The 115343-nt window shown below is 57.0% G+C and carries 108 protein-coding genes and 2 pseudogenes (1 of these 110 only partly in view); 39 read left to right on the forward strand and 71 right to left on the reverse strand.

The features are described from left to right. Positions 1-93, forward strand: partial view of an AraC family transcriptional regulator gene (locus FY206_RS14405; RefSeq protein ID WP_077064189.1) — the final stretch only. The gene continues 864 nt to the left of window position 1, outside the view; only the last 93 of its 957 coding nucleotides appear in the window; its start codon lies beyond the left edge, outside the window; its stop codon occupies positions 91-93. Positions 94-107: 14 nt separating this feature from the next. Here the strand turns inward: FY206_RS14405 and FY206_RS14410 are convergent, their stop codons facing one another. Next, positions 108-1448 (reverse strand): carbohydrate porin, encoded by a 1341-nt coding sequence (locus FY206_RS14410; protein WP_032641170.1) that lies wholly within the window; start codon positions 1446-1448, stop codon positions 108-110. 420 nt (positions 1449-1868) lie between these two features. Between FY206_RS14410 and FY206_RS14415 the strand changes: the two genes are divergently transcribed. Then, on the forward strand, positions 1869-3554 hold the full coding sequence (locus FY206_RS14415) for an alpha,alpha-trehalase (protein ID WP_032641172.1): 1686 nt from the start codon (positions 1869-1871) through the stop codon (positions 3552-3554). A gap of 82 nt (positions 3555-3636) precedes the next feature. On the opposite strand, the gene FY206_RS14420 is transcribed toward FY206_RS14415, so the two are convergent. Together FY206_RS14420 and FY206_RS14425 are read right to left on the reverse strand one after the other, a co-directional pair. Further along, positions 3637-5739, reverse strand: coding sequence for a TonB-dependent siderophore receptor (locus FY206_RS14420; protein WP_077064188.1), 2103 nt, complete (start codon positions 5737-5739; stop codon positions 3637-3639). A 112-nt stretch (positions 5740-5851) separates the two neighbouring features. Further along, on the reverse strand, positions 5852-6106 hold the full coding sequence (locus tag FY206_RS14425) for a GlsB/YeaQ/YmgE family stress response membrane protein (protein WP_032641177.1): 255 nt from the start codon (positions 6104-6106) through the stop codon (positions 5852-5854). A 207-nt stretch (positions 6107-6313) separates the two neighbouring features. Between FY206_RS14425 and ycgR the strand changes: the two genes are divergently transcribed. Beyond that, positions 6314-7045: a flagellar brake protein YcgR gene (gene ycgR / locus FY206_RS14430; protein ID WP_032641179.1), complete on the forward strand. Its 732-nt coding sequence runs from the start codon at positions 6314-6316 to the stop codon at positions 7043-7045. Between the two features lie 37 nt (positions 7046-7082). On the opposite strand, the gene emtA is transcribed toward ycgR, so the two are convergent. After that, positions 7083-7694 (reverse strand): membrane-bound lytic murein transglycosylase EmtA, encoded by a 612-nt coding sequence (emtA, locus tag FY206_RS14435; RefSeq protein ID WP_032641181.1) that lies wholly within the window; start codon positions 7692-7694, stop codon positions 7083-7085. 107 nt (positions 7695-7801) lie between these two features. Between emtA and ldcA the strand changes: the two genes are divergently transcribed. Both ldcA and FY206_RS14445 read left to right on the forward strand, forming a co-directional pair. Further along, a complete protein-coding gene (gene ldcA, locus FY206_RS14440) occupies positions 7802-8716 on the forward strand; it encodes a muramoyltetrapeptide carboxypeptidase (RefSeq protein WP_032641183.1) in 915 nt (304 codons plus the stop codon). Between the two features lie 97 nt (positions 8717-8813). After that, positions 8814-10547: a potassium/proton antiporter gene (locus tag FY206_RS14445; RefSeq protein ID WP_032641185.1), complete on the forward strand. Its 1734-nt coding sequence runs from the start codon at positions 8814-8816 to the stop codon at positions 10545-10547. Positions 10548-10643: 96 nt separating this feature from the next. Here the strand turns inward: FY206_RS14445 and dadX are convergent, their stop codons facing one another. Then, positions 10644-11714 carry a catabolic alanine racemase DadX gene (gene dadX / locus FY206_RS14450; protein WP_032641188.1) on the reverse strand — a complete coding sequence of 357 codons (1071 nt, stop codon included), beginning with the start codon at positions 11712-11714 and terminating at the stop codon, positions 10644-10646. A 9-nt stretch (positions 11715-11723) separates the two neighbouring features. Then, positions 11724-13022, reverse strand: a complete 1299-nt coding sequence (locus FY206_RS14455) for a D-amino acid dehydrogenase (RefSeq protein ID WP_032641190.1) — start codon at positions 13020-13022, stop codon at positions 11724-11726. A gap of 321 nt (positions 13023-13343) precedes the next feature. Between FY206_RS14455 and FY206_RS14460 the strand changes: the two genes are divergently transcribed. After that, positions 13344-14876, forward strand: a complete 1533-nt coding sequence (locus FY206_RS14460) for a SpoVR family protein (RefSeq protein WP_032641194.1) — start codon at positions 13344-13346, stop codon at positions 14874-14876. A gap of 115 nt (positions 14877-14991) precedes the next feature. Here FY206_RS14460 and fadR read toward each other — a convergent pair whose 3' ends face one another. Then, positions 14992-15711 (reverse strand): fatty acid metabolism transcriptional regulator FadR, encoded by a 720-nt coding sequence (fadR, locus tag FY206_RS14465; protein ID WP_032641196.1) that lies wholly within the window; start codon positions 15709-15711, stop codon positions 14992-14994. A 201-nt stretch (positions 15712-15912) separates the two neighbouring features. Between fadR and nhaB the strand changes: the two genes are divergently transcribed. Together nhaB and dsbB are read left to right on the forward strand one after the other, a co-directional pair. After that, positions 15913-17451 (forward strand): Na(+)/H(+) antiporter NhaB, encoded by a 1539-nt coding sequence (gene nhaB / locus FY206_RS14470; protein ID WP_032641198.1) that lies wholly within the window; start codon positions 15913-15915, stop codon positions 17449-17451. Between the two features lie 46 nt (positions 17452-17497). Beyond that, positions 17498-18028 carry a disulfide bond formation protein DsbB gene (gene dsbB / locus FY206_RS14475; protein WP_032641201.1) on the forward strand — a complete coding sequence of 177 codons (531 nt, stop codon included), beginning with the start codon at positions 17498-17500 and terminating at the stop codon, positions 18026-18028. Positions 18029-18153: 125 nt separating this feature from the next. Here the strand turns inward: dsbB and FY206_RS14480 are convergent, their stop codons facing one another. The 3 genes from FY206_RS14480 to FY206_RS14490 all read right to left on the reverse strand — a co-directional run bounded on the left by FY206_RS14480 (position 18154) and on the right by FY206_RS14490 (position 19670). Then, positions 18154-18594, reverse strand: a complete 441-nt coding sequence (locus tag FY206_RS14480) for a YcgN family cysteine cluster protein (RefSeq protein ID WP_032642632.1) — start codon at positions 18592-18594, stop codon at positions 18154-18156. Between the two features lie 93 nt (positions 18595-18687). Further along, positions 18688-19347: a fumarylacetoacetate hydrolase family protein gene (locus FY206_RS14485; RefSeq protein WP_032641204.1), complete on the reverse strand. Its 660-nt coding sequence runs from the start codon at positions 19345-19347 to the stop codon at positions 18688-18690. A gap of 47 nt (positions 19348-19394) precedes the next feature. Beyond that, positions 19395-19670 carry a YcgL domain-containing protein gene (locus FY206_RS14490; RefSeq protein ID WP_032641206.1) on the reverse strand — a complete coding sequence of 92 codons (276 nt, stop codon included), beginning with the start codon at positions 19668-19670 and terminating at the stop codon, positions 19395-19397. Between the two features lie 123 nt (positions 19671-19793). On the opposite strand from FY206_RS14490, the gene minC reads away from it, so the two are divergent. The 3 genes from minC to minE are packed head-to-tail and all read left to right on the forward strand — an operon-like array spanning position 19794 to position 21607. Continuing rightward, complete coding sequence (minC, locus tag FY206_RS14495; RefSeq protein ID WP_032641208.1) at positions 19794-20501, forward strand: septum site-determining protein MinC; 708 nt, start codon at positions 19794-19796, stop codon at positions 20499-20501. Positions 20502-20524: 23 nt separating this feature from the next. Further along, the gene (gene minD / locus FY206_RS14500; protein WP_032641210.1) at positions 20525-21337 is read left to right on the forward strand and encodes a septum site-determining protein MinD; all 813 of its coding nucleotides are present in this window, start codon (positions 20525-20527) and stop codon (positions 21335-21337) included. Between the two features lie 3 nt (positions 21338-21340). Beyond that, positions 21341-21607 carry a cell division topological specificity factor MinE gene (gene minE / locus FY206_RS14505; protein ID WP_024909868.1) on the forward strand — a complete coding sequence of 89 codons (267 nt, stop codon included), beginning with the start codon at positions 21341-21343 and terminating at the stop codon, positions 21605-21607. An 86-nt stretch (positions 21608-21693) separates the two neighbouring features. On the opposite strand, the gene rnd is transcribed toward minE, so the two are convergent. The 5 genes from rnd to yoaA all read right to left on the reverse strand — a co-directional run bounded on the left by rnd (position 21694) and on the right by yoaA (position 28073). Next, a complete protein-coding gene (gene rnd, locus FY206_RS14510) occupies positions 21694-22821 on the reverse strand; it encodes a ribonuclease D (RefSeq protein ID WP_100249860.1) in 1128 nt (375 codons plus the stop codon). A 71-nt stretch (positions 22822-22892) separates the two neighbouring features. After that, positions 22893-24578: a long-chain-fatty-acid--CoA ligase FadD gene (gene fadD / locus FY206_RS14515; RefSeq protein WP_077064186.1), complete on the reverse strand. Its 1686-nt coding sequence runs from the start codon at positions 24576-24578 to the stop codon at positions 22893-22895. Between the two features lie 203 nt (positions 24579-24781). Continuing rightward, positions 24782-25363 carry a Slp family lipoprotein gene (locus tag FY206_RS14520; RefSeq protein ID WP_032641217.1) on the reverse strand — a complete coding sequence of 194 codons (582 nt, stop codon included), beginning with the start codon at positions 25361-25363 and terminating at the stop codon, positions 24782-24784. 37 nt (positions 25364-25400) lie between these two features. Continuing rightward, positions 25401-26096: a tRNA (adenosine(37)-N6)-threonylcarbamoyltransferase complex dimerization subunit type 1 TsaB gene (gene tsaB, locus FY206_RS14525; protein WP_077064185.1), complete on the reverse strand. Its 696-nt coding sequence runs from the start codon at positions 26094-26096 to the stop codon at positions 25401-25403. 66 nt (positions 26097-26162) lie between these two features. Continuing rightward, positions 26163-28073, reverse strand: a complete 1911-nt coding sequence (yoaA, locus tag FY206_RS14530; protein WP_032641221.1) for a DNA repair helicase YoaA — start codon at positions 28071-28073, stop codon at positions 26163-26165. 133 nt (positions 28074-28206) lie between these two features. On the opposite strand from yoaA, the gene FY206_RS14535 reads away from it, so the two are divergent. Continuing rightward, positions 28207-28551 (forward strand): RidA family protein, encoded by a 345-nt coding sequence (locus FY206_RS14535; protein WP_032641223.1) that lies wholly within the window; start codon positions 28207-28209, stop codon positions 28549-28551. Positions 28552-28557: 6 nt separating this feature from the next. On the opposite strand, the gene FY206_RS14540 is transcribed toward FY206_RS14535, so the two are convergent. After that, the gene (locus tag FY206_RS14540; protein WP_008500497.1) at positions 28558-28740 is read right to left on the reverse strand and encodes a YoaH family protein; all 183 of its coding nucleotides are present in this window, start codon (positions 28738-28740) and stop codon (positions 28558-28560) included. Positions 28741-28801: 61 nt separating this feature from the next. Here FY206_RS14540 and pabB point away from each other — a divergent pair, with 61 nt between their 5' ends. The 3 genes and pseudogenes from pabB to FY206_RS14555 form a co-directional block, all read left to right on the forward strand. Then, positions 28802-30127, forward strand: coding sequence for an aminodeoxychorismate synthase component 1 (gene pabB, locus FY206_RS14545; protein ID WP_032641225.1), 1326 nt, complete (start codon positions 28802-28804; stop codon positions 30125-30127). A 6-nt stretch (positions 30128-30133) separates the two neighbouring features. Continuing rightward, positions 30134-30712 carry a CoA pyrophosphatase gene (locus tag FY206_RS14550; protein ID WP_032641227.1) on the forward strand — a complete coding sequence of 193 codons (579 nt, stop codon included), beginning with the start codon at positions 30134-30136 and terminating at the stop codon, positions 30710-30712. A 184-nt stretch (positions 30713-30896) separates the two neighbouring features. Further along, a pseudogene (locus FY206_RS14555) lies at positions 30897-31724 on the forward strand (L-serine ammonia-lyase); the annotation flags it as partial. Here FY206_RS14555 and FY206_RS14560 read toward each other — a convergent pair. Further along, positions 31711-31878, reverse strand: a pseudogene (locus FY206_RS14560) (helix-turn-helix domain-containing protein); the annotation flags it as partial. The pseudogenes FY206_RS14555 and FY206_RS14560 overlap by 14 nt on opposite strands. Before the next feature lie 179 nt (positions 31879-32057). Here FY206_RS14560 and FY206_RS14565 point away from each other — a divergent pair. After that, positions 32058-33431 carry an MFS transporter gene (locus FY206_RS14565; protein ID WP_032641253.1) on the forward strand — a complete coding sequence of 458 codons (1374 nt, stop codon included), beginning with the start codon at positions 32058-32060 and terminating at the stop codon, positions 33429-33431. Between the two features lie 50 nt (positions 33432-33481). On the opposite strand, the gene htpX is transcribed toward FY206_RS14565, so the two are convergent. The 4 genes from htpX to FY206_RS14585 form a co-directional block, all read right to left on the reverse strand. Continuing rightward, positions 33482-34363 carry a protease HtpX gene (gene htpX / locus FY206_RS14570; protein WP_014884290.1) on the reverse strand — a complete coding sequence of 294 codons (882 nt, stop codon included), beginning with the start codon at positions 34361-34363 and terminating at the stop codon, positions 33482-33484. Between the two features lie 193 nt (positions 34364-34556). Beyond that, complete coding sequence (prc, locus tag FY206_RS14575) at positions 34557-36605, reverse strand: carboxy terminal-processing peptidase (RefSeq protein WP_024909720.1); 2049 nt, start codon at positions 36603-36605, stop codon at positions 34557-34559. 19 nt (positions 36606-36624) lie between these two features. Further along, complete coding sequence (proQ, locus tag FY206_RS14580) at positions 36625-37311, reverse strand: RNA chaperone ProQ (RefSeq protein ID WP_032641257.1); 687 nt, start codon at positions 37309-37311, stop codon at positions 36625-36627. 96 nt (positions 37312-37407) lie between these two features. Beyond that, positions 37408-37905: a GAF domain-containing protein gene (locus FY206_RS14585; RefSeq protein ID WP_032641259.1), complete on the reverse strand. Its 498-nt coding sequence runs from the start codon at positions 37903-37905 to the stop codon at positions 37408-37410. A 132-nt stretch (positions 37906-38037) separates the two neighbouring features. Between FY206_RS14585 and yebS the strand changes: the two genes are divergently transcribed. From yebS to FY206_RS14605, 4 genes are all read left to right on the forward strand, one after another. Then, entirely contained in the window at positions 38038-39321 is a 1284-nt protein-coding gene (gene yebS / locus FY206_RS14590; RefSeq protein WP_032641261.1) for a membrane integrity lipid transport subunit YebS, read from the forward strand. After that, the gene (locus FY206_RS14595) at positions 39290-41923 is read left to right on the forward strand and encodes a PqiB family protein (RefSeq protein ID WP_032641263.1); all 2634 of its coding nucleotides are present in this window, start codon (positions 39290-39292) and stop codon (positions 41921-41923) included. The genes yebS and FY206_RS14595 overlap by 32 nt, the downstream gene beginning before the upstream one ends. Before the next feature lie 71 nt (positions 41924-41994). Then, complete coding sequence (gene rsmF, locus FY206_RS14600; RefSeq protein ID WP_032641265.1) at positions 41995-43443, forward strand: 16S rRNA (cytosine(1407)-C(5))-methyltransferase RsmF; 1449 nt, start codon at positions 41995-41997, stop codon at positions 43441-43443. Between the two features lie 105 nt (positions 43444-43548). After that, on the forward strand, positions 43549-43788 hold the full coding sequence (locus FY206_RS14605) for a YebV family protein (RefSeq protein ID WP_008500472.1): 240 nt from the start codon (positions 43549-43551) through the stop codon (positions 43786-43788). A gap of 34 nt (positions 43789-43822) precedes the next feature. Here the strand turns inward: FY206_RS14605 and pphA are convergent, their stop codons facing one another. Further along, positions 43823-44467: a protein-serine/threonine phosphatase gene (gene pphA, locus FY206_RS14610; RefSeq protein WP_032641267.1), complete on the reverse strand. Its 645-nt coding sequence runs from the start codon at positions 44465-44467 to the stop codon at positions 43823-43825. Positions 44468-44633: 166 nt separating this feature from the next. On the opposite strand from pphA, the gene FY206_RS14615 reads away from it, so the two are divergent. Continuing rightward, entirely contained in the window at positions 44634-45596 is a 963-nt protein-coding gene (locus tag FY206_RS14615; protein ID WP_032641270.1) for a VirK/YbjX family protein, read from the forward strand. Between the two features lie 384 nt (positions 45597-45980). Here the strand turns inward: FY206_RS14615 and FY206_RS14620 are convergent, their stop codons facing one another. From FY206_RS14620 to yobA, 3 genes are read right to left on the reverse strand one after another with little or no spacing between them, the layout of a single operon-like run. Then, positions 45981-46319, reverse strand: coding sequence for a YebY family protein (locus FY206_RS14620; RefSeq protein WP_032641272.1), 339 nt, complete (start codon positions 46317-46319; stop codon positions 45981-45983). Positions 46320-46335: 16 nt separating this feature from the next. Next, positions 46336-47205, reverse strand: coding sequence for a copper homeostasis membrane protein CopD (copD, locus tag FY206_RS14625; protein WP_032641274.1), 870 nt, complete (start codon positions 47203-47205; stop codon positions 46336-46338). A gap of 1 nt (position 47206) precedes the next feature. Further along, positions 47207-47578, reverse strand: a complete 372-nt coding sequence (yobA, locus tag FY206_RS14630; protein WP_032641276.1) for a CopC domain-containing protein YobA — start codon at positions 47576-47578, stop codon at positions 47207-47209. A gap of 137 nt (positions 47579-47715) precedes the next feature. Between yobA and FY206_RS14635 the strand changes: the two genes are divergently transcribed. The 3 genes from FY206_RS14635 (at position 47716) to exoX (ending at position 49394) form a co-directional block, all read left to right on the forward strand. Further along, on the forward strand, positions 47716-47946 hold the full coding sequence (locus FY206_RS14635; RefSeq protein WP_013096102.1) for a DNA polymerase III subunit theta: 231 nt from the start codon (positions 47716-47718) through the stop codon (positions 47944-47946). Positions 47947-48056: 110 nt separating this feature from the next. Then, positions 48057-48707, forward strand: coding sequence for a carbon-nitrogen hydrolase family protein (locus FY206_RS14640; protein ID WP_032641278.1), 651 nt, complete (start codon positions 48057-48059; stop codon positions 48705-48707). Between the two features lie 24 nt (positions 48708-48731). Next, entirely contained in the window at positions 48732-49394 is a 663-nt protein-coding gene (gene exoX, locus FY206_RS14645) for an exodeoxyribonuclease X (protein ID WP_032641280.1), read from the forward strand. Here exoX and ptrB read toward each other — a convergent pair. Further along, entirely contained in the window at positions 49391-51451 is a 2061-nt protein-coding gene (gene ptrB / locus FY206_RS14650) for an oligopeptidase B (RefSeq protein ID WP_077064182.1), read from the reverse strand. The genes exoX and ptrB overlap by 4 nt on opposite strands. Positions 51452-51536: 85 nt before the next feature. Then, positions 51537-52187, reverse strand: coding sequence for a tellurite resistance TerB family protein (locus FY206_RS14655; RefSeq protein WP_032641284.1), 651 nt, complete (start codon positions 52185-52187; stop codon positions 51537-51539). 170 nt (positions 52188-52357) lie between these two features. Between FY206_RS14655 and purT the strand changes: the two genes are divergently transcribed. Further along, the gene (gene purT / locus FY206_RS14660) at positions 52358-53536 is read left to right on the forward strand and encodes a formate-dependent phosphoribosylglycinamide formyltransferase (protein ID WP_032641285.1); all 1179 of its coding nucleotides are present in this window, start codon (positions 52358-52360) and stop codon (positions 53534-53536) included. 42 nt (positions 53537-53578) lie between these two features. Here purT and kdgA read toward each other — a convergent pair whose 3' ends face one another. The 3 genes from kdgA to zwf form a co-directional block, all read right to left on the reverse strand. Beyond that, positions 53579-54220: a bifunctional 4-hydroxy-2-oxoglutarate aldolase/2-dehydro-3-deoxy-phosphogluconate aldolase gene (gene kdgA / locus FY206_RS14665; protein WP_032641287.1), complete on the reverse strand. Its 642-nt coding sequence runs from the start codon at positions 54218-54220 to the stop codon at positions 53579-53581. Between the two features lie 39 nt (positions 54221-54259). After that, the gene (gene edd / locus FY206_RS14670; protein ID WP_032641289.1) at positions 54260-56071 is read right to left on the reverse strand and encodes a phosphogluconate dehydratase; all 1812 of its coding nucleotides are present in this window, start codon (positions 56069-56071) and stop codon (positions 54260-54262) included. A gap of 233 nt (positions 56072-56304) precedes the next feature. Continuing rightward, complete coding sequence (zwf, locus tag FY206_RS14675; protein WP_028013613.1) at positions 56305-57780, reverse strand: glucose-6-phosphate dehydrogenase; 1476 nt, start codon at positions 57778-57780, stop codon at positions 56305-56307. A gap of 356 nt (positions 57781-58136) precedes the next feature. On the opposite strand from zwf, the gene FY206_RS14680 reads away from it, so the two are divergent. Together FY206_RS14680 and pyk are read left to right on the forward strand one after the other, a co-directional pair. After that, positions 58137-59006, forward strand: a complete 870-nt coding sequence (locus tag FY206_RS14680) for a MurR/RpiR family transcriptional regulator (protein ID WP_023312229.1) — start codon at positions 58137-58139, stop codon at positions 59004-59006. 140 nt (positions 59007-59146) lie between these two features. Beyond that, complete coding sequence (gene pyk / locus FY206_RS14685) at positions 59147-60589, forward strand: pyruvate kinase (RefSeq protein ID WP_032641292.1); 1443 nt, start codon at positions 59147-59149, stop codon at positions 60587-60589. 45 nt (positions 60590-60634) lie between these two features. On the opposite strand, the gene lpxM is transcribed toward pyk, so the two are convergent. The 3 genes from lpxM to znuA all read right to left on the reverse strand — a co-directional run bounded on the left by lpxM (position 60635) and on the right by znuA (position 64007). Then, positions 60635-61606: a lauroyl-Kdo(2)-lipid IV(A) myristoyltransferase gene (gene lpxM / locus FY206_RS14690; protein WP_080500334.1), complete on the reverse strand. Its 972-nt coding sequence runs from the start codon at positions 61604-61606 to the stop codon at positions 60635-60637. A gap of 121 nt (positions 61607-61727) precedes the next feature. After that, positions 61728-63047, reverse strand: a complete 1320-nt coding sequence (gene mepM / locus FY206_RS14695; protein ID WP_032641296.1) for a murein DD-endopeptidase MepM — start codon at positions 63045-63047, stop codon at positions 61728-61730. 15 nt (positions 63048-63062) lie between these two features. Next, positions 63063-64007 carry a zinc ABC transporter substrate-binding protein ZnuA gene (gene znuA, locus FY206_RS14700; RefSeq protein WP_032642638.1) on the reverse strand — a complete coding sequence of 315 codons (945 nt, stop codon included), beginning with the start codon at positions 64005-64007 and terminating at the stop codon, positions 63063-63065. A gap of 77 nt (positions 64008-64084) precedes the next feature. On the opposite strand from znuA, the gene znuC reads away from it, so the two are divergent. Beyond that, positions 64085-64840: a zinc ABC transporter ATP-binding protein ZnuC gene (znuC, locus tag FY206_RS14705; RefSeq protein ID WP_077064181.1), complete on the forward strand. Its 756-nt coding sequence runs from the start codon at positions 64085-64087 to the stop codon at positions 64838-64840. After that, positions 64837-65625: a zinc ABC transporter permease subunit ZnuB gene (znuB, locus tag FY206_RS14710; RefSeq protein ID WP_032641300.1), complete on the forward strand. Its 789-nt coding sequence runs from the start codon at positions 64837-64839 to the stop codon at positions 65623-65625. Before znuC ends, znuB begins: the two co-directional genes overlap by 4 nt. 144 nt (positions 65626-65769) lie before the next feature. Here znuB and FY206_RS14715 read toward each other — a convergent pair whose 3' ends face one another. The 7 genes from FY206_RS14715 to aspS form a co-directional block, all read right to left on the reverse strand. Further along, positions 65770-66222 (reverse strand): hypothetical protein, encoded by a 453-nt coding sequence (locus FY206_RS14715; RefSeq protein ID WP_032641302.1) that lies wholly within the window; start codon positions 66220-66222, stop codon positions 65770-65772. A 190-nt stretch (positions 66223-66412) separates the two neighbouring features. After that, the gene (gene ruvB / locus FY206_RS14720) at positions 66413-67423 is read right to left on the reverse strand and encodes a Holliday junction branch migration DNA helicase RuvB (protein WP_032641304.1); all 1011 of its coding nucleotides are present in this window, start codon (positions 67421-67423) and stop codon (positions 66413-66415) included. Positions 67424-67431: 8 nt separating this feature from the next. Continuing rightward, positions 67432-68046, reverse strand: coding sequence for a Holliday junction branch migration protein RuvA (ruvA, locus tag FY206_RS14725; RefSeq protein WP_023617042.1), 615 nt, complete (start codon positions 68044-68046; stop codon positions 67432-67434). Positions 68047-68126: 80 nt separating this feature from the next. After that, the gene (gene ruvC, locus FY206_RS14730; RefSeq protein ID WP_003859749.1) at positions 68127-68648 is read right to left on the reverse strand and encodes a crossover junction endodeoxyribonuclease RuvC; all 522 of its coding nucleotides are present in this window, start codon (positions 68646-68648) and stop codon (positions 68127-68129) included. A 34-nt stretch (positions 68649-68682) separates the two neighbouring features. Beyond that, the gene (locus tag FY206_RS14735) at positions 68683-69423 is read right to left on the reverse strand and encodes a YebC/PmpR family DNA-binding transcriptional regulator (protein ID WP_008500447.1); all 741 of its coding nucleotides are present in this window, start codon (positions 69421-69423) and stop codon (positions 68683-68685) included. 27 nt (positions 69424-69450) lie between these two features. Next, complete coding sequence (gene nudB, locus FY206_RS14740) at positions 69451-69894, reverse strand: dihydroneopterin triphosphate diphosphatase (protein ID WP_008500446.1); 444 nt, start codon at positions 69892-69894, stop codon at positions 69451-69453. A gap of 1 nt (position 69895) precedes the next feature. Then, positions 69896-71668, reverse strand: coding sequence for an aspartate--tRNA ligase (gene aspS, locus FY206_RS14745; protein ID WP_032641307.1), 1773 nt, complete (start codon positions 71666-71668; stop codon positions 69896-69898). 263 nt (positions 71669-71931) lie between these two features. On the opposite strand from aspS, the gene FY206_RS14750 reads away from it, so the two are divergent. Genes FY206_RS14750 through cmoB form a run of 5 tightly spaced genes read left to right on the forward strand, consistent with a single transcriptional unit; the run spans position 71932 to position 75512 of the window. Then, the gene (locus FY206_RS14750; protein WP_032641309.1) at positions 71932-72498 is read left to right on the forward strand and encodes a hydrolase; all 567 of its coding nucleotides are present in this window, start codon (positions 71932-71934) and stop codon (positions 72496-72498) included. Beyond that, on the forward strand, positions 72495-73313 hold the full coding sequence (locus FY206_RS14755; protein ID WP_032641312.1) for a DUF72 domain-containing protein: 819 nt from the start codon (positions 72495-72497) through the stop codon (positions 73311-73313). The genes FY206_RS14750 and FY206_RS14755 overlap by 4 nt, the downstream gene beginning before the upstream one ends. A 51-nt stretch (positions 73314-73364) precedes the next feature. Further along, on the forward strand, positions 73365-73760 hold the full coding sequence (locus FY206_RS14760) for an MAPEG family protein (RefSeq protein WP_032641314.1): 396 nt from the start codon (positions 73365-73367) through the stop codon (positions 73758-73760). 40 nt (positions 73761-73800) lie between these two features. Next, a complete protein-coding gene (gene cmoA, locus FY206_RS14765) occupies positions 73801-74544 on the forward strand; it encodes a carboxy-S-adenosyl-L-methionine synthase CmoA (protein ID WP_032641316.1) in 744 nt (247 codons plus the stop codon). Further along, positions 74541-75512: a tRNA 5-methoxyuridine(34)/uridine 5-oxyacetic acid(34) synthase CmoB gene (cmoB, locus tag FY206_RS14770; RefSeq protein ID WP_032641320.1), complete on the forward strand. Its 972-nt coding sequence runs from the start codon at positions 74541-74543 to the stop codon at positions 75510-75512. Before cmoA ends, cmoB begins: the two co-directional genes overlap by 4 nt. A gap of 204 nt (positions 75513-75716) precedes the next feature. Here cmoB and cutC read toward each other — a convergent pair whose 3' ends face one another. Both cutC and FY206_RS14780 read right to left on the reverse strand, forming a co-directional pair. Further along, a complete protein-coding gene (gene cutC / locus FY206_RS14775; RefSeq protein WP_032641322.1) occupies positions 75717-76460 on the reverse strand; it encodes a copper homeostasis protein CutC in 744 nt (247 codons plus the stop codon). Between the two features lie 78 nt (positions 76461-76538). Next, a complete protein-coding gene (locus tag FY206_RS14780; RefSeq protein WP_032641324.1) occupies positions 76539-77099 on the reverse strand; it encodes a VOC family protein in 561 nt (186 codons plus the stop codon). A gap of 239 nt (positions 77100-77338) precedes the next feature. On the opposite strand from FY206_RS14780, the gene argS reads away from it, so the two are divergent. Further along, positions 77339-79072: an arginine--tRNA ligase gene (gene argS / locus FY206_RS14785; RefSeq protein WP_032641326.1), complete on the forward strand. Its 1734-nt coding sequence runs from the start codon at positions 77339-77341 to the stop codon at positions 79070-79072. Positions 79073-79148: 76 nt separating this feature from the next. On the opposite strand, the gene bglB is transcribed toward argS, so the two are convergent. The 16 genes from bglB to FY206_RS14865 form a co-directional block, all read right to left on the reverse strand. After that, positions 79149-80288 (reverse strand): beta-galactosidase BglB, encoded by a 1140-nt coding sequence (bglB, locus tag FY206_RS14790; protein WP_032641328.1) that lies wholly within the window; start codon positions 80286-80288, stop codon positions 79149-79151. Positions 80289-80292: 4 nt separating this feature from the next. Next, on the reverse strand, positions 80293-81876 hold the full coding sequence (locus FY206_RS14795) for an MFS transporter (RefSeq protein ID WP_032641330.1): 1584 nt from the start codon (positions 81874-81876) through the stop codon (positions 80293-80295). A 262-nt stretch (positions 81877-82138) separates the two neighbouring features. After that, positions 82139-82531, reverse strand: coding sequence for a flagellar protein FlhE (gene flhE / locus FY206_RS14800; RefSeq protein WP_032641332.1), 393 nt, complete (start codon positions 82529-82531; stop codon positions 82139-82141). Continuing rightward, positions 82531-84609 (reverse strand): flagellar biosynthesis protein FlhA, encoded by a 2079-nt coding sequence (gene flhA, locus FY206_RS14805; RefSeq protein ID WP_032641334.1) that lies wholly within the window; start codon positions 84607-84609, stop codon positions 82531-82533. The genes flhE and flhA overlap by 1 nt, the downstream gene beginning before the upstream one ends. Further along, positions 84602-85750 (reverse strand): flagellar biosynthesis protein FlhB, encoded by a 1149-nt coding sequence (flhB, locus tag FY206_RS14810; RefSeq protein ID WP_032641336.1) that lies wholly within the window; start codon positions 85748-85750, stop codon positions 84602-84604. The genes flhA and flhB overlap by 8 nt, the downstream gene beginning before the upstream one ends. Before the next feature lie 148 nt (positions 85751-85898). After that, positions 85899-86543 (reverse strand): protein phosphatase CheZ, encoded by a 645-nt coding sequence (cheZ, locus tag FY206_RS14815; protein ID WP_032642640.1) that lies wholly within the window; start codon positions 86541-86543, stop codon positions 85899-85901. 10 nt (positions 86544-86553) lie between these two features. Then, positions 86554-86943: a chemotaxis response regulator CheY gene (cheY, locus tag FY206_RS14820; protein WP_008500431.1), complete on the reverse strand. Its 390-nt coding sequence runs from the start codon at positions 86941-86943 to the stop codon at positions 86554-86556. A 17-nt stretch (positions 86944-86960) separates the two neighbouring features. Next, positions 86961-88010 (reverse strand): protein-glutamate methylesterase/protein-glutamine glutaminase, encoded by a 1050-nt coding sequence (locus FY206_RS14825; RefSeq protein WP_032641339.1) that lies wholly within the window; start codon positions 88008-88010, stop codon positions 86961-86963. Then, entirely contained in the window at positions 88007-88873 is an 867-nt protein-coding gene (cheR, locus tag FY206_RS14830) for a protein-glutamate O-methyltransferase CheR (RefSeq protein ID WP_023312253.1), read from the reverse strand. The genes FY206_RS14825 and cheR overlap by 4 nt, the downstream gene beginning before the upstream one ends. Before the next feature lie 19 nt (positions 88874-88892). Beyond that, entirely contained in the window at positions 88893-90494 is a 1602-nt protein-coding gene (gene tap / locus FY206_RS14835) for a methyl-accepting chemotaxis protein IV (RefSeq protein ID WP_032641341.1), read from the reverse strand. 44 nt (positions 90495-90538) lie between these two features. Beyond that, positions 90539-92206, reverse strand: a complete 1668-nt coding sequence (gene tar / locus FY206_RS14840; RefSeq protein WP_077064180.1) for a methyl-accepting chemotaxis protein II — start codon at positions 92204-92206, stop codon at positions 90539-90541. Between the two features lie 86 nt (positions 92207-92292). Next, positions 92293-93258: a Csu type fimbrial protein gene (locus FY206_RS14845; protein ID WP_032641346.1), complete on the reverse strand. Its 966-nt coding sequence runs from the start codon at positions 93256-93258 to the stop codon at positions 92293-92295. Then, the gene (locus tag FY206_RS14850; protein ID WP_077064179.1) at positions 93255-95639 is read right to left on the reverse strand and encodes a fimbria/pilus outer membrane usher protein; all 2385 of its coding nucleotides are present in this window, start codon (positions 95637-95639) and stop codon (positions 93255-93257) included. The genes FY206_RS14845 and FY206_RS14850 overlap by 4 nt, the downstream gene beginning before the upstream one ends. Next, positions 95615-96373, reverse strand: coding sequence for a fimbrial biogenesis chaperone (locus tag FY206_RS14855; RefSeq protein WP_032641348.1), 759 nt, complete (start codon positions 96371-96373; stop codon positions 95615-95617). The genes FY206_RS14850 and FY206_RS14855 overlap by 25 nt, the downstream gene beginning before the upstream one ends. Before the next feature lie 16 nt (positions 96374-96389). After that, positions 96390-96938, reverse strand: a complete 549-nt coding sequence (locus FY206_RS14860) for a Csu type fimbrial protein (protein ID WP_032641349.1) — start codon at positions 96936-96938, stop codon at positions 96390-96392. 12 nt (positions 96939-96950) lie between these two features. Continuing rightward, entirely contained in the window at positions 96951-97523 is a 573-nt protein-coding gene (locus FY206_RS14865; RefSeq protein ID WP_032641350.1) for a Csu type fimbrial protein, read from the reverse strand. Between the two features lie 429 nt (positions 97524-97952). On the opposite strand from FY206_RS14865, the gene FY206_RS14870 reads away from it, so the two are divergent. Continuing rightward, positions 97953-99212 carry a dicarboxylate/amino acid:cation symporter gene (locus tag FY206_RS14870; RefSeq protein WP_032641351.1) on the forward strand — a complete coding sequence of 420 codons (1260 nt, stop codon included), beginning with the start codon at positions 97953-97955 and terminating at the stop codon, positions 99210-99212. Between the two features lie 214 nt (positions 99213-99426). Here the strand turns inward: FY206_RS14870 and cheW are convergent, their stop codons facing one another. The 6 genes from cheW to flhD all read right to left on the reverse strand — a co-directional run bounded on the left by cheW (position 99427) and on the right by flhD (position 104859). Continuing rightward, positions 99427-99930 carry a chemotaxis protein CheW gene (gene cheW / locus FY206_RS14875; RefSeq protein WP_008500420.1) on the reverse strand — a complete coding sequence of 168 codons (504 nt, stop codon included), beginning with the start codon at positions 99928-99930 and terminating at the stop codon, positions 99427-99429. A 19-nt stretch (positions 99931-99949) separates the two neighbouring features. Further along, on the reverse strand, positions 99950-101986 hold the full coding sequence (gene cheA, locus FY206_RS14880; RefSeq protein WP_032641353.1) for a chemotaxis protein CheA: 2037 nt from the start codon (positions 101984-101986) through the stop codon (positions 99950-99952). Between the two features lie 4 nt (positions 101987-101990). Beyond that, a complete protein-coding gene (gene motB / locus FY206_RS14885; RefSeq protein WP_014884353.1) occupies positions 101991-102920 on the reverse strand; it encodes a flagellar motor protein MotB in 930 nt (309 codons plus the stop codon). Further along, the gene (gene motA / locus FY206_RS14890; RefSeq protein ID WP_008500417.1) at positions 102917-103804 is read right to left on the reverse strand and encodes a flagellar motor stator protein MotA; all 888 of its coding nucleotides are present in this window, start codon (positions 103802-103804) and stop codon (positions 102917-102919) included. Before motA ends, motB begins: the two co-directional genes overlap by 4 nt. Before the next feature lie 123 nt (positions 103805-103927). Next, entirely contained in the window at positions 103928-104506 is a 579-nt protein-coding gene (gene flhC / locus FY206_RS14895; protein WP_013096051.1) for a flagellar transcriptional regulator FlhC, read from the reverse strand. Between the two features lie 2 nt (positions 104507-104508). Next, positions 104509-104859, reverse strand: coding sequence for a flagellar transcriptional regulator FlhD (flhD, locus tag FY206_RS14900; RefSeq protein ID WP_023312264.1), 351 nt, complete (start codon positions 104857-104859; stop codon positions 104509-104511). Positions 104860-105654: 795 nt separating this feature from the next. On the opposite strand from flhD, the gene uspC reads away from it, so the two are divergent. Next, positions 105655-106083 carry a universal stress protein UspC gene (uspC, locus tag FY206_RS14905; RefSeq protein WP_032641357.1) on the forward strand — a complete coding sequence of 143 codons (429 nt, stop codon included), beginning with the start codon at positions 105655-105657 and terminating at the stop codon, positions 106081-106083. Positions 106084-106100: 17 nt separating this feature from the next. Here the strand turns inward: uspC and otsA are convergent, their stop codons facing one another. From otsA to araF, 5 genes are all read right to left on the reverse strand, one after another. Then, on the reverse strand, positions 106101-107525 hold the full coding sequence (gene otsA, locus FY206_RS14910) for an alpha,alpha-trehalose-phosphate synthase (RefSeq protein ID WP_032641359.1): 1425 nt from the start codon (positions 107523-107525) through the stop codon (positions 106101-106103). Further along, positions 107500-108303 (reverse strand): trehalose-phosphatase, encoded by an 804-nt coding sequence (gene otsB, locus FY206_RS14915; RefSeq protein WP_032641361.1) that lies wholly within the window; start codon positions 108301-108303, stop codon positions 107500-107502. The genes otsA and otsB overlap by 26 nt, the downstream gene beginning before the upstream one ends. Positions 108304-108479: 176 nt before the next feature. After that, positions 108480-109466 carry an L-arabinose ABC transporter permease AraH gene (gene araH / locus FY206_RS14920; protein ID WP_032641363.1) on the reverse strand — a complete coding sequence of 329 codons (987 nt, stop codon included), beginning with the start codon at positions 109464-109466 and terminating at the stop codon, positions 108480-108482. Positions 109467-109480: 14 nt separating this feature from the next. Beyond that, on the reverse strand, positions 109481-110995 hold the full coding sequence (araG, locus tag FY206_RS14925) for an L-arabinose ABC transporter ATP-binding protein AraG (RefSeq protein ID WP_032641366.1): 1515 nt from the start codon (positions 110993-110995) through the stop codon (positions 109481-109483). A gap of 71 nt (positions 110996-111066) precedes the next feature. Next, positions 111067-112056, reverse strand: a complete 990-nt coding sequence (gene araF, locus FY206_RS14930; protein WP_008500409.1) for an arabinose ABC transporter substrate-binding protein AraF — start codon at positions 112054-112056, stop codon at positions 111067-111069. Between the two features lie 776 nt (positions 112057-112832). Between araF and FY206_RS14935 the strand changes: the two genes are divergently transcribed. Beyond that, complete coding sequence (locus FY206_RS14935; RefSeq protein ID WP_032641368.1) at positions 112833-113336, forward strand: non-heme ferritin-like protein; 504 nt, start codon at positions 112833-112835, stop codon at positions 113334-113336. A 154-nt stretch (positions 113337-113490) separates the two neighbouring features. Further along, on the forward strand, positions 113491-114834 hold the full coding sequence (locus FY206_RS14940) for an anaerobic C4-dicarboxylate transporter (RefSeq protein ID WP_032641370.1): 1344 nt from the start codon (positions 113491-113493) through the stop codon (positions 114832-114834). Positions 114835-114876: 42 nt separating this feature from the next. Here FY206_RS14940 and FY206_RS14945 read toward each other — a convergent pair whose 3' ends face one another. Together FY206_RS14945 and azuC are read right to left on the reverse strand one after the other, a co-directional pair. Next, complete coding sequence (locus tag FY206_RS14945; RefSeq protein ID WP_008500405.1) at positions 114877-115128, reverse strand: DUF2766 family protein; 252 nt, start codon at positions 115126-115128, stop codon at positions 114877-114879. Positions 115129-115236: 108 nt separating this feature from the next. Then, positions 115237-115320: a stress response protein AzuC gene (gene azuC, locus FY206_RS14950; RefSeq protein ID WP_014884364.1), complete on the reverse strand. Its 84-nt coding sequence runs from the start codon at positions 115318-115320 to the stop codon at positions 115237-115239. Between the last annotated feature and the right edge of the window lie 23 nt (positions 115321-115343).

Consider the following 115343-nt stretch of genomic DNA (forward strand, 5'->3'; position numbering starts at 1 on the left):
TCTCTGGCGGCGTTTAGCCGGGCATTTAAGCGTATTATTGGGCATGCGCCGGGCACGCTGCGGGAAGCCAGCCAGACCCCGGAAGAGGTCTGACCGGCTGGCTGGCATCAGAAGTAGTATTTAAAGCGCACGCGGCCACCGTAGCGATCGTCGTTTTTATTGTCGCCCTCTTTCGGGGATGCATTGACCCATGACGCATACGCGCCCAGATAGATGTTGAAGTTTTTCATCTTCATGACGTTCGGGATCAGGTACGAGGTATGAATTGTATGGATGTCATACTCGCCCGGGTCGGTTATCCAGCAGTCGTTTTCACACTCGGCGTCAAAGGTTGAGGTATTAAACTCGTCGATTTCGTTATGGGCGTAGATATAGCCCAGCTCAAAATTACGCCAGAGGGCATTGATGCCTGAGGTAAAGTCGGTTTCGCCCGTTGCGTCCAGATAAGCCGTGTTGAGATTCACGACCACCCCGTCCTCCGGATCGGTTTTGAGCCCGTCCCAGGTCATCGTGAACCCGTAGCCGGTGCGATCGGATTGATCTACCCAGCGCCCGGCGTCGTCGCGATAGCCATAGGCGTTGTTGACCAGGTTAGTCTCCATGGCAACCGCGCTGGAAAACGGCCCGTTTTGCCACGAGATCACCGGGCGCACGTAGGCTACATTTTTGTCGTTCTCAAGTTCTGCGCCGTGATAACGCTGGTCGACATACAAATCGCTGCCGTCTTTGAGCAGGGTATTCAGTTCAAAATACCAGTTATCCAGCGTCTTGCTCATCAGGAAGTTGCCCCCGCTGTCGGCTCGCCCACGCCCCTCTTTCAGCATATAGATATAGCCATAGCCGTCGCTGTAAAGATCGTCTGCGGTATTCCCGGAGTATTCCACAAACGTATCCTGATTGAGCGGGAACATGTCATAGGCCTCAAAGCGTCCGACTTTTATTTCCCAGTCGTTCTCGGTGCCGAAGAAAAATACCGCATCATCCAGGTACATTTTCCCGGCGAGGTCGCCGAGCGGTTGGACGGAAAACCCGGCAAAATTGCCGTTATCCATTTTACGATAGCCGTCAAAGCCTAATAAAATACGCCCGTTAATATCCCAGCGCTCTTTATCTCCCGGCGCCCAGTCGCTATTAGCACTTTGCTTAATAGACGTGAGGCTACCTGTTTTACTGGCGGCATCCATATTAAATTCGACATCACCATAAAATTTAATATCACCATACCCTGAGAGCGTCAGTTTTGGCGGAGCGGTTTTGCTCACCGGCTCTTCCGACTGCACCACTACCGCTGGCGCAGCCTGCGCTGCGGCGGCCTGCTGCTGTTTAAGCTCCTGAATTTGCGCTTCCAGTTGCGCCAGCTTTTCTTCCACGTTCATTGAGGGTTGTGCTGCAAAAAGTGCGCCGGAGTAGAATGCGCTTATCAGAATTACCGTTTTCTTTAATTGCATAGAATCCATCCTGATTATAAAAGTGAATACCCAAATATCGAGCCCAGCCATTTCCACAAAATACCCTCAGCGGTACTATTCTGTTTTTTCACAACGTAATTATGATTTTTAACTTGTGTGATCGGCGCAGAGAAAAGCTGCAGTAATGAAGGGAATAAAGACCGCCCACCTCACACTCTTTTTTCATTGGTGATATTTATATTTTAACGTGAAATATATATGATTATTTAACGGTATAATTCTTTTAATTCCATTTACACAACAAATTCCTCCCGAACAGACTGGACGGGCGAAGCGGTAAATTGTCTGGTTCTGCGCAAAATGGGATATTGAACACGCGAAGCGGTCGATATTCGTCTAAGGTTTTCAGGTGATTGATAACAGCGGTTACGCTGCTCAGCGAATACAGGAGACGAACAGATGTTAACACCTCGTACTTTACGCCCTGCTCTTTTGCACCTCGCGCTGGGAGGCGCGCTGCTCGGTGCGACGACATTAAGTTATGCTGATGAACAGCCTGCGTTTCAGAAGAATTCCCCCGATATTTTACTTGGCCCTCTGTTTAGTGATGTGCAAAGTGCCAAGCTGTTTCCCGATCAGAAAACCTTCGCTGATGCCGTCCCCAAAAGCGATCCGCTGATGATTCTGGCGGATTACCGGATGCAGCATACCCAGTCCAGCTTCGATCTGCGCCACTTTGTCGAGATGAACTTCACGCTGCCTGCGGAAGGCGAGAAATATGTTCCGCCCGCAGGACAAAGTTTACGCGAGCATATTGACGACCTCTGGCCCGTACTGACGCGCACCACCGATAAGGCCAGTAATAAATGGGATTCCCTGCTGCCGTTACCGAAGCCTTACGTTGTGCCCGGCGGACGCTTCCGCGAGGTGTACTACTGGGACAGCTATTTCACCATGCTGGGCCTGGCGGAGAGCGGCCACTGGGACAAAATCAGCGATATGGTGGATAACTTCGCCTATGAGATCGACACCTTCGGCCACATTCCCAACGGCAACCGCAGCTACTACCTGAGCCGCTCCCAGCCGCCGTTTTTCTCCATGATGGTGGAACTGCTGGCGACGCACGACGGCGACGCTCTGAAGAAATATCGCCCGCAGATGGAAAAAGAGTACGCCTACTGGATGGAGGGCGTGGATTCGCTTCAGCCAGGGCAGGCAAACCAGCGCGTGGTGAAGCTGGATGACGGTTCGGTGCTCAATCGCTACTGGGACGATCGTGATACACCGCGCCCGGAGTCCTGGCTTGACGACGTGAATACCGCCAAAAGCAACCCTAACCGTCCCGCGACCGAGATCTACCGCGACCTGCGTTCCGCCGCGGCCTCGGGGTGGGACTTTAGCTCCCGCTGGATGGACGATCCGCAAAAGCTTGGCACCATCCGGACGACCAGCATCGCGCCCGTGGACCTTAACGCCCTGATGTTCAAAATGGAAAAACTGCTGGCGCGGGCAGGCCAGGAGAGCGGTGACGCCGCCAGCGCAAGCAGATACGAGGCGCTGGCCGCCGCCCGTCAGAAAGCCATCGAGAGCCACCTCTGGAATGATAAAGAAGGCTGGTACGCCGATTACGATCTGAAGAGCATGAAGGTGCGCAATCAGCTCACCGCTGCGGCCCTGTTCCCGCTTTACGTGAAGGCGGCAGCGCAGGATCGCGCCGATAAAGTCGCCGCAGCGACGTCCTCACGCCTGCTGCAGCCGGGCGGAATAGCGACCACCACCGTCAACAGCGGCCAGCAGTGGGATGCGCCAAACGGCTGGGCCCCGCTGCAGTGGGTGGCTGCGGAAGGTCTGCAGAATTACGGGCAAGAGAAGGTCTCAATGGATGTCACCTGGCGCTTCCTGAAGAACGTGCAGCACACTTACGACCGCGAGAAGAAACTGGTTGAGAAATATGACGTGTCGACAACCGGTACGGGCGGCGGCGGCGGCGAGTACCCGCTGCAGGACGGCTTCGGCTGGAGCAACGGCGTGACGCTGAAGATGCTGGATCGGGTCTGCCCGAAAGAGAAACCGTGCGACAGCGTGCCGGAAAATCGGCCTGCAGCGAATGATGAGGCGACGCCGGTGAAGGCGACGGCGCAGTAGGTGAGTATTGCCGGGTGGCGGCTGCGCCTTACCCGGCCTACGTTGGATTTGTAGGCCCGGTAAGCGCAGCGCCGCCGGGCAGTCAGAAGCTGTAGCTCGCCCCTAGCTGATACGTCCTGTCACGCCCAATCCAGCAGTTGGTTGCGTCGTAGCAGGTCAGCGTCTCTTTATTAGTGATGTTCTGCATGCTCGCCTTAAGCGTCAGTCCCGCCAGCGAAGGCAGAATTTCGCCCATCCGATACGACGCCGCCAGATCGTACTGGGTGGTGCCGCCCAGTTTCCCCGAATCGTTGGCCGGAGAAATTTCCATCGGGCCGGTGTAGCGCGCGCCCGCCCCCAGCATCAGCCCCTTCAGCGGCGTGTTCTCGAAGGTGTAGTCCCCCCAGAGGTTGAAGGCATTCTCCGGAACCTGCGTTGGGCGTTTACCTTTGTACTTGTCATCTTGCGTATTGATCGCATGGGTGTAGGCATAGTTGGCAATCAGCGTCAGGTTGTCCGACGGACGGCTGATGGCGGACAGTTCCGCGCCTTTGGATTCCACTTCCCCGGTCTGACGATAGTTCAGGAAGCCCGGATCGGAGGTGACAACGTTTTTCTGCCGGATGTTAAACACCGAGGCGGTAAAGGTGGTGGCGTAGTCGGCCAGCAGATATTTTACCCCGCCTTCCACCTGCTTGCTGGTGGTCGGTTTGACCTCTTTCGCCACGAGCGTGCCCTGCGGGGACACCGGCGCAAAACCTTCCGAATAGCTGATAAACGGTGAAATCCCGTTATCGAAGGCGTAAAGCGCGCCCAGGCGTTTGGTGACGCGATCCTGCGATACCCAGGCCTTATCGCCGTTTTGCAGGTAGTTGGTGGTGACGGAGCGGTAATCGTCGTAGCGCAGGCTGCCCAGCAGGTTGAGGCCTCCCCATTCCACCTGGTCCTGCAGGTAATACCCGTTCTGCTGATAGCTCAGACGGTTTTTCTGGGCGGTATAGAGCCCCAGCGCGCTTTCGCTGATTTGCGAATAGTCAGGATGGCGCATATCCATGCCCGGCGTCGCCGACGCGTAGCGATAGTGGAAGTGGGAGTCCATCTTCTGATAGTCAAACCCGGCCAGCAGATGGTGTTTCCAGTCGCCCAGCGCCACGGTTTTGGTGACCTGGTTATCGATGTTGAAGCTCTTGAGATCTTCATCGGTGGTGTAGGCAAAGCGGTTGAGCTGATAAACCTCACTCCCGGCGCCCGTTGCATAAACGCTGCGCTGATGCGTGTCGACGTCGAAATAGCGCGCCTTCTGGTTAAAGCCCCAGCCGCTGTCGAACTCGTGTTCAAAGCTGTAGCCCAGCATCCACTGGCGCTGCTTAAATCCGCTCCACTCATCGCCGGCGTAATCGCGTTTGCCCGCGTATTTCGAACGCAGGTACGCGAGCGGCAGCGGGTTAGACGGCGTCAGGCTCGGCGAGTTTTGCGCTATTGCATCCAGGGTGAGGCGGGTTTTGCCGTCGGGTTGCCAGGTGACGGACGGGGCAACCAGATAGTTTTCATACCGGGTGGTGTGCGGCTGCTCGTCATTCTCCGTGGCTTTACCCAGCAGACGGTAGTTCCAGTCGCTGTCGGCGATCGGCCCGGTGGAGTCGAGATAGCCCTCTTTCAGGCTGCGGTTACCGGTGTTAAAACCGATTTCGGTTCGCGCTTCCCGCTGCGGTTTTTTACTCTGAATATTCACCAGCCCGCCCGGCGACCCGCCGCCGTAAAGCACCGATGAGGGGCCTTTCAGGATATCAACGCTGTCAATCAACAGCGGATCGATGCGGGCTTTGGTATTGCCGGTAACGTTATACGGCAGCTGCAGCCCGTTATAGAACTCCTGGTCGACGGTAAAGCCACGAATTTTATATTCGCTCATGTAGGAGGTATTGCCCCGCACCTCGGTCGAGACGCCCGGGGCATAGCGCAGGATTTCATTCACGGAATTCGCGTGGCGCTTTTCAATTTCCGGCCCGGAGACGGTGGTGATGACCTGCGGCGTTTTACTTTCAGCAACGGCCGATTTCGTGGCGCTGTTCGTCCAGGCCGGCAGCACGCTGCCCTGCTCTGAGCCCGTGACGACAATGGTGGATTCTTCGGCAAAGGCCGGGACATGCAATGCGAGCGTGACGGCGCCTGCCAGGGCGCAAAGCGTAAAACGTGAGGTATTCATAATGTCGTCTTGTTGTTAGATGCAATACGGAACGACAATTATTATCATTTAGATTAACAAAGCAATACTCAGGCAAAAAAACGGCCCTCCGAAGAGAGCCGTTTACGTCAATTTATGCTCGTCGCAGTAACCTGAATACGCCCAGCACCACAATGGCCCCCAAGACAGCGACCAGAAAACTGTGCAGGTCGAAACCACTTATGTTGCCTCCAAAGCCAAACATCGTCGCCAGCCAGCCGCCCACAACCGCACCAACGACCCCGAGGACGCAGGTCAGAATAAAGCCGCCGCCATCGTTTCCCGGCATGATCAGTTTAGCGATAGCGCCAGCAATAAGACCAAAGATAATCCAGGCGATGATACCCATAGCGATGCCCTCTTACAGGTTTAACGCGTGCGTAGAAAACCTTCTGCGCAGCTAACCTAAGTATAGGTCATCGCATGAAAATCATTTTTTCTCACCGACTTATCTTTGCGAAAACAGGCAAAAAAACTCACCGGTTTGTATTAAGTTTCGTTGCGGGTTGCCGATAACGCTAAGACAGTCTGTCAATCTATCAAGGAGCCATCCGGCGTGAGTCATTACAGTGAGCAGTTCCTCAAGCAAAATCCGCTGGCTGTATTAGGGGTATTACGCGACCTGCAAAAAGGCGAAGTGCCGCTGCGCATTAGTTGGTCGAATAATCAGTTCATCAGCAAGATCCTTGACGTCTCGCAGGAGCGATTGATTGTCGACCTGGGCAGTCAGGAGTATGAAAACCGCGCGGCCCTAAGAGCCGAGCATATTGCTGTGATGGCCGAAACCCATGGGGCTAAGGTGGAGTTTGTTCTGCCGCGCCTGGAAATGAGCGAATACCAGGGGCTGCCTGCATTTGTGACTCCGCTTCCCGGCAACCTGTGGTTTGTCCAGCGGCGTGAATATTTCCGCATTAGCGCCCCGCTTCATCCGGCCTATTTTTGTAAGGCCAAAATGCCGGACAAAAAAGAGATTCGCTTCCGTCTCTTTGACCTGTCGCTGGGCGGCATGGGCGCGCTGCTGGATACGCCGAAGCCGGACGGGCTGGTGGAAGGCATGCGTTTCACCCAAATTGAACTCGATATGGGCGGCTGGGGTCGCTTTTACTTCGATGCACAGCTGATTGCCATCAGCGAGCGCACGGTGGTGGACAGCAAGAACGAAACGATTACCACGCCGCGTCTGAGCTTCCGTTTCCTGAACGTCGGGCCAGGCGCGGAGCGCGAGCTGCAGCGCATTATCTATTCTCTGGAGCGGGAAGCGCGGGAACGCGCCAATAAAGTCCTGTAAAGACATCGGGCAGCGTGACCGCCGCCCGTCGACGGCATTACATGGCATCCATCGCTTTCTGTACTTTCCAGATATAACGAGGCGCCTGCGGTGCCGGGTGGTTTTTCGCCACATGCTCAAAGAATTCATCTTTGTCCATGTCGTTAATCTCTTCTATTGCCTCTTTGCGGTCAGAGGAGAAGGTTCTGAGCAACGCGCCGGCACCGTTAACGTAAGACACCACCAGCGCGTACTGCATCACCTCCGGATCCTTAATCCCCTTCAGCACGCCGTGTTCCATGATGCTCAGATAGGCCGTGCCCATGGAAATGTTGCGTTCCGGGTTCTTCAGCTCGCTGGTGGACGGCTGGCCGCTCCAGCCCATGTAGCGGTAAACCTCTTTCCCCGCCGTTGACGCTTTAAGCTGCATCAGGCCCACCGCGTTGGACTTGCTGACGAGCGTGGGGTTACCGCCGGACTCCACCGCAATGATCGCCGTGATGAGGCGCGGACTGACGCCCCAGGCTTTCCCGGCTTGCTCACTGATCGGCATCCACTGCATGGCCCGTTTCACCGGCACTTCCGGGTTCCAGGGTGGGTTTTGATAATCATGTTTTGAACTACAGCCAGCAAGCAGCACAATCAAAAAAGCAAACCATCTCAATTTCACGTCATCTATCCTTATAGCCGGTCATCGCGGTGCGTCGCCTCTTGAAGCAGGCGGCGTATAAGCGGCATGATATAGACAATTAGTTTCTCATTCAGCAAGGAATTGCCATGTCTCAGTTTCATCTCATCGCGCCGTCGGGCTACTGCATCAACCAGGACGCGGCGCAGCGGGGCGTACAGCGTTTGCTGGAGTCGGGTCATCGGGTAGAAAATCAGACAATTATCCCCCGCCGCCAGCAGCGTTTTGCCGGTACCGACGCGCAGAGGCTGAATGATATCAATAGCCTGGTGAACCTGAAGGGTGAAAACCGGATTGTGCTGGCGGTACGCGGCGGATATGGCGCGAGCCGACTGCTGGAGAGCATTGACTGGCAGGGGCTGGCGCAGCGCCAGCAGCAGGATCCGCTGCTGATATGCGGCCACAGCGATTTTACCGCCATCCAGCTTGGGCTGCTGGCCCTGCATAACGTTGTCACCTTCAGCGGCCCGATGCTGGCCGGTAACTTTGGCGCGCCGGAGCTGGACGCGTTCACCGTGGAGCATTTCTGGCGCGCGCTGCGTAATCCCACCTACAGCGTGGAGTGGCGGGGCTTTGGACCGCACTGGGAATGTGAAGGCCAGCTCTGGGGCGGCAACCTGGCGATGCTGGCCTCGCTTATCGGCACGCCGTGGCTGCCGCACATCGAAAACGGCATTCTGGTGCTGGAAGATATTAACGAACATCCGTTCCGCGTCGAGCGCATGCTGCTGCAGCTTTATCATGCCGGCATTCTTGGGCGTCAGTCCGCGATTGTGCTGGGCAGCTTCAGCGGCTCTGCGCCGAATGACTATGACGCGGGTTACACCCTTGAAACCATGGTCGACTTCGTTCGCTCGCGGCTGGATATTCCGATCGTCACCGGCCTGGATTTTGGCCATGAGCAGCAAACCGTGACCCTGGCGCTGGGGGCGCACGCCTCCCTGATCCACAATGATTCCGGCTCCCGGCTGACCATCAGCGGCCATCCAGTCATAAAGGGGTAAAAAATCCGTTAAACCGCCTTAATAAAACGCTGTTACCGACGTTAATATGTTAGGGTTTTAGTAACAGCGTTAACATTGAGGTGGGAGTAAGAGAACATTGGATGCCGCAGCGATAATCAGCCTTTTCATTTTGGGTTCCGTCCTTGTAACCAGCAGTATTTTATTAAGTTCATTTTCATCGCGTCTCGGCATACCTATTCTTGTCATTTTCCTCGCCATCGGCATGCTGGCCGGCATTGATGGTATTGGCGGTATCCCATTCGATAACTACCCTTTCGCCTACATGGTGAGTAACCTCGCGCTGGCGGTGATCCTGCTGGACGGCGGGATGCGCACCCAGGCGAGCTCCTTCCGCGTGGCCCTGGGGCCCGCGCTGTCGCTCGCCACGGTCGGCGTGTTGATTACCTCTGGCCTCACCGGAATGATGGCCGCGTGGCTTTTCCACCTCAACATCATGGAAGGTTTGCTGATTGGCGCCATCGTGGGGTCAACCGATGCGGCAGCGGTGTTTTCCCTGCTCGGCGGAAAAGGGCTTAACGAACGCGTCGGCTCCACGCTTGAGATTGAATCCGGCAGTAACGATCCGATGGCGGTGTTTCTCACCATCACGCTTATCGAGATGATCCAGCAGCACGAGACCGGCCTGAGCTGGACGTTTGCCTGGCATATCCTGCAGCAGTTCGGGCTGGGGATTGTTATCGGCCTGGCGGGGGGATACCTGCTACAGCAGACCATCAACCGCATCTCGCTGCCCGCGGGGCTTTACCCTCTTCTGGCGCTGAGCGGCGGCATCCTCATTTTCGCCGTTACCACCGCGCTGGACGGCAGCGGTATTCTCGCCGTCTACCTCTGCGGGTTCCTGATGGGCAACCGCCCGATTCGTAACCGTCATGCCATTTTGCAGAACTTCGACGGCCTGGCGTGGCTGGCGCAGATCGGCATGTTCCTGGTGCTGGGGCTGCTGGTGACGCCATCGGACCTGCTGCCGATCGCCGTTCCGGCGCTCCTGCTCTCCGCATGGATGATCTTCTTCGCCCGCCCGCTGTCGGTGTTTGCCGGGCTGCTGCCGTTTCGCGGGTTCAACCTGCGCGAGCGCGTCTTTATCAGCTGGGTAGGCCTGCGCGGCGCGGTGCCGATTATCCTGGCCGTCTTCCCGATGATGGCGGGTCTGGATAACGCGCGGCTGTTCTTTAACGTGGCGTTCTTCGTGGTGCTGATTTCGCTGCTGTTCCAGGGGACCTCCCTCGGGTGGGCGGCGAAAAAAGCCAAAGTCGTGGTGCCTCCCGTGGGCTGGCCCGTTTCCCGCGTGGGGCTCGACATTCATCCGGAAAATCCGTGGGAACAGTTCGTCTATCAGTTGAGCGCTGACAAATGGTGCGTGGGCGCGTCGCTGCGCGATTTGCACATGCCTGCCGAAACCCGCATTGCCGCCCTGTTCCGCGATAATGTCCTGCTGCACCCTACCGGCAGCACCCGCCTGCGTGAAGGGGATATTCTGTGCGTGATTGGCCGCGAGCGCGACCTGCCCGCGCTGGGCAAGCTGTTCAGCCAGTCGCCTCCGGTGGCGCTGGACCAGCGTTTCTTCGGCGATTTTATTCTGGAAGCCAGCGCCAGGTTTGCCGATGTGGCGCTGATTTACGGCCTGGACGAAGGTGCTGAAGACGGTGATAACCAGCAAACGCTGGGCGAAATCATCCAGCAGCGGCTGGGCGCTGCGCCGGTGGTGGGCGATCAGGTGGAGTTTGCCGGGATGATCTGGACGGTAGCAGAGAAAGAAGATAACGCGGTGCGGAAAGTCGGTTTAAGGCCGATGGAAGAGGACGCGGAATAGCGGTTTTTTGCCGGGTGGCGCTAACGCTTACCCGGCCTACGTTCGAGGGTTTTGCAGGTCGGGTAAGGCGAAGCCGCCACCCGACACAAACATTCGTTACACCGTCACAACCGGCACTCGTGGCGCCAGGGCGCACATGAGTTCATACCCCACCGTGCCCGCCGCGGCCGCCACGTCATCAATTTTAATTTCATTACCCCACAGCTCGACCGGCGAACCGATGCCCGCCTGCGGGCAGGGCGTCAGGTCAACGGCCAGCATATCCATTGATACGGTGCCTACCGTTCCCGTGCGGACCCCATCAACCCAGACCGGCGTGCCGGTCGGCGCAATGCGCGGGTAGCCGTCGGCATAGCCGCCCGCCACGATGCCAATCCGCTGCTCGCCTTTCGCCCGGTAGCGGCTGCCGTAGCCCACCGCGTCACCGGCCTTCAGCGTCTGCACGCCAATGATCTCGCTGCGCAGGGTCATCACCGGCCTCAGGCCGCTGTTGGCAATATCCTGCCACTGGCCTGAGGGCGATGCGCCGTACAGAACGATCCCCGGACGCACCCAGTTATAGTGCGCCTCGGGATGCCACAGCGTGGCCGCCGAGTTCGACAGCGAGCGCGGGCAGTCCAGCCCCTCTGCCGCCTGCTCGATGCGGACCATGGCATCGACAATGCCGTCCGGTTTTTCCGCATCGGCGAAGTGAGCCATCAGCGTCATTTCGCCCACGTTTTTCAGGGCGCGCAGCTGCTGCCACACCGTATGCACCCGCTCAGGCTGAAAGCCCAGGCGGTTCATGCCGCTGTTCACCTTGAGATAGATATCCAGCGGCGCGTGGAGCTTCGCGTCCTGAATCGCCTTAATCTGCCAGTTGCTGTGAACGCTGGTGGTCAGACGGTACTTGTCGAGCAGAGGCAGATCGTCGGCGTGGAAGAAGCCCTCCAGCAGCAGTATCGGCCCTTTCCAGCCGCGCTCGCGCAGCAGAATAGCCTCTTCCAGATTCAGTAGCGCAAAGCCGTCGGTGGCGCTCAGCGCGCTCCAGATACGGTCAATGCCGTGTCCGTAGGCATTGGCCTTCACCACCGACCAGACGCGTGCGCCGGGTGCTGCCCGGCGAACAATTTGCAGGTTATCCTTCAGGGCCTGCAGGTTCAGCTGGGCCAGAACGGGACGGGACATGACAACTCCTTAGCTATGCGCGCCGTGCAGGTGCTGTGGACGCGACGGCGTAAACCCCGATTGATAGCGCGCGGCACTTAAATCGTCAAACGGAATGGCCGGCGTGCGCCCGGAGATCAGGTCGCTGAGCAGCTGGCCCGATCCGCAGGCCATCGTCCAGCCCAGCGTGCCGTGTCCGGTGTTGGTCCACAGGTTTTTATACGGCGTGCGGCCCACGATCGGCGTGCCGTCCGGGGTCATCGGACGCAGCCCGGTCCAGAACGTTGCCTGCTCAACAAAGCCGCCGCGCGGGAAGAGATCGCCCACCACCATCTCCAGCGTTTCACGACGCGGCTGCAGCAGCTCGGTGTTGAAGCCAACAATCTCCGCCATGCCGCCAACGCGGATGCGGTTATCGAAGCGGGTAATGGCGATTTTGTAGGTTTCATCCAGGATGGTCGACACCGGAGCGCCGCTCTCTTCTTTTACCGGAATGGTCAGCGAGTAGCCCTTCAGCGGGTAGACCGGAATATCGAGAATGCCTTTCAGCATCGCGGTGGAGTACGAACCAAACGCCATGACGTAGGCATCGGCTTTGATCACCTCGTCGCCGCACTTCACGCCGTAAATTTTTTCCCCTTCCGACAGCAGCTTGTCGATCGCGGTGTTAAAGCGGAACTTCACTCCCGCCTGCTCGCACATCTGCGCCAGACGTTGGGTAAAGAGCTGGCAGTCGCCGGTTTCGTCATTCGGCAGGCGCAGGCCGCCCGTCAGCTTATGCGCCACCTCCGCCAGAGCAGGCTCCACCTGCCCCAGCTGGCTGGCGTCCAGCAGCTGATACGGAACGCCGGCATCTTCCAGCACGGCGATATCGCGGGTGGCGTTTTCGTACTGTTGTTCAGTGCGGAACAGCTGCAGCGTCCCGCCCTGGCGGCCTTCATACTCAATGCCCGTCGACGCGCGCAGCGCTTTCAGGCAGTCACGGCTGTATTCCGCCAGGCGCACCATACGCCCTTTGTTTTCCATGTAGTGGCGAGTGTCGCAGTTGCGCAGCATCTGCCACATCCACTTCAGCTGGAACGGCGTGCCGTCAAGGCTGATGGCCAGCGGCGCGTGGCGCTGAAACATCCATTTAATCGCCTTCAGCGGAACGCCCGGCGCAGCCCACGGTGCCGCATAGCCGGGAGAGATTTGCCCGGCGTTTGCCGCGCTGGTTTCAAGCGCCGGACCGGATTCACGATCGATAACGGTGACGTCATGTCCCGCCTGGCTTAAATACCAGGCGCTGGTTACCCCAACGACACCACTTCCCAGTATGACAACACGCATAGCCACTCCATTATGTGCAAAAGAACAATCTTCTAATTACAGATTGATAACCTAGTTGAAAATATTATTCAACATACGACTTTTTTATGGTGACTTACCTCACACATCCCCCAGCATCAGGGGATAGCGCTAATTTGGGATCTCCTGCTGCGCGTTATTTTTAACCAGCATAATATGCTGAGTGATGCCGTTTTTTTGCCGTATCAAAAACGCGAAATCGCAAAGAAAAAATTTCTGCCCCAGCACGCTTTTTAACACGTTGATCTATGCTTGAAAGGAGGCTCTCCAGACAGAGAGAGCACCCACAACGAGGGCGCGCTAATGGCTACTATTGATTCCCTGAACAAGGACAACACACGTCTCAGCGATGGACCCGACTGGACCTTCGAGCTGCTGGATGTCTACCTCGCCGAAATCGACCGGGTCGCAAAACTCTATCGTCTGGATACCTATCCCCATCAGATTGAAGTCATTACGTCCGAACAGATGATGGATGCCTACTCCAGCGTCGGGATGCCGATTAACTACCCGCACTGGTCGTTTGGTAAAAAATTTATTGAAACGGAGCGGCTGTACAAGCACGGCCAGCAGGGGCTGGCGTATGAGATTGTGATTAACTCCAATCCGTGCATCGCCTATTTAATGGAAGAGAACACCATTACCATGCAGGCGCTGGTGATGGCGCACGCCTGCTACGGGCACAACTCCTTTTTCAAGAATAACTACCTGTTCCGCAGCTGGACGGATGCCAGCTCCATCGTCGATTACCTGATTTTCGCCCGTAAATACATTACCGACTGCGAAGAGCGCTACGGCGTGGACGAGGTGGAAAAACTGCTCGACTCCTGCCACGCGCTGATGAACTACGGCGTGGACCGCTACAAACGCCCGCAGAAAATCTCCCTTCAGGAGGAGAAGGCCCGGCAGAAAAGCCGCGAGGAGTACCTGCAAAGCCAGGTGAACATGCTGTGGCGCACCCTGCCGAAGCGTGAGGAGGAAAAAACGATCGCTGAAGCGCGTCGCTATCCGTCCGAGCCGCAGGAAAACCTGCTCTATTTTATGGAGAAGAACGCCCCGCTGCTGGAGCCGTGGCAGCGCGAGATCCTGCGCATCGTCCGCAAGGTGAGCCAGTATTTTTATCCGCAAAAGCAGACGCAGGTGATGAACGAAGGCTGGGCGACCTTCTGGCACTACACCATCCTTAACCATCTGTACGACGAGGGGAAAGTCACCGAGCGGTTCATGATGGAGTTCCTCCACAGCCATACCAACGTGGTGTTCCAGCCGCCCTACAACAGCCCGTGGTACAGCGGCATTAACCCGTATGCCCTTGGTTTCGCCATGTTCCAGGACATTAAGCGCATCTGCCAGTCGCCGACGGAAGAAGACAGGTACTGGTTCCCGGATATCGCCGGCTCCGACTGGCTGGAAACGCTGCACTTTGCGATGCGCGACTTCAAGGATGAGAGCTTCATCAGCCAGTTTATGTCGCCGAAGATCATGCGTGATTTCCGCTTCTTCACCGTGCTGGACGATGACCGCAACAACTTTCTGGAGATCTCCGCGATCCACAACGAGGAGGGATATCGCGAGATCCGCTCTCGCCTCTCTTCCCAGTACAACCTGAGCAACCTTGAACCGAATATTCAGGTGTGGAACGTGGATTTACGCGGCGACCGCTCCCTGACGCTGCGCTATATCCCGCACAATCGCGCGCCGCTGGATAAAGGACGTAAAGAGGTGCTGAAGCATGTTCATCGCCTGTGGGGCTTTGACGTGCAGCTCGAGCAGCAGAACGAAGACGGGAGCGTCGAGCTGCTGGAGCGTTGCCCGGCGCGGTTGAATACGCTGTAGTGCGGATTTTTTGCCCGGTGGCGCTGCGCTTACCGGGCCTACAGGATCCGTAGGTCGGGTAAGGCGAAGCCGCCACCCGACGAAAAAAAACCTCTCATACGAGAGGTTTTTTCTTTTAGCGACTCTGAATCGCCAAATCGCCCGGCAGCGTTTTCTGCATACGGTGCCAGATTTCACCGGAATCATGACCGTAGCGGCGCACCGTCTCATAAACCTGTTCGTGCAAGCCTTCGGTACAGAGCTTGCTCAGCTTATGGTAGAAGCCCAGCGCCAGGCTACGCGCTTCCGGATTGGCAAAGTAGTGGCGGCCGATGCGGGTATAAAGCCCCTTCATACCGTTGAGGATCAGGCCATACACCGGGTTGCCGGAGGCAAACGCCAGGCCGCGAAACACGTTGTAATCGAGGGTGGCAAACGCGTCGGCGTGATCTTCAACCTCATTCGCGGTGGCCAGCACCGCGAGGGCGTCTTCCGGATGCTGACGGAAGGCCGTACGGATGAAGATCGTCGCAATGTTGGTGCGCACGGAGAGCAGATTATCAATCAGCTGCGGCACGCTTTCATGGTCAAGACGCGCCAGCGTTTCAAGAATGTTCAGCCCGGACGTTTCCCAGAAGTTGTTCACTTTGGTGGGCTTGCCGTGCTGGATCGTCAACCAGCCATCGCGCGCCAGCCGCTGGAGCACTTCACGCAGCGTGGTGCGGGTGACGCCAATCAGTTCAGAGAGTTCGCGTTCAGCCGGAAGAATGGACCCCGCAGGGAAACGATTATTCCAGATGCTTTCAATGATGTACTCTTCCGCGAAACCCGCCGGGCTCTGCGCCTTAATGACCATAGTGAGATTTCCATTACACAGCTTTAGCAAATTGGACTCATCATACCAGAGGCGCGCAGTAGCAGGTAGCACGGCAAAGTGAGAAAAGAGGGATCGCCGTTTCATTTTTGTGAAATTTACAATCGAGCCTTATCCGCCTGCTGGCCGCGATTTTTGCGTATACTGGTGTTTTGTCTTACTTGACGGGGAAGGACGTCTGTCGTGGAAATTTCTTTTGGCCGCGCGCTGTGGCGCAATTTTTTAGGCCAGTCTCCGGACTGGTACAAACTTATTCTTCTGGTGTTCCTGGTCGTTAACCCCCTCCTCTTTAGCGTGAGCCCGTTCATTGCCGGGTGGCTGCTGGTGGCGGAATTTATCTTCACCCTGGCGATGGCGCTAAAGTGTTATCCCCTGCTGCCGGGCGGACTGCTGGCGTTTGAAGCCGTCGTCATCGGTATGACGTCGGCAGAACACGTCAAAGCAGAACTGGCCTCAAATCTTGAAGTGCTTCTGCTGCTGATGTTTATGGTGGCGGGCATCTACTTCATGAAACAGCTGCTGCTGTTTATCTTCACGCGTCTGCTGCTCAGCATACCGTCGAAAATGTTCCTCTCGCTGGCGTTTTGCCTCGCGGCCGCCTTTCTGTCGGCCTTCCTGGACGCGCTGACGGTCGTCGCGGTGGTGATCAGCGTCGCCGTCGGGTTTTACGGCATTTACCACCGCGTGGCCTCGTCCCGCCCGAGCGATGATTTACAGGATGACAGCCACGTCGAGGCGCATAACCGTGACGTGCTGGAACAGTTCCGTGCGTTTCTGCGCAGCCTGATGATGCATGCCGGGGTCGGTACCGCCCTGGGCGGCGTGATGACCATGGTGGGCGAGCCGCAAAACCTGATCATTGCCAAAGCGGCAGGCTGGCACTTCGGTGAGTTTTTCCTGAGAATGGCGCCCGTGAGCGTACCGGTGCTTTTCTTCGGCCTGGCGACCTGTCTGCTGGTGGAGAAGTTTCGCCTCTTTGGCTACGGGGCGCAGCTCCCGGATCCGGTACGTCAGGAGCTGCATAAATTCGATCTGCAGAGCCGCAGCCAGCGGACGCGCCAGGAGACGCTGCGACTGATTGCGCAGGGGGTCATCGGCGTCTGGCTTATCGCCGCGCTGGCGCTCCATCTTGCCGAAGTGGGGCTGATTGGCCTGTCCGTCATTATTCTCGCCACCAGCTTTACCGGCGTGACGGACGAACATGCCATCGGCAAGGCGTTTACCGAAGCCCTACCGTTTACCGCCCTGCTGGCGGTGTTCTTTGCCGTCGTGGCGGTGATTATCGACCAACACCTGTTCGCGCCGATTATTGCCTTTGTTTTACAGGCGTCACCGGACGCTCAGCTCTCGCTGTTTTATCTGTTTAACGGCCTGCTCTCGTCGATTTCAGATAACGTCTTTGTCGGGACGGTCTACATCAACGAGGCCAAAGCGGCCATGGAGCAAGGCGTCATCAGTGCCGGGCAGTTTGAGCTGCTGGCGGTGGCGATCAATACCGGCACCAACCTGCCGTCGGTGGCGACGCCAAACGGTCAGGCCGCGTTCCTGTTCCTGCTGACCTCCGCCCTCGCGCCGCTCATACGACTTTCTTATGGCAGGATGGTGTGGATGGCGCTGCCCTACACGCTGGTGCTCACGATAGTGGGATTGCTTTGCGTCAAAATTACCCTCATTCCCTGTACGCAATGGTTGATACAAGCGGGTATACTTGCGGCGCACTAAAATTCGTTTACACTGCGCTTTCTAAGCATGTTCCAGGGAAATGATTATGTTGAGATTTTTAAACCAGTGCTCCCGCGGTCGCGGAGCCTGGTTGTTGATGGCCCTGACCGCCTTTGCGCTGGAGATGGTCGCGCTGTGGTTCCAGCATGTCATGGGGCTGAAACCCTGCGTGCTGTGCATTTACGAGCGCTGCGCCCTGTTCGGCATTATGGGCGCAGGCCTGGTGGGTGCAATTGCGCCAAAATCGCCGCTGCGCTATGCGGGGATTGCTATCTGGCTGTACAGCGCCTGGAAAGGTATTGAGCTCTCCTGGCAGCACACCATGATGCAGCTGCACCCGTCGCCGTTCATGACCTGTGATTTCGCCGCCCGCTTCCCGAGCTGGCTGCCGCTGGACAAATGGCTGCCGCAGGTGTTTGTTGCCTCCGGTGACTGCTCCGTTCGCCAGTGGGAATTCCTGACCCTGGAGATGCCGCAGTGGCTGGTGGGGATTTTTGTCGCCTACTTCGTCGTGGCGCTGCTGGTGCTGATTGCCCAGCCGTTCAAGCCGAAGAAACGCGATCTTTTCGGAAGGTAAAAGCAAAACGGCAACCTCGGTTGCCGTTTTTAGTGTTTGCGCCCTCTCCCGTGGGAGAGGGTTGGGGTGAGGGCATCAGGCCGCACAACCACAATAAAAAACCCGCCTCGGCGGGTTTTTTCATCTCAACGGGTCGGGTGATTCATAATGTGGTCTTCCCAGTCCTGCACCTCGGACTCTTTCACCGCAATGTGGCGCACGGAAATGCGCTCGCCGTGCATCGCCGCTTTTGACCCCGTCAGCAGCGGGTGCCAGGCCGGTAAGTCTTTCCCGTCGGCCAGCAGGCGATAGGCGCAGGTATGCGGCAGCCATTCAAACGTCGGCAGATTATCCCGGGTTAACTTGATGCAGTCCGGTTCGAATTCAAAGCGGCGCTCATAGTTGCGGCACTGGCAGGTTTTAATGTTTAGCTGCTTGCAGGCCACGTTGGTGAAGTAGATTTCGTCCGTATCTTCATCCATCAGCTTGTGCAGGCAGCACTGCCCGCAGCCGTCGCACAATGATTCCCATTCCGCGTCAGTCATGTCGTCGAGAGTTTTGCTTTGCCAGAAAGGGATGTCGTTCATCAGGATGTCCACACGTCAAAAGAAAGCGCACCTTATAACGAGTCTGGCACGTTGTTGCAAGTTTTGCCGCCCTCTTCAGGCGGCAAGATGGGGTTACAGCACCCGGGTTTTCAGCGACAGGCCGTTAAAACCGACCTCAAGCTCATCACCGCTGAGCAGCGGCCCAACGCCTTCTGGCGTCCCGGTCAGGATCACATCACCCGGTTTCAGGGTAAAGAAGCGGCTCATGTAGGCGATCAGCGGCACAATCTTATGGATCATGTCTGCGGTGGTGCCCTGCTGGCGGATTTCGCCGTTGATCTTCAGGCTGAGCGGCGTGTTCTGCGGATCGCCGGTAAACTCGCTCACCGGCACAAACGCCGAAATCGGGCAGGAATTATCAAACCCTTTGGCTTTTTCCCACGGCTGCCCGGCTTTCTTCATTTTGCCCTGCACGTCACGCAGGGTCAGATCCAGCGCCACGCCGTAGCCGGCAATCGCTTTCTGGACATGTTCTTCGGAGGCCTGACGCAGCGTCGCGCCGATCAGCACGGCGAGCTCAACTTCGTGATGCACCGAGCCCAGCCCCTGCGGCAGCGCCAGCGGCTGACGGATATCGCAAAGCGCCGTTTCAGGCTTAATGAACAGGACCGGCTCTTCTGGCGTCGCGCTGCCCATCTCCTTAATATGTTTTGCGTAGTTGCTGCCCACGCAGACCACTTTGCTGACGGGATAATCCAGTAATGCACCTTGCCAGTTATGATGTTGATACATGGTCGACCCCTAAACGGTTGATGTGTTGTGCTCAAAAACAGCTGAGACTATTTTTTACCGTTCGCCTCAAGATGCTGTTTTAATAAATTCTCGGGCGGCGGCGGAAGCTGTAAATAATAGCCCTGCTCGGCTAAGGCCGTTTTCACTTTATCCAGATCGGCATTAATCAATTTCTTACGACCGTCCAGCGGCAGCAGCATCGCCAGCTGTGGTCGGCCAAAGCTCTTCATTAATTCTTCAGGCACGCGTGAAAAATCGTCTTTCTTTTCGACATAAAGATAGGTCTGGTCACGGCTTGTACTTCTGTAGATCACACAAAACATGTTTTTACTCTGAATTAATGGGTGGTTGCTTGCCTCAATATACTCCTGACTATAACATGCCTGATACTCTTCGGAATATCGCAGCGAATGGTTGCGGTTAATAGCAAATTGAGTAAGGCCAGGATGTCAAACACGCCCATCGAGCTTAAAGGCAGTAGCTTCACCTTATCAGTGGTACATTTGCATGATGCAAAACCCGAGGTTATTCGTCAGGCGTTAGAAGACAAAATCGCCCAGGCTCCCGCCTTTCTGAAGCACGCCCCTGTTGTTATTAACGTCAGCGGTCTTGAGGCATCGGTTAACTGGACATTGCTCCAGCAGGCCGTCTCCTCAACCGGACTGCGTATCGTGGGCATCAGCGGCTGCAAAGATACCGAGCTGAAAGCGGAAATTGACCGTGCGGGGCTGCCGCTTCTGAATGAAGGTAAAGAAAAAGCCCCCCGGGCGGCACCCGCTGCCGTCCAGACGCCCCCTCCTGCGGTGCAAAACGTTACAAACATCACAAAAACGCGAATGATTGATGTGCCGGTTCGTTCCGGTCAGCGCATTTATGCACCAAACTGTGATCTGATTGTTACAAGCCACGTCAGTGCTGGCGCTGAGCTGATTGCAGATGGCAATATTCACGTATACGGTATGATGCGTGGACGTGCGCTCGCAGGGGCAAGTGGCGATAGAGATGCGCAAATATTTTGTACTCATCTGACGGCGGAACTGGTGTCCATCGCAGGTGAATATTGGCTGAGCGACAAGATCCCAGCCGAATTTTATGGCAAAGCGGCTCGCCTGCTGCTGGCAGACGACGCGTTGACCGTTCAACCGTTGAATTGATCCCTTTTTAACAAGGAATTTCTATGGCACGCATTATTGTTGTTACTTCGGGTAAAGGAGGCGTTGGCAAGACCACCTCCAGCGCGGCCATCGCTACAGGTTTGGCCCAGAAGGGAAAGAAAACCGTCGTTATCGACTTCGATATCGGCCTGCGTAACCTCGACCTCATCATGGGATGTGAGCGTCGCGTCGTGTATGACTTCGTGAACGTCATTCAGGGCGATGCCACGCTGAACCAGGCGATGATTAAAGACAAGCGCACCGAGAACCTTTACATCCTCCCGGCTTCTCAGACGCGTGACAAAGACGCCCTGACCCGTGAAGGGGTGAAAAAGGTGCTCGACGAGCTGAAGAAAATGGAGTTCGACTTCATTGTCTGCGACTCTCCTGCCGGCATCGAAACCGGTGCCCTGATGGCGCTCTATTTCGCTGATGAAGCCATCATCACCACCAACCCTGAAGTTTCATCCGTGCGTGACTCAGACCGCATTCTGGGGATCCTCGCCTCTAAATCCCGTCGTGCGGAAAATGGCGAAGATCCGATTAAAGAACACCTGCTGCTCACCCGCTACAATCCGGGCCGCGTGAACAAAGGTGACATGCTGAGCATGGAAGACGTGCTGGAGATCCTGCGCATCAAGCTGGTGGGCGTTATCCCGGAAGACCAGTCCGTGCTGCGCGCCTCTAACCAGGGCGAGCCAGTGATCCTTGATACAATGGCAGATGCAGGTAAAGCTTACGCCGATACCGTTGACCGTCTGCTGGGAGAAGAACGTCCTTTCCGCTTCATTGAAGAAGAGAAGAAAGGTTTCCTCAAACGCCTGTTCGGAGGATAAGTTATGGCATTACTGGACTTTTTTCTCTCGCGGAAAAAGAACACCGCCAACATCGCAAAAGAACGTTTGCAAATTATCGTTGCGGAGCGTCGTCGTAGCGACGCCGAGCCTCACTACCTGCCCCAGCTGCGCAAGGACATCCTGGAAGTGATCTGCAAATATGTGCAGATTGACCCGGAGATGGTGACGGTGCAGCTGGAACAAAAAGACGGGGATATTTCGATTCTGGAGCTGAACGTAACGCTCCCGGAAGCGGAAGAGTCGCGTTAATTCGTTTGTGATTTTGTAGGCCGGGCAAGCGTCGCGCCGCCCGGCAATTTCCCCGGTGGCGCTGCGCTTACCGGGGCTACACGTCTTTAGCGTGGGTAGGCTTCCAGCAGCGTATTCAGGCGATCGGCCATCAATTTCCCGCGCCATCCCGCCAGCATTTCCGGCACGCCGCTCTGCGGCTTCAGCTTCCAGTGCCCGTTCAGCAGCTGGTTAATCTGACGACGTGAGGCGAGCAGCTCCGCGCTCAGCTTGCTTTCCGTGGCAACGTCCTGCACCAGCGCCTTGATATCCTTAAACGCTTTGCGATAGCCCGGCATATCCATCAGGTTCAGCAGCGGTTCCGGCAGCGCCTCTTCCGGCAGCTCCTTCGCTTTAGCGACCAGCGCCAGCAGGGTTTTGCCGTGGAAGCGGATCTCGCTGCCCGAAAGCCCAATGCTGTCCAGCTCGCCCAGGCTGCCCGGCATATAGCGCGCGACCGCCCAGAGGTGTTCTTCGCGAACCACAAAGTTAACCGCCAGGTCGCGCTCGCGCGCTTTACGCAAGCGCCAGTCGGCCAGCAGCTGCAGGCACGCCAGCTGGCGCGTACGCAGCTGCCAGGCGTTGCTGATGTCGCGCCAGGCCTCTTTCGGGTCCACCACTTCCTGACGGCGCTGCTGGGTCATACGGCACTCGTCGAGCGCCGCAGGCAGCCAGCCGGAGGCTTCTGCCTCTTTCATCAGCTGTCCGGCAATCGGCAGCAGGTAAAACACGTCAGCCGCCGCATACTCCAGCTGACGCGCGGTTAGCGGACGCGCCAGCCAGTCGGTACGGGATTCGCTTTTATCCAGCGCCAGGCCCGTGTACTCCTCCACCATGGCGGCGAAGCCCCACGAAAGCGGACGGCCGCTGAAGGCCGCGAGGATCTGCGTATCGATCAGCGGCTGGGGCATAATGCCAAACGTGTTCAGAAAGACTTCCAGATCTTCACTGCCCGCGTGCAGGTATTTCGTCACGGCGGTATCGAGCAGCAGGTCACGCATCGGCGTCCAGTCGGTAATGCCGAGCGGGTCGATCAGCGACACGTGTTTACCGTCGAACATCTGAATCAACCCCAGCTGTGGATAGTACGTCCGGGTACGGACAAACTCGGTATCCAGGGCAATGGCAGGAAAGTCGCGCGTCACTTCGCACAGCGAAGCCAGCTCGTCGTTGGTGGTGATCATCTGGTAATTCAAAACGGATTCTCTTTTGTTTGCGCCCATAAAAAACGCCGGCTTAACCGGCGTCTGGGCGATTAGCGTGAAGCTCAGGCCTTATTGTCTACTTTGGCACGGGCTTCGTCACGTAATTCTCGTCGTAATATCTTTCCGACGTTGGATTTCGGCAGCTCATCGCGGAATTCAACCAGCTTCGGCACCTTGTAGCCCGTCAGCTGACGACGGCAGAACGTTACCAGCTCTTCTTCCGTGAGTGAAGGATCCTTCTTGACCACAAATATCTTGACCGCTTCGCCGCTGCTGCCGGAAGGCACGCCGACTGCGGCGACTTCGAGCACGCCGCTGTGCTGCATAACCACGTCTTCAATCTCATTCGGATAGACGTTGAAGCCGGAGACCAGGATCATGTCTTTCTTGCGATCGACGATGCGCAGGAAGCCCTCGTCATCCATCACCGCAATATCACCGGTGTGCAGCCAGCCGTCTTTGATGATATCATCGGTCGCATCGGGACGCTGCCAGTACCCCAGCATCACCTGTGGACCTTTGACGCACAGCTCGCCCGGCTCGCCCGGCGCGACTTCGTTATCGTTATCATCGACCAGCTTGGCCTCGGTGGAAGGCACCGGCAGACCAATGCTCCCGCTGTGATAGTCGATATCATGCGGGTTAACGCTGACCAGCGGCGCGCATTCCGTCAGGCCGTAGCCCTCCAGCAGATACTGACCGGTGAGCTTCACCCAGCGCTCGGCCACCGCCTGCTGAACCGGCATGCCGCCGCCCGCTGAGAGGTGCAGCGTGGAGAAGTCCAGCTGCTGGAACTCTTTGTTATTCAGCAGCGCGTTGAACAGGGTGTTTACCCCGGTCATCGCGGTGAACGGATATTTCGCCAGCTCTTTCACCAGGCCCGGAATATCTCGCGGGTTGGTGATCAGGACGTTTTGCCCGCCCAGCTCGATAAAGAGCAGGCAGTTCATGGTGAGGGCGAAAATGTGGTAGAGCGGCAGCGCGGTGATCACCAGCTCTTTACCCGGATGCAGCAGCGGACCGTAGGTGGCGTTAACCTGCTCAAGATTCGCCAGCATGTTGCGGTGGGTCAGCATCGCGCCTTTGGCCACGCCGGTGGTGCCACCGGTATACTGCAGGAAGGCGAGATCGTCTGGCACCACTTCCGGCTTGACGTACTGCATGCGGTAGCCCGCGTGCAGCGCGCGGCGGAAGGAGATCGCGTCCGGCAGGTGGTATTTTGGCACCAGACGCTTAACGTATTTGACGACAAAGTTAACCAGCGTGCCTTTAGCGGTCGAGAGCTGGTCCCCCATGCGGGTCAGGATGACGTGTTTGACCTGGGTTTTGTCGACCACTTTTTCCAGCGTATGGGCAAAGTTGGACACAATGACGATCGCGGTCGCGCCGCTGTCATTCAGCTGGTGCTCCAGCTCGCGCGGGGTGTACAGCGGGTTGACGTTGACGACAATCATCCCGGCTCGCAGGATGCCGAACAGCGCCACCGGGTATTGCAGCAGGTTCGGCATCATCAGCGCGACGCGGTCCCCTTTTTGCAGCCCCAGCCCCTCTTGCAGATAGGCCGCAAACGCCCGGCTACGCTCCTCAAGCTTACGGAACGTCATCACCTCGCCCATATTCACAAATGCGGGCTGGTCCGCGTAGCGCCTTACCGAGTGTTCAAATAACTCCACCAGGGATTGATAACGGTCAGGATTGATCTCAGCAGGAACATCTGCGGGATAACGGTTAAGCCAAACCTTCTTCAATGCATCACCTCTGAAATGAGTGTTCGTCGTCATCACAACCCCGATAATAAACAGTTTGTTAACATTATATTAACTCAGCGTACCAGTTTATTAATTGTTCAGATTTAAGGTTGCGAAGCGCGTCACTCTTTTTTTTCGTTTTATCCGTAAAAAAACAGAGACAGCGGCTGAGCCGCTGTCTCTTTTCCAACAATAACAGTAAGTTACTCAGTAACGATCGTCTGAACCTGTGCCGGGCCCGGGTTATACCAACCCCAGCCCGGGTAGCCGTAACGATAAGGATGTGGACCCCACATCCACGGATCGATCGGCTGAGGCGGCATGATCACCTGCTGTGCCAGCCGCCAGCGTTTGTAACCGTTGACCTGCATGGTCATAAATTTATAGGGCGAGCTGCCGATTTTGCCCTGCACGGTGCCGGTAATGGGCCCCACGACGGTCACCAGCTGTCCGCGAAAATCGACCGGGTCGAGGAAACCACTGACGTCCGCATAGATACGCCCCAGAGAGGCCTCGCCCAGGACAGGCCGCGCGCCGCTGTCCAGCGGAACGGTCGCGATCTCCAGGCGGGTTTTCCCCTGCTGGTTTTGCACTTCTATCACCTTGCCGCCAAAGCGCGCTTCCTGGCCGACGTACAGCTCAGGCGCATTCATTACCCGTACCAGATCCTGCTGGGGCGTCGGGCTACTGCCCTTAATCGCATCAGGAACGGAAACGCATCCGCTCAGTGCTATGGCAAACGCGCCTGCCATAATAAGGCGTACCACTTTAGTCTGAACCGCCATGATGCGACTCCTTTTTCTCAGTTCCTGTTACTGAGATTCACTCGCGGCCCGGAAGTTTCTTCCACGCAACGGTGTTTCGCAAATAAACCGGCTCCGCGTGTTCAACGGCAACGGTTTTTCCTGCTGCGAGCAGCTGACAGGCAATCGGAAGCATATCTTCCGCCGCAGGCAGAAGCATATTGCCGTCCACCAGCGTCAGCCCGGTGTTATTTGCCATTTCAGGCCACGCCGGCCAGCCGGTGCCGACGGTTGCCCACTCACCGGACAGCTGCTGCAGTCGTTCAGTGACCGCTTCCGGCTTAAGCACGGCTTCCGTCTCTTCACCGTGCCACACGCCCTGCGCGTCGCGAGTGTATTCGGCCCAGTACACTTCGCCCATGCGGGCATCAATTGCGGCCAGCACGCGCGTTGCCCCGGTCATGCGCCACGCGCCCTGCGCCATGGTGGCGAGGGTAGAGACGCCGATCATCGGCAGGTCAGCGCCCAGCGCCAGCCCCTGGGCAATGCCAATCCCGATACGTACGCCCGTAAAGCTGCCGGGGCCGCGGCCAAAGGCCAGCGCGTCGAGGTTGGATAAGGAGGTGTTGCCCTGGGTTAAAATGGCTTTTACCAGGGGCAGAATGCGTTGGGTGTGTTCCCGAGGGCACTCTTCGAAATGGGCAGAAACAGCACCGTCGTTCAACAGAGCGACAGAGCAAGCCTCTGTCGCGGTATCAATAGCCAGAATTCGCATCGGTCGTCGCGCTCTCGCAAGGGTCAGTCACAAAATGGCGCGCATCTTAGCACACTCCGGGGTAAATTACTCCGCCGTTGGGTTTGCCAGGAAACGCACCGCGCGTTTTATGTCCCGCGTACGCGGCGCGGGCGGCAGGCTGGCGAGGAAGGTCGCCCCGTACGGGCGCATCACCAGCCGGTTATCGCAAATGACCAGCACGCCGCGATCGGTGACGTCGCGGATGAGTCGTCCTACCCCCTGCTTGAGGGTAATCACCGCCTCCGGCAGCTGCACCTCGTCAAACGGGTCCCCCCCGCGCAGGCGGCAGTCTTCCATGCGCGCCTTCAGGAGCGGATCGTCCGGGGAGGTAAACGGCAGCTTATCAATGATCACCAGCGAGAGGGTGTCTCCCCGCACGTCGACCCCTTCCCAAAAGCTGCTGGTGGCGACCAGCAGGGCATTACCGGCGCTGACAAACTGCTGGAGCAGCTGGCCTTTGCTGGTTTCGCCCTGCAGCAGCACCGGCAGCGTCATGGTGGCGCGGAACTGCTCGGCGAGATCGCGCATCATGGCGTGAGAGGTGCAGAGCATAAAGCAGCGGCCGTTGTTGGCCTCGATCATCGGTTTTAACATCGCGGCCAGATGGCGCGCCGCGCCCGGCTGGTTCGGCAGCGGTAAATTACGCGGGACGCAGAGCAGCGCCTGTTTTTCATAATCAAACGGGCTGGGCAGCAGCAGCGACTCCGCCTCCTCAATGCCGAGGCGCTCGGTAAAGTGATGCAGATCGTCATTCACCGACAGGGTTGCCGAGGTAAAGATCCAGCTTCCCGGCTTTTGCGCCATCACCTCTTTAAACTTATCCGCCACCGTCAGCGGCGTGAGCGCCAGGGTGAAATGGCGCGAGGTGCATTCATACCAGTAGCTGTAGCCCGGCTGGTTAATCTCCTTCAGCCGTTTCAGGCGGCCGCGATACAAGGTGGCGCGCTCGAAGGCGGCATCCAGCAGCGCCGAGCGGCCAAGCGACAGCTTCGCCACGTCATAGCAGAGTTCGAGGGCATCATCGAGCAGCAGCAGCGCGCGCTGGATGTTTTTGTCCGCCAGCAGCTCGCGCAGGTTGCCGCGATAGCCCGGCTCGCCGAGCTGCAAGCGGAAATCCTGCGCGCTTTGGGCCAGACGGTCGGCGCACTTCTGCAGCTGCTGGGTATCTTTGAGTTCGGTCCGGTAAGCGATGGTGAAATCTTTCGCCAGATCCTGAAGCTGGCGGCTGGAGAGCGACTGGCCGAAGTACTGGCTGGCGATGTCCGGAAGCTGGTGGGCTTCGTCGAAAATCATCACGTCCGCCTCTGGGATCAGCTCGCCGAAACCGCTATCCTTGACGACCATATCCGCGAGGAACAGGTGGTGGTTCACCACCACCACATCCGCGTCCATCGCCGTTTTGCGCGCTTTCACCACAAAGCAGTCTTTGTACAGCGGGCAGTCGCTGCCGAGGCAGTTGTCGTTGGTGCTGGTCACCAGCGGCCAGGCGGGAGAGTCTTCCGGCACGCTCGCGCAGGTGCTGATATCGCCCTCTTCGGTCTGGTTCGCCCAGGCGCGAAGGATAATCACGTCACTGAGGGTTTGTACCGGCAGGTCGCCGCCCGCCAGCGCCTGCTGCTCAAGACGCTCCAGGCAGAGATAGTTGGAGCGCCCCTTCAGCAGCGCCAGACGGCCTTTGTATTTCAGCGCCTTTGCCACCGTGGGCAAATCGCGGCTGTAGAGCTGATCCTGCAGCGCCTTCGAACCGGTGGAGATAATCACCTTCTTTTTCGCCCGCAGCGCAGGCGCAAGGTAAGCATAGGTTTTACCCGTGCCGGTACCGGCTTCAACCACCAGCGGCTGAGCCTTATCGATGGCGCGCGCAACGGCGTGCGCCATCTGACGCTGAGGCTCACGGGGTTTGAAGCCGGGAATCGCCTTCGCTAATTGGCCTTCAGGGGAAAAATCGTCTGCCACGGTGCTCTCTCACTGTATTTTTGCACAGGGATTATGTCAGCCCATCCTCTCCTGTGCCACCCCAAATAGTGACGACGCCGGAACAATATGGCAGTCTTGCGGCCTGACGACGAAAAATAACGAGGAAACGTTTATGACAATTGTGCGCATTGATGCCGAAGCCCGCTGGTCTGATGTGGTGATCCATAACCAGACGCTCTACTACACCGGCGTACCGGCTAACCTGGACGCGGACGCGTTCGAGCAGACGGCGAACACCCTGGCGCAGATTGACGCGGTGCTGGAAAAACAGGGCAGCAACAAATCCCGCATTCTGGATGCGACGATTTTCCTGGCGAACAAAGAAGACTTCGCGGCAATGAACAAAGCCTGGGATGCGTGGGTGGTGGCGGGTCACGCGCCCGTACGCTGCACCGTACAGGCCACGCTGATGAAGCCGGAATACAAGGTCGAGATTAAGATTATCGCGGCGGTTTAAGCCCGATTACTCTTCATCTTCATCCTCGAAACGCGCCACGATCCGCTCGCCGGTATGCGTGGCGCGCAGTTCTTCCGCCACCTGGGAAATCGCCTGTCCGCTGCTCATCCCCTGGGACATCAGTTCCTGAATTCGCTCAACCGCTTTCTGCTGCTGTTCATGGCTCAGAGAAGGTAAACCTGCAAACATCGTCAACTCCTGCTAAATTATTCGCGCTAATTATTTCACGCTGCCCGGTAGTATGCCACACATGAACATGCGCTTCCCCACTGTTATTACCTTGCCCTGGCGCGCAGACGCCGCTGAGTTCTGGTTTGCCCGCCTGAGCCATCTTCCGTTTGCGATGCTGCTGCACTCCGGCCATGCGGACCACCCCTATAGCCGCTTTGATATTCTGGTCGCCGATCCGATAAAAACGCTGACTACCGACGATCTGTCGTTAACGGACGATCCGCTGGCGCAGCTTCAGCAGGCGATTAACGCGCTGGGCTTATCTGCAACACCGAACCCGGACCTCCCTTTTCAGGGGGGCGCGCTGGGGCTGTTTGGCTACGATCTGGGTCGCCGTTTCGAAACGCTGCCGGAGCATGCGCAGGCTGATATTCCCCTGCCGGACATGGCCGTGGGGCTCTATGACTGGGCGTTAATTGTCGATCATAAGAAAAAAACGGTTTCCCTGCTGAGCCATCGTGACGCCCAGGCGCGTCTGGCGTGGCTTGAAGCGCAGCAGCCTGCACCCGCAGAGACGTTCACGCTGACCTCCGGCTGGCGCTCGAACATGAGCGCCGCGGAGTATGGCGAAAAGTTTTCGCGCGTTCAGGCCTATCTGCACAGCGGCGACTGCTATCAGGTGAACCTCGCCCAGCGCTTCCAGGCGACATACCGGGGGGATGAGTGGCAGGCCTTTACCCGCCTTAACGCCAGCAATAAGGCGCCGTTCAGCGCGTTTGTGCGCCTGGAACAGGGGGCCATACTCAGCCTGTCACCCGAGCGCTTTATTCATCTGGCCGAGGGCGCGATCCAGACGCGTCCGATTAAAGGCACCCTTCCGCGTCTTGCCGATCCCGACGCCGACTGCCAGCAGGCGGAAAAGCTGGCCAGCTCCCCGAAGGACCGTGCCGAAAACCTGATGATTGTCGATCTGATGCGTAACGACATTGGCCGGGTGGCCGTTCCGGGCAGCGTCCGCGTGCCGGAACTGTTTGTCGTCGAGCCTTTCCCGGCGGTGCATCATCTGGTCAGCACCGTTACCGCGCGGCTGCCCGATTCGCGCACGGCCTGCGACCTGCTGCGCGCCGCGTTCCCGGGCGGCTCCATCACCGGCGCGCCAAAGGTGCGGGCGATGGAGATTATCGACGAGCTGGAGCCGCAGCGCCGCAACGCCTGGTGCGGCAGCATCGGCTATATCAGCCTGTGCGGCACGCTGGATACCAGCATTACCATTCGCACGCTGACGGCCTGTAACGGCAATCTTTACTGTTCGGCCGGAGGCGGGATTGTCGCCGATAGCCAGGTCGATGCGGAATATCAGGAAACCTTTGATAAGGTTAACCGTATCCTGAAACAACTGGAGTAATCACGGGTGGAAAAAGAGAACCTGACGCTGGATGACTTTTTATCTCGCTTTCAGCTATTACGACCGCAGGTCAACCGCGAAGCGCTGAATCAGCGTCAGGCGGCGGTGCTGATCCCGGTCGTGCGACGCGCGCAGCCTGGCCTGCTGCTCACCCAGCGCTCGCCGCATATGCGTAAACACGCCGGTCAGGTTGCCTTTCCGGGGGGGGCGGTAGACAGCACCGACGCCTCGCTGATTGCCGCCGCGCTGCGCGAAGCCCAGGAAGAGGTTGCCATTCCGCCGGAGGCCGTGGAGGTGATCGGCGTGCTGCCGCCCGTCGACAGCGTCACCGGTTTTCAGGTCACGCCGGTGGTGGGCATTATCCCGCCGGGCCTGCAGTATCACGCCAGCGTCGATGAAGTCTCTGCGGTGTTTGAAATGCCGCTGGATGAAGCCCTCCGACTGAGCCGCTATCACCCGCTGGATATTCAGCGTCGGGGGCATGACCATCGGGTCTGGTTGTCCTGGTATCAGCATTATTTTGTCTGGGGCATGACGGCGGGCATTATTCGCGAGCTGGCGTTGCAAATCGGCTTGAAGCCTTGACTATACTTTACATTCCCTCGTTTTTTGCAGGTTTGCGATCGGCGTCGCGCTATTAGCAAAACCCATCGTTAACCATTAGTTTAATTCATGTGAATAGTTAAGCCGAGGTCGGTGTTCCCTCTTACACTATGCGCAGTTATAACATCGTTACTGGAACCCCGGTAACCCTGTCAGGAGTGTGAAAGTGATTAGTATATTCGACATGTTCAAAGTGGGAATTGGCCCTTCGTCTTCCCATACTGTTGGCCCGATGAAGGCCGGTAAACAGTTCGTCGATGATCTGGTCGAAAAAGGATTACTGGAAAGCGTTACCCGTGTTGCCGTAGACGTTTATGGCTCGCTGTCCTTAACGGGTAAAGGCCACCACACCGATATCGCCATTATTATGGGTCTGGCTGGCAACATGCCGGATACCGTTGATATTGATGCCATCCCGGCATTCATCCGCGACGTGGAAACACGCGGTCGCCTGCTGCTGGCAAACGGCCAGCAGGAAGTCGATTTCCCGCAGGATGACGGCATGCGTTTCCGCAGCGACAACCTGCCGCTGCACGAAAACGGCATGACCATTCACGCGTTTAGCGGTGAAAAAGAGATCTACAGCAAAACGTATTACTCCATCGGCGGTGGCTTCATCGTGGATGAAGAGCATTTTGGCAAAGACAGCGTCGGCGACGTCAGCGTACCGTACCCGTTCAAATCGGCGACCGAGATGCTGGGCTACTGCAAGCAGACCGGCCTGTCCCTGTCCGGCATGGTGATGCAGAACGAATTGGCCCTGCACAGCAAAAAAGAGATTGAAGACTATTTTGCGAACGTCTGGCAAACCATGCGCGCCTGTATCGACCGCGGAATGAACACCGAAGGCGTTCTGCCGGGTCCACTGCGCGTGCCGCGTCGTGCCTCGGCCCTGCGCCGTATGCTGGTGACCACGGACAAGTTCTCCAACGACCCGATGAACGTGGTCGACTGGGTCAACATGTTTGCCCTGGCGGTTAACGAAGAGTTTGCAAAAAGCGATACACGGTGCTTTTTGACATCATCACGCGCTGCGACAACTCTGTAATACCTATTTCACGCTCTTCTCCCAGCGCCTGTAAGATGCCAAACACCTTCAGCACGGAAGAAACAGAATCTGGCTGTTTATCCAAATCCGCAATAGCCATTTACCACCTCATAGAGAGTGTTTTATAAAAATCAGAACCGGTTTTTATTATAAGTTCCCGTCATGTCACCTGCAATCAATCCGCGTTTACTTCGTTACAAATCTGCGACATATCACGCCTGTAACAGTGCTAAAATAGTTACCCTGAGAATAATTTCACGCTGAGCTTTTTTAATCCTCATGGAAAAAAACCTTTCCGATGGCCTGCCTTTACCCCAGCGGTATGGCGCGATAGCGACCATCATTATCGGTATCTCAATGGCCGTTCTGGACGGCGCAATCGCGAACGTTGCCCTGCCAACCATCGCCAGCGACCTGCACGCCTCTCCCGCCAGCTCAATATGGATTGTTAACGCCTATCAGATAGCGATTGTGGTTTCCCTGCTCTCGTTCTCTTTTCTGGGCGATATGTTCGGCTACCGTCGGGTGTACCAGTGCGGTCTGGTAGTGTTTACCTTCACGTCCCTGCTTTGTGCCCTTTCAGACTCGCTGCATACCCTGACGCTGGCCCGCATTGCGCAGGGTTTTGGCGGCGCGGCGCTCATGAGCGTAAACACGGCGCTGATCCGCCTCATTTATCCGCAGCGCCATCTGGGTCGCGGCATGGGAATAAACTCGTTTATTGTCGCCGTCTCTTCCGCTGCCGGGCCAACTATTGCGGCGGCGATCCTTTCCGTTGCGTCATGGCAATGGCTGTTCGCCATTAACGTGCCGCTGGGTATGGTCGCCATCTTCTTTGCCCTGCGCTTTCTTCCCGCTAACGGTCCCAAAAGCACCATGCCGCGCTTCGATGTGGCGAGCGCGGTGATGAATGCCCTGACCTTTGGCCTGCTGATTACGGCGCTGAGCGGCTTTGCGCAGGGACAATCTCTGTTACTCACTGGCGCTGAGCTCATCGCCCTGCTGGCAATCGGCTTCTTCTTTGTTCGCCGCCAGCTCACGCTTCCCGTGCCTCTACTGCCCGTCGATCTGCTGCGCATTCCCCTCTTTTCGCTCTCCATCTGCACGTCAGTCTGCTCGTTCTGCGCCCAGATGCTGGCTCTGGTTTCTCTCCCCTTCTTTCTGCAGAGCACGATCGGGCGTTCAGAAGTGGAAACAGGCCTGCTGTTAACCCCCTGGCCTCTGGCGACCATGGTGATGGCGCCGCTGGCGGGTTACTTAATTGAACGCGTTCATGCCGGTTTACTGGGCGCGCTGGGGCTGGGGGTGATGGCGACAGGCCTGTTCGCGCTGGCATTGCTCCCCTCATCGCCAACCGATTTAGACATCATCTGGCGCATGATCCTGTGCGGCGCGGGGTTTGGCCTGTTCCAGTCCCCCAATAACCACACCATCATCACCTCCGCGCCGCGTCATCGCAGCGGAGGTGCCAGCGGCATGCTCGGGACCGCTCGCCTTCTGGGACAAAGCTGCGGGGCGGCGCTGGTCGCCCTGATGTTTAACCTCGCCGGACAAAACGGCAACCATGTTGCACTGCTCACCGCAGGTGCACTTGCCTCCCTCGCCGCTATCGTCAGCGGCCTGCGGGTGACCCAGCCCAGGGTTCAGGCATAAAAAAAGCCGGGCGGAGTGTTCTCCTGCCCGGCTTAATAAGGTTCTTTGCGTTACTTCAGGTATTCCCCACTGCGCAGCGCTTCAATACGTTTATCCAGCGGCGGGTGAGACATAAACAGCTCGCTCAGCGATTTGGATTTCCCGTTGATGCAGAAGGCCATCATGCTGTTCGCTTCCTGCGGCTCGTAGCTGGTTTTCAGGCGCTGCAGCGCGGCAATCATCTTCTCACGCCCCACCAGCTTCGCCGAGCCGGCATCCGCGTGGAATTCACGGTGGCGGGAGAACCACATGGTGATGATGCTGGCAAGAATACCGAACACCAGTTCCAGGACCATAGACACGGCGAAATAGATCAGCGGGTTACCGTTGCTCTCTTCGCCTTCGTCGCGGTTGCCGCCCATAAAGCCTGCCGCAATCTGCGCCAGGATACGGGAGATAAAGATCACGAAGGTGTTCACGACGCCCTGAATCAGGGTCATGGTCACCATGTCACCGTTTGCGATATGGCTGATTTCGTGGGCAATAACCGCTTCGGCTTCGTCACGGCTCATGTTCTGCAGCAGTCCGGTACTAACCGCAACCAGGGACGCATCGCGACGGGCGCCCGTGGCAAACGCGTTGATGTCTGGAGCATGGTAAATCGCCACCTGCGGCATGGCGATCCCGGCCTGGCGGGATTGCTGGGCCACCGTGTTCATCAGCCACTGTTCCATATCGTTACGCGGTTGTTCAATAACCTCACCGCCCACCGATTTCAGGGCCATCCACTTCGACATCAGCAGGGAGATGAACGAGCCACCAAAACCAAACAGCAGCGCCATAATCAACAGACCCTGAACGCTGCTCGACTGAATTCCTGTCAGGCTTAGCACGAGCCCGAAAACCACCATGACCGCCAGGTTGGTGAGCAGGAAGAGCGCGATTCGCATCATAATTTTCTTTTTACCTCAGTTTAACAAAACGCACTATGCGATTACCCACATCGTATGGGTATTACGGCTATTTTCAAGCATCCGGCGGGCGTAAGTCACCAGAAAGACACAACTTTACACAATTGGAAATCAGGCTGACGGATGGATAGAGAACAAAAAGAAACAGGCACAATTTCTTGTGCCTGTTGGGAGATTATTTTGCCGGAGCGGGCTGTACGGCAGGCTTCTCTTTTTCCTGATTCGCCAGGTCGAGAGCGATATGCACCGTCTCGTCCAGATACGGATCCGGCTCCTGGTAATCTTTTGGCAGATCGTCCAGTTTCTTGAGCAGAGGCTTACCTTCACGCTTAAAGCGATCGTTGATACGCGCCAGGCGGGTTGCATCGTCTTCGTTGTTCTCTTTCTCACGCTGCGCGTAGTTAAGAGACACGATATTCCGCTTATCCTTCAGGGCATTGAAACGTGCGATGTCCTTCATGATGTACTGGAACTCCGGATCTTTCGCGATGCGGTCGTTATGCGCTTTCAGCAGTTCAGGGCCAAATTGCGTCATATCACCCGCCTTCACGTAGGTCGCGGCATTGATGCTGTCCCACGGCAAGGCGTTATCTTCAAACTTCTCGCCGGTTTCCGTCTCTTCCGTGCCTGTCGGCATCATGATGTCCGGCGTAACGCCCTTACGCTGCGTACTGCCGCCGTTCACGCGGTAGAATTTCTGAATGGTGTACTGAACCGAGCCCAGCGCAGGCCATTCCGGACGCAGCATCTGATCGTAAATACGATTCAGAGAGCGGTACTGCTGAACGGTGCCTTTCCCGAAGGTTGGCTCACCGACAATCAGCGCACGGCCATAGTCCTGCATCGCAGCGGCGAAGATCTCTGACGCGGAAGCGCTGAAGCGGTCAACGAGAACCACCAGCGGGCCTTTGTAGTAGACCACACCGTCGTTGTCGGCATCTTCACGCACTTTACCGTTGTTATCGCGCACCTGAACCACCGGGCCAGATGGAATGAACAGGCCAGAGAGGGAAACCGCTTCCGTCAGCGCCCCGCCGCCGTTACTGCGCAGGTCGATGATGATGCTGCTGACGTTCTGCTTTTCAAGCTTTTGAAGCTGAACTTTCACATCGTCAGTCAGCCCAACGTAGAAGCCAGGAATATCCAACACCCCAACCTTCTCTTTACCCACGGTTTTCACCGACATTTTCACCGCGCGGTCTTCCAGACGGATACGCTCGCGGGTCAGGGTAACGATACGGGTTTTGGTGCCTTTACCGGCTGGCAGAACTTCCAGACGAACCTTGCTGCCTTTCGGACCCTTGATCAGCGCAACCACGTCATCGAGACGCCAGCCGATCACATCGACCATGTTCTGGCCGGTTTGGCCTACACCCACAATACGATCGCCTACGCTAATCGCTTTGCTTTTGGATGCCGGGCCGCCCGCGACCATCGAATTGATCACCGTGTAATCATCGTCCATCTGCAGCACCGCACCGATACCTTCCAGAGAAAGGCTCATTTCGGTATTGAACTGTTCGGTGTTGCGTGGTGAGAGATAGTTGGTGTGCGGATCGATTTCGTGCGCAAAGGCCGTCATGGCCAGCGAGAAAACATCCTCACTGTTGGTCTGGGCCAGGCGACGAATGGCAAATTTGTAACGGCGCGTCAGCGTGTCACGGATCTCTTTTTCGTCTTTGCCGGTGAGCTTGAGGCTCAACTCGTCGTATTTAACCTTACCGTCCCACAGCGCATTCAGCTCGGCTTCATCTTTCGGCCAGGGTGCTTTGCTGCGGTCCAGATTGAAGGTGTCGTTGCCGGTAAAGTCCATTGGACGTTCAAGCACTTTCAGCGCGTACTGATAGCGTTCAAAGCGGCGCTTTTGCGACAGGTTGTAGAGATCGTAGAACAGATCCAGCTTGCCTGAACGCAACTCGTCACCCACCTCGGATTTACGCTTAGCGAACTGCTCGACATCGCTGGCGAGCAAAACGTTATGGCTGTAATCCAGCAAGTTCAGATAGCGGTCAAAGATTTTGGCCGAAAAGGCCTGATCGAGATCGAACTGACGATAGTGCGAGCGGGTAAAACGTGAGGTCACGCGCTCGCTCACCGTCGCGTGCTGCGTCTCTTCCTTGAGTACCGGAATTTGATCAACACGCGTGATATCGTCCACTGCAAAAGCGTGACCTGTTATAGCAAACAGGCCCGCCAGCGCGGTGAGCTTAAAAAAAGTGTTCATGCCAGGCTTGGCCTCCGTTTCAGAACAACAAGTGTTCTGCGCGTACAATCATTGACATACCAGAAGTCAGCTGTACACGAACGCCATCTTTGGTGATTTCCAGTACGGTGGCGTCCATAGCATTGTTACCCGCTTTGACCTTCAGCGCCTGACCTACGCTCAGGGCGTTAATGTCAGAAACCGGCGTATGGCGCGGCTCTTCACGAGGGGCACGCGGGGCTTTTGCTGCTGGTTTGTCTGCACGCGGTTTGCGATCGTTATTATCGTGACGACGCGGCGCAGGGCGTGGTTTACGCTCGCGGCGAGGCGCGTCTTCCTGGCCGTTTGCCGCGGCGGCTTCGCGTTTTTTCGCTTGCTGTTCTGCACGTTGTGCCTGAACGCGTGCTTTGGCTTCTTCAAGCTGCTTGCGCGCGTGCTCAACGTGCTGCTCGTCCAGCTCACCGCACGGGTTGCCGTCGAGATCCACGCGGGTCGCGCCAGGTTTGATACCGTACAGGTAGCGCCAGCTCGAAGTATAAAGACGTAAGGCGGAACGCAGCTGAGTTTTGCTGAGGTTCATTTCCCCTTCAACACGCGCCACCAGATCCTGAAAAATACCGACTTTCAGGGGACGAGCTTCACCTTCCGCGCTGAAGCACTGCGGGAAACGCTCGGCCAGAAATGCGATAACTTCTTTACTGCTATTCAACTTAGGTTGATTTTCCATGAAATTTCCTGATTACAACGGACGTTGCCAACAAGCGCAGGCATGAACAGGCGTCATTATAATGACGCTATCAGTAAATGCTACGTTATCCGTTGATTATCCTGCGACGCTCGCAAAGAATTTTTGATAATCGGTTGCAGCGAGTACGTTTTCCAGATTCGCCACCAGCTCGCGCAGCCCCTGTTCGTCCTCGGTTGTAAAGCGACTGAAGACCGTACTGTCGATGTCCAGAACGCCAATAATCTGATTTTTGACCACCAGCGGCAGAACGATTTCAGAATTACTGGCGGCATCACAGGCAATGTGTCCGTCAAACGCGTGTACATCCTCCACGCGCTGTACCTGATTTTCAGCCACCGCCGTGCCGCATACGCCACGCCCTACCGGGATACGCACGCAGGCCAGTTTGCCCTGGAACGGACCGAGCACCAGCGTGTTACCTTCAAGGAGGTAAAAACCTGCCCAGTTTACGTCAGAGAGACGTTCAAACAACAATGCGCTAGTATTTGCCAGAGTGGCTAAGAAGCTGGTCTCACCCGCCATCAATGCCTTAAAATCGCGGTTAAGATCCGCGTAGAATTCTGTTTTGTTCATTATTCAATCACTTAGTTGTCTTACAAAATTACCGCATAGCCTATTAAAATAAGCATTAAATGCGCTCATGCTCAAGATGAATCCGTTCATGAGTTATTATAACTTTCAACAATACTTATTTGTGCGCAGCTGATGGCCTTAAAAACAACCAAAATTACGCCGACAAGAAAGATAACCGTCCATACGGTAAGCGAAGCTTTGCCACGTGCACATTATCAGCGTTGCCCCCAGTGCGATACGCTTTTTATGTTGCCGAAGATGAAATCGCACCAAAGTGCTTTTTGTCCCCGCTGCGACGCCAAAATTCGTGATGGTCGCGACTGGTCGCTAACCCGCCTCGCCGCCATGGCCGTCACCATGCTGCTGCTGATGCCCTTCGCCTGGAGCGAGCCGCTGCTGAAGCTCTACCTGCTCGGCGTACGCATTGACGCCAACGTGCTGCAGGGGATCTGGCAGATGACGCGTCAGGGCGATCCGATTACCGCCGCCATGGTGCTGTTTTGCACCGTTGGCGCACCGCTGGTGCTGGTCGCCGCCATTGCCTATCTCTGGTTTGGCAATATTCTCGGCATGAACCTTCGCCCGGTGCTGCTGATGCTGGATAAGCTTAAAGAGTGGGTGATGCTCGATATTTATCTGGTAGGCGTGGGCGTTGCGTCAATAAAAGTGCAGGATTATGCCTTCCTGCAGCCCGGTATCGGGCTCTTTGCCTTCATTTGCCTGGTATTGCTGAGCATCCTGACGCTGATTCACCTGAACGTTGAGCAGCTCTGGGAGCGGTTTTACCCTCAGCGCCCCGCCACGCGTCCCGATGAAAATCTGCGCGTCTGTCTGGGATGCCACTATACCGGGCTGCCGGACGCGCGTGGACGCTGCCCGCGGTGCCATATTCCGTTGAGGCTGCGGCGTAACAACAGCCTGCAAAAATGCTGGGCCGCGCTGATTGCCTCCATGGTGTTTCTGCTCCCGGCCAATATGCTGCCGATCTCCATCATTTACGTGAATGGCGGGCGCCAGGAGGATACTATCCTCTCGGGGATTATCTCCCTTGCGCACAGCAATGTCGGGGTAGCGGCAATTGTCTTTATCGCCAGTATTCTGGTTCCCTTTACCAAAGTGGTAGTGATGTTTACCCTGCTCATCAGCATTCACTTAAAGTGTGAACAGGGCTTACGGACCCGCATTTTGCTTCTGCGATTCGTCACCTGGATTGGCCGCTGGTCAATGTTAGATCTCTTCGTGATTTCGCTGATGATGTCGCTCATCAATCGCGATCAGTTACTTGCTTTTACAATGGGACCCGCGGCTTTTTATTTCGGCTCTGCGGTGATATTAACTATTCTTGCTGTGGAATGGCTGGATAGCCGCTTACTTTGGGATGCACATGAGTCAGGAAACCCCCGCTTCGCCGACTGAAGCGAGAATTAAAACTAAACGCCGCATTTCGCCATTCTGGCTGCTGCCCGTCATCGCGCTGATGATTGCGGGCTGGCTGATCTGGACCAGCTATGAAGATCGCGGGAGTACAGTCACCATTGATTTCCAGACCGCCGACGGCATCGTCGCCGGGCGAACGCCCGTTCGCTTCCAGGGGGTTGAGGTGGGGACGGTTCAGGACATCTCCCTTGGAAAAGGGCTGAACAAGATTCAGGTGCGGGTCAGTATCAAATCTGACATGCAGGATGCCCTGCGCAGCGAAACGCAGTTCTGGCTGGTGACGCCGAAAGCCTCTCTGGCCGGCGTGTCCGGGCTGGATGCCCTCGTGGGCGGTAACTACATTGGCATGATGCCGGGCAAAGGCGAACCGCAGGATCACTTTGTTGCCCTGGATACGCAGCCCAAGTATCGCCTCAACAACGGCGATTTGATGATCCATCTGCAGGCGCCGGATCTTGGTTCCCTGAACAGCGGTTCGCTGGTCTATTTTCGTAAGATCCCCGTTGGCCGCGTGTACGATTACGCGATCAACCCGAATAAACAGGGCGTCACCATCGACGTGCTGATCGAGCGTCGCTTCACCAATCTGGTGAAAAAGGGCAGCCGCTTCTGGAACGTGTCCGGCGTGGATGCGGACCTCAGCCTGAGCGGTGCGAAGGTGAAGCTGGAAAGCCTGGCCGCGCTGGTGAATGGCGCTATTGCCTTTGACTCCCCGGAAAACTCGAGCCCGGCCACCGCTGATGACTCGTTCGGATTGTATGCCGACCTGGCGCACAGCCAGCGCGGCGTGATCGTCAAGCTCGCCCTGCCCGATGCTAAGGGGCTGAAAGCCGGTTCAACGCCGCTGATGTATCAGGGTCTGCAGGTAGGCCAGCTCACTAAAATGACGCTCAACCCGGGCGGATCGGTTACCGGAGAAATGACGGTCGATCCGAGCGTGGTCGATCTCCTGCGCGAGAAAACGCGCATCGAGATGCGCAGTCCAAAGATCTCCCTGAACGATGCCAGCCTCAGCACCCTGCTGACCGGCAATACCTTTGAGCTGATCCCGGGTGAAGGTCAGCCCAGCAACAGCTTCGTGATTGCCCCGGCGGATAAAGCGCTGCTGCAAAAGCCGGGCGTGGTGACGGTCACGCTGAATGCGCCAGAAAGCTACGGCATCGAAGCCGGTCAGCCGTTGATTTTACACGGCGTGCAGGTCGGCCAGGTGCTGGAGCGCAAGCTCTCGGCGAATGGCGTGACCTTCTCGGTCGCCATCGATCCGCAATACAGCGACCTGGTGCATGGCGACAGCAAATTCGTGGTGAACAGCCGCGTTGACGTGAAGGTGGGTCTGGACGGCGTGGAGTTCCTCGGTGCCAGCGCCAGCGAATGGGTCAACGGCGGCATCCGCATTTTGCCGGGCGACAAAGGCCCCGTGCGCGACAGCTACCCGCTGTATGCCAACCTGGAGAAAGCCATTGAAAACAGCCTGGGCGATCTGCCTACCACCACGCTGACCTTAAGCGCCGAGACGCTGCCGGACGTTCAGGCAGGGTCCGTGGTCCTTTATCGCAAGTTTGAAGTCGGGGAAGTGATCGCCGTTCGCCCACGCGCGGACGCGTTTGATATCGAACTCCACATCAAGCCGGAATATCGCAAGCTGCTGACGCCGAACAGCGTCTTCTGGGCCGAAGGCGGCGCGAAAGTTCAGCTCAACGGTAACGGGCTGACCGTGCAGGCCTCCCCGCTCTCGCGCGCCCTGCGAGGGGCGATTAGCTTCGATAACCTCAGCGGCGCGGGCGCGAATCTGCGCAAAGGCGATAAGCGGATTCTCTTCCCGTCCGAAACCGCCGCGCGTGCCGTGGGTGGGCAGATTACCCTGCACGCCTTTGACGCCGGTAAGCTGGCGGAAGGCATGCCTATCCGCTATCTGGGCATTGATATCGGGCAGATTCAGAAGCTGACGCTAATCACCTCGCGCAATGAAGTGCAGGCCACCGCCGTGCTTTACCCTGAATACGTACAAACCTTTGCCCGCACGGGTTCGCGCTTCTCGGTGGTCACGCCGCAGATCTCGGCGGCGGGCGTTGAGCATCTCGACACCATTTTACAGCCGTACATCAACGTTGAGCCTGGCCAGGGCAATGCCCGTCGTGATTTCGAGCTGCAGGAAGCCACGATCACCGATTCGCGCTACCTGGGCGGCCTGAGCATCGTGGTGGAGGTGCCGGAAGCGGGCTCGCTAAATATCGGCACGCCGGTTCTGTTCCGCGGCATTGAGGTGGGGACGGTTACGGGCCTCACGCTCGGCACGCTGTCCGACCGCGTCATGGTGGCGTTACGCATCAGCGAGCGATATCAGCACCTGGTGCGTAATAACTCGGTATTCTGGCTGGCATCCGGCTACTCGCTGGACTTTGGCCTGACGGGCGGCGTGGTGAAAACCGGCACCTTTAACCAGTTCATTCGCGGCGGCATTGCGTTTGCCACGCCGCCGGGAACGCCGCTGGCGCCAAAAGCGCAGCCGGGTAAACACTTCCTGCTGCTCGAGAGCGAACCAAAAGAGTGGCGCGAATGGGGAACCGCCCTGCCGCGTTAATCTGACAGGCTCCGGTGTCACCGCACCGGAGCCTTTATGTTACACTGCGCGCCTGAACTTTTCCCTGTGGTATGCCCGTGGCTCAAAACTCCGTATTTCTTCCTGAACAATTCCTGGCGCAGATGCGCGAGGCGCTTCCTTCTCACCTGTCGCTAGACGATTTTATCGCCGCCTGCCAGCGTCCGCTGCGCCGGAGTATTCGCGTCAACACGCTGAAAATCAGCGTCGAGGATTTTCTGGCGCTGGTCTCCCCGTACGGCTGGCAGCTGACGCCGGTACCGTGGTGTGCTGAGGGGTTCTGGATCGAACGCGATGACGAAGCCTCACTGCCGCTGGGCAGTACCGCTGAACATCTGAGCGGCCTGTTCTATATCCAGGAAGCCAGCTCCATGCTGCCGGTAGCCGCCCTGTTTGCCGATGGCAACGCGCCTGAACGCGTGATGGATGTTGCCGCCGCGCCGGGCTCAAAAACCACCCAAATTGCCGCCCGGATGGGCAACCACGGGGCGATCCTTGCTAACGAATTCTCCGCCAGCCGCGTGAAGGTGCTGCATGCCAACATTAGCCGCTGCGGTATTCACAATGTCGCCCTGACCCACTTCGACGGACGCGTGTTTGGCGCCGCCGTACCGGAAGCCTTCGACGCCATTCTGCTGGACGCCCCCTGCTCCGGCGAAGGGGTGGTGCGTAAAGATCCCGATGCGTTAAAGAACTGGTCAGTAGAGAGCAACCTTGAGATTGCCGCCACCCAGCGCGAGCTGATCGAGAGCGCATTTCATGCCCTGCGCCCCGGCGGCACGCTGGTCTACTCAACGTGCACCTTAAACCGCGATGAAAACGAAGACGTCTGCCTGTGGCTGAAGGCGCAATATCCGGAGGCAGTCGAGTTTCTGCCGCTTAACGATCTGTTCAAGTCAGCAGAAGAGGCCTTGACCCCCGAGGGGTTTCTCCACGTGTTCCCGCAGATCTACGACTGCGAAGGATTCTTTGTGGCGCGTCTGCGTAAAACGCAGGGGATTGCTCCCCTGCCTGCACCGAAATTCAAGGTGGGCAACTTCCCGTTTGCCCCTCTTAAAGGTCGCGACGCTGCGCAGCTTGAAGCCGCCGCCCGCAAGGTTGGCCTGGTCTGGGATGAGAGCCTGAACCTCTGGATGCGCGATAAAGAGATATGGCTGTTCCCGGCTGAGATAGAGCCGCTTATCGGAAAGATCCGTTTTTCCCGTATCGGGATCCGCCTGGCGGAAGTGCATAATAAAGGCTATCGCTGGCAGCATGAGGCCGCCATCGCCCTTGCCGGCCACGAGAATACCTTTGCCCTGACGCATCAGGAAGCCGAAGAGTGGTACCGGGGTCGCGATGTCTATCCGGACGGCACCCCATCAGGTGATGAAGTGATAGTGACGTATCAGGGCTACCCGCTGGGGCTGGCCAAAAAGGTCGGCTCGAGGCTGAAAAACAGCTATCCGCGCGAGCTGGTTCGGGACGGTCGGCTGTTTACCGGTAACGATCGCACGGCCTGAAAAAAAGCGCATTTTTTTACTGGCGATTTTGCTCTCCTTGTCTACGATCAAAAATGGGGACCGTACTGGTCATACCAGATTTTGACAACCGACCCGGAGAGCACTATGACGAAAACCAGCGTGCGTATTGGCGCTTTTGAGATCGACGACGCAGAGCTGCGCGGCGAAGCGCAAGGCGATCGAACGTTAAGTATTCCCTGCAAATCCGACCCGGATTTGTGCATGCAGCTCGATGCATGGGATGCAGACACCAGCGTTCCGGCAATACTTGATGGCGAACATTCTGTCCTTTACCGTGAGCATTACGATAGTAAAACCGATGCCTGGGTCATGCGTCTTGCCTGACCTAAAGAGAACCCGCCCGAAGGCGGGTTATTTATTACTGCAGCTGCGCCAGCGTAAAGTAACCGTCAAAAACCGCCCCCGTATCGATGTAGTGAAGATTGTCAAAATCATACCTTTTGTCGACGGGCGTATGTCCGAACCAGAAATGATCCGCGCCGCTGATGCCCTGCCCTTTGCCTACCATAAATCCCATCAGCCGATCGCGGTCCCATAAGACGCGATGGGCGCTCACCGGTTTTTGCCAGCGGTATTCCGCGGCCGGATAATCAGCATGGGCAATCACGTTCAGACCGTTCGCGCAGGTTATCTCGATGATATGCGGTAAATCGCGACAGGCGTCGAGCAACGACAGCGCAAGCGCCTGCTGGTCGCGTTCAAGATGCGCAAACCACATTCCGCCATTTATCGTCCAGAGAGAAAAATCATTATTATCCAGACCGTCGAGCGCCATTTGCTCATGGTTACCCCGCACCGCGCGAAACCATTTTTCATTCATTAGCTGCAGGCATTTAATGCTGTCAGGGCCACGGTCGATCATGTCCCCGACTGAAATAAGCAAATCCTCATACGGGTTAAAGTGACGGCGCTTAAGCTCATCCATAAGCCACTGATAACAGCCGTGTATATCGCTGACAACCCAGACGTGACGCCACATTCCACCTTCAATTCGCTGATACATAGCACCTCCATTTAACAGTATAGCCGTCGTAGAAAAGGCAACAGCCAGGCGCGGTCCTCACCAAGTGAAACAAACGGTAAACCAAACAGAAATAAAGATCCTCACACTATTAATCCCTTTTTATTGGCTCTTTAGAATAAGGGTAGAAAAAAAGAGGGGTCTTCACGTGTCTAATACGCACCTGCATAACGATGTTTTTTACCCGCATCGCACAAATATTATTTCCGAGCTGGTAAACGGCAAACGCGTGCCGGGGCCAATCTGGCGGAAACGCGAATATCGCCTGAAGTTTCTTTTACGCTCGCTGCTGTTCTGGTCCTCTACACGCCGCATGCTGGAAGCCCTTTCCGGCCGGGGTGATTTCGACAAGCTGCTCGCCTCACAGATTACGTTGCCCAGCAAGACCCACCGGCAGTATCTGATGCGTGGCCTGACGGCTAACGATCGCGCCGACGCGATTGTTAACCACTATTACTGGATTGATAGCCTGAAAGAGAGCGCTCTCGCTCAGGCCCTGACCAGCCCGCTGGAGCAAACCATCGCGCAGTTTCATGCCAAAGACGGTGTAATCTTTACGGTCAACGCGTCCTCTGCGGGTAAAGCCGAGCGTGAAGGCGAAAGCACCCTGTGGCTTCACGACAGCGAGAATACGCTGCTGGCCAGCCTGACCTTTAGCGTCGCGCGCAGCAACGGACAGCCAGTCATGGTCATCGGCGGGCTTCAGGGCCCCCGTCGCAGCGTATCGCGAGACGTCATTAAGCAGGCCACCCGCGCCTGCCACGGCCTGTTCCCTAAGCGCGTTTTGATGGAAGTCCTTTTCCAGCTGGCCGCGCAGTCCTCTGTCCGGGCGATTTTTGCCGTCAGCGACGAGGGGCACGTTTTCCGCGCGTTGCGATATCGCCTGAGCAAAGGCCGCCATTTCCACGCCAGCTACGATGAGTTTTGGGGATCGCTGGACGGCAAAAAGCTCTCGGCCTTCTGCTGGCAGTTGCCGCTACAGATGGAGCGGAAATCCCTCGAAGAGATTGCCAGTAAAAAACGAGCCGAATACCGCCGTCGCTTTGAGCTGCTCGATGAGATAGAGGCGTCCGTTAAGTCGCACTTTCAAACCCCGCGCGCGCTTTTTTGAATTACACACGAAAATTTAACAAAACAGGCAAAAAGGGCTGGACGACTGCCTGCCGTAGTGTGTTATGTTTTAACCAGCCGCACAGGACGTGCGCTGCAGAAGTGAGACAATGCAAGGATGAGTCTTTTACTTTCATGCAGATAAAAAGAGACCGAATACGATTCCTGTATTCGGTCCAGGGAAATGGCTCTTGGGAGAGAGCCGTGCGCTAAAAGTTGGCATTAATGCAGGCTAAGTCGCCTTGCCTTTTAAGAATAGATGACGACGCCAGGTTTTCCAGTCCACAGCTAAAGCGGTTGGAAAAAAAGCGCCAGAGCATCATTAAATGTGAAAAACCGCAGTGCTTTCGCAAGCATCTGCGGTTTTTTATTGGAAACCTGAACGTTAGCAGAGCGTGTCGGCGCGCTCGATAAACGGTGCCAGACTCATCTTCTGTCCAGGATGCGCCGGGTCATCGATCTGAATAATGCTAATCGGCTGGCCGCTGCTCTTGCCGCTGGCGACCTGCTGCTCTGCGGCATCGTTTAACGGGTATTGCACCAGCGTGCTCGGGTTGATGGCATACAGCGCATGGCCAGGACGGCAGGTCAGCATCACCTCTTCGCGGTTGAACGCCCATTTGTCCTTGCCCACTTCAAAACGACTAACGGTGATAACCTGCGGTGCGGCAAACGCGCTCCCGGTGCAGGCCAGCAATATGAGTGTAAGTACTGTCTTTTTCATATGATATTTAACCTTGTCAGAAGGGTTCCCAGGTGGCGAACAGACTGACCGTTGCCAGTACCAGCGCGCCCAGCACCACTTCTGCCTGTGTCATCCTGATAAAAATCTGTTGTGCTCGCCCGCTCTCCGGACGAAACCGTGGCACCAGAAAATACCGATTTGCCAGCGCAATTACCACCATCAACGCCACCAGCGCACATTTGAACAACAAAAACTGCACGTAGCCAGCCTGCCAGGGAATGTGGACGCCCAGTATCAATAGCGCATTGATCGCGCCGGTGAGCAGCACGCCCGCGACCGCATAGTGGCCAACGCGCGAGAAGCGCATCATGGTAAAGATGGCGGCATTCTGCCAGCGCCCCTTCGCCAGGCGCATGCAGAACAGCAGGGGCAGTAATCCACCAAGCCAGGTCGCGGCGCATATCAGATGGAAGGCATAATTAACCCGCTGTAACGCCCCCAGCGGGCCGTCGTTCATCGCCGCGTGCCCTACTCCCGCCAGCAGGATAAGCTGGCCCATGGCGAGCAGCAGCAGTCGCGAACCTTTCAGCGGCGCCAGCCATGCGGTACCGACCGTCATCGCGGCGAGAATGATTTGCCACAGCCAGACGCTGCCAAACTGCGTTCCCAGAACGCCCTGCCAGACCAGAGGGTTAAGCACGTCCCCCCAGCCGTCACCCATCAGCCCGCCCTGCAGCACAAACATCACCATCGCGGTAGTCAGGCTGATTAGTGATGCCACGCGCTGCCGTCGGGCAAAACGTCGCGACATCAGCCGCTGAAGAGAGGAAGGCGCAAACCAGACGCTGTAAAGCGCATTGCCAAAAACCAGCATCAGCGCCGCGAAATGGATAAAGCGCAACCCGATATAACACAGCGCCAGCATGCTATTTCACGCTAAAGCGATAGCTGCCTTTGGTTTTATGGCCGTCCACGGAGACGACGTGCCAGTCTACCCGATACGTCCCGGATGCCAGCGCGTGTTCCAGCGGAACGGTGAGCTGAGCCTTGTTCTTGTCGTCTCGCGTAGCGGTACCCGTTTTAATGACCTGCTTTTGCGCGTCCGTCACCACCACGCCGCTAAATCCCGGTTCGATACCCTCTGAAAAATTCAGCGTAATTGCCCGCGGAGCGCTCACCACGCTGTCTGCGGCCGGGATCGGCTGTGTTAGATGTGCATGGGCCAGCACGGAGGGGGTCATCATTGTCGAGGCCACAAAAACCAGTGCGCATACCGCGCGGGAAACAGGGAAACCCATCGCAATCATTCCTTTTTGTTATGTCTGTATGCTAAAGAATAACGCTGTATAATAAACGCGTCGAGGATCATCCTGCCTCCGCTTGTCATCGTCGTGCAATCGCGGTAACGTTGCCGCCGCATAAAAAGGAGAAGGTAATGAAGATCAATCTGGCCGCCCTTCCACAGGACGAGATGGATAAAGTGAATGTCGATCTCGCTGCCGCTGGCGTCGCGTTCAAAGAGCGTTACAACATGCCCATCGTGGCTGAAGTCGTTGAGCGGGAACAGCCCGCCCATCTGCGCGACTGGTTTCGCGAAAGATTAATCGCCCACCGTCTCGCCTCGGTTAACCTTTCCCGTTTACCGTACGAGCCTAAAGTTAAATAAGCTTAACGAGTCGTTACACTTCCTTACGCGGAATTTGGCAGGATAAGAAAGCCCTGATAAATTTAGGTGTATTCTTAAATCTCTGCGACTCAGTGTATAAGGAAGTCACGATGTCACATTGGAATATAGCGGCAGCCCAGTATGGCCGTCAGCATCAGAGCGTGGATGACCACGTTACGAATCACCTGCGCTTCATCGCCGAAGCCGCGCGGCAGCGGTGCGATCTGCTGGTCTTCCCGGAACTCTCGTTAACGGGCTCGGGTTCAACGACGTTACCTCCTCCACCCGGCGACGCGCAGCTGGAACCGCTGCTCGAGGCGGCGCATTTTCACCGGATTACCGTGATTGCAGGGCTCCCCCTGGAGCGAAACGGCCAGCGCCTGAAAGGCCTCGCGCTGTTTACGCCCGCTCGCCGCCGCATTCTGCGCTACCCGCAGGGTAGCGGTGCCAGCCTGGTGCCGGGGGAAAAGCAGCTCAGCATTCTTGAAGCCCATGCCGATTCCCCCAATCTCGACCCCAGAGCCACGCTGGTTACCAGCTGTCAGTCAGTCGAAGATAACCGCTGGCGGCAGTCCATCAGCACCCTGCAGCGCTTCGCGCATAAATATGCCATTGCGGTGCTGATGGCAAACGCCTGCGGCGGTAGCGCCCTGTGGGATGAAAGGGGCCAGCTGATCGTTCGCGCGGATAAGGGCGAGCTGCTGCTGACCGGCACGCTCGGCGGAGAGGGTTGGCAAGGCGATATCATTCCTTTAGGCTAGGCGTTTTAAGCTCAGGAGTTTTCAATGCTGCGCGTCATCGATACCGAAACTTGCGATCTTCAGGGCGGAATTGTGGAAGTGGCCTCTGTCGACGTGGTTGATGGTAAAATCGTCAACCCAATGAGCCATCTGGTGCGTCCCGATCGCCCCATCAGCCCTCAGGCGATGGCTATCCATCGGATTACTGAATCGATGGTGGCGGATAAGCCGTGGATCGAAGAGATAATTCCCCACTACTACGGTAGCCCGTGGTACGTCGCGCATAACGCCAGCTTTGACCGCCGCGTGTTGCCTGAAATGCCGGGGGAATGGATTTGTACCATGAAGCTGGCGCGCCGTCTCTGGCCGGGAATTAAATACAGTAACATGGCGCTATACAAGTCCCGCAAGCTCAGCGTCCGTACCCCTGAGGGGCTTCACCATCACCGCGCCCTGTATGACTGCTATATCACCGCCGCGTTGCTGATTGATATTATGAATACCTCAGGCTGGACGCCGGATGATATGGCGACGATCACCGGTCGTCCCGCGCTGCTGACCACCTTTACCTTTGGTAAATATCGCGGGAAGCCGGTGTCCGAGGTGGCGGATAAGGACCCGGGCTATCTGCGCTGGCTGTATAACAACCTCGACAGAATGAGCCCGGAGCTGCGCTTAACGCTGAAGCACTATCTCGGCGACGCCTAACGCTCCGCACGGCCTGGCAGCGTGTCCTGCGCCAGGCCTATCAAAAAGGCATATTCCAGGGCCACGCCTTCGTACGATTTGAATCGCCCCGATTTCCCCCCGTGTCCGGAATCCATATCGGTACAGAGCAGCAGCAGGTTGTCATCGGTTTTCAGCTCCCGCAGTTTTGCCACCCATTTTGCCGGCTCCCAGTACTGCACCTGAGAATCATGCAGACCGGTGGTGACCAGCATGTGCGGGTAGGCTTTCGCCTCCACGTTGTCGTACGGGCTGTACGACTTCATGTAGCGGTAGTAAATCTCATCCTGCGGATTCCCCCACTCCTCAAACTCCCCGGTGGTCAGCGGAATGGACTCATCGAGCATGGTCGTCACCACATCGACAAACGGCACCTGCGCGACAATCCCCTTGAAGCGCTCTGGACGCTGGTTGATAACCGCCCCCATCAGCATGCCGCCCGCGCTGCCGCCCATGCCAAAGCAGAGCTGCGGATCGCCATAGCCCTGATCGATCAGCGCATCGCAAACGTCGAGATAGTCATTGAAGGTGTTTTTCTTTTTCAGGAATTTCCCGTCTTCATACCAGTGCTGCCCCAGCTCACCGCCGCCGCGAATATGGGCGATGGCGAAAACAAAGCCGCGGTCGAGCAGGCTTAATCGGCTGCTGCTGAAATCGGCGTCCATGCTTGAGCCGTAGGAGCCGTAGCCGTAGACCAGGATCGGGTTTTTCCCTTTCTGGAAATGGGTCTTATGGTAAACGAGCGAGACGGGAACCTCGACGCCGTCGCGGGCGGTGACCCACAGGTGCTCGCTGCGGTAGTTTTCAGACTCAAACCCTTTGACCTCGGTCTGCTTAATCACCTGGCGCTGCCCGGTATCCATGTCCAGCTCGAACAGGGTGTCCGGCGTGGTCATGGACGAGTAGCCGTAGCGCAGCCGCGACGATTCGGGCTCAGGGTTAAAGCCAATCCACGTCACGTAGGCCGGGTCGTCGAACGCAATCCCCACCACTTCCCGGGTTTTTCGGTTGATTTGCCGGATACTGGTCAGCCCTCGCTGGCGCTCTTCAACCACCAGCCAGTCGGTAAACAGGGTGAACCCTTCGAGCATCACCTGCTCCCGCGCGGGAATAAGCACCTCCCACTTGCGCTCGTCGCGCACCTTGGTTTTATAGAGACCAAAGTTTTTCCCCTCGCGATTCGAGCGCAGATAAAAGCTATGCTGGAAGTGATCCAGGCTGTACTCGTGATCCTTGCGGCGCGGCAGGAAGCAGAGCGGCTGGGCGTCGGGCAGTTCGGCATCCAGCAGCAGAACTTCTGACGTCGTCGCGCTGGAAAGGAAGATAATCACATAGTGGCGAGAGGAGGTTTTATGCAGGCTGACATAAAAGGTCTCGTCTTTCTCCTCGTAAACCAGCTCGTCGCCAGCGGAGTCCGTTCCCACGGTATGTCGCCACACCTGATAAGGCAGCAGCGTCGACGCGTGCTTTTTAACGTAATAGACCGTCTCGGAATCATTGGCCCAGACAAAATCCGGTGAGACGTTTTCCAGCATTTCCGGATACCAGTTGCCGGTGTCCAGATTGCGAAAACGCAGGCCGTACTGGCGCCGGGAGAGATAATCCTCCGCCAGCGCCATGACCGCGTTATCCGGCGAGATGGACATGCCGCCCAGCGTATAGAACTCGCTGTGGGCCGCGCGCTGGTTGGCATCCAGCAGAATATCCCACGCATCCCACTCGGCGCTGAGCACCGACTGGCGCTGGTAGATGGGATACTCGTTGCCGGGCTCGTAAATATGGCGGTAGCGATAGCCGTTTTTGGTCCAGGGCGCGGAGATATCGCGCTGGGGAATGCGCTGCACCATCTCGTTCAGCAGCTGGTCCTGCAGCGTCTGCTGGCTGGACATGACCCTGCGGCCATAGTCGTTTTCATCGTGCAGGTAGTCGAGCACCTCTGGCCGGGAACGCGAATCGTCCCGCAGCCAGTAATAGTTGTCTATACGCGTATCGCCATGCGTGGCGATCGCATAAGGAATACGTCGGGCTTTCGGTGGCATGTCATCTTTCTTTTGAGTTTTACACCCTATAAGGTTGGCAAAACCCACGCATGATGCAAGCGAAACCGGGCCGCAACGGCGAGGACTATCCCTGTAACGCCTGTTTTTGTTCCCGAATATCCCGCTCAATGCCCTCGCGCACGTCCTGAGGGATCTTCAGCGCGTCGCCCAGGGCGTTAAGGTAGCTTCGCTCCATAAAGTGATCGATATCGATGGCGGCGCAGCTGAGGAAATAGAGCTCAAGCGCCTCTTCCTCATTTTTCACGCTTTGCGCCAGGCGCTGGGGATCGAGCGGCTGCTCGATGGCCTGCGCCACCAGCGCTCTGCCCTTCTCTTCAACACCGGCTTCGCGCAGCTGCTGCTCGATCGCCGAGCGTTCTTTATCGTCGATATGCCCGTCACTTTTCGCGGCAAAAACCAGCGCCTTAATGAGCCGTTCGGTACGCAGATCCAGCGGCGAGGTGTGCTCGCCATAATGCGGTTCATCGCTGTGCGCGGTCCGAACCCTGTCCTTGTATTTGTTCCACAGAACGGTGCCCGCGATGGCGCCCCCACCGGCCAGCAGCGCGCCCGTGCCATACTTTGCCAGCAGCTTGCGCGAGGATTTATTCGCGACCAGCAGGCCTGCCAGCCCGCCGAGCGCCCCGGGCACCAGCAGCTTGCTGAGGTCCCGCTCGCCGGAAGAGGATGTTTTCTGCCCTAACAGGGACTGCAGTTGATTTAGCCAGCCAGACATGGTTTCCCTCACTTAACGGTGTACATGTTCCACAGCGTAAGCGAGCAGGCGTCAGGAAATGTCTGGGCGGGCTAAAGAAGCGCAAATTTCTTACCCCGCACTTAGCCACGTACAAGACAGACGCAAACGTTTTCGTTTATACTGCGCGCAACTTTTTCAGGGGGATTGTTATGATTCGTTTAGGAACCGCGCTGCGACCTGCGGCGACGCGAGTGATGCTGTTAGGATCGGGCGAGCTGGGAAAAGAGGTGGCCATTGAGTGTCAGCGTTTAGGCGTGGAGGTGATTGCCGTAGACCGCTACGCCGATGCGCCCGCCATGCATGTCGCCCACCGCGCGTATGTGATTAACATGCTCGATGGCGATGCCCTTCGCGACCTGTTCGCGCGTGAGAAACCCGATTTTGTCGTGCCGGAAATTGAAGCCATCGCGACCGACACGCTGATCGCCCTGGAGCAGGAAGGCCAGCGCGTGGTGCCCTGCGCGAAAGCCGCAAAGCTGACCATGAACCGCGAAGGCATTCGCCGCCTGGCGGCGGAAGAGCTGGGGCTGCCCACTTCAAGCTACCGCTTTGCGGGCGATAAAGCCGCGTTCCTGCAGGCCGTAGACGAAATTGGCTACCCGTGCATCGTTAAGCCGGTGATGAGCTCCTCCGGAAAAGGCCAGAGCTTTATCCGCGACAGCAGCACCCTGGACAAGGCGTGGGATTATGCCCAGCAGGGTGGCCGCGCCGGAGCCGGTCGCGTGATTGTCGAAGGCGTCGTGAAGTTTGATTTCGAGATCACCCTGCTGACCGTCAGCGCCGCTGACGGCGTTTATTTCTGCGATCCGATTGGCCACCGCCAGGAGGATGGCGATTACCGCGAGTCCTGGCAGCCGCAGCAGATGAGCGCCCTGGCGCTGGAGCGTGCGCAGGCGATCGCGAGGAAAACCGTTCTGGCGCTGGGCGGCTATGGCCTGTTCGGCGTGGAGCTGTTCGTGTGCGGAGATGAGGTGATTTTCAGCGAGGTCTCCCCGCGCCCGCATGACACCGGCATGGTCACGCTCATTTCGCAGGATCTTTCCGAGTTCGCCCTGCACGTGCGCGCCTTCCTCGGCCTGCCCGTCGGCGGTATCCGTCAGTACGGCCCGGCCGCCTCGGCGGCGATCCTGCCGCAGCTAACCAGCCAGAACGTTACGTTTGATAACGTCGACGCGGCGGTGGGTGCCGGGTTGCAGGTACGTTTGTTCGGCAAGCCGGAGATCGACGGAACCCGCCGTCTTGGCGTGGCATTAGCCACCGGGAATAGCGTGGACGACGCCGTGGCGAGAGCGAAAGCGGCCGCTGCGAGCATCAAGGTAGTGGGATAAAAAAAACGGGCCGAAAGGCCCGTTTTTCATGCGGCGAATGACTTACTGCTTCGCGCCTTCTACCGCTTCGCGAGCCAGTTTTGTGATGCGATCCCAGTCGCCCGCTTCCAGCGCATCCGCCGGAACCAGCCATGAGCCACCGATGCACAGCACGCTTTTCAGCGCCAGGTAGTCACGGTAGTTGGCAGGCGAGATCCCGCCCGTCGGGCAGAAGCGTACCTGAGAGAATGGACCCGCAATCGCCTGCAGCGCTTTGGTGCCGCCGTTCGCTTCCGCCGGGAAGAATTTAAACTCTTTCAGACCGTAGTCCATGCCCAGCATCAGTTCAGAGACGGTGCTGATGCCCGGGATCAGCGGAATAGTGCCTTCGGTGGCAGCCTTCAGCAGCGACTCGGTCAGACCCGGGCTGATGGCAAACTGCGCGCCCGCTTCGGTCACTTCAGCCAGCTGTTTTGCGTTCGTCACGGTACCCGCACCGATGATGGCTTCCGGCACTTCTTCAGCAATGGCGCGAATGGCATCCATCGCACAGGCGGTACGCAGGGTCACTTCCAGAACGCGAACGCCGCCCGCAACCAGCGCTTTCGCCATCGGTACAGCGTGCTCCAGCTTGTTTACCACGATAACCGGCACGACAGGGCCCGTGGTCAGGATTGCTTCTGCACTTGTTTTCCAGTTTTTCATCAGAGTTTTCTCTCGCCAGATCGTTAAAATCAAGTCGTCTTAAAACGTCATACAGGTTGCGCCCTGCTCGGCACCGGAGAGTTTCTCACGCAGCGCGCTGAACATTTCGCGTCCGGTCCCCACGCGCGAGGCGCTCAGGTCAGGAATATGGGGCTTACGTGCCGCCAGCTCGGCGTCATCGACCAGCAGGGTCAGCTCGCCCGTCTGGCCGTTCACGCGGATCGTATCGCCGTCGCGCACTTTCGCCAGCAGACCGCCGTCGTAGGCTTCCGGCGTCACGTGGATAGCGGAAGGCACTTTACCGGATGCGCCCGAGAGGCGTCCATCGGTGACTAACGCAATTTTGAAACGGCGGTCCAATAATACACCAAGTGGCGGCATAAGTTTATGTAATTCTGGCATCCCGTTGGCTTTCGGCCCCTGGTGACGCACCACCACCACGCAGTCCTTATCGAGCAGACCGGCGTCAAAGGCGGGTAAAACGTCGTGCTGGCTTTCAAACACCACCGCCGGCGCTTCAATAATCTGGTTCTCTTCCGGTACGGCAGAGGTCTTCATCACCGCGCGACCGAGGTTGCCGCTCAGCACTTTGGTACCGCCGTGAGGAGAGAACGGTTTGTCGATGGTGGCAATCACCTGCGCATCAAGAGACGCGCTCGCGCCTTCACGCCAGTCCAGCTCGCCGTTGTTCAGCCAAGGCTCCTGGGTGTACCGCTGCAGGCCAAAGCCCGCCACGGTATTCACGTCTTCATGCAGCAAACCGCCCTTCAGCAGCTCGCGCATCAGCAGCGGTACGCCGCCTGCGGCCTGGAAGTGGTTGATGTCCGCCGGACCGTTCGGGTACAGGCGCGCCATCAGCGGCACCACGGATGAGATCTCGGAGAAGTCATCCCAGTTAATCAGAATGCCCGCCGCGCGCGCCATGGCCACCAGGTGCATGGTGTGGTTGGTCGACCCGCCGGTGGCCAGCAGGGCGACAATCCCGTTGACGATGACTTTTTCATCGACCATTTTGCCCATCGGCATCCATTCGTTGCCGTTGCCGGTCAGACGCGTGACCTGACGGGCCGCAGCCTCGGTCAGCGCCTTGCGCAGCGGCGCGTCCGGCTGGATAAAGGACGATCCCGGAAGCTGCATCCCCATAAACTCCACCACCATCTGGTTGGTGTTGGCCGTGCCGTAGAACGTACAGGTCCCCGGCGCATGGTAGGACGCGGCTTCCGCCTCCAGCAGCGCCTGGCGGTCTGCTTTCCCTTCCGCGTACAGCTGGCGAATACGCACTTTTTCCTTGTTCGGCAAACCGCTTGCCATCGGGCCGGACGGCACGAAGATCGCAGGCAGATGCCCAAACGACAGCGCCGCCATCACCAGGCCCGGGACAATTTTGTCGCATACGCCGAGATACAGCGCGCCATCAAACATGTTGTGCGACAGGCCCACCGCCGCGGACATGGCGATCACTTCGCGGCTCAGCAGAGAGAGCTCCATACCGTCCTGCCCCTGCGTCACGCCGTCGCACATGGCGGGTACGCCGCCCGCCACCTGGCCCACCGCGTTCACGCTGTGCAGCGCCTTACGGATGATGTCCGGGTAGACCTCGTACGGCTGATGCGCGGAGAGCATATCGTTATAGGCGGTAATGATGGCGATATTGTTACGCAACATGCTTTTCAGCGACGCTTTATCTTCAGGCTGGCAGGCAGCGAAGCCGTGCGCCAGATTTCCACATGCCAGCTGGGATCGGTGGACGGTATTGCTCTTTGCCTGTTCAATCCGGGCGAGGTAGGCCGAACGGGTCTCTTTCGAGCGCTCGATAATGCGTTGTGTTACGCGTAACAATGTCGGATTCATAAAAGCTCCTCTAATTTATCTGTCCGGGCTCGGGAGTTTACAAAGTCGCTGGCAGTTGTTAACAACGCTGAAACGCTTGCTGTCCGGAGCTCAGGGGCAAAATCACTTCCGGCAGTGTAATAAAAAAAGCTCCGCGGGTGAATCCACGCGGAGCTTAAAAGTTGAAAATTGTGCCACGAGCTGTGTTAGATCATGTTACCGGTAAAATAACACTTTCGAGCTAGCGGATTATATTACTCAAACTCGTTCCAGGAGCGGCCATCGCGGGTGATCATTGCCACCGACGCGACCGGCCCCCAGGTGCCCGCCTGATACGGTTTTGGCGCATCCTGATCGGCAGCCCAGGCTTCGGTGATGGAGTCGACCCACTTCCACGCCTCTTCCACTTCATCGCGGCGCACGAACAGCGCCTGAATACCGCGCATGGTTTCCAACAGCAGACGCTCGTAAGCATCGGCCAGGTGCGTCTGGTTGAAGGTTTCGGAGTAGCTCAGATCCAGCTTGGTGGTCTGCAGGTTGTGTTTATGATCCAGGCCCGGCACTTTGTTCAGGATCTGGATATCCACGCCCTCGTCCGGCTGCAGACGAATGGTCAGCTTGTTCTGCGGCAGCTCCTGCCAGGACTCTTTGAACAGGTTCAGTTCCGGGTTTTTGAAGTAGACGACAACTTCGGAACATTTGGTCGGCAGACGTTTACCGGTGCGCAGGTAGAACGGCACGCCCGCCCAGCGCCAGTCGTCGATATCCACGCGGATCGCCACGAACGTCTCGGTGTTGCTGGACTTGTTCGCGCCCTCTTCTTCCAGGTAGCCAGGCACTTTTTTGCCTTGCGCAAACCCGGCGGTGTACTGACCGCGGACGGTCTTCTCGCGCACGTTAGAGCGGTCGATGCGGCGCAGCGACTTCAGCACCTTCACTTTGGCGTCGCGGATGCTGTCCGCCGTTAAATCTGACGGTGGAGACATGGCAATCATGCACAGAATCTGCAGCAGGTGGTTCTGGATCATGTCGCGCATCTGACCGGCCTGGTCAAAGTAACCCCAGCGACCTTCAATTCCCACCTCTTCCGCCACGGTGATTTCCACGTGGTCGATAGTGCGGTTGTCCCAGTTATTCACAAACAGGGAGTTCGCAAAACGCAGCGCCAGCAGGTTCAGCACCGTCTCTTTACCGAGATAGTGGTCGATACGGTAAACCTGGCACTCTTCAAAAAACTCGCCCACCTGGTCGTTAATTTCACGCGAGGTTGCAAGGGAAGTACCCAGCGGCTTCTCCATCACAACGCGCGCCGGTTTGGCGTTCAGTTTGGCTTCGCCGAGACCTTTGCAGATGGCGCCGAAGGTGCTTGGCGGCATGGCGAAATAGTTAATTGTGACACGGTTTTTCTGATCCAGCATCGCGCCCAGGCGGCTAAACGCGCTGACGTCATTGACGTCCAGGTTGCAGAAATCGAGACGTCCGCTCAGGGTATCCCACAAACTTTCATCAATTTTTTCCTTCATGAAAGTTTCGAGCGCCTCGCGGACGACTTTGGTATAAGCGTCCTTGTCCCAGTCGGCGCGCCCTACGCCCAGGATACGGGTATCCGGGTGAATTTGGCCCGCTTTCTCCAGTTGATACAGGGAAGGCAGCAATTTTCGGCGTGCAAGATCGCCTTTCGCGCCGAAAATGACCAGGTCACATGCCTGGGCTGTTTGCGTTACCGCCATGTCATTCTCCTCAGTTGGATCACCTGGTACTTCTGCCAGGTATCGTTGTAATTTTATTACAATGCACTGTACTGCTTTTACGTCATTCCCGAAACCATTAGCGCTTATCGTCGCGTGCGATACCGCGATTTTTCACCCTTTGGGTGATTACGACGGGACAATGACGCAACAACCGTCGTTTCTTTGCGCAACAGGGTCACAGCAAAACCCGACACCGATCAAGTTATGAAAAAAAACAACAACATTATCTTGTCGAATATTACCCTTTATGGAAGCCACAAGGGTAATATCGGCTAAATCGAATCAGGATTTCATCAATTTATGAAATCGTTTACACCCATGAGCGTCCTGTTAACATGAACATGCTGGAAAAAATCCAGTTTCAACTGGAACACCTTAGCAAATCCGAGCGAAAAGTGGCCGAGGTCATTCTCGCCTCCCCCGCTCAGGCGATTCATTCAAGCATCGCCGCTCTGGCACAGGAAGCGGGTGTGAGCGAACCGACCGTCAATCGCTTTTGTCGCAGCCTGGAAACGCGCGGCTTTCCTGATTTTAAACTGCATCTGGCACAAAGTCTGGCTAACGGCACCCCTTATGTTAATCGTAATGTGGATGAAGACGACAGCGTTGATGCCTATACCGCGAAAATTTTTGAATCGGCTATGGCTTCGCTTGACCACGTCCGTCAGTCTCTGGACATGAGTTCCGTGAATCGCGCGGTGGATTTACTCACCCAGGCCAAGCGGATTGCGTTCTTTGGTCTCGGCTCGTCGGCCGCCGTGGCGCATGATGCCATGAACAAATTTTTCCGCTTTAACGTCCCGGTGATTTATTCCGATGACATTGTCCTGCAACGCATGAGCTGTATGAATTGTAGTGAAGATGACGTCGTAGTACTGATTTCGCATACCGGCCGCACCAAGAGTCAGGTCGAGCTGGCCCAGCTGGCCCGTGAAAATGACGCCATGGTGATTGCCCTCACCACGGCAGGCACGCCGCTGGCGCGAGAGGCGACGCTGGCGATCACCCTCGACGTGCCGGAAGACACCGACATTTATATGCCGATGGTCTCACGACTGGCGCAGCTCACCGTCATTGACGTGCTGGCGACCGGTTTTACCTTACGTCGGGGGGCAAAATTCCGGGATAACTTGAAGCGGGTCAAGGAAGCGCTGAAGGAATCGCGTTTTGATAAAGAATTGCTTATAAAGAGCGATGTTCCCTGATAGTTGATAACGAAGACGTAACCAATAATTACGATGTAACGATTTACGGCATTCGGCCCACTCTCCGCTGCCTTGCAGTAGATGAAGGCCGATTCAATGTTCACGCAACACCAAAGTTGTTTCAGTCAACGGAGTATTACATGTCCAGAAGGCTTCGCAGAACCAAGATCGTAACCACCTTAGGCCCGGCCACCGATCGCGATAACAATCTTGAGAAAATTATCGCCGCCGGCGCCAACGTGGTGCGCATGAACTTCTCTCACGGTACGCCAGAAGACCACAAATTACGTGCCGATAAAGTGCGTGAAATCGCAGCAAAACTGGGCCGCCACGTGGCTATCCTCGGCGATTTGCAGGGTCCAAAAATCCGCGTATCGACCTTTAAAGAGGGGAAAGTTTTCCTCAATATCGGCGACAAATTCCTGCTCGATGCCAACCTGGGCAAAGGCGAAGGCGATAAAGAGAAAGTCGGCATTGACTATAAAGGCCTGCCGGCCGACGTGGTGCCCGGCGATATCCTGCTGCTCGACGACGGTCGCGTGCAGCTGAAGGTGCTGGAAGTTCAGGGCATGAAAGTGTTCACCGAAGTCACCGTCGGCGGCCCGCTCTCCAACAACAAAGGCATTAACAAACTGGGTGGCGGTCTCTCTGCCGAAGCGCTTACCGATAAAGACAAAGCGGACATCGTGACCGCCGCGCAGATTGGCGTTGACTACCTGGCCGTCTCCTTCCCGCGCTGCGGCGAAGACCTCAACTATGCGCGTCGCCTGGCGCGCGATGCGGGCTGCGATGCCAAAATCGTCGCCAAAGTTGAACGCGCGGAAGCCGTTTGCGATCAGGATGCCATGGACGACGTGATCCTCGCCTCTGACGTGGTGATGGTTGCGCGTGGTGACCTGGGCGTGGAGATTGGCGACCCTGAGCTGGTCGGCATCCAGAAAGCGCTGATTCGTCGCGCGCGTCAGCTGAACCGCGCGGTAATCACCGCCACTCAGATGATGGAATCGATGATCACCAACCCCATGCCAACCCGTGCAGAAGTCATGGACGTGGCGAACGCCGTGCTGGACGGTACCGATGCGGTGATGCTCTCAGCAGAAACCGCCGCGGGCCAGTATCCGGCAGAAACCGTGGCCGCGATGGCGCGCGTCTGCCTGGGCGCAGAAAAGATCCCGAGCATCAACGTCTCTAAACACCGTCTGGACATCCAGTTCGACAACGTGGAAGAAGCGATTGCGATGTCTGCGATGTACGCGGCAAACCATCTGAAAGGCGTTACCGCGATCATCACCATGACCGAATCCGGCCGCACCGCGCTGATGACCTCGCGTATCAGCTCTGGTCTGCCGATCTTTGCCATGTCCCGTCATGAACGTACCCTGAACCTGACGGCGCTGTACCGCGGCGTAACGCCGGTTCACTTCGACAGCACCAATGACGGCGTTGCCGCGGCGCACGATGCCGTAAACCTGCTGCGCGACAAAGGCTATCTGGTGTCCGGTGATATCGTCATCGTGACCCAGGGCGATGTGATGAGCACCATCGGCTCAACCAACACCACCCGCGTCATGACCGTCGAATAATAACGCTCGTGTTAAAAAGCCCTCTCCATCTGGAGAGGCCTTTTTTTATTTCCGCGGATAAAGCTCTTTGCGTTTATAGGGCTCTGTTTCACCCGGTTTGCGCGTTTTAAGCAGCTTCAGTATCCACGTGTACTGTTCAGCACGCGGCCCCACCAGAATCTCCACCTCTTCGTTCATGCGACGCGCGATGGTATTGTCATCCGCGGTGAGCAGATCGTCCATCGGCGGACGAACCTCAATACTCAGGCGATGCGTTTTGCCGTCATAGACCGGGAATAGCGGGATCACGCGGGCACGGCAGACTTTCATCAGACGGCCAATCGCGGGAAGCGTCGCTTTATAGGTCGCAAAGAAGTCGACAAACTCGCTGTGCTCGGGTCCGTGATCCTGATCCGGCAGATAGTAGCCCCAGTACCCCTGACGAACCGACTGAATAAAGGGCTTAATGCCGTCGTTACGCGCATGCAAGCGTCCGCCAAAACGACGACGGACCGTATTCCAGACAAAATCGTAGATTTTATTTCCCTGGTTATGGAACATCGCCGCCATTTTCTGGCCCTGAGACGCCATCAGCATCGCCGGAATATCCACCCCCCAGCCGTGGGGGACAAGGAAAATGACTTTCTCGTCATTGCGGCGCATCTCCTCGATGATGTCCAGCCCCTTCCAGTCAACGCGATCGACGATTTTATCCGGCCCCTTCAGCGCCAGCTCCGCCATCATCGCCATGGCCTGCGGCGCGGTGGTATACATCTCATCGATGATTGCCTCGCGCTCGGCGTCGCTTTTCTCAGGAAAACAGTAGTAGAGGTTGATCTGCGCGCGACGGCGGGCGCTTTTGCCTAAGCGTCCGGCCAGTCGGCCAATTTTCCCCAGGACAGGATCGCGGACGGAAGCAGGCAGCAACGCCATCCCCGCAAAGGCATAGACACCAAGCCAGGCGCCCCAGTTTCGCGGATGGCGGAAGGATTTTTCAAACTCAGGAATGTATTCAATATTGTTTTTTTTGGTTTCCATGCTGGATCCAGGGTCTGATGACGCAAAATTTTATTCAGATAGTGTAGCGAGGCAGCCGTCCACGCACAAAAGAAAAAGCCGGCGTCAGTGTGCGCCGGCTTTGTTAACAAAAACAGAGGGCTTAGTTCAGGCTCAGCTGCGGAATCACCTCTTTCACCTGCGCCAGATAATCAGTACGATCTTTACCCGTCAGGCCTTCGGTGCGCGGCAGTTTCGCCGTCAGCGGGTTTACCGCCTGCTGGTTGATCCACACTTCATAGTGCAGGTGCGGGCCGGTAGAGCGTCCGGTATTGCCGGAGATCGCGATACGGTCGCCCCGCTTCACCTTCTGGCCCGGTTTGACCAGCAGCTTACGCAGGTGCATATAGCGGGTCGTATAGGTGCGGCCATGACGTACCGCGACATAGTATCCGGCGGCTCCGCTCCGTTTGGCCACCACCACTTCGCCATCCCCTACCGCCAGCACCGGTGTGCCCTGCGGCATCGCGAAGTCAACGCCACGGTGCGGCGCGACGCGCCCGGTGACCGGGTTCAGACGACGCGGGTTAAAGTTGGAGGAGACGCGGAACTGTTTCGCCGTCGGGAAGCGCAGGAAGCCTTTCGCAAGGCCCGTACCGCTGCGGTCGTAGAACTTACCGTCTTCGGCACGAATCGCGTAGTAATCTTTGCCCTCGGAGCGCAGACGCACGCCCAGCAGCTGGCTCTGCTCGCGCTTGCCGTCCAGCATTTCGCGGGACATCAGGACGGAAAACTCATCACCCTTCTTCAGCTTGCGAAAATCCATCTGCCACTGCATGGCTTTGATCACCGAGCTGATTTCACCGCTGGTCAAGCCTGCATCGCGCGCGCTGGAGACAAAGCTCGCGCCCACGGTACCTTTCAGGACGTTGTTCACCCAGTCGCCCTTCTGCATTTCGCTGGTCATCTTGAAACCGTTTGCAGTGCGATCGTAGGTGCGGGTTTCGCGGCGGGACATTTCCCAGGTCAGACGCTGGAGATCGCCATCGGCCGTTAATGTCCAGGAGAGCTGCTGTCCGATTTTCAGGTTACGAAGATCTTTATCCGCCGCCGCCAGCTGGCTGATGTTGCCCATGTCGATGCCGTACTGGTTCAGCACGCTGCTCAGCGTGTCGCCGGTAGACACCACGTATTCGTGAATACCCGCTTCGTTCTCGGTTTTATCGTCCAGTTCATCCTGCGGGATGGCTTCATCTTCCTGAGCCGCCTGGTCGATAGGCTCACTGGCTTCAGGCAGCAAAGAACGGATTTCGCTCTTTTCAAGCTCGATGGTTTTGATGATAGGGGCAGAACTCGGGTGGTAAACATAGGGCCGCCAGACGGCGACCGCTAAGGTGAGTACTGTAAGCGACCCCAGCATAACGCGGTGGGGTCGAGGCAGATTGTTAAATGCCAGGGCGACAGAGCGGGCTATCTGTTGCACGTATTCACTTCCTCGTTAATCTCCTTTCAGGCAGCTCGCATACTGGTTCGCCAGTTGGCTGAGGAACTGCGAATAGCTCGCTTTGCTCAACTGGATATTCGTTCCTAGCGGGTCAAGGGTCCCCATGCGCACGGATGTCCCCCTGGCCACGGCTTCTACGACCGCTGGCCTGAACTGTGGCTCAGCAAAAACGCATGTCGCTTTTTGCTCAACCAGCTGTGTTCTGATTTCATGTAAACGCTGCGCACCAGGCTGAATTTCAGGGTTGACGGTGAAGTGCCCCAGCGGGGTCAAACCGTAGTGTTTTTCGTAGTAGCCGTAGGCGTCATGAAAAACGAAATACCCTTTTCCTTTCAACGGTGCGAGCTCATTACCTACCTGCTTATCGGTTGCGGCTAATTGTGCCTCAAAATCCTTCAGGTTGGCGTCAAGCTTGGCTCGACTTTGCGGCATAAGTTCCACTAATTTGTCATGGATTGCAACCGCTGAAAGCCGCGCTATCTCTGGGGATAACCAAAGATGCATGTTGTACTCGCCGTGATGGTGATCGCCATCACCTTTTTCACCCTCGGCAGCATGATGGTCATGTTCGTCACCGTCGTCATCCGCCCCTTTCATGAGCAGCGGTTTCACGCCGGGGAGGTCGGCAATTGCAACCTGCTTTTCGCCCGCAACCTGTTTTGCAGACTTTTGCATGAACGCTTCCATTTCTGGACCAATCCATACCACTAAGTCCGCGTTTTGTAAGCGCTTTACGTCTGACGGACGCAGGGAATAATCATGCTCGGATGCCCCATCCGGGAGCAGAACCTGAGTTTCCGTTACCCCGTCAGCAATGGCCGACGCGATGAACCCAAGTGGTTTAAGCGAAGCGACAACCGCAGCGTTAACATCTTGTGCGGTTGTCCCCCAAAGGGCAGCGGATAATGCTGCGAAAAGAAGCGTATTTTTATGTAACATAATGCGACTAATCATCGTAGTGAATGCGTGGAATGTGATATTATAACATTCGTTGACTTCTTCAAGCTTAAAATGACATGACGACATTGGTTTCTCTCGAAAATATTTCGGTCTCATTTGGCCAGCGCTGCGTCCTCTCTGACGTGTCGCTCGATCTGAAGCCCGGCAAAATTCTGACGCTGCTCGGTCCCAATGGCGCGGGCAAATCCACCCTGGTGCGCGTGGTGCTGGGCCTGGTCGCCCCCGATCGGGGCGCGATCAGGCGCGAGGAAAAATTGCGTATCGGCTATGTGCCGCAAAAACTTCACCTCGACGCCACGCTGCCGCTGACGGTCAGCCGTTTCCTGCGCCTGCGCCCCGGCACGCGGAAGGCCGATATTCTCCCGGCGCTGAAGCGCGTGCAGGCGGGCCACCTTGTTGATGCCCCGCTGCAAAAACTGTCCGGCGGTGAAACGCAGCGCGTTTTGCTTGCCCGCGCCCTGCTGAGCAGCCCGCAGCTGCTGGTGCTGGATGAGCCGACTCAGGGTGTGGATGTGAATGGTCAGGTTGCGCTTTATGACCTGATCGACCAGCTGCGTCGCGAGCTTGATTGCGCTGTGCTGATGGTGTCCCACGATCTGCATCTGGTGATGGCCAAAACCGACGAAGTGCTGTGCCTCAACCACCATATCTGCTGCTCCGGCACGCCAGAAGTGGTATCAATGCACCCGGAATTTATCTCCATGTTCGGCCCTCGCGGCGCTGAGCAGCTCGGCATTTACCGCCACCATCATAATCATCGCCATGATTTGCAGGGACGAATCGTACTGCGTCGGGGAAACGGACACTCATGATTGAACTGTTACTGCCCGGCTGGCTGGCCGGGATTATGCTTGCCTGCGCCGCGGGCCCGCTTGGCTCGTTTGTTGTCTGGCGCAGAATGTCTTACTTCGGCGATACCCTGGCGCACGCGTCGCTGCTGGGCGTGGCGTTTGGCCTGCTGCTGGATGTGAACCCTTTTTACGCGGTGATTGTGGTCACGCTGCTGCTGGCGGCCGGCCTGGTCTGGCTGGAAAAGCGCCCTCACCTCGCCATTGATACGCTGCTTGGCATTATGGCGCACAGTGCCCTGTCACTGGGCCTTGTCGTGGTCAGCCTGATGTCGAACATCCGCGTGGATCTGATGGCCTACCTCTTCGGTGACCTGCTGGCCGTGACGCCGGACGATTTAATTTCCATCGCCGTTGGCGTACTGGTGGTACTCGCTATTCTGCTCTGGCAGTGGCGTAACCTGCTGGCGATGACCGTCAGCCCCGACCTGGCATTTGTCGACGGCGTGAAGCTGCAGCGGGTTAAGCTGCTGCTGATGCTGGTGACGGCGTTAACCATTGGTGTCGCGATGAAGTTCGTCGGGGCGCTGATTATTACGTCGCTGCTGATCATCCCCGCCGCCACCGCGCGTCGTTTTGCCCGCACGCCGGAGCAGATGGCCGGTGTGGCCGTGATTATCGGGATGATTGCGGTAACGGGTGGGTTAACCTTCTCGGCGTTCTACGACACGCCTGCCGGGCCGTCAGTGGTGCTCAGTGCGGCGGTGCTGTTTATCTTCAGCATGATGAAAAAACAACCGAATGCCTGAATCAGCGATGACCACCGCTATAGAGGGTGGCGCATCGCTTCATGTGCTGCGATCGGCGCATGCCGGGACTTACGCCCGCAGGAGTGTGTCCATGCTGGGCGCATAAGCAAATAAGCACCGATGAAACTATCGGTGCTTATTTTATTAATTGGTACACGTTGCTAAATGCAGTTTGGCACCAGGGACGTTTATACCGCCTTCAATATCAAGACACTTGAGAATACCATCGGCGTCAACTTTTTTCAGCTGTCCGTTAACATGGTCCCAATGACTCGCAATGGGATCATATTCGCGTATATAAATTTTACCGCTTAATGGTGCGTACGCATAATCTGGATATGCCTCCAGCATCAGTGCCCCATTCATAGCGAAATTGGGCTCACGCATATTCTGCGTATCTGGCTTAGAACCACATACTTCCATCGTCGCCTGCTCGAAAGCGACGCCAGTCATACATAATTTCCGTCCATTACTGGTATTTTCAAGCTTTTGATCTACCATGTGCCATATCTGGGTTGGGGAAATAGCGGCATTCGCTACGCCAGATATTGCTGCCATAGTCAGAGCGGCTATAGAGATAACCTTCATTAATTTCATTTTGTCATTCCTGATGAGGTGATGAATATATAGCATGGGTGTCGCTATAAATTCATCGTAGAAGAAATGAGCAAATTATCTCAAATGAAATGAAGGATAATTATATCCAAAATAATAGGGATGATAATTCGGATGCGGTGAATAATCGGTCAGCGTCGCAGGCGGAATTTAACATCCCGCCTGCCCATCATTACGGCATTGCCGGTGGCGTAATGCCGAAATGATTCCACGCCCGCACCGTTGCCATACGGCCACGTGGGGTACGCTGCAGGAAGCCCTGTTGGATCAGATACGGCTCCAGCACGTCCTCAATCGTCTCACGCTCTTCCCCAATTGCCGCCGCCAGGTTATCCAGCCCGACCGGGCCACCAAAGAACTTGTCCAGCACCGCTAACAGCAGCTTGCGGTCCATATAGTCAAAGCCTTCGGCATCGACGTTAAGCATATCCAGCGCCTGGGCGGCGATGTCGGCGGAAATCGAACCGTTGTGCTTCACCTCAGCAAAGTCGCGCACGCGGCGCAGCAGGCGGTTGGCGATACGCGGCGTACCGCGGGAACGCTTCGCCACTTCAAACGCGCCCTCTTCGCTCATTTCCAGCCCCATATAGCGGGCGCTGCGGCCAACGATGTGCTGGAGGTCCGCCACCTGGTAAAACTCGAGGCGCTGCACGATACCGAAACGGTCGCGCAGCGGAGAGGTCAGCGATCCGGCTCGCGTCGTTGCGCCAATCAGGGTAAACGGTGGCAGATCGATTTTGATGGAACGCGCGGCTGGCCCTTCACCGATCATGATATCCAGCTGGTAATCTTCCATCGCCGGATAAAGCACTTCCTCCACCACCGGTGACAGGCGGTGGATCTCATCGATAAACAGCACGTCGTGGGGTTCGAGGTTGGTCAGCATCGCCGCCAAATCGCCCGCTTTCTCCAGCACCGGACCGGAGGTCGTGCGCAGGTTCACGCCCATTTCATTGGCAACGATATTTGCCAGGGTGGTTTTGCCTAAGCCCGGCGGGCCAAAAATCAGCAGGTGATCGAGCGCATCGCCGCGCAGCTTTGCCGCCTGGATGAAAATCTCCATCTGGGAACGAACCTGCGGCTGGCCGATATACTCATCAAGCAGCTTTGGGCGAATCGCGCGATCCACCACGTCCTCTGCCTGAACAGTGCCTGCCGAAACCAGGCGGTCTGCTTCAATCATCCTTTACCTCACAATGCAGCGCGCAGCGCTTCACGAATCAGGGTTTCACTGCTGGCGTCCGGTTTGGCAATTTTGCTCACCATACGGCTGGCCTCCTGAGGTTTATAGCCCAGCGCCACCAGCGCGGCAACCGCTTCCTGCTCGGCGTCGTCATCCGTTGCTGGGGCACCCGGCGAGGTCAGCACCAGATCGGCCGCCGGGGTGAAGAGATCGCCATGCAGGCCTTTGAAGCGGTCCTTCATCTCGACAATCAGGCGTTCTGCCGTTTTCTTGCCAATGCCAGGAAGCTTAATCAGCGCCGCTGGATCTTCACGCTCAACGGCATTGACGAACTGCGGCGCGGACATGCCGGATAGAATCGCCAGCGCCAGCTTCGGCCCCACGCCGTTGGTTTTAATCAGCTCGCGGAACAGGGTGCGTTCCTGCTTGTTATTGAAGCCGTACAGCAGCTGAGCATCTTCACGCACCACAAACTGGGTAAAGACAATCGCCTCTTTGCCCGCGTCCGGCAGCTCGTAGAAACAGGTCATCGGCATATGGACTTCATAGCCCACGCCACCCACTTCCAGCAGCACTAACGGGGGTTGTTTTTCAATGATGATGCCTCTGAGTCTGCCTATCACGTGACGCTCCTGCGTTCTGGAAATGTTTTGACTTCGACATAATAAAAAAAGGCTGGATGTTTATCCAGCCTGATTTCTGATTATCGTAACCTGCCTCGCGCCAGATTGAGCCGCGACTCGCTCATTTGCATCGCGTTCTGGCTGACGTGACAGTGGGTAATCGCAATCGCCAGCGCGTCGGCGGCGTCCGCCTGCGGGTTCGCGGGCAGCTTCAGCAAGGTGCGCACCATATGCTGCACCTGGCTTTTTTCCGCGCTACCAATGCCCACCACCGTTTGCTTGACCTGCCTTGCCGCGTATTCAAATACCGGCAAATCCTGGTTCACGGCAGCGACGATGGCAACGCCGCGCGCCTGACCGAGCTTTAGCGCCGAATCGGCGTTTTTCGCCATAAAGACCTGCTCGATGGCGAAATAGTCCGGCTGAAACTGGGTGATGATTTCCGACACGCCCGCATAGATGAGCTTCAGGCGCGACGGCAGATCGTCCACTTTCGTGCGAATACAGCCGCTGCCCAGGTAGGTTAACTGGCGTCCCACCTGACGGATAACGCCATAACCGGTGACGCGTGAGCCTGGGTCAATCCCGAGAATAATCGACATCACGCGTCTCCTGTAACGGATTTACACGCTCTCATCAGAGAGTCGCTGCAACCTCATCAGAGATTTCACCGTTGTGGTACACTTCCTGCACGTCGTCGCAGTCTTCGAGCATGTCGATGAGACGCAGCAGTTTTGGTGCGGTTTCCGCATCCATGTCCGCTTTGGTGGACGGGATCATAGACACTTCAGCGTTGTCCGCTTTCAGGCCAGCCGCTTCCAGCGCATCGCGCACGGCACCCATCTCTTCCCACGCGGTGTAGACGTCGATTGCACCGTCGTCGAAGGTCACGACGTCTTCAGCACCGGCTTCCAGCGCCGCTTCCATGATCGCATCTTCGTCGCCTTTCTCGAAGGAGATAACGCCTTTTTTGCTGAACAGGTAAGCCACGGAACCGTCTGTACCCAGGTTGCCGCCGGTTTTGGTGAATGCGTGACGCACTTCGGCAACGGTACGGTTACGGTTGTCGGACAGACACTCCACCATCACCGCCGTACCGCCAGGGCCGTAACCTTCATAAATGATGGTTTCCATGTTCGCGTCTTCATCACCGCCCACGCCACGTGCGATGGCACGGTTCAGGGTGTCACGCGTCATGTTGTTAGACAGCGCTTTATCCACCGCCGCGCGCAGACGCGGGTTAGAGGCAGGATCGCCGCCGCCCAGACGTGCAGCTGTTACCAGCTCACGAATGATTTTAGTAAAGATCTTACCGCGTTTGGCATCCTGTGCCGCTTTACGGTGTTTGGTGTTGGCCCACTTACTATGACCTGCCATAAAAAGTTCTCCAAAAATCGCGCCTTCTCAGGCAGCGTTAATTACAAATTCTTCAATCGCCTGCCGGTTGCTCCACGACTTGGTCAGTGCGGCGGCGTCCGCCGCATTCACCCAGCGGTAGGTCAGGTGTTCGGTAAACACGATCTCCCGTTCATGGGGGAGCGCGAGACAGAACCACGACTCCGTATTGCGCTCGGTACCCGGCGCGTAGCGATGACGTAAATGGCTAAAAATTTCAAACTCCACCGTGCGCTGACAGTCCTTCAGGGTCAGTTGCTCGCGGGCAACGTCAATGGCGACCTCTTCCTTTACTTCACGCGCGGCGGCCTGCGGCGCGGTCTCCCCCTCTTCCAGACTGCCGGTAACCGACTGCCAGAATTCAGGGTCATCGCGCCGCTGCAACATCAGCACCCGCTTCGTGTCTTCTGCATAAATGACCACCAGGACCGAAACGGGGAGCTTATATGTCATATCAGTTTTTCTCTTCCTTCTTCACCACTTCGATGCCCAGCTCGGCCAGCGCGGCCGGGTTGGCAAAGCTTGGCGCTTCGGTCATCAGACACGCTGCGGCAGTGGTTTTCGGGAAGGCGATAACGTCACGGATGTTATCGGTGCCGGTCAGCAGCATGGTCAGACGATCAAGACCGAACGCCAGACCCGCGTGCGGCGGCGTACCGTATTTCAGGGCGTCCAGCAGGAAGCCGAACTTCTCGCGCTGCTCCTGCTCGTTGATGCCCAGGATGCCGAACACGGTCTGCTGCATTTCACCGCTGTGAATACGCACGGAACCGCCGCCCACTTCGTAGCCGTTGATCACCATGTCGTAAGCATTCGCAACCGCATCTTCCGGAGACGCTTTCAGCTCTGCCGCCGTCATCTCTTTTGGCGAGGTGAACGGGTGGTGCATCGCGGTCAGGCCGCCTTCGCCGTCGTCTTCAAACATCGGGAAGTCGATAACCCACAGCGGCGCCCATTTGGTTTCGTCGGTCAGGCTCAGGTCTTTGCCCAGCTTCAGACGCAGCGCGCCCATCGCGTCGGCAACAACCTTCTTGTTGTCTGCGCCGAAGAAGATCATATCGCCGTCCTGCGCGCCGGTGCGCTCAAGGATGGCTTCCACGATCTCTGCGTTCAGGAATTTCGCAACCGGGCTGGTAATGCCTTCCAGACCTTTCGCGCGTTCGGTCACTTTAATATAGGCCAGACCTTTCGCGCCGTAGATCTTGATGAAGTTGCCGTAGTCGTCGATCTGCTTGCGGCTCAGGGCTGCACCGCCCGGCACGCGCAGGGCCGCCACGCGGCCTTTCGGATCGTTAGCCGGGCCTGCGAATACGGCAAACTCAACGGCTTTCACCAGGTCTGCCACGTCCACCAGCTCCATCGGGTTGCGCAGGTCTGGCTTGTCGGAGCCGTAGCGGCGTTCCGCTTCAGCGAAGGTCATGATCGGGAAATCGCCCAGCTCAACGCCTTTCACGTCGTTCCACAGGCTGCGCACCAGCGCTTCCATCACCTCACGCACCTGCTCGGCGGTCATGAAGGAGGTTTCCACATCGATCTGGGTAAATTCTGGCTGACGGTCAGCGCGCAGGTCTTCGTCGCGGAAGCACTTAACGATTTGATAGTAGCGATCGAAGCCGGACATCATCAGCAGCTGTTTGAACAGCTGTGGAGACTGCGGCAGCGCGTAGAATTTGCCTTTATGGACGCGGGATGGGACCAGGTAATCGCGCGCGCCTTCCGGCGTGGCTTTGGTCAGCATCGGGGTTTCGATGTCGAGGAAACCGTGGTCATCCATAAAGCGACGCACCAGGCTGGTGATTTTCGCACGGGTTTTCAGGCGCTGAGCCATTTCCGGGCGACGCAGATCCAGGTAGCGGTATTTCAGACGCGCTTCTTCAGTGTTGACGTGGTTGGAGTCCAGCGGCAGCGCTTCTGCACGGTTAATGATAACCAGGTCAGACGCCAGCACTTCAATGGCGCCCGTCGCCATGTCGGCATTAACGTTTTTCTCGTCACGCGCGCGCACGGTGCCGGTGACCTGGATGCAGAACTCATTACGCAGCTCAGAGGCCAGCTTCAACGCATCTGCGCGGTCTGGATCGAAGAACACCTGAACGATACCTTCGCGGTCGCGCATATCGATGAAGATAAGGCTACCAAGATCACGACGACGATTGACCCAACCACACAGGGTCACCTGCTGTCCGACGTGGGACTGACGCAGCTGCCCGCAATATTCTGTACGCATGAGATATCCCTTAATTAGCCGCAGGCTGAATGTCGCCTGGTATGCAGGCTACTATGTCGCAGCTTTCTGTATGTCACAACTGGATGAAAAAAGGCGGCTATTATACTGGAAATTCCGCCGGACGATAAGAGTGAAGCGCGCTCTGACGCTCGTTTGCTGCACGCTTATTGCGTATTCTCACAAAAATTAACAAAATTATCCGATCAACAACAGGCCATCACGTCGTATGGTGTCCGGAAGTGATTCATTTAACGGGAGTAACGATGTTAACACTTGATGCCAGTAAAACCGCGCTTGTCGTCATTGATTTACAGGAAGGCATTCTGCCCTTCGCGGGTGGCCCGCACGCCGCGGATGACGTGGTTAGCCGCGCCGCTCGCCTGGCGCAAACATGTCGCGCCAGCGGTGCGCCGGTTGTCATGGTGCGCGTCGGCTGGTCTGCCGATTTCGCCGAAGCGTTAAAGCAGCCCGTTGATGCCCAGGCGCCTGCTCATGCCCTGCCGGAAAACTGGTGGACGTACCCGGCCGCACTCGGCAAACGCGAGGGTGATATCGAAGTGACGAAACGCCAGTGGGGCGCCTTCTACGGAACCGACCTGGAATTACAGCTCCGCCGTCGCGGTATCGACACGATTATCCTGTGCGGCATTTCCACCAACATCGGCGTGGAGTCTACCGCCCGCAACGCGTGGGAGCTGGGCTTTAATCTGGTGATTGCCGAAGATGCCTGCAGCGCGGCCTCCGCGGAACAGCACCAGGGCAGCATGACCCATATCTTCCCGCGCATCGGTCGCGTGCGCAGCACGGACGAGATCCTCAGCGCGCTATGATGTATGTGGGGTTACCCCAGTGGTCGCACCCGAAATGGGTGCGCCTGGGCATCACCAGCCTTGAGGAGTATGCCCGACACTTCAACTGCGTCGAGGGCAACACCACCCTGTACGCGCTGCCCAAAGCCGAGATTGTCGAGCGCTGGCGGGCGCAAACGACGGACGATTTCCGCTTCTGTTTTAAGTTTCCGGCGACTATCTCCCACAACGCCGCGCTGCGCAACTGCGGAGATTTAACCGAAGAGTTCTTTACGCGCATGTCGCCGCTGGCGAACCGTATTGGGCAATACTGGCTCCAGCTTCCCGCCACGTTTGGCCCACGCGATCTGCCTGCCCTGTGGCAGTTTCTTGATGCCCTGCCCCGCGAGTTTACCTACGGCGTGGAGGTCAGGCATGCTGAATTTTTTGCCAAAGGTGAAGCAGAAATAGCGCTCAACCGCGGCCTGCTGGAACGTGCGGTCAACCGCGTCATTCTCGACAGTCGCCCTGTCCACGGTGCAATCCCGCACAGTGAAGCGATTGTGGATGCGCAACGCAAAAAACCGAAAGTGCCGGTCCACGCAATCGTCACCGCGCAAAATCCGATGGTCAGGTTTATCGGCAGCGACAACATGCAGCAAAATCAGGCGATGTTCGCCGTCTGGCTGCAAAAATTAGCGAAGTGGGAGCACACCACTACGCCCTATCTCTTTTTGCACACGCCGGATATCGCCCAGGCACCCGAACTGGTCGATGCTCTGTGGCAGGCCTTGCAGGCTGCGGTGCCGTCCGTGGGCAGCGCCCCCTCCATCCCACAACAATCTTCTCTTTTCTGATATCACCCCCTATCATAGTGAAGTGCCATCTGCCAAAAACAGGGAGTTAGTATGGTCAGCGCGCTGTATGCGGTGTTAGGTGCATTACTGCTGATTAAGTTTTCATTTGATGTTGTGCGCCTCAGAACGCTGTACCGCGTCTCTTACGGTGACGGCGGATTTTCAGAGCTGCAAAGCGCTATCCGCATTCACGGCAACGCGGTCGAATACATCCCCGCGGCCTTAATTCTGCTGCTTTTTATGGAGATGAATGGCGCAGAAACCTGGATGGTTCACGTTTGTGGCCTGCTTCTTATTGTTGGCCGACTGATGCATTATTACGGCTTTCACCACCGCTTAATCCGCTGGCGTCGTTCCGGCATGAGCGCGACCTGGTGTTCGCTTTTGCTGATGGTGCTGGCCAACCTGTGGTATATGCCGTGGGAGTTGGTTTTCTCCCTCCATTAGCGCACAATACGCCACTTTATTTTTCCCGGATTTTTACGTTATGTCAGATCGCGACACGCTTTTTTCCGCGCCTATCGCCAGCCTGGGCGACTGGACCTTCGATGAACGGGTAGCCGAAGTCTTCCCGGATATGATCCAGCGCTCTGTTCCCGGTTACTCCAATATTATCTCTATGATCGGCATGCTGGCTGAGCGCTTCGTTCAACCCGGCACGCAGGTCTATGACCTGGGCTGCTCGCTCGGCGCGGCAACGCTGTCGGTTCGTCGTAACGTTCACCACGAAGGCTGCCGAATCATTGCCGTCGATAACTCCCCGGCCATGGTTGAACGCTGCCGTCGCCATATTGACGCCTATAAAGCCCCTGTTCCGGTGGACGTGGTGGAAGGCGATATTCGCGAGATCGAGATCCACAACGCCTCAATGGTGGTGCTGAATTTCACCCTGCAGTTCCTGGTGCCGGAAGACCGCCAGCTGCTGCTGGACAAAATTTATCAGGGGCTGAACCCCGGCGGCGCGCTGGTGCTCTCAGAGAAATTCAGCTTCGAAGATGCCGAGGTTGGCGAACTGCTGTTCAATATGCACCACGACTTCAAGCGGGCGAACGGCTACAGCGAGCTGGAGATCAGCCAGAAGCGCAGCATGCTCGAAAACGTGATGCTGACGGATTCCGTCGAAACCCACAAGGCGCGCCTGAGCAAAGCCGGGTTTGAGCACAGCGAGCTGTGGTTCCAGTGCTTTAACTTTGGCTCTCTGGTGGCGCTGAAGGCGGGGGAACCGGCATGATCGAATTCAGCAACTTCTATCAGCTGATTGCCAAAAACCACCTCGCCCACTGGCTGGAAACCCTGCCCGCGCAGATTGCCGCCTGGCAGCGCGATCAGCAGCACGGCCTGTTAAAGCAGTGGTCAAATGCGGTGGAGTTTCTGCCGGAACTGACCCCGCATCGTCTGGATCTTCTGCACAGCGTCACCGCCGAGAGTGAAGCACCGCTCCCGGCCGGGCAGATTAACCGCATCGAAACGCTAATGCGCAACCTGATGCCGTGGCGCAAAGGGCCGTTCTCGCTCTACGGGGTGAATATCAACACCGAATGGCGCTCGGACTGGAAATGGGATCGCGTTCTGCCTCATCTGTCCGATTTGACCGGTCGCACCATTCTGGACGTGGGCTGCGGCAGCGGTTACCACATGTGGCGCATGATTGGCGCGGGCGCGCATCTGGCGGTGGGTATCGACCCGATGCAGCTATTCCTTTGCCAGTTTGAAGCGGTGCGTAAGCTGCTGGGTAACGACCAGCGCGCGCACCTGCTCCCGCTGGGCATTGAACAGCTCCCGGCCCTGAAAGCGTTTGATACCGTCTTCTCCATGGGCGTGCTGTATCACCGTCGCTCCCCGCTTGAGCATCTGTGGCAACTGAAGGATCAGCTGGTCAGCGGCGGCGAGCTGGTGCTGGAAACGCTGGTGATTGAGGGCGATGAACACGCCGTACTGGTGCCGGGCGATCGCTACGCGCAGATGCGTAACGTTTACTTCATCCCGTCCGCGCTGGCATTGAAGAACTGGCTGGAGAAGTGCGGCTTTGTGGACGTGCGGATTGCCGACGTCAGCGTGACGTCAATCGAGGAGCAGCGCCGCACCGACTGGATGATCACCGAATCGCTGGAGCAGTTCCTCGACCCGGCGGACCACAGCAAAACCATCGAAGGCTATCCGGCCCCGATGCGTGCGGTGTTGATTGCGACCAAGCCGTAGCCTTTTGCCGGGTGGCGGCTACGCCTTACCCGGCCTACTCTCAACTCGTTTTCTCCAAAATAGTTCAAATTGCAGCAAGGCGGCCAACGCGGCTGCGGCTTGAAATATGAAGGAGAAAAAAAGGCCCCTGTGTAATTTGCAGGGGCCTGGTACAAGCAAGCATCATATTGGGCGACATGATGCGCGGTAAAAATCGGTACGTTGCTACACGTGATAGCGCTCAATCAGCGACTTCATTTCCGCAACCGACTCTCCCTCTACGCCGTAGCGTGAATACTCATCCGCTTCAGCATCCGTCGACATTGACAACCCTGTATTGCGATAACGCATAGGTGAAGGTATCCATTTACCCGCGGAACTGTGCAGCTCCTCTACCCCTGCGTTTAAAAACCGTTCCAGATTGCTGGCGCGGACTCCCGCACCCGCCATTATTATTGGAACACCGGAATGTGCTTTTAGTTCCGTAATTAATTGCAGTCCTTTTTCAGCGGACGCCTGTTGACCCGATGTCAGAACGCGCGCTACGCCAAGTTCTCCAAGCGTATCAAAGGCCTGAAGCGGATCTTTACACATATCAAATGCGCGATGAAAAGTGACGGCCAGCCCCTGCGCGGCATTCATAATCTGACGCATGCGCGGTATATCGATATTGCCGTCTTCATTCAGCAGGCCGGTCACCAGGCCCGGGAACCCCAGCTCCCGAACGAGCGCGATATCATCAAGCATGGCACCAAACTCGCCCGCCGTGTAACAAAAATCACCGCCGCGCGGGCGAATAATCGGGTGAACGGGGATCGTGACGGCCTGACGGGCGGCCCTCAGCACGCCGTAAGAAGGCGTCAGTCCGCCCTCTTTGGGTGCCGCGCACAGTTCTATACGGTCAGCCCCGCGTTTTTGCGCGGTCACGGCACACTCCACGCTGTAACAACAAATCTCCAGCAGCGCCATTTAATCCTCCTGAAATCCCACTAAACGCACCATCATGACACGCGGTCCGCTTTCATTCCCCGCGCGAACTCACATCTCTTACGCTTCACTGGCAACGATCTGCTCAATGGTCCACGGATGAAACTTCACCGTGACCTGGCCGTCCGTGACGGCCAGCGTCGGGTTAGGTAACCGCTCACGCTCGCCTTTGGGAGAGCTGGTCTTCACGAAAATCCCCGGCTTGCTTAAGCCGTCGTCAGACAGCAGGGCCAGCGCCCGCGCGTTCAACGTCTCCGGCTCACCCGGCAGGACAATTTCGATATGTTCCCAGCCTTCGTGCGGATAGCGCTTTTCGCCCGGCCACGGCAGTTCCACCACGGTGAATTGCCAGTGGGCTACGTTCACCGGCTCGCGCAGTTTAAACAGGCAGATGGGGCGACCGTTAATCATGTTCTCGGACAGCAGCTCGCCGCACTGCTCGAACCCGCGACGCCAGCGCTCGGCGGTGGCATTCTGATGACAGCGCAAAGAGATGTGATCGGCCTCAAGCGGTGCGATATCCAGACCCAGACGGGTGGCAAGTTCTGTGAACGCCTGGGTGAAGCGCGGTAAATCTGCGGAAATATCATGCAGTTCGTCAATGGATTGCCAGTTCGCCATAATTCACTCTCTTTTCGTGTCGCAAAGCCGCTAATTTACTCTGTTGACCTGTTTTGACCAACCGCTGAATCCGGCTTTTTATGACTGCATGTTTATGCACGCCTTCTTAGCCTAGATTCTGAGCAATCTTCAGGCCCCGCGATGCTGACGGCAGAAGGCATTTGCAGTATACTCCCGCCCTAAATTCTCTAACTGGCGCGGGTGGTTGTGAGCCCGCATCAAAAAAGTAAGGTATCCAGGTGAATATTCAGGCTCTTCTCTCCGAAAAAGTCAGTCAGGCACTGATTGCCGCAGGCGCGCCTGCGGATTGCGAACCGCAGGTTCGTCAGTCAGCAAAAGTACAGTTTGGCGACTATCAGGCTAATGGCGTGATGGCAGTGGCTAAAAAACTGGGCATGCCGCCGCGACAGCTCGCTGAGCAGGTACTGACGCATCTGGATCTTTCCGGCATTGCCAGCAAAACCGAAATCGCCGGTCCGGGCTTTATCAACATTTTCCTTGAGCCTGCATTCCTGGCAAGCCACGTTGACGCGGCGCTGAAGTCTGACCGTCTGGGCGTTTCCCAGCCGGAAGCACAGACCGTGGTGATCGACTACTCTGCGCCGAACGTGGCGAAAGAGATGCACGTTGGCCACCTGCGCTCCACCATCATCGGTGACGCCGCGGTGCGTACGCTTGAATTCCTCGGTCATAAGGTGATCCGCGCGAACCACGTGGGCGACTGGGGTACCCAGTTCGGCATGCTGATTGCTTACCTGGAAAAACAGCAGCAGGAAAACGCGGGCGAAATGGCGCTGGCGGACCTGGAAGGGTTCTATCGCGAAGCCAAAAAACACTACGACGAAGACGAAGCCTTCGCCGAGCGCGCGCGCAGCTACGTGGTAAAACTGCAGGGCGGCGACCAATACTTCCTCGAGATGTGGCGCAAGCTGGTCGACATCACCATGTCTCAGAACCAGCTCACCTATAACCGCCTGAACGTCACCCTGACCCGTGACGACGTGATGGGTGAAAGCCTGTACAACCCAATGCTGCCGGGCATTGTGGCGGACCTGAAAGCGAAAAACCTGGCGGTTGAGAGCGAAGGCGCAACGGTTGTGTTCCTTGATGAGTACAAAAACAAGGAAGGTGAACCGATGGGCGTGATCGTCCAGAAAAAGGATGGCGGCTACCTCTACACCACCACCGATATCGCCTGTGCGAAATACCGTTACGAGACGCTGCATGCCGACCGCGTGCTGTACTACATCGACTCCCGCCAGCACCAGCACCTGATGCAGGCGTGGACCATCGTGCGTAAAGCGGGCTACGTGCCGGACAGCGTTCCGCTGGAACACCACATGTTCGGCATGATGCTGGGTAAAGACGGCAAGCCGTTCAAAACCCGCGCGGGCGGGACCGTGAAGCTCTCCGACCTGCTGGACGAAGCGCTGGAACGCGCCCGTCGTCTGGTGGCCGAGAAGAACCCGGACATGCCGGCCGACGAGCTGGAAAAGCTGGCCAACGCCGTGGGTATCGGTGCGGTGAAATACGCGGATCTCTCCAAGAACCGCACCACAGACTATATCTTCGACTGGGACAACATGCTGGCGTTTGAAGGCAACACGGCACCGTACATGCAGTACGCCTACACCCGCGTGCTCTCGGTATTCCGTAAAGCCAATATCGATGAAAGCGTGCTGGCGAATGCCACCGTGACTATCACGGAAGATCGTGAAGCGCAGCTGGCTGCCCGTCTGCTGCAGTTCGAAGAGACGCTGACGGTGGTTGCGCGTGACGGCACGCCGCACGTAATGTGTGCATACCTGTACGATCTGGCAGGTCTGTTCTCCGGCTTCTACGAGCACTGCCCTATTCTCTCTGCGGAGAATGAATCGGTCCGCAACAGCCGCCTGAAGCTGGCGCAGCTGACGGCGAAGACCCTGAAGCTGGGTCTGGATACCCTGGGTATCGAAACCGTAGAACGTATGTAATACAAAAAACCCGGCAAACGCCGGGTTTTATTTTGTAGCCCCGGTAAGCGCAGCGCCGCCGGGGATATTCACAGGTTCAGAAGTATTTCCGCAAATACTCCGTCAGACACAGTATCGCCATCGCCTGTCCGTACGGCATCGACGTCAGCGGGATCTGGCGATAGAACGCCAGATTGCTGCCCATCCCCGTGCCGAACGACGTTTGCAGTAACTCCCCTTCCGGCGAGATATTTTTTACGATGCCGCGAATCGCCTTTTCCGCAACGTCAGCATACTGTTGACTAACATAGCGCTTACGCACCGCTTTCAGAATGCCGTAGGCAAACCCTGCCGTAGCGGACGCCTCAAGATAAGAATTTGGATCGTCGAGCAGCGTGTGCCACAACCCGCTCTCGTCCTGGCATTTCGCCAGCGCCGCAATCTGCGCATTAAGCACCTGCACCAGATAACGATGCACGGCGTTGCTCTCGGGCAGATCGACCAGCTCAAGGAAGTCCGGAATGACGATGGTCAGCCAGCTGTTGCCGCGCGCCCAGCGGGCACGCGCAAAGTTATGGTTGCCGTCGTAATTCCAGCCGTGGAACCACAGCCCGGTCTCCCGGTCCATCAGGTTCTGCACGTGCAGCAGGAACTGATACACCGCCTCTTCAACGTACTCCGGTTTGTTGAGCAGCTTGCCGATTTTCGCCAGCGGCAGCACCGTCATCATCAGCGTGTCATCCCACATCTGCTGATGGTTCTCTTCCGCCAGGGTGATATGCTGCATGCCGCCGTGCTCCGTACGCGGCATCTCATTCATCGCCCATTCCGCCCAGCTTTCCAGCCACGGCAGCCAGGCCGGGTTTCTGCTCTCTTCATAGCGATAGGCCAGCGTCAGGAACGGCGACATGGTATTCACGTTCTTGGTTGTCGCCCCTTCCGCAAACCGGTCCGCGAACCAGCCGTCGATGATGTCGCGCATACCCTTGTCGCCGGTCTGGCAGTAATACTGCCAGATACCGTACAGGCCGACGCCGTGCGTCCACTCCCATCCGGCCCAGCCTTTGGTGTCGATCACGCGCCCGTCGTCCAGCCGCAGCAAAAACTCGCCCGTTTTGTCGTGGATATTCACCAGATTATGCGTCACGCTCTGAATCAACGATTTCAGCTCGTCCCGGGCGATAAAACGCTCTGGCTGACGCAATAACGGGCTATGTTTGACAGGCCAAACTTTCATCTTCTTAACCTCTGTTGTATGTCGAATTCAGTACCGCGCGATCCTTCAGCGAAGGCGCCGCGGGCTTATTGCGATTCAGATAACCGATGTTGTTGTTGCCCCACAGTGACTCATACGGCATACCGGCCAGCATCTCCACGGTGGCACGGGCTTGCGGCGTGGCAGCTTCGGGTATCGCACGGTCAGACTCGCGCATTTTGGCGGTCTCCTCGCGCAGCGTGCTGTGGGTCTGCAGATTAAGTTTGAAGCGCAGGGAAACGAGGAAGCCGCAGAGCAGCACCAGGATGGTGCCCACGCTGAGGATCATCAGAATGGTGTGGCTCACTTCCGCTGGCTGGACTTTCTGACCGCTAACAAAGCCGGATAACTGCATCACAATGCCCACCAGCATCACCGCACCGGCCTGAGATGCCTTACGGGTCAGGGTCATGATGCCGGCGAAGATCCCTTCGCGGCGCTGGCCGGTGATCACTTCATCCACATCGGCAATGTAGGTGTAGGTATTCCATGGTACGTAGTTGATGCCGCCGCGCCCCAGGCCCGCTATCGCAGAGATCAGCAACAGCAGAGCATAGACGTCGCTCAGGCCGGCATAATAGAGCATGGCGTATGAGAGAGAGGCCAGGCCAAACAGCACCACCACCATGCGGTAGGACGGCGCAGGCCCAAAGCGGATACACAGCGGGATCATGGCGATAACCGCAAGGAACTGGAAGATAGCCATCGTGCCCAGCAGGTTGGACGCCATTGACGCTTCCTGCATCAGCACAAACACCACGTAGTAGGTGAAGACCGCATTAAAGACGTCCTGCGCAATATAGCCGCCGAGGTACATGCCCAGATGCTGGCGGAAAATCTTAATCCGCAGCGTAGAGCTCAGCTCCACGAACAGACGGTTCAGGCTCTGGCCCAGCGTCAGCTTCTTCTTCTCTTCTTCGGCACGCAGCGCCGCTTCAGACCACTCCTCTCTCGGGCGTTCCCAGGTGAAGCACCAGACAAAGGTCAGCATCAGCGCGCACAGCACGGAGAAGACCAGGCTTGCGTAAAAGAAGGAAACCGCGTTGTCTTTCCCGAATTGGGTTAGCAGGATGCCCGGCAGGAAGGAGGCCAGAATGGCGGACATCTGCGCCATAGAAATGCGCGCCCCGGAAAACTTGGTCTTCTGTTTGAAGTCATCGGTCATTTCCGGCACCAGCGTTTCGTATGGCACCAGAATCATCGTGTAGACAATATCAAACACCAGGTAGGTTAGCAGGTAGTACCAGAAGCTCATGTCCCCTACCCACATCAGCGAGTAGCTGAACACACACGGAATACCCAGCAGGATAAAGAACTTGCGGCGGCCAAAACGCTTGCCGAGCCAGGTTGTACCAAAGTTATCGGTCAAAAAGCCCATTAACGGGCTCACCAGGGCATCCAGCACCCTTGCCGCGGCAAAGATGAACGTTGCCTCGATAGGTGAGAGTCCACAGAAGGTGGTATAAAAATACAAAAGCCAGGCCGCCGTCAGGGCGGTGGTACCCGCCCCGAGGAAATCGCCTGACCCGTAAGCAAGATAATTTGCGAATCCAATTTTACGTGTTTTCATTGCCGTCAACCCTAATCAGTTTTGGGAGACTCCCTGCAAGCAAGCCTCGTCCGGGAGCTTTTATACGGCTACAGTAAATGCATCGGCCTGTTGAAACCTTTCTGTTTCTGCCATCACGAAGTGGGTAAATGGCAAAATTGCAAAGAGTATGGTCACGCGCGTCACTGATTTATAAAACAGCGTTTCTTTTTCTTCAAAAGGTGAGGTCGATTTTGAGATCCAGCCATCAGAATTCCCTGATGGCTGGCGAACAGGCAGGATGTTAGCGGTAGTTGACGATGACAGAATTGCTCTGCACTTTCAGGGCCGGGATTAAACGCCCCCCGCCCGGCACTTCCCAGATAAAACGCAAAGGTTCAACAGCCGGCACGCCGTTGAACGCCTGCGTTGTGCCATTTTCACCGTCGATTTCAGTACAGCGCGTCTGGGAGCAGAGGCGTACCCGCAATCCCGCAGGCGTCGGGCCAATCAGCCGGTAGTTCCAGACCACCAGCCCCATCAGGCCGGATACGCCCTCAGAAGGCGACAGCGGGTTAGAGGACATGGCAACGCCCCGGTTGCTGAGGGTCACCCCCATGCTGCTTGCCTGCCAGGAGCCCTCTCCACCGGCCTGCGCCGCCAGCGGAAAGAGTAAAATCCATAGCCATTTACGCATTATTTCCCTCCAATCGTCGCGGTCATGCGGATATGGCGGTTATCCGACAGCTCCAGGTTTGACAGCACGACCAGCTGGCTCAGGCTGCGGCGCAGGAAGCGCGACAGCAGCGGACGCAGCGCGTGGTTCACCAGCAGCACCGGCGGCGCGCCCAGCATCTCCTGACGCGCCAGCGCCTCCTGCGTTTGCGCCAGCAGACGGTCCGCCAGGCCCGGCTCCAGGCCGCCCCCGCCCTGCAGAGCCTGCAGCAGCAGACGTTCAAGCGGCGTATCGAGGCCAATAACCTGCACCTCTCCGGTTCCCGGGAACCACTGCTGGGTGATCGCCCGCCCCAGCGCCACGCGCACCACCGCCGTCAGCTCGTGCGGATCGCTTTGTATCGGCGCGTGCTCGGCAAGGGTTTCCAGGATGGTGCGCATATCGCGGATCGGCACCTTCTCGTCGAGCAGATTTTGCAGCACCTTATGCAGCGTGGTTAGGGTCAGCACGCCCGGGACCAGATCTTCCGTCAGCTTCGGCATCTCCTGCGTGACGCGGTCCAGCAGCTGCTGCGCTTCCTGGCGGCCAAACAGCTCGGCCGAGAATTGCCCGATCAGGTGATTAAGATGGGTCGCCACCACGGTACTGGCTTCGACTACCGTATAACCCTGGATCTGCGCCTGCTCTTTCAGGGCGCTTTCAATCCAGATAGCGGCCAGGCCAAAGGCCGGGTCGATAGTTTGCTCGCCCGGCAGCGTGCCTGCTGCGGTGCCGGGGTTAATCGCCAGCCAGCGGCCCGGATAGGCATCCCCGCTGCCGATTTCCACGCCTTTCATCAGGATGCGATAGCGCGCGGGCGGCAGGTCCATATTGTCGCGGATGTGCACCACCGGCGGCAGGAAGCCCATATCCTGCGCGAATTTTTTACGGATACTGCGGATACGGCCCAGCAGCTCGCCGTCCTGCTGGAAATCGACCATCGGGATCAGGCGATACCCCACTTCCATACCCAGGGAGTCTTCCAGCTGAACGTCGTTCCAGGTTGCTTCGACGGCCTGGTTATTCTCCGGCATTTTGACCGGAACAGGCTCCGCTGCCGGTTGGATTTCACGGCCGCGCATCCACCAGGCCAGCCCCAGCAGAGCCGCCGTAAACAGCAGGAAGACGAGGTTTGGCATGCCCGGCACCAGGCCGAGCAGGCCCAGAACGGCAGCGGCCAGCAGCATCACGCGCGGGTTGCTGAACAGCTGGCCAACCATCTGCTCGCCAACGTCCTGATCGGTGCTCACGCGGGTCACGATCACGCCCGCCGCCGTGGAGATCACCAGCGCCGGGATCTGCGCGACCAGACCGTCACCAATGGTCAGCAGCGTATAGCTTTCCGCCGCGTGGCCCATGTCCATCCCGTGCTGCAGTACCCCCACCAGCAGCCCGCCGACCACGTTAATCACCATGATCAGAATGCCCGCGATGGCGTCACCGCGCACAAACTTGCTCGCACCGTCCATGGAGCCGTAGAAGTCGGCTTCCTGCGTCACTTCCGCACGGCGCTTTTTGGCTTCATCTTCGGCGATAAGACCGGCGTTCAGGTCGGCGTCGATCGCCATCTGCTTGCCCGGCATCCCGTCCAGCACAAAGCGCGCGCCCACTTCCGCGATACGCCCGGCACCTTTGGTGATAACCATAAAGTTGATAATAACGAGGATAACGAACACCACGATGCCGATAGCGAAATTGCCGCCGACGAGGAAGTGGCCGAACGCTTCCACCACTTTACCCGCCGCTGCCGCCCCGGTGTGCCCTTCCATCAGGATGATACGCGTGGACGCCACGTTCAGCGCCAGCCTCAGCAGGGTGGTAAACAGCAGAATGGTCGGGAACGCGGCGAACTCCAGGGTGCGCTGGGTGAACATCGCCACCAGCAGCACCATAATGGACAGCGCAATGTTGAATGTGAAAAGCAGATCGAGGATGAACGCCGGGAGCGGCAGTACCATCATCGACAGAATTAGCAGGATCAGAATCGGCCCGGCCAGGATCTGCCATTGGGTCGATTTCAGGTTGCCGGGCAGGCGCAACATTGCCACCAGATTAGCCATCAGTGTCCTTCTCGTTCATAAAATCCAGCGCGGCAGGCACCGGAAGGTTCTCAGGTTTCACAGGCCGTTGACCGCCGGCGAGACGCCAGCGCTTCAGCTGCCATACCCAGGCCAGCACTTCCGCCACGGCGGCGTAGAGCTGTCCCGGGATCTGTTGTCCAATTTCCGCGTGGCGGTAAAGAGCACGCGCCAGCGGAGGGGCTTCCAGGATCGGCACCCGGTGTTCCGTGCCGATTTCCCGGATACGCAGGGCGATCGGTCCCGCCCCTTTCGCGACGACTTTCGGCGCGCTCATTTTGTTTTCGTCATAGCGCAGCGCAACGGAGTAGTGCGTCGGGTTGGTGACGATGACGTCGGCCTTCGGCACATCCTCCATCATGCGTCGACGGGCGGCGGCACGCTGCATCTGGCGGATACGCCCCTTCACGTGCGGGTCACCTTCCATCTGCTTATATTCGTCGCGAATATCCTGACGCGACATGCGCAGCTTTTTGAAGTGGGTGTACAGCTGGAAGATGACGTCAAAACCCACCATCGGGATAATGCTGAGCACCACCAGCAGCGCGCAGAGCCCAACCAGATTCAGGGCGTTGCTCATGGCGGTAAGAGGCGATTCGCTGATAAGACGCATCATTTCCGGCCAGTGGTACCAGAGGTAAAACCCCGCGGAGCTGCCCATCAGCACCGATTTGAGAATGGCTTTAAGCAGCTCGGCCCCGGTCTGGGCAGAGAACATTTTCGCAATGCCCGGCAGCGGGTTGAGTTTGGAAAATTTTGGCTGCAGCGATTTGCCGCTAAAAACCAGACCGCCGAGCATCACCGGAGAGACCAGCGCGACCAGCACGACCCCGGTTATCAGGGGCAACAGCGCGACCATGGCCCCTTTAATCAGCTGGATAATCTGGCTGAGGATCAGATTCGGATCGTTGACCATGCTGTGGTCAAAACGTAAGCCGGTGGACAGCATGCCCGCCAGCTTGCGGGCGAGCGACTCCCCGCCCCACCAGATAATGCACACGCCCACGATAAGGATCAGCAGGGAGGTCAATTCTCGGGATCGGGGGATCTGCCCTTCCTCACGCGCCTTTTCAAGTCGGTGGGGTGTGGGGGCTTCCGTTTTGTCGTCGTTCTCTTCTGCCACAGTGCATGCTCAGCCCATTACGTCACGGGTATCATGCCAGCGCAGCGGAAATCCAATGGCGGGAAAAGCCCGTTTATTCGGGCTCTTTTCGGGGATTTTGTCGTAAACCGCCTCAGGCGCTGTTAATCCCCTGAGGCGGAATGGACAATCAGAAGCCGAGGCTGTCCAGCAGGTCGTCCACCTGGTCCTGGCTTGCCACCACGCCCGCCTTGCTGGCGTCGAGCTGTGGGCCATTGAGCAGGCTTTCGTTCTCGCGTTTTGGACGGGCGGCCGGTTCCGGAATGTTCTCCAGCAGCACCATCAGCAGCTGACGCTCAATCTCCTGGATAACGTCCATCATGCGCTTGATCACCTGACCGGTCAGGTCCTGGAAATCCTGCGCCATCATGATGTCCAGCAGCTGGGCGTTGGTGAAGCTGGTGTGGCCCGGCACATCGCCCAGGTACTGGCGGGTATCGGTCACCAGCTCGCGGGCATCCGCCAGCTCGATAGGATTTTCAAACCACTCATCCCAGCGTTTGCTCAGCGCTTTCGCCCCTTTTTCCATCGCATCCTGGTGCGGCTGTGACGCTTCAACGCTGTTCAGCGCACGCTCCGCGGCCTGCGCGGTCATCTGCACAACGTAGTCCAGACGATCGCGGGCATCGGGAATCGCTTCCGCCGCCTCCGCAATCGCCTGATCCAGACCCAGCTCGCGAAGGCTGTCGCGCAGCATGCGCGTCAGGCTGCCGATACGGACGATGATATCGCTCGGCGAGTGTTCTTCAACGGGTTTCATAGAAGGTTGCAACATTTCCATCACCTCACATGCCGAGTTTCTCGAAGATCTTACCGAGCTTCTCTTCCAGGGTTGCCGCGGTGAATGGCTTCACCACATAGCCGCTTGCGCCCGCCTGTGCCGCAGCAATGATGTTCTCTTTTTTCGCTTCCGCTGTGACCATCAGAACCGGCATGGACGCCATTCCCGCATCGGCACGAATGGTTTTCAGCAGTTCCAGACCGTCCATATTCGGCATGTTCCAGTCGGAGATCACAAAACCAAACCCGCCAGCCTGCAGTTTGTTCAGCGCATCAACGCCGTCTTCTGCTTCTTCAACGTTGTTGAAGCCCAGCTCTTTCAGCAGGTTGCGCACGATGCGACGCATGGTGGAAAAGTCATCCACAACCAAAAACTTAAGCTCTTTATCCGCCATAAAATAATACTCCTGAGTCAAATACGTATTGCCTGTCCGGCACTGATTTTCGCCAGCATCTGCTGGCTTACCTGGCTAAGATCGACCACTTCGCTCACGCCACCCATATTGATGGCCTCGCGCGGCATGCCGAACACCACACAACTTGCTTCATTCTGCGCAATGGTCCAGGCGCCAGCCTGGTGCATTGCAAGCATTCCGGCGGCACCGTCGTTGCCCATCCCCGTCAGGATCACCCCAACGGCGTTGCGCCCCGCATGTTTCGCCACCGAATGAAACAGCACATCCACCGACGGACGGTGCCGGTTAACCGGCGGTCCGTCATGAATCTTGATTTGATAGTTAGCGCCGCTGCGCGCCAGCTCCATATGCTTGTCGCCCGGGGCGATATAGGCATGCCCCGGCAGCACGCGCTCGCCGTCTTCCGCCTCTTTCACGCTGATCTGGCACAGCTTGTTCAGGCGTTCGGCGAACGAACGGGTAAAGCCTGGCGGCATATGCTGAGTAATCAGAATACCCGGACTTGAGAGCGGCAATGGCTGGAGTACATGGCGAATTGCCTCTGTTCCTCCGGTTGACGCCCCAATCACCAGCAGTTTTTCCGAGCTGAGTAACGGGCCGGCCTTCAGGGTTGTCGGGGCGGCCATCGGCTTATGCGCGGCAAGCTTCGCCCGCGACGCGGTGCGAATTTTCTCCGCGATCATTTCGCTATACGCCAGCATCCCCTCGCGAATGCCGAGCTGCGGCTTGGTGACGAAATCCACCGCCCCCAGCTCCAGCGCGCGCAGGGTGATTTCCGACCCTTTCCCGGTCAGAGAGGAGACCATCACCACCGGCATGGGCCGAAGCCGCATTAACTTTTCGAGGAAATCGATGCCATCCATGCGCGGCATTTCGACATCCAGCGTTAGCACATCGGGGTTATATTTTTTAATTAAATCCCGCGCGACCAGCGGATCGGGCGCCGTTGCCACCATCTCCATGTCGCTGTGGCTATTGATGATTTCAGTCATGATCTGACGCATCAGCGCTGAATCGTCGACAGACAATACCCTGATTTTACTCATGCTTTTTCCTTACTCAGCGCATACACCGTTTGCCCACGCAGGCTAAACTCACGCGCGAGGTTGCTGAAGTTTTCCGAGTGCCCGGCAAACAGTAAACCGTCAGGCTTGAGCAACGGAACAAACCGACGCAAAATGTCCTGTTGCGTCGTTTTATCAAAATAGATCATGACGTTACGGCAAAAGATGGCGTCGAACGGCCCCGGCACGTTGTACTGCTTATCCAGCAGGTTAACGGGCGCGAATTCAACGCAGTTCGCCAGCTCCTGGCGCACGCGTACCAGCCCTTCATGCGGGCCCGTGCCGCGCATGAAGTAACGCTGAAGCTGCTGCGGCGACAGCGTTTTCAGCTCGTCCTGGCGATAAACGCCGTTACGCGCCTTCTCCAGCACCTCGGTATCGATATCGCTGGCGTAGACCTTCCAGCGTCCTGGCGTCATGCCGAGAGTGTCAGCGAGGGTGATCGCCAGCGAGTACGGCTCTTCGCCCGTCGAGGCGGCCGCACTCCAGACGCGATACTCCCCGGTGCGACGGCGCGCGTGCTCGGCCAGTACCGGGAAGTGGTGAGCTTCGCGGAAAAACGCCGTCAGGTTGGTGGTCAACGAGTTAATAAAAGCCTGCCACTCGGCGCTGTTCTGGTTCGCCTCGAGCATGCTCAGATAGCGGCCAAAATCATCCAGCCCCAGCGTACGCAAGCGCCGCACCAGACGGTTGTAGACCATGTCCCGCTTATGATCCGCTAGCACGATCCCCGCACGCTGGTAGATTAACTGACATATCCGACGAAAATGCGCGTCGGACAGCGCGAGGCGCTGTGTCATCTGCAACAATAATGACGTTTGCCCAGGGGGCATTGGTGATGTCATAGCGCCTTCTTAATTACATTCAGGATACAACTGGCACGGCCTGCGACCGCCCGACTTCTGTTACTGCTTCAACGTGCTCTTTCACATTAAATACCGCGACCAGCCCGGTGAGGCGATCCGCCTGGCTGGCCAGCTGATCGGTTGCCGCTGCCGCTTCCTCAACTAACGAGGCGTTCTGTTGCGTCACCTGATCCATCTGGCTGACCGCCTGAGCCACCTGCTCAATGCCGCGACGCTGTTCGTCCGACGCCGAGGCAATCTCGCCCATGATGTCGTTCACCCGCGTCACGGAGGTGACGATCTCGTGCATGGTGTGCGCCGCCGTATCCACCAGCGTCGAGCCCTGCTGAACGCGCGAGACCGACTCTTCGATCAGCACCTTGATCTCTTTTGCCGCGTTGGCGCTGCGGCTCGCCAGGTTACGCACTTCCCCCGCCACCACCGCAAATCCGCGCCCCTGCTCTCCGGCGCGCGCCGCCTCAACGGCGGCATTCAGCGCCAGAATGTTGGTCTGGAACGCAATACCGTCAATCACGCTGATGATGTCACCAATTTTCTGCGAACTGGTGGCGATCTCCTGCATGGTGCTGGCGACGTGAGAGGCCTGATCGCCGCCTTTCTTCGCCGTCATCGCCGCCTGTTTTGACAGATCGGACGCCTGACGCGCGTTATCGGCGTTCTGGCTGACCGTCGCGGTGAGCTGCTCCATGCTGGCCGCCGTCTGCGCCAGCGAGGCCGCCTGCTGCTCGGTGCGGGAGGAGAGATCGTTGTTACCCGCCGCAATCTCTGAAATTCCGGTGTGCATGGCGTAGCTGCCCTGCCGCACGTCGGATACCGTTTCCCGCAGCGATCCCTGCATCGCCTTCAGGCTGGCAAAGATCGCCGAAATTTCGTTTTTGCCGAACACCGCCACCGGACGCGCCAGGTCCCCCTTCGCAATGCTGTCGAAGTGGCTGCTGATAATCGCCAGCGGCTGCACGATCATCCTGCGTGACCAGAGCAGTGCCCCGCCGGTCAGCAGCCCCGCCAGAATCACGACCACGGCAAAGATGACGCCCGACATGTGGTAGCTCTGACGGCTCTGGTCACCCGCACGCTGCACAGACTGGTTAATATCCTGCTGCCATGCGTTGAAGCTGCCGTCAAACGCATCCTGCGAGGCCTGAACCGGCGCGGTCATAAAGTCCGACAGCTGGTTGTTATCAAGCCACGTCGCCTGATGTTCCAGATCGCTGTACCACCCTTCAAAGTTCTTCTTCATGGCGGTCTTCAGCGCTTTCTCTTTCTCGCTGCCGGTGGCCTGCGCCGTAAAGGCTTTGAACTGCGCGTCGGCCTGTTTCAGGCTGCTTCGCGCGGTGGCCATTAGCGCCTTAATGTCATCCGGGGGATAACTCAGCGCGGTTAAGGTTCCCGCCTTGTTCAGCGCGGTGCTTGCCTGCAACAGCACGGCACGCGTTTGTGCCAGTGCGGAGCGCTGCTGATTACTCGCCTCAACGTCCTGCAAATTCTGATAGCCATCGCGAAACGCCCAAAAAGACAACCCGTTACTGCCAACCTGCAACACACCGCAAAGGATCAGAATCAAAAACAGTGTGGTCGAGATACGAATACGATTTAACATCCACGCTCCCATCAAGCGGCAAGCAGCCGCGGTTCAATTGTCAGTCAAAATGTTTCCCAGTTTTCATCTTGTCCGGTCGTTGCCGCACGCAGGCGAGTGACCGCCGATTCGGCGGCTGGCGCGCGATACGTGGCTTGCGAAGTGACCGTATTTCCAGCGAGTGAAGCGAGACGAAACGCCGAGACGGCCATCTTCAGACGGCTCGCCTGGTCTTCCAGGGCAGCGGCCGCCGCAGCGGACTCCTGCACCAGCGCGGCGTTTTGCTGCGTCACGCGATCCATTTCCGATACCGCCAGAGCCACCTGGTCGATACCACGACTCTGCTCATCGGACGCAGAGGCGATTTCACCCATGATGTCCGTCACGCGGGTGACGGCATTCACGATGTCATTCATGGTCTCCCCGGCGCTTTCCACCAGCACGGAGCCGGTATCCACGCGGGAGACGGAATCTTCAATCAGGGCCTTAATCTCTTTCGCCGCGTTGGCGCTGCGGCTGGCCAGGTTGCGTACTTCCCCGGCCACCACGGCAAACCCGCGTCCCTGTTCACCCGCACGCGCCGCTTCCACGGCGGCGTTCAGCGCCAGAATGTTGGTCTGGAAGGCAATACCGTCGATGACGCTGATGATGTCGGCGATTTTCTTCGAGCTCTGGGCGATGTCGTGCATGGTTTTCACCACGCCATCCACCACGCGACCGCCGCGCTGTGCCGTCTCGGAGGCGCTTTCCGCCAGCTGAGAGGCCTGGCGGGCGTTATCGGCGTTCTGCTTCACGGTCGCCGTGAGCTGCTCCATGCTGGCCGCCGTCTCTTCCAGCGCGGAGGCCTGCTGTTCGGTACGGGATGAAAGGTCGTTGTTCCCCATCGCAATTTCGCTGGTGCCGGTATAAATAGCCTCTGAGCCGTTACGCACGTTGGCGACGGTTTCGATGAGCGAACGCTGCATATGGTCAACGCTGTTTGCCAGCTCGGTGATCTCATTGCGACCGGACACGGTCAGGGTTTTGGTCAGATCGCCACCGGCAATCTCACGAATGTGGGCAATGACGCGGCCAAGAGGGTTCAGCAGAATATGGCGAATGCCGTACCAGACCGCGACCAGCACGATGACCAGCGCCAGCGCCAGCACCGCCATCTGCCATTTCGCAAAGCGATAGTCATTCTGGCTTTCGGTAAACGCGGAGTGATACAGATCGCCGCTGGCCTTCGCGTATTCCCCGAGCGCCGCGCCGAGGGCGTTTTGCATCCCCTGCGTTGGCTGCGCGAAGTAGGCGTCCATGTTGCCGCTCTCCAGGAACTGGATCAGCTCCGTCAGGCCAGCAAAGTAGGCCGTGTATTTTTCATCAATATTCTGGCTGACCTGCGCCATAGCAGGCTGCGGCGCGATCTGCTTGAAGGCGGCGTAGTGTTTCGCGGCGTCGGCGAGGGTCGCGCGGGCATTTTTCAACAGATCGGTTTTCGCGCTGCTCTGCTGATTGTTGGGGTCCATCATCATGCGCGCGGACGAGCGGCTCAGGTTGATACGCGTCTGCAGCATCAGATCCCACGTTGAGGTGAGTTCACTTTGCTGCATGCGCAGATCGTTCGAGGCCGCGAAGCTGTCCTGGTTCTGTTTTAATGATGAGAAAAAAAGCCCGCCGGAAATGAGCTGAAGAAGTGCGAAAATGACCAGCACCATCATAAGCATTGTGACAACGCGGATACGGCTCAACATACAACACCTTCTCATAGATTTATTAACGGTGTTATCGGCACTGCCCACAGGAACTTTACATTTGAGAAAGGGAAAAGCGCGGGGGGTTAAAACGCCACGTCGACGATCAGCGTATCGGTATAGGTTCCGGCGGGCGGCGTGGCCTGATTCGTCAGGACCTTCGCGGTGTAGTTATAGGTGCGCAGCAAGCCGTCGGTACTGACCTGCGACGAGGTCGCGCTGGTCCAGCGCTCAGTGCCGCTGCCGCCCCAGCGGTTCGTCGTGGCTTCTTTATAGATGTCGTAGCTCATATAGTTGCTGCCGCTCGCCATTCGCCGCACGTTATTCAACGCGTTAGCGCCGTTATTTATGCCGATGGTATAGGTACTTCCTTTGGTGCAGGTAACGGCAATCGCCTGCGAGACGGTAGGGAAACTTTGTACCAGCGGCGCGCTGTTGAAGTTCACGTCTGGCGTGGTCATGGCGCTGCAGTCGTTGGTGACGGTCATATCCAGCGTGATGCTGGTGCCTTTCGTTCCGGTTTGCAGGCCCGACAAACACGCGTTGAGCACGCCCACCGAGCAGACGCTGTAGGTAATATCGAAGTTAAGCGTGACCTGGTAAGGGCCGGCGGTCACATTTTGTCCCGCTACCGTCCGGAAATAGAGAGGGATATTGTATTGTTTGCCGCCAATCAGATTTAACAAGGTACTGCTGCCCCAGGTATAGGTTTTACTGGTTTGCACTTCACTGTTGTTTGCGCAGCCCGACTGGCCGCACAGGCGCGTCGGGATCGCATCCGTGATGGTCGCGTTGTCGGTACGCTTCATGGTCGCACGACCATTGGCCGAAACGGTCGCTGAAAGAAAATTCAGGGTGATGGTGTCGCCGGTCAGCAGGTTCAACAGCGCATCGCAGGCCACGACCAGCGTACCGGTGGTTGCCACTTCGCCAGATCCACCGAGCGCGAATGAGGTCACGCTACCAAACGCGGCGTTGACCGTGCTGACCCGACAGTCAGCCCAACTGCCGCCGGTCACCAGCAGCAGAAGCACAAACAGCAGGCGCCTCATGGCGCCTCCCGACAGACCAGCGGACCGTAGGTTTGCAGCTTGTGTTCCGGGTTGGATCCCACCGTCAGGGTCGTCGTGCAGCGCTTCCCGCCCGGGGTAACGACCTCGAGCGGGTTCACATCGCTGAGATTTTCCAGCCAGGCGATACCGTCATAGCCGACGACGGCGCTGCTGCGCGAGGCCCTGCGCACCTGGCTGCCCACCGGCAGCGCCTGCCCGCGCGCATCATGCAGGATGACGCTGGCGACCCGCTCCTGCTCCATCGGAAAATCGACCAGGTAACCGCTGTGGCGGCGGATCGCAATTCGCCGTTCGGTCTCTTTCAGCTGGGTATCCGCCGGCAGGTTCAGCGTATCGATGCGGTAGCTTGCCGGGTAGTACGCCGACACCCCGCTGACCAGCAGGTAGCCGTTGTGATTGGTTTTGCCGACGGGCTGATTTTCATAGCTGACGGGTACATCCGGATGGCCGTCGGTGCTGATAACCACAAACGCATCGTTAATTTTGTTTGCCGCAAACAGCTCGCCGTCCATCAGTACAACAGAGCCCATCGCCTCGCCCCACCAGGTCATCATGTCCCTCTCGCCATAGGCACCGCCCTGCAGCTCAACGTTGTTGTTGCGCCAGCCCAGGGAGCCCTGCTGATAATCACGTGACCTTGACTGGTTGGCCCACGCCATGTTCCAGCTAAAACCCCCGTCAGACGGCATGGCGTGGTTATAGTTGATGCGCTGGGTGCTGCCGGCATCCGGCGTGTTTTCAACGGTGAACGCGGCGCTGTCGCGTGCCCCCAGCGGCACCTGCAGCGACAGCGCGACCGTCCAGTATCCCCGCTGCTGGTCCCGGCTACCGGCCAGGTAAATACTGCTCGCGCCCCACAGGCTGCGGCTCCAGGAGAGATTAAGCAGCTCGGTTTTTTGGCTGTCAAAACTCTCCACGCCGATCCAGGCCGCGCCGATATTGCCGTACTGTCCCAGGTTGAAGGTCAGAGAATACTGGTCCGTATTGCGGCTGAAGCTGGCGATGGGTTTATCGTTCTCGTCATACACCGTCGGCTGGTCGTAAAGTGCCAGATTGCCAAAACCGCGGCCTCGACGCGTATGCTGGGTGGCGACGCTGAACTCGCTGGTGCTGTACTGGTAGCCCCAGGTGACTTGCCCACCCGCCTCCCCGCGCATGCGGCTCTGGGAGTAAGAAGTATTCACTACGCCAAGCTGGCCAAGCTTTACCACCGTTCCCGCTCCGCCGAGCGCCAGATCCTGCGCCCCTTCTGCATGGCCTTCCAGCGTCAGCCAGTCCGTCGCCCCGTAGCGATACGAGCCGCTGCCCCCCGCGGAGCCGTAGTCAAAATTCTTGATGCCGTAGTTACGCCGCAGGCTGCCCAGCGTCACGGCGCCGTCGCTGAGCCCTTTTTTGAGCAGGTCGCTGGTGACGTAAAACGGTAGCGTGGTGCTCACCTGACGCCCCAGCGCATCCGTTGTGACCAGCACCGCATCCCCGGCACCGTTGATATAGGGCAGATTGGTCAGGGTGAAAGGGCCCGGCTGGAGCTGGGTTGAGCCGGAGCGATAGCCGTTGATAAAGAGATCGACCGAGGTCGGTACCGCCGCTTCCCCCGCGAACTCGGGCAGCGGCCACGTTACCAGGTCAGGGCGCAGGGAGAAATCGCGCCCGACGCTTATCCCCCCCATCCGCACGCTGGAGCTCCAGCTCAGGGCATCGCCGATCACGTCCCCGACGCTCCAGCTCATCGCATCATCTTCATTCGTGAACAGCAGGGTAGTGTCATAGCGGACATATCCGTCCTGCTGGCCATCGTTACCGCTGAAATTTTCCCGGGCATAGCCGGTGGAGGAAAACGAGCCGTTCTCATTGAAGTAGCGGAACTCATGCCAGAGGGACGCCTGTCCGCCGATATGCGCCGTGCGGTTAGTGTAGAAATCGTAATTGAGCAGCGCGCCTCGCCCGAAGTGCGGTTTGGCCTGCGCCGTTTGCGCGCTAAACGGGGTCACGCGGGATGCGACCCAGTCGCGGGGAACCGTCAGCAGGAGGCGCTGCGCGGCGCTGTCATACTCCGTGCGTACCTGAGAAAGCGAAGAGAGATTCACCTCTCCGGCAGGAACATGCTCCGGCGGCAGTCCCGCGCGCAGCAGGTCGGCGCTGGAGACAAAGAAAGCGCCTTTACGCTGCGTGACGGGCACCACCAGACCGGTGTCGTAATGGTTTAGCACCAGGGCAAGCTGAAACACCGCCTCATCATTTACCGCCTGCGCCTGGGGCGGCGGCGGTAAACTGTCATCGCCGGACTCAGCCCAGGTCGCGGTACTGACGCAAAGCAGTATCATCATCGCCGGCTTCAGTTGACGGGCGTCGACTGCCATTGTGCATCCCTGGCATTAATCTGGGCGCTCATCCGCTCGGGCTGGCGAACGCCTGCGGGAATCGGCCAGCTGCGGGTACTGCCGGGGAGCACGTACCCCAACAACCCTTCCGCGACCGTGCGTTTCTGCCCTCCCTGCTCCAGCGCCACCTGACTCAGCCTGACGTGGATATCGCCTCGATTTCGAACCTCCAGTGCCGGCTGTCCATCCGTTCGCGTCACCCGCCAGCTCAGGTTCCGGGTCTCTACCAGCGCGTGATGCGCCCCCTCTTTTATCGTCGGGATCCCCTGCCCGTAGACGAACAGCGGGATGGAATAACGCATCTGTAATTTGAGACCGATGGTGGGTTCGGCTTTCGCATCAGCCTGGGGGATTTCATCCACGATAATGCGGTAGGCTTGTTCCGTGCCCGCCGGGACCGCCCCCTGTTTGATAAGGCGAATCAGCTGCTTATTGCCTTTTTGAATCGTGACGATGGGCGGGCTGGCGACCACGTCCTGCTGCGCCGTATAACGCTCATACCCGCCCTCCTGCTTCCAGCGTACGATGCGCACCTGCATCGTCGTGGCGCTGTTTCCCTGGTTCTGGATCCACAGTTCCGTCGCGTTGGCGTCAGCGGCAAGCCAGGGATCGATGGGCCAGAGCAGAATAGTGGCTGCCGCCTGCGCCTCGCCCGTGGCCGCGACGCCCGATAAGACCCCCGCCAGACACAACTGCTGGAAAAATGGCTTCATCGACTCTCTCCCTTTATTACCATGACAAGGTCACGGTGAGCTGATCGGAATACGTTCCTGCCGGGCTGAAGCCGGTCAGTAGCGCCACGCCAAAAAGCGGCAGCGCGATGTTATTGCTGTTGCTATAGGCCACCGGTATTGCCTGGTTGAGGCCAATTTCGCTGTTGGCGGCCAGCGAGCTGCTGCTGTAGAGCCGATAAGCCACCATTTCGGTACCGTTTGCGCGCTTCAGTCGCCGAACGGATGAGTAATTCTGACCACCATCAATACTCATACTCAGCGTCACGCCCGGCGTGCAGGCGATGGACAACGCCCCGTTTGGCACAAAACTGGTGTTTACGGGCGCGCTCTCGACGCCGTTATGGCTGCCAAAATCCAGCGTACCGTACAGCCCGCCGCTGCCCGCGGCCACCGCGCATCCCGGAACAATCGTCGCGCTGACCTTAAAGGACTGTGACGTCACCGCACCCGCGGCGGGGATCAGCAGCAGAACGGCGATCAGCGCGAAAAAAGGCTGCACGTTTCCCTCTGCGCGTTTGCGCAGACCTATGAAGGTTGCCATCATGGCAGTGCTGGATTAATACGTTACGCTGACGTTAATCGTGTCGGTGTAGGTTCCCGGAACGACCGTCACGCTGTTTCCCCCGCCGGTAATGCGTCCGTAGAGGGTGTAACTATCCACGCCTCCGGCCGTAGAGGCGATCGGCAACGCGGCGTTGTTGGCAATCACGGTATTAAACCCGCTGTCGCTGTACAGGTTGTAAGCCACGCCCTGCGCCGCGTTGGCTGTATTCACCAGATAGCGCTCGGGGGTTCCGGGCGAGCCCACTACGGATCCCGGTGCGGTGGAGTGGGTATTGCCGGTAATCGCCACAGAATAGCTGCTGTTCGTACACTGAATGGTGAAGGTGCTTCCACCGCTGGCGCCGGTCAACTGCGTGGTGAGGGTGGAAAAGGTCGCGGGATGGGTACCGAAATCGAGCGTGCCGAAGTTAATGCCGCTTTGCGAGGGCGAGCCGTTAATCAGGCAGCCGTTTGTCAGCGTCAGCGTCACCCCGATGGTGCCGCTGCTGGTGACGGCCAGCGCTTGATGAACGCCCGTCGTCGTCAATAAAGCGCCCGCACAGATCAAAAGGAGTTTTCTTTTCATTTACCACCCTCCAGAAGACGTCTCCGTTCCCTTGCCATATTTTATTTTGGCCGTTCAAGATGTTAGCCCCGCTTAACGTTCCTCTGAGGGGGTTATTGAGAATTTAGTTTACGGATACCGCTTGCACCACCCGCCTCAAACTGAATAAGGCACATGTCTTATTGACTCATTATTCATAGTCAAAACAATAACTTATGATTATTAGAGCAATGATTTTATTTTTTTCAGGCAGAATATATCCATTAAAGTGTGATCTCGATCACAATATATCGTCGACGCATTAACAACAAATTTAATAAAACTTAAAAAGGAGTTGTATCCCCCTACGCTTTGCGTCAATTTATGTGCCGAATATTTTCCCGCGTCGTAATAATAAATTTATATGTATCGCCGCGGGCTACATCTGAAGCGCATAGAGGGTTCTTTTTCGTGGCAAGTGCAAACAAACTCACACTCTTCATCGTGATATTCATGCTGGCGGGTATTCTTTCAGGGGCGGCAATTCATGAGTATGCATCTGCGGATGCCATCAAAGCCTGGTCGGATAACATCACCCTTCTGACCGATATTTTCCTCCGTCTGATCAAAATGGTGATTGCACCGCTGGTCTTCAGCACGCTCACCGTGGGCATTATGAAGCTGGGCGAAACTTCCACCATTGGCCGCGTTGGCGGCAAAGCGATGGTGTGGTTTATCAGCTCATCGGTACTCTCTATTCTGGTCGGACTGTTCATCGTCACGCTGGAGCATCCGGGAAGCGGTCTGAACCTGACCGTCCCAACCGAGGCGGTGGATACCGGCCTGGCCGTGGGGGGCATGACGCTGAAGGCGTTCCTGTCGCACACGATCCCAACCAGTATCGCAGGGGCGATGTCGAACAATGAGATCCTGCAGATTGTGGTGTTCTCGATGTTCTTCGGCATCGGCGGCGCGTCGCTGGGGCAGAAATTTAACGCCCCGCTAGTGGCCGCGCTGGACGTGGTTTCCCATATCATGCTGAAGGTCACGGGCTACGTGATGTACGTTGCGCCGCTGGCCATTTTCGCGGCGATCTCCTCCGTCATCGCCACGCAGGGCCTGGGCATTCTGCTGAACTACGCCTCCTTTATTGGCGGGTACTATGTCGCCATACTTCTCACCTGCCTGGTGCTGCTGGCCGTGGGTTACATGGTGCTGAAAAAAGAGGTGTTTCGCCTGGTCAGCATGCTGAAGGATCCGGTCCTGGTGGCGTTTACCACCAGCAGCTCTGAAGCGGCCTACCCTAAAACGCTGGAGCAGCTGGAGCGTTTTGGCTGCTCGCGCAACATCGCCTCTTTCGTCCTGCCGATTGGTTACTCCTTCAACCTGGTGGGGTCGATGGTGTACTGCTCCTTCGCCTCAATGTTTATCGCTCAGGCGTACAACATTCACCTGAGCTTCTCTGAAGTGACGGTGCTGATGCTGACCCTGATGCTGGCCTCGAAAGGGATTGCGGGCGTACCGCGTTCTTCACTGGTGGTGCTGGCAGCGACCATTCCGAGCTTTAATATTCCGGTGGCGGGTATTCTGCTGCTGATGGGGATCGACCACTTCCTGGATATGGGCCGTTCGGCGATTAACGTGCTGGGCAACGGGATTGCGACCGCAATGCTGTCGCAGAATGAAGGCGCGCGGGAAGCGGAAGCTGAGCTGGTAAAGCAGGAAGCGTAAGGGGCTAAAAAAGCCGGGTGGCGGCTCCGCCTTACCCGGCCTACAAATGGCTCAAACACGTAGGCCGGGTAAGCGTCAGCGCCACCCGGCTTTGTTTTAGACTACATGGGTAGCCACGGAAGCTGTGCTGGTGGAGCTGGATGTAAAAAAGCCGGGTGGCGGCTTCGCCTTACCCGGCCTACGAATGGCTTTAACACGCCACCCAGCTTTGTTTTTATGCCACGTGACTCGCGGCGATATCCAGCAGCGCCATCTCATCGCTGTTCAGCAGCTTCTCAATGTTCACCAGAATCAGCATACGCTCGCCGAGCGCGCCCAGGCCGGTCAGGTATTCGGTCGACAGCGTGACCGCAAACTCCGGCGCAGGGCGAATTTGATCGGAGGTCAGGGAGAGCACGTCAGAGACGCCATCCACCACGATACCGACCACGCGCTGCCCCAGGTTCAGGACGATCACCACGGTGTTGTCGTTGTAGTCAACGTCGCCCTGGCTGAACTTCACGCGCAGGTCCACGATGGGCACAATGACGCCACGCAGGTTGGTGACGCCTTTAATAAAAGCAGGCGTATTAGCGATGCGGGTAACCTGGTCGTAACCACGGATTTCCTGCACTTTCAGGATATCGATGCCGTACTCCTCATCGCCTAAAGTGAATACCAGGAATTCCTGCCCTGATGGCTCGCCCGCCAGTTTCGTTACATTACTCATACCGGTCATGTTATTACCTTCTACTTAATCAGGCGGCTGTGTACGCCACACGTTGTTCACGATTTAATCCCTGAAGCGCCGACACGTCGACGATCAGCGCCACGCTACCATCACCCAGGATGGTGGCGGCCGAAATACCCGGCACTTTACGGTAGTTGCTTTCGAGGTTCTTCACCACGACCTGGTGCTGACCAATCAGCTGATCGACCAGCAGCGCGTAGCGGCGGCCCGCGCTTTGCAGGATCACAACGATACCCTGCGTGGCCTCTGTCTTCGCGCCATTCACTTCAAATACTTTCCACAGTTCCACCAGCGGCAGGTACTCACCGCGCACTTCGAGGACGCGCTCGCCGCCCGCCAGCGGATGCAGATCTTCTTCACGCGGCTGCAGGGATTCCATCACGGCATTCAGCGGAAGAATGAAAACTTCGTCCGCCACCTTCACGGACATACCGTCGAGGATCGCCAGCGTCAGCGGCAGCAGGATGCGAATGGTGGTGCCGGAGCCCTGCTTAGACTGGATCTCAACGTGGCCGCCCATCTCCTGGATGTTACGCTTCACCACGTCCATGCCGACGCCGCGCCCGGACACGTCGGTCACCTGCTCTGCGGTTGAGAAGCCCGGCGCGAAGATCAGCATGCCGACCTCTTCGTCGGTCATGTTTTCATTGACCGCCATGCCCTGCGAAATCGCTTTCGCCATGATGCGCTCGCGGTTAAGACCCGCGCCATCGTCGGTCACTTCGATGCAGATGTTTCCGCCCTGATGTTCAGCAGACAGGATCAGGTTCCCAACCGGCGATTTTCCGGCGGCAATGCGGTTTTCCGGCAGTTCGATACCGTGGTCGAGGCTGTTACGCACCAGGTGCGTTAACGGGTCGATGATGCGCTCGATCAGGCTCTTGTCCAGTTCGGTTGAGCTGCCCATTAGGGTCAGTTCAATCTGCTTATTCAGCTTGCTGGCAAGGTCGCGGACCAGGCGCGGGAAGCGGCTGAAGACATATTCCATCGGCATCATACGGATGGACATGACCGATTCCTGCAGGTCGCGAGCATTACGCTGCAGCTGGCCCATGCTGGTGATCAGATCGCCGTGGGTGACCGGGTCCAGTTCGTTAGAGCGTTGTGCCAGCATCGACTGGGTGATCACCAGTTCGCCAACCAGGTTAATCAGCTGGTCAACCTTCTCAACGGCAACGCGAATGCTGGTGGATTCGCTGGCGCGGGCGGCAGGTTTCTCACCGCGGCCAGGGGCCGGGGCCTCTTTTGGCACCGCCTTCAGCGCCGGAGCCGCTGGCGTCACAGCCGGTGCGGCAGCCTGCGCGACGACGGCCACCTCTTCCACCGCCGCAGGGGCTTCAACCTCAGCCGTTTCGGTTTCAAAGGCAATCTGGTCGGCTTCAATCACAAAGCACAGCACCGCGACGATATCGTCCTGGCCAATACCGTCATCAAGCGTTGCAGCAAGGCTGTCTTTGCCTTTTACCACGTTGCTTAATTTCGCCAGGTTCCCCAGCTCTTCTTCGAGCAGGTTAACTTCATTCTCTTTCAGGCGCGACAGCACCACGCGGAGTTTGCCCGCCTGTGCGCTGGCAGGCGCAGACGCCTGCGCGTCAGCCGCATCGACAACGCTCAGTTTTGCGGCCGGAACAACCGCTGAGGCAACGTCACCTTTGGCTTCCAGCGCGAGCTGGCGCAGTGCATTGCAGATGTATTCAAAGCTGGCGGCATCAGGCTCTGCCGAACTTTTATAGGCGTCGAGCTGTTCCTGCATAATATCTTTGGTTTCCAAAAACAGGTTGATAATGTCGGTATTGAGCTGCATCTCACCGCGTCGTGCTTCATCCAGCAGGTTTTCCATTAAATGGGTCGTTTCCTGCAGGATGGTAAATCCAAACGTTCCGGCGCCGCCTTTAATAGAGTGCGCGGCACGGAAGATGGCATTGAGCTGCTCGGAGTCCGGTGCTTCAGGCACCAAATCGAGCAAGTGTTGCTCCATATCGGCCAACAATTCATCGGCTTCATCAAAGAATGTCTGGTAAAAATCGCTAATATCCATGCTCACGCTATCACCTCGGATTGGCTGGTGGCGATGTTGGAACGGCAGCCGAAGGAACGGCCCCAGGCTGTTTTAAATCGTCCAGTGACTCATTCTGACTTTCGGCGTTTTCATGCAGGATGGCCTGCTCCGCCTGCTGGTTCAGCACTAAAAGACTGATACGACGGTTGATGGCATCATCCGGCCCGCGGTCGGAAACGCGCATGGTTGCGGCCATGCCGACTACGCGCAGTACCTTGCCATCATCAAGCCCACCTGCCACCAGCTCGCGACGCGAGGCGTTGGCACGATCGGCAGAAAGCTCCCAGTTGCTGTATCCCTTCTCCCCGCTGGCGTACGGGAAATCATCCGTGTGTCCTGACAGGCTGATTCGGTTAGGAATGCCGTTCAGCACCGGTGCAATGGCGCGCAGAATGTCGCGCATATACGGTTCGACTTCCGCACTTCCGGTTTTAAACATGGGGCGGTTCTGGCTGTCGATAATCTGAATGCGCAGCCCTTCCTGCACCAGGTCGATCTTCAGATGCGGACGCAGCGCGCGCAGCTTTGGATCCGCTTCAATCAGCTGATCGAGATCGCCGCGCAGTTTCTTCAGGCGCGCCTGCTCCATTTTTCTTTTCAGCTCATCGATGTTCGGCTCTTTTTTCACCTCACCCTTCTGCTGGGTGTAATCATCGCCGCCGCCCGGGATCGGGCTGTCGCTGTTAGAGATACGCGGCCCACCCGTTACTGCGGTTGCCAGCGGCGTGCGGAAATATTCGGCAATCTGGATCAGTTCTTTCGGGCTGGAGATGGAGATCAGCCACATCACCAGGAAGAACGCCATCATGGCCGTCATAAAGTCGGCGTAGGCAATTTTCCACGAGCCGTGCGCGCCATGCCCACCGCCCTTGTGCTTGCGCTTTTTTACGATGACGATCGGATGGGACTGGTTTTTCATGCGTCCTCAGTTGTCGTCTGTTGGTTTGGGTTTTTCACCGCACGCACGTGTTCTTCAAGCTCGATAAACGACGGACGCTCGCTGGAGTAAAGCGTTTTACGGCCAAACTCAACCGCGATCGGTGGCGCGTAACCGTTGAGGTTTGAGAGCAGCGTGATCTTCACGCACTGCATCATTTTGGTGGTTTCCGCGCTCTTCTGGCGCAGCACGCTTGCCAGCGGAGAGATAAAGCCATACGCCAGCAAAATACCGAGGAAGGTTCCCACCATCGCGTGGGCAATCAGCGCGCCGAGCTCGGCTGCCGGACGGTCTGCCGAGGCCAGGGCGTGCACCACGCCCATTACCGCCGCAACGATACCGAATGCCGGAAGGGAGTCGCCGACAAGCGCGAGGCTGTTGGCCGGCACTTCAGATTCGCTTTCGTGGGTTTCGATCTCTTCGTCCATCAGCGCTTCGATTTCGAAGGTATTCATGTTGCCGCTGATGATCAGTCGCAGATAGTCGACGATGAAATCCAGCATCATGGCGTCGGCAAGAATGCGCGGGTAGCTGGCAAAAATTTCGCTCTCTTTTGGGTTTTCAATATCCCGTTCAAGCGAGAACATGCCCTGCTGACGCGACTTCGCCATCAGGCGATAGAGGAGCGCCAGTAGATCCATATACATACTTTTGGTGTATTTCGAGCGACGGAACAGCAACGGAATCGCTTTCAGCGTGCCCTTGATCGATTTACCGTTGTTGCCAACGATAAAAGCCCCTACCCCTGCGCCGCCGATGATAATAAGTTCAGCCGGTTGATAGAGTGCTCCAAGGTGCCCGCCGGTCATCATGTAACCGCCGAAAACTGTACCGAGAACTACCAGGTAACCTAATAAGATAAGCACGACATCATCCTTCCGCTAGTGACTATGGCAAGGACGTCCAGCTCGCAGCGTTTACCGTTTGCGGGGTAAAAAAAAGCAGCGGTAATTGCTTACCGCTGCTGGAATCTTTCCCACACGTTCGGGTTAAACAGCTTGTTCGATCTGTTCATCCAGCAGTTGTGGAATAATATCGGCAGCATCCCGGGAAAGTTTACGTCTTTTTACTGCGCGGGATGGAGGCTGACATAAACTGCAGGCGAAGCTGCCTGCAGGCTGATGAGCATGGGTAATAAAATTGCCATCGCAGCAGTTGCAGCGCGACAGCTCAAGCATTCCGCTCTCAACAAAACGCACCAGCGTCCATGCGCGGGTCAGCGCCAGCAGAGGGCCTTCTTCCTGCTGTGGGCATTGTTCAAGGTAAAGTTTGTACGCTTTGATCACGGCGTCAACGCCGCTACACAAACCGGTTTTAAGAAGATACTGCCAGGCATTACAGAACATGGAAGCGTGAATATTCTGCTCCCACGTCATAAACCAGTCGGTAGAAAACGGCAGCATGCCTTTCGGCGGGGGACTACCACGTAACTCTTTGTACAGCTTGATGAGACGACCACGGCTCAGCTGAGTCTCGCTTTCCAGCATTTGTAAACGAGCACCCAATGTAATCAGCTCCATGGCCAACTGTATGTCACGCGCTTCCTGAACAATGCTTTTCTCGCTCATTGCTAGGCCCTTTTCTTACGGGCTGCGTCATCAGGCTGGCTGATTTCGTTAAGCAAGCGGGTGGAGAGAAGAATACCGGTGTGGATCTGTTGAAGATCGTCTACACGGGACTCCTGCGTCAGACGCGTTATTGTCTGCGAATCATCGAAACGGAACTGGCAAACCAGTTGATTCGTTTCTGCCAGTTTAACCATTTGTGGGAGGGTTAAGCCGCCCAGCATGGTTGCCATCTCTTCGTTAATACCCAGACGAAACATCGCGGACGCTTTGTCCTGACTAATCAAACGCTGCGCGAGCAGTAAATACGACAAATTGATGTCATAGATATGTTTTAGCAACTCGGATGTATGCATTGTTCCCATCCCGAATAACCAACTATTATTTTTATGCGGAAAGACCGCACCCCGTGATGTCGCCGGGAAATCACCCGGTATAAAAAAGAAAAGGCCAAATGCATAGTTGAATTTAGGTTTGTATTCATTGAAACGCGCAAGAGAGAAGCCGCGGCTGCGTCTCTTACATGTTTTATCATTTCTTACAAATAACTAAGATTTTTCCTAATTCGACGCAAACTCTACTCGTCAGTTTTGCCACATACAATCCAGCCATCCTCAAATTTAAAAAAAATGTGATCCACGTCACACAATTTAAGTGAATATGACCCATAAATCCATCAGTATGACTTGTAATTTGTTTGTTTTTTAACCGATCAGCACTGTTTTGTATTCTTAATTGACGAATACTCATGCAGACGGGCGATTCGAACTGGCATACAACGTGCTTTTCTCGCCGTGAATGCCTGACGGAAACATTTACAATATCCCCCACCTCGGGAAACATTTTTCTTACCGAGAAAAAACATATAGTTATGCAGTTAACGCCAAAAAGATGTTTCAGGGCGTGATCATTCGGAATGAGTTTGTAACGTAGCAAAACGATTTAAGCGTCAAGGCGTGAAATTGTGTGATTTACGTTAAGTTGTTAATTTTTTTCATTTAGGCGCATTTTTTAGTTATTCTTCTTATAAGAATAATTAATGAATAATTATGATAAGCTTCACACTAATGTCGTATTTCGCTCTTGCAGAACCAGAGCATTCGCGGTAAAGGTGGTGACACGCAGTCTGTCAGACACCCAAGGAGTGCGCCATGAGTTACTCCCATCTTCTTGTTACCGTTGCAGTTTCTCCTGAAAGCCATCAGCTCGTCGCCCGGGCCGTTTCCATTGCCAGACCCCATAATGCCCGCATCAGTCTCATCACCCTCGCCGCCGAGCCAGAGATGTATAATCAGCTGGCCGCGCCCATGCTGGAGGATATTCGTGAGGTCCTTCAGGAAGAAACGCAGCAATTTCTGCGTGAATTAGTGGAAAAGGCGCAATATCCGGTTTATGAAACCGTTATTGCGACCGGGGAACTTAACGCCCATATTCTCGACATGTGTCGTAAACAACAAATTGATTTAGTCATTTGCGGGAATCATAACCACAGCTTTTTATCGCGAGCGGCCTGCGCGGCGAAATCTATTGTCGCCTCAAGCCAGGTTGATGTGCTGTTAGTGCCTCTTGGGGGGAATTAACGCTCCCCAGAGGAAAATCAGGCGAGTTTAGGGAACGTCGCGATCTTTTTTTGCAGATCGCCTTCATGACTTTGCGGGGCGATATCCCGGAGATCCTGAATAAAACGCGCCTGCCAGTGGTTTATGTCGTTCTTACGGATCGTCTCCATCATTTCCGCATGGCGGGAAAGACGTTCCGTGAGCGGCATGGTCAGCGCGCGGTTTAGCGCGTTTGCCACGTCATCCCGATCGTAAGGGTTAACGATAAGCGCCGACGTAAGCTCGTTTGCGGCACCGGCAAACTGGGAAAGCACCAGCACGCCCGGGTCAGCAGGATCCTGAGCCGCCACATACTCTTTCGCGACGAGGTTCATGCCGTCACGCAGCGGCGTGACCAGGCCAACGTCCGCATAGCGGAAGACCTTCATCAGGATCTTACGGTCGAAGTGCTGATTCAGGTAATAAAGCGGTGTCCACCCCAGCTGGCCATAGCGGCCGTTAATGCGCCCTGCTTCGGTCTCCAGCTGATGGCGAATATCCTGATAGGCCTGAACCTCGCCGCGCGACGTCGGCGCAATCTGGGTATAGCGAATTTTCCCGTGATGCTGCGGGTATTTATCCAGCAGCGTTTCATAGGCCAAGAAGCGTTCCGGCAGCCCTTTGGAATAATCAAGACGCTCTACCGAGAAGATATTTTTCACGTTCTTGAGTTCATTCTTAAGCTGCGCCAGCTTTGGCGGCAGCGGACCGGAAGCCTGCTCCGCGATATCGTCAGGTTCAATCCCTATTGGATAAACTTCGGTGTGGAACGTTTTCCCCCACGCCGTATGGCTTTTGCCGCCTTTGGTTACCAGACGCGTTTTTCCTGATACGGAATCAAGGAACGCGAGACGGTCATTTTCGGTCTGGAAGCCCAGTAAATCGTAATCACACAGCGCTTCGAGCAGATCTTCATGCGGCGGCAGCGCGTTAAATATTTCCGGCGTCGGGAACGGGATGTGCAGGAAGAAGCCAATCCGGTTATTCACCCCCCGCTTGCGCAGCTCTCTGGCGAAAGGCAGCAGGTGATAATCGTGGATCCATAAAATATCGTCTTCTTCTATTAAAGGCAGCAGTTTATCCGCCAGCAGCGCGTTCACGCGCGAGTAGCCTTCGAAGGATTCACGCTGGAATTTGACCAGGTCAAGACGATAGTGGAACGCAGGCCACAGGACGGCATTCGAAAACTGCGAGTAATATTCGTCGTAGTCTTTCTCTTTCAACGCAAACGACGCCCAGGTGATGTTCCCGCGCGTCACCTTATTGAGCGGTTTCTCTTCTTCACTGATTTCCCCACTCCAGCCAAACCACAGCCCGCCAGCGGCTTTTAAGGCACCTAACACCCCTACCGCCAGGCCACCTGCACTGGCTTTTTTATCATCAGGCGGTGCGATTCGGTTAGAGACGACGACTAAGCGACCCATAATGGTTTCCCCCTTTGCTTTGCGCTATTTGTTGTTGTTGATGGTTAGCGATATCAGATATCCACTGCCAGACGCTGGCGACATCCGCCAGTCGCCATTCGGCGACGGTGTCACCAGGCCCCACCTTGACGGCGATCCCTCCGGCCTGATTCACCACGCGAAACCCGGCCTCGTCGGTCAGGTCATCCCCAATGAAAACGGGCGTTCGCCCTTTGAAGGGCGCCTCCGCCATAAACGCGGCGATGGCTGCACCTTTATTAATTCCTTTCGGTTTTAGCTCCACAACGCATTTACCGGGCTGCAACGCCAGCTGCGGATGCACATCTGCAACCGTCTGAGCAAGGGCGAGCACAGCCTCCTCATGCTGCGGCGCCTGACGATAATGCAGGGCAAAGGCCATGCCTTTGGCTTCCAGCTCGGTGCCGGGCAGCGCTTCCAGCGCGTCAGAAAGCGCTTTATGAAGCGTTTGCGTGAGTGCGTCGGGGAGTGAAACGATATGCGTTTGATCATGGATGTCGCGGCGCTCCGCTCCGTGTACACCGGCCAGCGGAAAGTGGTAAGGACTGGCGAGCAGATCCAGCTCGGCCATTGAGCGCCCTGATATCAATGCCAGTGCTCCCTCGTTCATGAGCGAGAGCTGATGCAAATCCTGTAACACCGCATCCGGAACAGACACCTGGTCAGGGTGCGGTTTTATCCCGGCGAGCGTGCCGTCGAGATCAAAAAAGAAAGCATATTGTCCGGGCAGTACAGGCGGTGCGGTTAACATGTCAGCCACCCTTTTCCTCCTTACGGTTTACGAGAGGTAAACGCCTTTACCTCTTTCATAGCCATGTAAGTATAGACAGTGTGACGTGGCTCGCCATTTGATAACCGCCCCGCCAGTTTTACTGGCGGGGCGGTTAAGAGGTCAACTAAGGTTATAAGTTGAGCAATTAATGAGGGGAAAAAAGATCAGACGGTACGCTTCGCTTTTTGCTTGTAACGGTCGAAAATCACCGCTGCCAGCAGGATCAGGCCTCGCACCACGTACTGCGAGAACGGCGAAATATTCAGCAGGTTCATGGCGTTCTCCACCGTCCCTAAAATCAGTATCCCGGCCACCACATATGAGATTTTTCCGATGCCGCCCTTGAGGGAAACGCCCCCTAAAACGCAGGCCGAGATAACGATCAGCTCATAGCCAATTGAGGTCATCGGCTGGCCGCTGGTCATACGCGAGGCCAGAATAATCCCCGCAGCGGCAGAAACCAGCCCTGAGAGCACAAAGATAATAATCTTGGTGCGCACCACCGGCACCCCGGCCAGGCGAGCGGCCTCTTCATTACCGCCAATCGCCAGCGTATTACGGCCAAAGGTGGTCCGGTTGAGCAGGAAACCGAACAGGACGAGACAGGCCACGGTCAGCCAGATAGGCGCGGGCAGCCCCAGCCAGTTGGCATAACCCAGCGTAAAGAAGCGCTCGTCTTCAATTCCCACCGCTTTACCGTCGGAGATGATATAGGCCAGCCCGCGGACAATTTGCATCGTCGCAAGCGTGGTGATCAGGGCGTTGATCTTCAGGCGCGCAATAACAAACCCGTTCACCAGACCGCTGATGACGCCGAGTAACAGACCGGCCAGCACGCCAATCCACAGGCTCTCGGTCATGTTGATCACCACGGCCGTCGTGACGCCCGCGCAGGCAATCACCGACGCCACCGACAGGTCAAAATCGCCGGAGGCGAGGCAGAACAGCATCCCGCAGGCCACCATCCCGGACATGGAAATGGCCAGCCCCAGCCCCTTCATGTTAATGAAGGTGGCAAAATTAGGAACAAAGATCGCGCAGGCAAGGAACAGCGCGGCAAAAACCACCAGCATGCCGTACTGATCCCAGATACGCCCAAAACTTAACGCCGACTTCGACTTCGGCGCTCCGGATGTAGTAACAGAGGACATCATTAACTCCTTACTCAGGCGACAGCCTGGCTGACTTTAGGCATGGCGAGGTTCAACGCCTGTTGTTCATTCGCCTGTTCATGAAGTAACTCACCGGCAATTTCGCCTTCACGCATCACCACAATGCGGTCGGCCACGCCAAGCACCTCCGGCAGATCGCTGGAGGCGAAGAGCACCGCCACGCCGCGTTTTGCCAGCTCATAGATCACGTTATAAATCTCGTGTTTTGCCCCCACATCGATACCGCGCGTTGGCTCATCCAGCAAAATGACCTTCATATCCTCTGACAGCCAGCGGCCTAAAATCGCCTTCTGCTGGTTTCCGCCTGACAGGTTCATGATCAGCTGTTGCGGACCCGGCGTTTTGATGTTCAGCGAGCGAATATGGTGGTCGGCGTTGCTCGACTCCCAGCTATCGTTTATCAGGCAGCCTGCGCGAATGAACTTGCGGCGGGCGGAAATATTGATGTTGTCGCGTACCGAATGCACCGGAATAATCCCCTCTGCTTTACGGTCTTCCGGGCAGAGCATCATGCCCGCCCCGATCGCGTGGGCCGGTTTCTGGATATCCACCCGTTCGCCGTCAATGAAGACCTGCCCATCGGTAATGCGGGTACCGCCGAACAGGCCCTTCATCAATTCGCTGCGCCCCGCGCCCACCAGGCCAAACAGGCCGACGATTTCGCCGCTGCGTACGGATAATGAAATCGGCGTTCGCACGCCCGGCGCTTTCACGTTATCCAGGCGCAGGCGTTCAGGCCCGTACGGGCGCGGCTGCCAGTGATAAATATCACCCAGATCGCGTCCGACCATCGCCTGAACCAGCTGGTCATGGTTAACCTGCTGCATGTCGGTAAAGGTGCGCACATAGCGCCCATCCTTAAACACGGTGATGGCGTCGCTCAGGGCAAATATCTCTTCCATGCGGTGCGAAACGTATAAAATGGTACGCCCTTCCTGACGCAATTCGCGGATCACGCGGAACAGGTTTTCGATCTCACGCTTAGAGAGCGAACTGGTGGGTTCATCGAAGGCAATAATTTTGGCATTACGCGCCAGCGCCTTGGCAATTTCAACCATCTGCCACTGGCCGATGGAGAGATACTTCAGCGGCGTCTGGGGATCGACGTCCAGGCCAAGGTGTTTAAGCTGCAGCCCCGCTTCATAATTAAGTAGCGAACGATTTACCACGCCGCCTTTGTGCGGGAGCTGTCCTAAATAGATGTTTTCCGCCACGGTCATCTCAGGAATGAGGTGCAGCTCCTGGTAGATGATGGCAACCCCGGCATTGAGCGCCGCCGTGGTATCGGCAAACGCCACCTCTTCGCCGCGAATGGCCAGCGTGCCGGTCGTTGGCGCGTAGTTGCCGCTGAGGATTTTCAACAGCGTGGATTTTCCCGCGCCGTTCTCCCCCATCAGGGCGTGAACCTGGCCGGGATAGCAGTCGAAGCTGATATCGGTCAGTGCGTTAACGCCGGGGAAGGTTTTACCGATGCCGCGAAAAGAGAGATACGGTAAGGACTGTTGCATAACGACTCCGTGATTCCTGTAGTGTGTACGTCTGGCCCCTCACGGTGCATGAGGGGCACAATCACAGCCTGTTATTTACCGCCGAGTCCTTTTTTCGCCAGCTCCTCTTTGAAGTTGTCGCGGGTAATCAGCACCACGTCGGTCACTTCGGTGAATTTCGGCGGCTCAGCCCCTTTGGTGACCCAGTTGTAGAGCATCTCGCTGGATTTGTAGCCGTGAACGTCCGGGCTCGGCAGCAGGGAGCCGTAGAAGCCGGTGGCCTGCGCTTTGGACAGCTCGCTAACGGCGTCAACGCCGTTGATGCCGATGCCGATCACGTCAGGCGCCTTGAAGCCCTGACCTTCCGTCGCGCGTACCCCGCCCAGCACGGTGTTATCGTTCATACCGACCACCAGCCAGTGCTTCACTTCCGGATGCTGAACCAGCATGGAGTTCGCGGCGTCAAATGCCCCCGGGATATCGTTGGATTTGGTCGGGACTTTGTAGATCTGTTTTTCCGGGAAGCCCGCTGCTTTCAGCGCGTCCATTGAGCCCGTCGTGCGACGACGCGCGGTGTCCAGCTCATCGGCGGTAATGGCCATGACGGCGGTCTCTTTCACGTCCCAGCCGCGTTTCTGCATCTCTTTGTAAAGTTCCTGGCCCTGACGTTCACCAATTTTGGTCGCCGCCATCATGACCAGCGGAACGCTGTCCATTGGTTTGCCTTTGGCGTTAACGAACTGATCGTCAACGGCAATCACCTTCATGTCGTAACCGCGGGCCTTCGCCGCAATGGCTGAGCCAAGCTTGGGATCCGGGGTACAGATAACGAAGCCTTTCGCGCCGCTGGCCGCCAGGCTGTCGATGGCGTTCAGGGTTTTCTCACCGTCGGGCACGGCGATTTTAATGACTTCAAAACCTAAATCTTTCCCGGCCTTATCGGCGAATTTCCACTCGGTCTGGAACCAGGGCTCTTCAGGCTGTTTTACCAAAAAACCGAGTTTTAAATTCTCAGCGATAGCGGATTGTGACATAACGGCAGCCAGACCGATGGCCGCCAGCGCTTTAGTAAATTTGTGCATGGTAAACTCCAGCTTTAGCATTCTTTTCTGTAGGGAATAGGTGCGTGCTTCTTATTTAATCGGACTTAAAACAAGGCATTAGCGCTTACCTCGTCATAAGCGTTATTGCTGGTGATAGTTTTAGCGGGAAATTAATCATCCATAAGAGAGCGCCATCACACCGCAGAATTACAGTAATTGCGTACATAAATTCAGCGAAAAATGACATAAAAAAGGCAGGATTTGTCAGACAAATGAAAGGGGGTTAAGCAGAATTATCCATAAGATTAGCTAAGATATCCCTGATGCCCTTCAGAAGGCAAAACGGCAGCTGGGGATAAACGGTTTTTCATCAAGAATCTCTAACCTTCCTGAAAAACGTTATTCCGCGGAATTTGATTTAGCGCAATTTTATTGTCACATCATATATTCAAAATGATTAATCCGTATTTCTTCTTTTTACCGAGCATTATTCCAACATACTTTCGCCTAAAGAGAAACGATGCGCCGACACAACAAAACAACAATTATATCAATAGTTTAATAAAATTGAATTCATGGCAAGCTTATTAAATTTGTGTACTATATTAAAGTTTGTAATGTATGGTAAACACAGCCCAATTAAGAGTTTTCTTAGACCAAAGACAAGGGTATGCTTATTTATATCGAACACAGGAAGTGTATTTCGGTCGACTTAAGTCACGGCAGAATGTCTATTTCTGCTCTTTTCTTCTCATTTGCCTGGCGCTCAGGTTTAGCAACGGACATCACGTCCCACGGTCAATAAGGATATGAGTATGGCTACCCAAACGATGATGCAAAAACTTAACGCGCAGATGAACCTTGAGTTCTACGCCTCGAATCTGCACCTGCACCTAAGTGCGTGGTGTGCCGAGAACAGCCTCACGGGGTCTGCCACCTTCTTTCGCTCGCAGGCGCAAAGTAACGTCACCCACATGATGCGCGTCTTTAACTTCCTCAAAGCCGCAGGGGCAAACCCGGTGGTCAAAGCTCTGGATGGGATCAACGAGAACTACTCTTGCCTGGAAGAACTGTTTCAGAAAACGCTTGAGGAGTATGAACAACGCTGCAGCACCCTCAGCAAACTGGCCGACGAAGCCAAAGCGCAGCAGGACATTGCAACGCTCAAATTCCTGCGCGATATGGATAAAGAGCAGCAGCAGGACGGCATGCTGCTGAAGACGCTGGCGGATGAGATCCGCAATGCGCAGAAAGCGGGTTTATGTCCCGAGCAGACCGACCGTCATCTGCTCGACATCGTCACAGTGCAGCATCACTGACGCTTTTGACCTGCTCCCGTTCGGAGCAGGTCCCCTTCCCCGCTCCAACCGCCTGCTTTTGCTGAAATTTAACAAATCAGATCTGGCTCCCAATGATTAACCACACAACGTGTGATGATTTATTTAGTTACATAATCATTGACGAGGGAGCATCATGATCACCATTGAGTTTGTTGTCATTCTCCTCTGCCTGCTGACGGGTACGCGTTTCGGCGGTATGGGGCTTGGGTTAATCAGCGGCATTGGTCTTTTTATTTTATGTTTTGTCTTTGGTCTACAGCCCGGTAAGCCGCCGGTTGACGTTATGCTAACCATCCTTGCGGTGATTGGCTGCGCGGCTGCGCTGCAGACCGCGGGCGGTCTTAACGTCATGATGCAGTTTGCCGAACGTCTGCTGCGCAAACACCCGCAGCACATCACCCTGCTCGCCCCGTTCACCACCTGGATGCTGACCTTTCTGTGCGGCACCGGACACGTGGTCTACACCATGTTCCCCATCATTGCGGATATCGCCCTGAAGAAAGGGATCCGCCCCGAGCGCCCGATGGCCGTGGCATCCGTGGCATCACAGATGGCGATTACGGCATCCCCCGTTTCCGTGGCCGTCGTGTCGCTGGTCTCCATCCTGGCGGCCCAGCATGGGATCGGCCACGCGTGGGGGATCCTGGAAATCCTCGCCGTGTCGGTTCCCGCGTCACTGTTCGGCGTGGCCATTGCGGCCCTGTGGAGCTTACGTCGAGGGAAAGATCTGGCTGACGATCTTGAGTTTCAGGAAAAGCTGAAGGATCCAAAGCAGCGCGAGTTTATCTACGGCGGAACGGAGACGTTAATGAATCAGCGTTTCCCTAAGCAGGCCTACTGGTCCACGTGGATTTTCTTTGCCGGTATTGCCGTGGTCGTTCTGCTGGGGGCATTTCCTGAACTGCGCCCTGCCTTTGAGCTGAAAGGCAAAATGACGGCGCTGTCGATGAACCTTGTCATTCAGATGATGATGCTCATTGCGGGCGCCGTGATGCTGATGGCCTGTAAGGTCAATGCGTCCGCGATTTCTAACGGCGCGGTGTTCAAGGCCGGTATGGTCGCGATCTTCTCGGTGTTCGGCGTGGCGTGGATGAGCGACACCTTTTTCCAGGCACATCTCGACGAGTTAAAGCTGGCGCTGGAAGGCGTGGTGAAAAGCCATCCGTGGACCTATGCGATTGTGCTGTTTTTGGTGTCAAAACTGGTGAACAGCCAGGCGGCTGCGCTAACGGCCGTTGCGCCTATGGGCCTCATGCTGGGCATCGACCCGAAAATGCTGATCGCCTTTTTCCCGGCGTCTTACGGCTATTTTGTCCTGCCAACCTACCCCAGCGATTTGGCCTGCATCGGCTTTGACCGTTCAGGCACGACCCGCATCGGCAAATTTATCATCAACCACAGCTTTATTCTGCCTGGGCTAATTGGGGTAAGCTGCGCGTGTGCGGCAAGCTACCTGCTGGTACAGACGTTCTTCTAACCGCATCAACGGGCGACACGTGCCGTCGCCCCTTTCCCTGCTTTAGTGCGACTCGCCCTGCGGCGTGAATCGCAGTTCAATCAGCGCGATGGCTTTCTGAATCGCACGAAGCGTAACCGGATCGGCAGCAGCAGGATGGCTGGCGAAATCGATGTTTTTCAGCTGCGTAGACATTTTCTCGCGCACTTCAACCGGCGCAATCACGTCCAGGACGTCAAGGATTTGTTTGATAACCAGCTGGCAGGCGACAACGTCAGAGACCAGTTCCTGATCGGCGCTCAGGTTTTGTGACATGGGGCTTTCTCCTTATTTAAAGGCCGCCATAGTATCAAAACACGCCCCCTGACATCTTCTCTTCATCGCCTGCAGGCACAAAAAAACCCGCCGAAGCAGGTTTTTTTATCAGAACATGGCGCCCGGCGGCACGTCTTTGAAGGTACGGCAGTAATTGGCCCACATACTTTTCAGGATCTTGCGCAGTTTCACGATGATGCTCCATTAACTTGTTA

This window comes from Enterobacter chengduensis (genome assembly GCF_001984825.2).
Taxonomy (GTDB): domain Bacteria; phylum Pseudomonadota; class Gammaproteobacteria; order Enterobacterales; family Enterobacteriaceae; genus Enterobacter; species Enterobacter chengduensis.

Bases quoted from the DNA above. Each gene is read 5' to 3' on its own strand.
- FY206_RS14585 (WP_032641259.1), bottom strand. From the start codon at position 37,905: ATGAACAAAACAGAATTCTACGCGGATCTTAACCGCGATTTTAAGGCA.
- araH (WP_032641363.1), bottom strand. From the start codon at position 109,466: ATGTCCTCTGTTACTACATCCGGAGCGCCGAAGTCGAAGTCGGCGTTA.
- FY206_RS14680 (WP_023312229.1), top strand. From the start codon at position 58,137: ATGAACATGCTGGAAAAAATCCAGTTTCAACTGGAACACCTTAGCAAA.
- FY206_RS14640 (WP_032641278.1), top strand. From the start codon at position 48,057: ATGTCACATTGGAATATAGCGGCAGCCCAGTATGGCCGTCAGCATCAG.
- FY206_RS14565 (WP_032641253.1), top strand. From the start codon at position 32,058: ATGGAAAAAAACCTTTCCGATGGCCTGCCTTTACCCCAGCGGTATGGC.
- cmoA (WP_032641316.1), top strand. From the start codon at position 73,801: ATGTCAGATCGCGACACGCTTTTTTCCGCGCCTATCGCCAGCCTGGGC.
- FY206_RS14490 (WP_032641206.1), bottom strand. From the start codon at position 19,670: ATGTTTTGTGTGATCTACAGAAGTACAAGCCGTGACCAGACCTATCTT.
- lpxM (WP_080500334.1), bottom strand. From the start codon at position 61,606: ATGGAAACCAAAAAAAACAATATTGAATACATTCCTGAGTTTGAAAAA.
- araF (WP_008500409.1), bottom strand. From the start codon at position 112,056: ATGCACAAATTTACTAAAGCGCTGGCGGCCATCGGTCTGGCTGCCGTT.
- FY206_RS14845 (WP_032641346.1), bottom strand. From the start codon at position 93,258: ATGAGGCGCCTGCTGTTTGTGCTTCTGCTGCTGGTGACCGGCGGCAGT.
- FY206_RS14635 (WP_013096102.1), top strand. From the start codon at position 47,716: ATGAAGATCAATCTGGCCGCCCTTCCACAGGACGAGATGGATAAAGTG.
- copD (WP_032641274.1), bottom strand. From the start codon at position 47,205: ATGCTGGCGCTGTGTTATATCGGGTTGCGCTTTATCCATTTCGCGGCG.
- cheW (WP_008500420.1), bottom strand. From the start codon at position 99,930: ATGACCGGTATGAGTAATGTAACGAAACTGGCGGGCGAGCCATCAGGG.
- kdgA (WP_032641287.1), bottom strand. From the start codon at position 54,220: ATGAAAAACTGGAAAACAAGTGCAGAAGCAATCCTGACCACGGGCCCT.
- FY206_RS14425 (WP_032641177.1), bottom strand. From the start codon at position 6,106: ATGGGTATCATCGCCTGGATTATCTTTGGTCTTATTGCTGGCGCTATC.
- yebS (WP_032641261.1), top strand. From the start codon at position 38,038: ATGGCCTTAAAAACAACCAAAATTACGCCGACAAGAAAGATAACCGTC.
- minC (WP_032641208.1), top strand. From the start codon at position 19,794: ATGTCAAACACGCCCATCGAGCTTAAAGGCAGTAGCTTCACCTTATCA.
- purT (WP_032641285.1), top strand. From the start codon at position 52,358: ATGATTCGTTTAGGAACCGCGCTGCGACCTGCGGCGACGCGAGTGATG.
- FY206_RS14935 (WP_032641368.1), top strand. From the start codon at position 112,833: ATGGCTACCCAAACGATGATGCAAAAACTTAACGCGCAGATGAACCTT.
- FY206_RS14485 (WP_032641204.1), bottom strand. From the start codon at position 19,347: ATGTATCAACATCATAACTGGCAAGGTGCATTACTGGATTATCCCGTC.
- araG (WP_032641366.1), bottom strand. From the start codon at position 110,995: ATGCAACAGTCCTTACCGTATCTCTCTTTTCGCGGCATCGGTAAAACC.
- ptrB (WP_077064182.1), bottom strand. From the start codon at position 51,451: ATGCCACCGAAAGCCCGACGTATTCCTTATGCGATCGCCACGCATGGC.
- cheR (WP_023312253.1), bottom strand. From the start codon at position 88,873: ATGACATCACCAATGCCCCCTGGGCAAACGTCATTATTGTTGCAGATG.
- minE (WP_024909868.1), top strand. From the start codon at position 21,341: ATGGCATTACTGGACTTTTTTCTCTCGCGGAAAAAGAACACCGCCAAC.
- pyk (WP_032641292.1), top strand. From the start codon at position 59,147: ATGTCCAGAAGGCTTCGCAGAACCAAGATCGTAACCACCTTAGGCCCG.
- ruvB (WP_032641304.1), bottom strand. From the start codon at position 67,423: ATGATTGAAGCAGACCGCCTGGTTTCGGCAGGCACTGTTCAGGCAGAG.
- cmoB (WP_032641320.1), top strand. From the start codon at position 74,541: ATGATCGAATTCAGCAACTTCTATCAGCTGATTGCCAAAAACCACCTC.
- prc (WP_024909720.1), bottom strand. From the start codon at position 36,605: ATGAACACTTTTTTTAAGCTCACCGCGCTGGCGGGCCTGTTTGCTATA.
- FY206_RS14855 (WP_032641348.1), bottom strand. From the start codon at position 96,373: ATGAAGCCATTTTTCCAGCAGTTGTGTCTGGCGGGGGTCTTATCGGGC.
- pphA (WP_032641267.1), bottom strand. From the start codon at position 44,467: ATGTATCAGCGAATTGAAGGTGGAATGTGGCGTCACGTCTGGGTTGTC.
- flhC (WP_013096051.1), bottom strand. From the start codon at position 104,506: ATGAGCGAGAAAAGCATTGTTCAGGAAGCGCGTGACATACAGTTGGCC.
- zwf (WP_028013613.1), bottom strand. From the start codon at position 57,780: ATGGCGGTAACGCAAACAGCCCAGGCATGTGACCTGGTCATTTTCGGC.
- motB (WP_014884353.1), bottom strand. From the start codon at position 102,920: ATGAAAAACCAGTCCCATCCGATCGTCATCGTAAAAAAGCGCAAGCAC.
- FY206_RS14540 (WP_008500497.1), bottom strand. From the start codon at position 28,740: ATGTTTGCAGGTTTACCTTCTCTGAGCCATGAACAGCAGCAGAAAGCG.
- FY206_RS14795 (WP_032641330.1), bottom strand. From the start codon at position 81,876: ATGAAAACACGTAAAATTGGATTCGCAAATTATCTTGCTTACGGGTCA.
- bglB (WP_032641328.1), bottom strand. From the start codon at position 80,288: ATGAAAGTTTGGCCTGTCAAACATAGCCCGTTATTGCGTCAGCCAGAG.
- fadR (WP_032641196.1), bottom strand. From the start codon at position 15,711: ATGGTCATTAAGGCGCAGAGCCCGGCGGGTTTCGCGGAAGAGTACATC.
- znuA (WP_032642638.1), bottom strand. From the start codon at position 64,007: ATGTTACATAAAAATACGCTTCTTTTCGCAGCATTATCCGCTGCCCTT.
- uspC (WP_032641357.1), top strand. From the start codon at position 105,655: ATGAGTTACTCCCATCTTCTTGTTACCGTTGCAGTTTCTCCTGAAAGC.
- flhD (WP_023312264.1), bottom strand. From the start codon at position 104,859: ATGCATACATCCGAGTTGCTAAAACATATCTATGACATCAATTTGTCG.
- ldcA (WP_032641183.1), top strand. From the start codon at position 7,802: ATGTCTCAGTTTCATCTCATCGCGCCGTCGGGCTACTGCATCAACCAG.
- otsA (WP_032641359.1), bottom strand. From the start codon at position 107,525: ATGGGTCGCTTAGTCGTCGTCTCTAACCGAATCGCACCGCCTGATGAT.
- FY206_RS14595 (WP_032641263.1), top strand. From the start codon at position 39,290: ATGAGTCAGGAAACCCCCGCTTCGCCGACTGAAGCGAGAATTAAAACT.
- yobA (WP_032641276.1), bottom strand. From the start codon at position 47,578: ATGGGTTTCCCTGTTTCCCGCGCGGTATGCGCACTGGTTTTTGTGGCC.
- FY206_RS14780 (WP_032641324.1), bottom strand. From the start codon at position 77,099: ATGGCGAACTGGCAATCCATTGACGAACTGCATGATATTTCCGCAGAT.
- FY206_RS14415 (WP_032641172.1), top strand. From the start codon at position 1,869: ATGTTAACACCTCGTACTTTACGCCCTGCTCTTTTGCACCTCGCGCTG.
- FY206_RS14480 (WP_032642632.1), bottom strand. From the start codon at position 18,594: ATGAACGACATCCCTTTCTGGCAAAGCAAAACTCTCGACGACATGACT.
- dsbB (WP_032641201.1), top strand. From the start codon at position 17,498: ATGTTGAGATTTTTAAACCAGTGCTCCCGCGGTCGCGGAGCCTGGTTG.
- znuC (WP_077064181.1), top strand. From the start codon at position 64,085: ATGACGACATTGGTTTCTCTCGAAAATATTTCGGTCTCATTTGGCCAG.
- pabB (WP_032641225.1), top strand. From the start codon at position 28,802: ATGAACATGCGCTTCCCCACTGTTATTACCTTGCCCTGGCGCGCAGAC.
- proQ (WP_032641257.1), bottom strand. From the start codon at position 37,311: ATGGAAAATCAACCTAAGTTGAATAGCAGTAAAGAAGTTATCGCATTT.
- aspS (WP_032641307.1), bottom strand. From the start codon at position 71,668: ATGCGTACAGAATATTGCGGGCAGCTGCGTCAGTCCCACGTCGGACAG.
- FY206_RS14940 (WP_032641370.1), top strand. From the start codon at position 113,491: ATGATCACCATTGAGTTTGTTGTCATTCTCCTCTGCCTGCTGACGGGT.
- FY206_RS14865 (WP_032641350.1), bottom strand. From the start codon at position 97,523: ATGAAAAGAAAACTCCTTTTGATCTGTGCGGGCGCTTTATTGACGACG.
- edd (WP_032641289.1), bottom strand. From the start codon at position 56,071: ATGAATCCGACATTGTTACGCGTAACACAACGCATTATCGAGCGCTCG.
- ruvC (WP_003859749.1), bottom strand. From the start codon at position 68,648: ATGTCGATTATTCTCGGGATTGACCCAGGCTCACGCGTCACCGGTTAT.
- FY206_RS14860 (WP_032641349.1), bottom strand. From the start codon at position 96,938: ATGATGGCAACCTTCATAGGTCTGCGCAAACGCGCAGAGGGAAACGTG.
- dadX (WP_032641188.1), bottom strand. From the start codon at position 11,714: ATGTCCCGTCCCGTTCTGGCCCAGCTGAACCTGCAGGCCCTGAAGGAT.
- FY206_RS14410 (WP_032641170.1), bottom strand. From the start codon at position 1,448: ATGCAATTAAAGAAAACGGTAATTCTGATAAGCGCATTCTACTCCGGC.
- cutC (WP_032641322.1), bottom strand. From the start codon at position 76,460: ATGGCGCTGCTGGAGATTTGTTGTTACAGCGTGGAGTGTGCCGTGACC.
- exoX (WP_032641280.1), top strand. From the start codon at position 48,732: ATGCTGCGCGTCATCGATACCGAAACTTGCGATCTTCAGGGCGGAATT.
- rsmF (WP_032641265.1), top strand. From the start codon at position 41,995: ATGCCCGTGGCTCAAAACTCCGTATTTCTTCCTGAACAATTCCTGGCG.
- FY206_RS14735 (WP_008500447.1), bottom strand. From the start codon at position 69,423: ATGGCAGGTCATAGTAAGTGGGCCAACACCAAACACCGTAAAGCGGCA.
- FY206_RS14825 (WP_032641339.1), bottom strand. From the start codon at position 88,010: ATGAGTAAAATCAGGGTATTGTCTGTCGACGATTCAGCGCTGATGCGT.
- cheZ (WP_032642640.1), bottom strand. From the start codon at position 86,543: ATGTTGCAACCTTCTATGAAACCCGTTGAAGAACACTCGCCGAGCGAT.
- minD (WP_032641210.1), top strand. From the start codon at position 20,525: ATGGCACGCATTATTGTTGTTACTTCGGGTAAAGGAGGCGTTGGCAAG.
- FY206_RS14535 (WP_032641223.1), top strand. From the start codon at position 28,207: ATGACAATTGTGCGCATTGATGCCGAAGCCCGCTGGTCTGATGTGGTG.
- tap (WP_032641341.1), bottom strand. From the start codon at position 90,494: ATGTTAAATCGTATTCGTATCTCGACCACACTGTTTTTGATTCTGATC.
- FY206_RS14750 (WP_032641309.1), top strand. From the start codon at position 71,932: ATGTTAACACTTGATGCCAGTAAAACCGCGCTTGTCGTCATTGATTTA.
- znuB (WP_032641300.1), top strand. From the start codon at position 64,837: ATGATTGAACTGTTACTGCCCGGCTGGCTGGCCGGGATTATGCTTGCC.
- FY206_RS14715 (WP_032641302.1), bottom strand. From the start codon at position 66,222: ATGAAATTAATGAAGGTTATCTCTATAGCCGCTCTGACTATGGCAGCA.
- FY206_RS14455 (WP_032641190.1), bottom strand. From the start codon at position 13,022: ATGCGTGTTGTCATACTGGGAAGTGGTGTCGTTGGGGTAACCAGCGCC.
- FY206_RS14760 (WP_032641314.1), top strand. From the start codon at position 73,365: ATGGTCAGCGCGCTGTATGCGGTGTTAGGTGCATTACTGCTGATTAAG.
- tsaB (WP_077064185.1), bottom strand. From the start codon at position 26,096: ATGCGAATTCTGGCTATTGATACCGCGACAGAGGCTTGCTCTGTCGCT.
- FY206_RS14850 (WP_077064179.1), bottom strand. From the start codon at position 95,639: ATGGCAGTCGACGCCCGTCAACTGAAGCCGGCGATGATGATACTGCTT.
- htpX (WP_014884290.1), bottom strand. From the start codon at position 34,363: ATGATGCGAATCGCGCTCTTCCTGCTCACCAACCTGGCGGTCATGGTG.
- FY206_RS14460 (WP_032641194.1), top strand. From the start codon at position 13,344: ATGGCTACTATTGATTCCCTGAACAAGGACAACACACGTCTCAGCGAT.
- FY206_RS14945 (WP_008500405.1), bottom strand. From the start codon at position 115,128: ATGTCACAAAACCTGAGCGCCGATCAGGAACTGGTCTCTGACGTTGTC.
- flhA (WP_032641334.1), bottom strand. From the start codon at position 84,609: ATGGCTAATCTGGTGGCAATGTTGCGCCTGCCCGGCAACCTGAAATCG.
- nudB (WP_008500446.1), bottom strand. From the start codon at position 69,894: ATGACATATAAGCTCCCCGTTTCGGTCCTGGTGGTCATTTATGCAGAA.
- FY206_RS14620 (WP_032641272.1), bottom strand. From the start codon at position 46,319: ATGAAAAAGACAGTACTTACACTCATATTGCTGGCCTGCACCGGGAGC.
- tar (WP_077064180.1), bottom strand. From the start codon at position 92,206: ATGTTGAGCCGTATCCGCGTTGTCACAATGCTTATGATGGTGCTGGTC.
- FY206_RS14655 (WP_032641284.1), bottom strand. From the start codon at position 52,187: ATGTCTGGCTGGCTAAATCAACTGCAGTCCCTGTTAGGGCAGAAAACA.
- FY206_RS14605 (WP_008500472.1), top strand. From the start codon at position 43,549: ATGACGAAAACCAGCGTGCGTATTGGCGCTTTTGAGATCGACGACGCA.
- FY206_RS14420 (WP_077064188.1), bottom strand. From the start codon at position 5,739: ATGAATACCTCACGTTTTACGCTTTGCGCCCTGGCAGGCGCCGTCACG.
- FY206_RS14520 (WP_032641217.1), bottom strand. From the start codon at position 25,363: ATGGCGGTTCAGACTAAAGTGGTACGCCTTATTATGGCAGGCGCGTTT.
- flhE (WP_032641332.1), bottom strand. From the start codon at position 82,531: ATGCGTAAATGGCTATGGATTTTACTCTTTCCGCTGGCGGCGCAGGCC.
- FY206_RS14755 (WP_032641312.1), top strand. From the start codon at position 72,495: ATGATGTATGTGGGGTTACCCCAGTGGTCGCACCCGAAATGGGTGCGC.
- cheY (WP_008500431.1), bottom strand. From the start codon at position 86,943: ATGGCGGATAAAGAGCTTAAGTTTTTGGTTGTGGATGACTTTTCCACC.